At 45.8% G+C, this 115,343-nt stretch carries 102 protein-coding genes, 4 tRNA genes, 3 rRNA genes and 1 riboswitch (2 of these 110 only partly in view); of the genes, 91 read left to right on the top strand and 18 right to left on the bottom strand.

What is annotated here, in order from left to right; translation table 11 throughout:
• From NQ489_RS14500 to NQ489_RS14470, 7 genes are all read left to right on the top strand, one after another.
• Positions 1-385: the 3' portion of a hypothetical protein gene (locus NQ489_RS14500; protein WP_015525969.1), read on the top strand. It extends 29 nt beyond the left edge of the window; 385 of the gene's 414 nt are visible here — the last part of the coding sequence; its start codon lies beyond the left edge, outside the window; it ends in the stop codon at positions 383-385.
• 1 nt (position 386) lies between these two features.
• Entirely contained in the window at positions 387-1,235 is an 849-nt protein-coding gene (locus NQ489_RS14495) for a DUF5685 family protein (protein ID WP_015525968.1), read from the top strand.
• Positions 1,229-1,876 (top strand): J domain-containing protein, encoded by a 648-nt coding sequence (locus NQ489_RS14490; RefSeq protein ID WP_021651556.1) that lies wholly within the window; start codon positions 1,229-1,231, stop codon positions 1,874-1,876. Before NQ489_RS14495 ends, NQ489_RS14490 begins: the two co-directional genes overlap by 7 nt.
• A 193-nt stretch (positions 1,877-2,069) precedes the next feature.
• Complete coding sequence (locus NQ489_RS14485) at positions 2,070-3,056, top strand: diaminopimelate dehydrogenase (protein WP_044961542.1); 987 nt, start codon at positions 2,070-2,072, stop codon at positions 3,054-3,056.
• A gap of 273 nt (positions 3,057-3,329) precedes the next feature.
• Entirely contained in the window at positions 3,330-4,820 is a 1,491-nt protein-coding gene (locus NQ489_RS14480) for an N-acetylmuramoyl-L-alanine amidase family protein (protein ID WP_021651554.1), read from the top strand.
• A gap of 283 nt (positions 4,821-5,103) precedes the next feature.
• Positions 5,104-6,564 carry a C40 family peptidase gene (locus NQ489_RS14475; RefSeq protein ID WP_021651552.1) on the top strand — a complete coding sequence of 487 codons (1,461 nt, stop codon included), beginning with the start codon at positions 5,104-5,106 and terminating at the stop codon, positions 6,562-6,564.
• 231 nt (positions 6,565-6,795) lie between these two features.
• Positions 6,796-6,965, top strand: a riboswitch (cobalamin riboswitch).
• A gap of 268 nt (positions 6,966-7,233) precedes the next feature.
• On the top strand, positions 7,234-7,521 hold the full coding sequence (locus tag NQ489_RS14470; protein WP_021651551.1) for a cysteine-rich small domain-containing protein: 288 nt from the start codon (positions 7,234-7,236) through the stop codon (positions 7,519-7,521).
• Between the two features lie 107 nt (positions 7,522-7,628).
• On the opposite strand, the gene NQ489_RS14465 is transcribed toward NQ489_RS14470, so the two are convergent.
• Positions 7,629-8,345 carry a phosphatase gene (locus NQ489_RS14465; protein WP_021651550.1) on the bottom strand — a complete coding sequence of 239 codons (717 nt, stop codon included), beginning with the start codon at positions 8,343-8,345 and terminating at the stop codon, positions 7,629-7,631.
• Between the two features lie 355 nt (positions 8,346-8,700).
• Between NQ489_RS14465 and NQ489_RS14460 the strand changes: the two genes are divergently transcribed.
• The 16 genes from NQ489_RS14460 (at position 8,701) to NQ489_RS14385 (ending at position 24,024) form a co-directional block, all read left to right on the top strand.
• Complete coding sequence (locus NQ489_RS14460; RefSeq protein ID WP_021651549.1) at positions 8,701-11,226, top strand: glycyl radical protein; 2,526 nt, start codon at positions 8,701-8,703, stop codon at positions 11,224-11,226.
• Positions 11,227-11,237: 11 nt separating this feature from the next.
• On the top strand, positions 11,238-12,029 hold the full coding sequence (locus tag NQ489_RS14455) for a glycyl-radical enzyme activating protein (protein WP_021651548.1): 792 nt from the start codon (positions 11,238-11,240) through the stop codon (positions 12,027-12,029).
• A gap of 186 nt (positions 12,030-12,215) precedes the next feature.
• Positions 12,216-13,097: a class II aldolase/adducin family protein gene (locus NQ489_RS14450; RefSeq protein ID WP_015525956.1), complete on the top strand. Its 882-nt coding sequence runs from the start codon at positions 12,216-12,218 to the stop codon at positions 13,095-13,097.
• A 31-nt stretch (positions 13,098-13,128) separates the two neighbouring features.
• Complete coding sequence (locus tag NQ489_RS14445; protein ID WP_021651547.1) at positions 13,129-14,517, top strand: aldehyde dehydrogenase family protein; 1,389 nt, start codon at positions 13,129-13,131, stop codon at positions 14,515-14,517.
• An 18-nt stretch (positions 14,518-14,535) separates the two neighbouring features.
• A complete protein-coding gene (locus tag NQ489_RS14440) occupies positions 14,536-15,765 on the top strand; it encodes a zinc-binding dehydrogenase (protein WP_021651546.1) in 1,230 nt (409 codons plus the stop codon).
• Positions 15,766-15,789: 24 nt separating this feature from the next.
• Positions 15,790-16,104 carry a BMC domain-containing protein gene (locus NQ489_RS14435; protein ID WP_015525953.1) on the top strand — a complete coding sequence of 105 codons (315 nt, stop codon included), beginning with the start codon at positions 15,790-15,792 and terminating at the stop codon, positions 16,102-16,104.
• 84 nt (positions 16,105-16,188) lie between these two features.
• A complete protein-coding gene (gene pduA / locus NQ489_RS14430) occupies positions 16,189-16,464 on the top strand; it encodes a propanediol utilization microcompartment protein PduA (protein WP_015525952.1) in 276 nt (91 codons plus the stop codon).
• A gap of 43 nt (positions 16,465-16,507) precedes the next feature.
• Entirely contained in the window at positions 16,508-16,849 is a 342-nt protein-coding gene (locus NQ489_RS14425; RefSeq protein WP_021651544.1) for a BMC domain-containing protein, read from the top strand.
• Between the two features lie 72 nt (positions 16,850-16,921).
• A complete protein-coding gene (locus NQ489_RS14420; RefSeq protein WP_005427721.1) occupies positions 16,922-17,200 on the top strand; it encodes a BMC domain-containing protein in 279 nt (92 codons plus the stop codon).
• Positions 17,201-17,341: 141 nt separating this feature from the next.
• Positions 17,342-17,953, top strand: coding sequence for a phosphate propanoyltransferase (locus NQ489_RS14415; protein WP_373152625.1), 612 nt, complete (start codon positions 17,342-17,344; stop codon positions 17,951-17,953).
• Between the two features lie 68 nt (positions 17,954-18,021).
• Positions 18,022-18,288 (top strand): EutN/CcmL family microcompartment protein, encoded by a 267-nt coding sequence (locus NQ489_RS14410; RefSeq protein WP_015525950.1) that lies wholly within the window; start codon positions 18,022-18,024, stop codon positions 18,286-18,288.
• 4 nt (positions 18,289-18,292) lie between these two features.
• The gene (locus tag NQ489_RS14405; RefSeq protein ID WP_044961538.1) at positions 18,293-19,621 is read left to right on the top strand and encodes a 4Fe-4S dicluster domain-containing protein; all 1,329 of its coding nucleotides are present in this window, start codon (positions 18,293-18,295) and stop codon (positions 19,619-19,621) included.
• Positions 19,622-19,637: 16 nt separating this feature from the next.
• Positions 19,638-20,186, top strand: a complete 549-nt coding sequence (locus NQ489_RS14400; protein WP_015525948.1) for a BMC domain-containing protein — start codon at positions 19,638-19,640, stop codon at positions 20,184-20,186.
• Between the two features lie 72 nt (positions 20,187-20,258).
• Positions 20,259-21,023 carry a DeoR/GlpR family DNA-binding transcription regulator gene (locus NQ489_RS14395; RefSeq protein WP_021651539.1) on the top strand — a complete coding sequence of 255 codons (765 nt, stop codon included), beginning with the start codon at positions 20,259-20,261 and terminating at the stop codon, positions 21,021-21,023.
• Between the two features lie 136 nt (positions 21,024-21,159).
• Positions 21,160-22,311: a 1-propanol dehydrogenase PduQ gene (locus NQ489_RS14390; RefSeq protein WP_021651538.1), complete on the top strand. Its 1,152-nt coding sequence runs from the start codon at positions 21,160-21,162 to the stop codon at positions 22,309-22,311.
• 489 nt (positions 22,312-22,800) lie between these two features.
• Positions 22,801-24,024: a cob(I)yrinic acid a,c-diamide adenosyltransferase gene (locus NQ489_RS14385; RefSeq protein WP_021651537.1), complete on the top strand. Its 1,224-nt coding sequence runs from the start codon at positions 22,801-22,803 to the stop codon at positions 24,022-24,024.
• A gap of 110 nt (positions 24,025-24,134) precedes the next feature.
• On the opposite strand, the gene NQ489_RS14380 is transcribed toward NQ489_RS14385, so the two are convergent.
• Complete coding sequence (locus NQ489_RS14380) at positions 24,135-25,445, bottom strand: hypothetical protein (RefSeq protein WP_021651536.1); 1,311 nt, start codon at positions 25,443-25,445, stop codon at positions 24,135-24,137.
• Positions 25,446-25,732: 287 nt separating this feature from the next.
• On the opposite strand from NQ489_RS14380, the gene recQ reads away from it, so the two are divergent.
• Complete coding sequence (gene recQ, locus NQ489_RS14375) at positions 25,733-27,562, top strand: DNA helicase RecQ (protein WP_021651534.1); 1,830 nt, start codon at positions 25,733-25,735, stop codon at positions 27,560-27,562.
• Between the two features lie 614 nt (positions 27,563-28,176).
• Here recQ and NQ489_RS14370 read toward each other — a convergent pair.
• Complete coding sequence (locus tag NQ489_RS14370; protein WP_021651531.1) at positions 28,177-29,025, bottom strand: AraC family transcriptional regulator; 849 nt, start codon at positions 29,023-29,025, stop codon at positions 28,177-28,179.
• 205 nt (positions 29,026-29,230) lie between these two features.
• Between NQ489_RS14370 and NQ489_RS14365 the strand changes: the two genes are divergently transcribed.
• From NQ489_RS14365 to NQ489_RS14340, 6 genes are all read left to right on the top strand, one after another.
• Positions 29,231-31,027: an L-fucose isomerase gene (locus tag NQ489_RS14365; RefSeq protein ID WP_015525941.1), complete on the top strand. Its 1,797-nt coding sequence runs from the start codon at positions 29,231-29,233 to the stop codon at positions 31,025-31,027.
• A 161-nt stretch (positions 31,028-31,188) separates the two neighbouring features.
• Positions 31,189-32,223, top strand: coding sequence for an aldo/keto reductase (locus NQ489_RS14360; protein WP_021651529.1), 1,035 nt, complete (start codon positions 31,189-31,191; stop codon positions 32,221-32,223).
• An 81-nt stretch (positions 32,224-32,304) separates the two neighbouring features.
• Positions 32,305-32,961, top strand: a complete 657-nt coding sequence (locus tag NQ489_RS14355) for an IS607 family transposase (protein ID WP_173740174.1) — start codon at positions 32,305-32,307, stop codon at positions 32,959-32,961.
• Entirely contained in the window at positions 32,891-34,054 is a 1,164-nt protein-coding gene (locus NQ489_RS14350; RefSeq protein WP_044961535.1) for an RNA-guided endonuclease InsQ/TnpB family protein, read from the top strand. Before NQ489_RS14355 ends, NQ489_RS14350 begins: the two co-directional genes overlap by 71 nt.
• Before the next feature lie 191 nt (positions 34,055-34,245).
• Positions 34,246-35,391 (top strand): exonuclease SbcCD subunit D, encoded by a 1,146-nt coding sequence (locus NQ489_RS14345; protein WP_021651526.1) that lies wholly within the window; start codon positions 34,246-34,248, stop codon positions 35,389-35,391.
• Positions 35,391-38,675 (top strand): AAA family ATPase, encoded by a 3,285-nt coding sequence (locus tag NQ489_RS14340; RefSeq protein ID WP_021651525.1) that lies wholly within the window; start codon positions 35,391-35,393, stop codon positions 38,673-38,675. The genes NQ489_RS14345 and NQ489_RS14340 overlap by 1 nt, the downstream gene beginning before the upstream one ends.
• Here the strand turns inward: NQ489_RS14340 and NQ489_RS14335 are convergent.
• Positions 38,669-40,240 carry a response regulator transcription factor gene (locus NQ489_RS14335; protein WP_021651524.1) on the bottom strand — a complete coding sequence of 524 codons (1,572 nt, stop codon included), beginning with the start codon at positions 40,238-40,240 and terminating at the stop codon, positions 38,669-38,671. The genes NQ489_RS14340 and NQ489_RS14335 overlap by 7 nt on opposite strands.
• Positions 40,237-41,982: a sensor histidine kinase gene (locus tag NQ489_RS14330; RefSeq protein ID WP_044961534.1), complete on the bottom strand. Its 1,746-nt coding sequence runs from the start codon at positions 41,980-41,982 to the stop codon at positions 40,237-40,239. Before NQ489_RS14330 ends, NQ489_RS14335 begins: the two co-directional genes overlap by 4 nt.
• Positions 41,983-42,138: 156 nt before the next feature.
• On the opposite strand from NQ489_RS14330, the gene NQ489_RS14325 reads away from it, so the two are divergent.
• Genes NQ489_RS14325 through NQ489_RS14310 form a run of 4 tightly spaced genes read left to right on the top strand, consistent with a single transcriptional unit; the run spans position 42,139 to position 46,056 of the window.
• On the top strand, positions 42,139-43,428 hold the full coding sequence (locus NQ489_RS14325) for an ABC transporter substrate-binding protein (RefSeq protein ID WP_021651522.1): 1,290 nt from the start codon (positions 42,139-42,141) through the stop codon (positions 43,426-43,428).
• Positions 43,429-43,488: 60 nt separating this feature from the next.
• Positions 43,489-44,376, top strand: coding sequence for a carbohydrate ABC transporter permease (locus NQ489_RS14320; protein ID WP_021651521.1), 888 nt, complete (start codon positions 43,489-43,491; stop codon positions 44,374-44,376).
• On the top strand, positions 44,376-45,194 hold the full coding sequence (locus NQ489_RS14315) for a carbohydrate ABC transporter permease (protein WP_021651520.1): 819 nt from the start codon (positions 44,376-44,378) through the stop codon (positions 45,192-45,194). The genes NQ489_RS14320 and NQ489_RS14315 overlap by 1 nt, the downstream gene beginning before the upstream one ends.
• A 13-nt stretch (positions 45,195-45,207) precedes the next feature.
• Entirely contained in the window at positions 45,208-46,056 is an 849-nt protein-coding gene (locus NQ489_RS14310; RefSeq protein WP_021651519.1) for an MBL fold metallo-hydrolase, read from the top strand.
• A gap of 110 nt (positions 46,057-46,166) precedes the next feature.
• Here NQ489_RS14310 and NQ489_RS14305 read toward each other — a convergent pair whose 3' ends face one another.
• Complete coding sequence (locus tag NQ489_RS14305) at positions 46,167-47,651, bottom strand: DUF1846 domain-containing protein (RefSeq protein ID WP_021651518.1); 1,485 nt, start codon at positions 47,649-47,651, stop codon at positions 46,167-46,169.
• A gap of 175 nt (positions 47,652-47,826) precedes the next feature.
• Between NQ489_RS14305 and ftsH the strand changes: the two genes are divergently transcribed.
• From ftsH to NQ489_RS14285, 4 genes are all read left to right on the top strand, one after another.
• Entirely contained in the window at positions 47,827-49,965 is a 2,139-nt protein-coding gene (gene ftsH / locus NQ489_RS14300; RefSeq protein WP_021651517.1) for an ATP-dependent zinc metalloprotease FtsH, read from the top strand.
• 72 nt (positions 49,966-50,037) lie between these two features.
• Positions 50,038-51,885 (top strand): excinuclease ABC subunit UvrC, encoded by a 1,848-nt coding sequence (gene uvrC / locus NQ489_RS14295; protein WP_021651516.1) that lies wholly within the window; start codon positions 50,038-50,040, stop codon positions 51,883-51,885.
• Between the two features lie 110 nt (positions 51,886-51,995).
• A complete protein-coding gene (hprK, locus tag NQ489_RS14290; RefSeq protein WP_021651515.1) occupies positions 51,996-52,943 on the top strand; it encodes an HPr(Ser) kinase/phosphatase in 948 nt (315 codons plus the stop codon).
• Positions 52,944-52,956: 13 nt separating this feature from the next.
• Entirely contained in the window at positions 52,957-53,892 is a 936-nt protein-coding gene (locus NQ489_RS14285) for an ROK family glucokinase (RefSeq protein WP_021651514.1), read from the top strand.
• Between the two features lie 177 nt (positions 53,893-54,069).
• Here the strand turns inward: NQ489_RS14285 and NQ489_RS14280 are convergent, their stop codons facing one another.
• Complete coding sequence (locus NQ489_RS14280; RefSeq protein WP_044961533.1) at positions 54,070-56,706, bottom strand: transglycosylase domain-containing protein; 2,637 nt, start codon at positions 56,704-56,706, stop codon at positions 54,070-54,072.
• 178 nt (positions 56,707-56,884) lie between these two features.
• Between NQ489_RS14280 and NQ489_RS14275 the strand changes: the two genes are divergently transcribed.
• Positions 56,885-57,541, top strand: coding sequence for a YigZ family protein (locus NQ489_RS14275; RefSeq protein ID WP_021651511.1), 657 nt, complete (start codon positions 56,885-56,887; stop codon positions 57,539-57,541).
• A gap of 104 nt (positions 57,542-57,645) precedes the next feature.
• On the opposite strand, the gene NQ489_RS14270 is transcribed toward NQ489_RS14275, so the two are convergent.
• Positions 57,646-58,164 carry a peptidylprolyl isomerase gene (locus NQ489_RS14270; RefSeq protein ID WP_021651510.1) on the bottom strand — a complete coding sequence of 173 codons (519 nt, stop codon included), beginning with the start codon at positions 58,162-58,164 and terminating at the stop codon, positions 57,646-57,648.
• 93 nt (positions 58,165-58,257) lie between these two features.
• Here NQ489_RS14270 and tsaE point away from each other — a divergent pair, with 93 nt between their 5' ends.
• From tsaE to NQ489_RS14205, 13 genes are all read left to right on the top strand, one after another.
• Positions 58,258-58,698 carry a tRNA (adenosine(37)-N6)-threonylcarbamoyltransferase complex ATPase subunit type 1 TsaE gene (gene tsaE / locus NQ489_RS14265; protein WP_015525922.1) on the top strand — a complete coding sequence of 147 codons (441 nt, stop codon included), beginning with the start codon at positions 58,258-58,260 and terminating at the stop codon, positions 58,696-58,698.
• A complete protein-coding gene (tsaB, locus tag NQ489_RS14260) occupies positions 58,695-59,420 on the top strand; it encodes a tRNA (adenosine(37)-N6)-threonylcarbamoyltransferase complex dimerization subunit type 1 TsaB (RefSeq protein WP_021651509.1) in 726 nt (241 codons plus the stop codon). The genes tsaE and tsaB overlap by 4 nt, the downstream gene beginning before the upstream one ends.
• Entirely contained in the window at positions 59,417-59,860 is a 444-nt protein-coding gene (gene rimI / locus NQ489_RS14255) for a ribosomal protein S18-alanine N-acetyltransferase (RefSeq protein WP_015525920.1), read from the top strand. Before tsaB ends, rimI begins: the two co-directional genes overlap by 4 nt.
• Positions 59,861-59,937: 77 nt before the next feature.
• A complete protein-coding gene (locus NQ489_RS14250; protein ID WP_015525919.1) occupies positions 59,938-60,849 on the top strand; it encodes a ribonuclease Z in 912 nt (303 codons plus the stop codon).
• A 4-nt stretch (positions 60,850-60,853) separates the two neighbouring features.
• Positions 60,854-61,873 (top strand): tRNA (adenosine(37)-N6)-threonylcarbamoyltransferase complex transferase subunit TsaD, encoded by a 1,020-nt coding sequence (gene tsaD, locus NQ489_RS14245; RefSeq protein WP_021651507.1) that lies wholly within the window; start codon positions 60,854-60,856, stop codon positions 61,871-61,873.
• A gap of 21 nt (positions 61,874-61,894) precedes the next feature.
• Complete coding sequence (ispD, locus tag NQ489_RS14240) at positions 61,895-62,599, top strand: 2-C-methyl-D-erythritol 4-phosphate cytidylyltransferase (RefSeq protein ID WP_021651506.1); 705 nt, start codon at positions 61,895-61,897, stop codon at positions 62,597-62,599.
• Between the two features lie 178 nt (positions 62,600-62,777).
• Positions 62,778-62,863: transfer RNA gene (locus tag NQ489_RS14235), tRNA-Ser, on the top strand.
• A gap of 138 nt (positions 62,864-63,001) precedes the next feature.
• A tRNA-Ser gene (locus NQ489_RS14230) sits at positions 63,002-63,090 on the top strand.
• Positions 63,091-63,334: 244 nt separating this feature from the next.
• A 16S ribosomal RNA gene (locus NQ489_RS14225) occupies positions 63,335-64,864 on the top strand.
• 69 nt (positions 64,865-64,933) lie between these two features.
• Positions 64,934-65,051: ribosomal RNA gene (gene rrf / locus NQ489_RS14220) — 5S ribosomal RNA — on the top strand.
• A gap of 460 nt (positions 65,052-65,511) precedes the next feature.
• Positions 65,512-68,399: ribosomal RNA gene (locus tag NQ489_RS14215) — 23S ribosomal RNA — on the top strand.
• The 16S, 23S and 5S rRNA genes sit together here with 4 tRNA genes alongside, the layout of an rRNA operon.
• A 90-nt stretch (positions 68,400-68,489) precedes the next feature.
• A tRNA-Asn gene (locus tag NQ489_RS14210) sits at positions 68,490-68,562 on the top strand.
• A 3-nt stretch (positions 68,563-68,565) separates the two neighbouring features.
• A tRNA-Cys gene (locus tag NQ489_RS14205) sits at positions 68,566-68,636 on the top strand.
• 126 nt (positions 68,637-68,762) lie between these two features.
• Here the strand turns inward: NQ489_RS14205 and NQ489_RS14200 are convergent.
• Complete coding sequence (locus NQ489_RS14200; RefSeq protein ID WP_192925803.1) at positions 68,763-69,455, bottom strand: FadR/GntR family transcriptional regulator; 693 nt, start codon at positions 69,453-69,455, stop codon at positions 68,763-68,765.
• Between the two features lie 295 nt (positions 69,456-69,750).
• On the opposite strand from NQ489_RS14200, the gene NQ489_RS14195 reads away from it, so the two are divergent.
• Genes NQ489_RS14195 through NQ489_RS14175 form a run of 5 tightly spaced genes read left to right on the top strand, consistent with a single transcriptional unit; the run spans position 69,751 to position 74,832 of the window.
• The gene (locus NQ489_RS14195) at positions 69,751-71,106 is read left to right on the top strand and encodes a GntP family permease (RefSeq protein ID WP_021650730.1); all 1,356 of its coding nucleotides are present in this window, start codon (positions 69,751-69,753) and stop codon (positions 71,104-71,106) included.
• 13 nt (positions 71,107-71,119) lie between these two features.
• Complete coding sequence (locus NQ489_RS14190) at positions 71,120-71,356, top strand: HPr family phosphocarrier protein (protein WP_021650731.1); 237 nt, start codon at positions 71,120-71,122, stop codon at positions 71,354-71,356.
• Between the two features lie 18 nt (positions 71,357-71,374).
• Positions 71,375-73,120 (top strand): dihydroxy-acid dehydratase, encoded by a 1,746-nt coding sequence (gene ilvD / locus NQ489_RS14185; RefSeq protein WP_044961044.1) that lies wholly within the window; start codon positions 71,375-71,377, stop codon positions 73,118-73,120.
• Positions 73,121-73,122: 2 nt separating this feature from the next.
• A complete protein-coding gene (locus NQ489_RS14180) occupies positions 73,123-74,175 on the top strand; it encodes a sugar kinase (protein WP_021650733.1) in 1,053 nt (350 codons plus the stop codon).
• A gap of 18 nt (positions 74,176-74,193) precedes the next feature.
• Positions 74,194-74,832, top strand: coding sequence for a bifunctional 4-hydroxy-2-oxoglutarate aldolase/2-dehydro-3-deoxy-phosphogluconate aldolase (locus tag NQ489_RS14175; RefSeq protein WP_021650734.1), 639 nt, complete (start codon positions 74,194-74,196; stop codon positions 74,830-74,832).
• A 70-nt stretch (positions 74,833-74,902) separates the two neighbouring features.
• Here the strand turns inward: NQ489_RS14175 and NQ489_RS14170 are convergent, their stop codons facing one another.
• A complete protein-coding gene (locus NQ489_RS14170) occupies positions 74,903-75,241 on the bottom strand; it encodes a hypothetical protein (protein WP_021650735.1) in 339 nt (112 codons plus the stop codon).
• A 321-nt stretch (positions 75,242-75,562) separates the two neighbouring features.
• Between NQ489_RS14170 and NQ489_RS14165 the strand changes: the two genes are divergently transcribed.
• From NQ489_RS14165 to NQ489_RS14120, 10 genes are all read left to right on the top strand, one after another.
• Complete coding sequence (locus NQ489_RS14165; protein WP_021650736.1) at positions 75,563-76,276, top strand: ABC transporter ATP-binding protein; 714 nt, start codon at positions 75,563-75,565, stop codon at positions 76,274-76,276.
• Between the two features lie 8 nt (positions 76,277-76,284).
• Entirely contained in the window at positions 76,285-80,142 is a 3,858-nt protein-coding gene (locus NQ489_RS14160) for an FtsX-like permease family protein (protein WP_227945544.1), read from the top strand.
• A gap of 479 nt (positions 80,143-80,621) precedes the next feature.
• Positions 80,622-83,276, top strand: a complete 2,655-nt coding sequence (locus tag NQ489_RS14155) for a valine--tRNA ligase (protein WP_021650739.1) — start codon at positions 80,622-80,624, stop codon at positions 83,274-83,276.
• Positions 83,277-83,291: 15 nt separating this feature from the next.
• Positions 83,292-85,403: an LTA synthase family protein gene (locus tag NQ489_RS14150; protein WP_021650740.1), complete on the top strand. Its 2,112-nt coding sequence runs from the start codon at positions 83,292-83,294 to the stop codon at positions 85,401-85,403.
• A gap of 171 nt (positions 85,404-85,574) precedes the next feature.
• On the top strand, positions 85,575-86,873 hold the full coding sequence (locus NQ489_RS14145; protein ID WP_044961009.1) for a bifunctional folylpolyglutamate synthase/dihydrofolate synthase: 1,299 nt from the start codon (positions 85,575-85,577) through the stop codon (positions 86,871-86,873).
• A complete protein-coding gene (locus NQ489_RS14140) occupies positions 86,870-87,022 on the top strand; it encodes a hypothetical protein (protein ID WP_015526890.1) in 153 nt (50 codons plus the stop codon). The genes NQ489_RS14145 and NQ489_RS14140 overlap by 4 nt, the downstream gene beginning before the upstream one ends.
• A gap of 10 nt (positions 87,023-87,032) precedes the next feature.
• Positions 87,033-88,358, top strand: coding sequence for a tetratricopeptide repeat protein (locus NQ489_RS14135; RefSeq protein WP_021650743.1), 1,326 nt, complete (start codon positions 87,033-87,035; stop codon positions 88,356-88,358).
• Positions 88,359-88,483: 125 nt separating this feature from the next.
• Positions 88,484-88,843, top strand: coding sequence for an anti-sigma factor antagonist (locus NQ489_RS14130; protein ID WP_044961012.1), 360 nt, complete (start codon positions 88,484-88,486; stop codon positions 88,841-88,843).
• Positions 88,827-89,252 (top strand): anti-sigma F factor, encoded by a 426-nt coding sequence (spoIIAB, locus tag NQ489_RS14125; RefSeq protein WP_015526893.1) that lies wholly within the window; start codon positions 88,827-88,829, stop codon positions 89,250-89,252. Before NQ489_RS14130 ends, spoIIAB begins: the two co-directional genes overlap by 17 nt.
• A 2-nt stretch (positions 89,253-89,254) precedes the next feature.
• Positions 89,255-89,977 carry a SigF/SigG family RNA polymerase sporulation sigma factor gene (locus tag NQ489_RS14120; RefSeq protein WP_021650746.1) on the top strand — a complete coding sequence of 241 codons (723 nt, stop codon included), beginning with the start codon at positions 89,255-89,257 and terminating at the stop codon, positions 89,975-89,977.
• 62 nt (positions 89,978-90,039) lie between these two features.
• Here the strand turns inward: NQ489_RS14120 and NQ489_RS14115 are convergent, their stop codons facing one another.
• Both NQ489_RS14115 and NQ489_RS14110 read right to left on the bottom strand, forming a co-directional pair.
• Positions 90,040-90,537, bottom strand: a complete 498-nt coding sequence (locus NQ489_RS14115; RefSeq protein ID WP_015526895.1) for a QueT transporter family protein — start codon at positions 90,535-90,537, stop codon at positions 90,040-90,042.
• A gap of 169 nt (positions 90,538-90,706) precedes the next feature.
• Positions 90,707-93,235, bottom strand: coding sequence for a leucine-rich repeat domain-containing protein (locus NQ489_RS14110; RefSeq protein WP_044961014.1), 2,529 nt, complete (start codon positions 93,233-93,235; stop codon positions 90,707-90,709).
• Positions 93,236-93,567: 332 nt separating this feature from the next.
• Here NQ489_RS14110 and rfbD point away from each other — a divergent pair, with 332 nt between their 5' ends.
• Together rfbD and NQ489_RS14100 are read left to right on the top strand one after the other, a co-directional pair.
• A complete protein-coding gene (rfbD, locus tag NQ489_RS14105) occupies positions 93,568-94,419 on the top strand; it encodes a dTDP-4-dehydrorhamnose reductase (protein ID WP_015526899.1) in 852 nt (283 codons plus the stop codon).
• 1 nt (position 94,420) lies between these two features.
• Positions 94,421-95,719 carry a dicarboxylate/amino acid:cation symporter gene (locus tag NQ489_RS14100; protein ID WP_044961016.1) on the top strand — a complete coding sequence of 433 codons (1,299 nt, stop codon included), beginning with the start codon at positions 94,421-94,423 and terminating at the stop codon, positions 95,717-95,719.
• A 118-nt stretch (positions 95,720-95,837) separates the two neighbouring features.
• Here the strand turns inward: NQ489_RS14100 and NQ489_RS14095 are convergent, their stop codons facing one another.
• Positions 95,838-96,755 (bottom strand): LysR family transcriptional regulator, encoded by a 918-nt coding sequence (locus NQ489_RS14095; protein WP_044961017.1) that lies wholly within the window; start codon positions 96,753-96,755, stop codon positions 95,838-95,840.
• 191 nt (positions 96,756-96,946) lie between these two features.
• Between NQ489_RS14095 and NQ489_RS14090 the strand changes: the two genes are divergently transcribed.
• Positions 96,947-97,870, top strand: a complete 924-nt coding sequence (locus tag NQ489_RS14090; protein ID WP_044961019.1) for a 4Fe-4S binding protein — start codon at positions 96,947-96,949, stop codon at positions 97,868-97,870.
• Between the two features lie 196 nt (positions 97,871-98,066).
• Positions 98,067-100,049, top strand: a complete 1,983-nt coding sequence (locus NQ489_RS14085; protein WP_044961021.1) for a sodium-translocating pyrophosphatase — start codon at positions 98,067-98,069, stop codon at positions 100,047-100,049.
• Positions 100,050-100,172: 123 nt separating this feature from the next.
• On the opposite strand, the gene NQ489_RS14080 is transcribed toward NQ489_RS14085, so the two are convergent.
• Genes NQ489_RS14080 through NQ489_RS14060 form a run of 5 tightly spaced genes read right to left on the bottom strand, consistent with a single transcriptional unit; the run spans position 100,173 to position 103,152 of the window.
• Complete coding sequence (locus NQ489_RS14080) at positions 100,173-100,799, bottom strand: stage V sporulation protein AA (protein ID WP_021650754.1); 627 nt, start codon at positions 100,797-100,799, stop codon at positions 100,173-100,175.
• Positions 100,800-100,824: 25 nt separating this feature from the next.
• The gene (locus tag NQ489_RS14075) at positions 100,825-101,181 is read right to left on the bottom strand and encodes a SpoVA/SpoVAEb family sporulation membrane protein (RefSeq protein WP_044961024.1); all 357 of its coding nucleotides are present in this window, start codon (positions 101,179-101,181) and stop codon (positions 100,825-100,827) included.
• 2 nt (positions 101,182-101,183) lie between these two features.
• A complete protein-coding gene (locus NQ489_RS14070) occupies positions 101,184-102,239 on the bottom strand; it encodes a stage V sporulation protein AD (RefSeq protein ID WP_021650756.1) in 1,056 nt (351 codons plus the stop codon).
• Entirely contained in the window at positions 102,236-102,694 is a 459-nt protein-coding gene (locus NQ489_RS14065) for a SpoVA/SpoVAEb family sporulation membrane protein (RefSeq protein ID WP_021650757.1), read from the bottom strand. Before NQ489_RS14065 ends, NQ489_RS14070 begins: the two co-directional genes overlap by 4 nt.
• Before the next feature lie 41 nt (positions 102,695-102,735).
• A complete protein-coding gene (locus NQ489_RS14060; RefSeq protein WP_015526908.1) occupies positions 102,736-103,152 on the bottom strand; it encodes a stage V sporulation protein AB in 417 nt (138 codons plus the stop codon).
• 191 nt (positions 103,153-103,343) lie between these two features.
• On the opposite strand from NQ489_RS14060, the gene NQ489_RS14055 reads away from it, so the two are divergent.
• From NQ489_RS14055 to rplE, 20 genes are all read left to right on the top strand, one after another.
• Positions 103,344-104,075, top strand: coding sequence for a tRNA threonylcarbamoyladenosine dehydratase (locus tag NQ489_RS14055; RefSeq protein ID WP_044961026.1), 732 nt, complete (start codon positions 103,344-103,346; stop codon positions 104,073-104,075).
• 117 nt (positions 104,076-104,192) lie between these two features.
• Positions 104,193-105,110, top strand: a complete 918-nt coding sequence (gene murB / locus NQ489_RS14050) for a UDP-N-acetylmuramate dehydrogenase (protein WP_021650759.1) — start codon at positions 104,193-104,195, stop codon at positions 105,108-105,110.
• A 187-nt stretch (positions 105,111-105,297) separates the two neighbouring features.
• Positions 105,298-106,176: an RNase adapter RapZ gene (gene rapZ / locus NQ489_RS14045; protein WP_015526911.1), complete on the top strand. Its 879-nt coding sequence runs from the start codon at positions 105,298-105,300 to the stop codon at positions 106,174-106,176.
• A gap of 48 nt (positions 106,177-106,224) precedes the next feature.
• Positions 106,225-107,181, top strand: a complete 957-nt coding sequence (gene whiA / locus NQ489_RS14040) for a DNA-binding protein WhiA (protein WP_015526912.1) — start codon at positions 106,225-106,227, stop codon at positions 107,179-107,181.
• Positions 107,178-107,432 carry an HPr family phosphocarrier protein gene (locus NQ489_RS14035; RefSeq protein ID WP_015526913.1) on the top strand — a complete coding sequence of 85 codons (255 nt, stop codon included), beginning with the start codon at positions 107,178-107,180 and terminating at the stop codon, positions 107,430-107,432. Before whiA ends, NQ489_RS14035 begins: the two co-directional genes overlap by 4 nt.
• A 145-nt stretch (positions 107,433-107,577) precedes the next feature.
• A complete protein-coding gene (locus tag NQ489_RS14030; protein WP_021650760.1) occupies positions 107,578-108,657 on the top strand; it encodes a hypothetical protein in 1,080 nt (359 codons plus the stop codon).
• Positions 108,658-109,006: 349 nt separating this feature from the next.
• The gene (gene rpsJ / locus NQ489_RS14025) at positions 109,007-109,324 is read left to right on the top strand and encodes a 30S ribosomal protein S10 (RefSeq protein WP_015526916.1); all 318 of its coding nucleotides are present in this window, start codon (positions 109,007-109,009) and stop codon (positions 109,322-109,324) included.
• Positions 109,325-109,389: 65 nt separating this feature from the next.
• Positions 109,390-110,022, top strand: coding sequence for a 50S ribosomal protein L3 (rplC, locus tag NQ489_RS14020; RefSeq protein WP_015526917.1), 633 nt, complete (start codon positions 109,390-109,392; stop codon positions 110,020-110,022).
• Between the two features lie 21 nt (positions 110,023-110,043).
• Entirely contained in the window at positions 110,044-110,664 is a 621-nt protein-coding gene (rplD, locus tag NQ489_RS14015) for a 50S ribosomal protein L4 (protein ID WP_015526918.1), read from the top strand.
• Positions 110,664-110,963 (top strand): 50S ribosomal protein L23, encoded by a 300-nt coding sequence (rplW, locus tag NQ489_RS14010; RefSeq protein WP_015526919.1) that lies wholly within the window; start codon positions 110,664-110,666, stop codon positions 110,961-110,963. The genes rplD and rplW overlap by 1 nt, the downstream gene beginning before the upstream one ends.
• 62 nt (positions 110,964-111,025) lie before the next feature.
• The gene (gene rplB, locus NQ489_RS14005; protein WP_015526920.1) at positions 111,026-111,871 is read left to right on the top strand and encodes a 50S ribosomal protein L2; all 846 of its coding nucleotides are present in this window, start codon (positions 111,026-111,028) and stop codon (positions 111,869-111,871) included.
• Positions 111,872-111,886: 15 nt separating this feature from the next.
• Positions 111,887-112,168 carry a 30S ribosomal protein S19 gene (rpsS, locus tag NQ489_RS14000; RefSeq protein ID WP_015526921.1) on the top strand — a complete coding sequence of 94 codons (282 nt, stop codon included), beginning with the start codon at positions 111,887-111,889 and terminating at the stop codon, positions 112,166-112,168.
• An 86-nt stretch (positions 112,169-112,254) separates the two neighbouring features.
• Positions 112,255-112,644, top strand: a complete 390-nt coding sequence (gene rplV, locus NQ489_RS13995) for a 50S ribosomal protein L22 (RefSeq protein WP_015526922.1) — start codon at positions 112,255-112,257, stop codon at positions 112,642-112,644.
• Positions 112,645-112,655: 11 nt separating this feature from the next.
• Positions 112,656-113,312, top strand: coding sequence for a 30S ribosomal protein S3 (gene rpsC, locus NQ489_RS13990; protein WP_015526923.1), 657 nt, complete (start codon positions 112,656-112,658; stop codon positions 113,310-113,312).
• Positions 113,312-113,749, top strand: coding sequence for a 50S ribosomal protein L16 (rplP, locus tag NQ489_RS13985; protein ID WP_015526924.1), 438 nt, complete (start codon positions 113,312-113,314; stop codon positions 113,747-113,749). The genes rpsC and rplP overlap by 1 nt, the downstream gene beginning before the upstream one ends.
• Positions 113,739-113,948: a 50S ribosomal protein L29 gene (rpmC, locus tag NQ489_RS13980; protein WP_021650762.1), complete on the top strand. Its 210-nt coding sequence runs from the start codon at positions 113,739-113,741 to the stop codon at positions 113,946-113,948. The genes rplP and rpmC overlap by 11 nt, the downstream gene beginning before the upstream one ends.
• Before the next feature lie 17 nt (positions 113,949-113,965).
• The gene (gene rpsQ / locus NQ489_RS13975; protein WP_021650763.1) at positions 113,966-114,220 is read left to right on the top strand and encodes a 30S ribosomal protein S17; all 255 of its coding nucleotides are present in this window, start codon (positions 113,966-113,968) and stop codon (positions 114,218-114,220) included.
• Between the two features lie 13 nt (positions 114,221-114,233).
• Positions 114,234-114,602 carry a 50S ribosomal protein L14 gene (gene rplN / locus NQ489_RS13970; protein ID WP_019162495.1) on the top strand — a complete coding sequence of 123 codons (369 nt, stop codon included), beginning with the start codon at positions 114,234-114,236 and terminating at the stop codon, positions 114,600-114,602.
• An 11-nt stretch (positions 114,603-114,613) separates the two neighbouring features.
• Positions 114,614-114,925, top strand: coding sequence for a 50S ribosomal protein L24 (gene rplX, locus NQ489_RS13965; protein WP_021650764.1), 312 nt, complete (start codon positions 114,614-114,616; stop codon positions 114,923-114,925).
• A gap of 22 nt (positions 114,926-114,947) precedes the next feature.
• Positions 114,948-115,343 carry the 5' portion of a 50S ribosomal protein L5 gene (gene rplE, locus NQ489_RS13960; protein ID WP_021650765.1) on the top strand. Its footprint extends 144 nt past the window's final position, so the window shows 396 of its 540 coding nt (coding positions 1-396); it begins with the start codon at positions 114,948-114,950; its stop codon lies off the right edge, out of view.

Below are 115,343 nucleotides of genomic sequence, written 5' to 3'. Positions count from 1 at the left end.
GGGACGTTATGGAGTGGATGATCTTTCCAGGTTCACCATGGGAGTCGCACTGGTTCTGATCATTCTGGCAATGTTTGCTAATATATTCAGCAGAACTGTCGGCAGCACCCTTGACATTCTCGGGGTCGCAGCGATCGTATATGCATATATACGTATTTTTTCCAGAAATATCCAGCAGCGTTATGCCGAAAATCAGAAATTCCTTCAGATGACGTCAAAGTTCCGTTTTCGCTTTAATAAAGAAAAGGATCTGATGAAGCAGAGAAAGACCCATCATATCTACAGCTGTCCGGGCTGCGGACAGAAGATACGTATTCCAAAGGGAAAGGGCAAGATCGAGATCGAATGTCCGAAATGCCACACAAAATTCGTAAAAAGGAGCTGACATGTTCGGATATGTGACCGTTAATAAACCGGAAATAAAATTCAAGGATTTTGATGTGTACCGTTCTTTTTACTGCGGTCTTTGCAGAGAATTGCGGGAGAGATACGGGATACCGGGACAGATCTCACTGACTTATGATATGACATTTGTGGTCCTTCTTTTAAGCGCTCTTTATGAACCGCCAACGAAGAAGGGAACCTCCAGGTGTGTGGTCCATCCGCTGAAGCCCCAGCCGGTGCGCAAAAATACAGTAACTGAGTACTGTGCGGATATGAATGTGATCCTTACCTATTACAAATGTATGGATGACTGGCAGGATGAACACAAACCACTGCGCTATGCATATGCAGGAATTCTGAAGAATTGCGGAAATATGCATATGTCCGCTTATCCGGAGAAGATCCAAAGGATCCGAAACGCACTAGAGGAGCTTTCTTCCCTGGAAAAACAGGGGGAAACCGATGTGGACCGTGTAGCCGGATGTTCCGGACGTATCATGGAAGAGATTCTGGCCTTCCGTAAGGATGTCTGGGAATCGTCCCTGCGCCGTCTGGGATTTTATCTCGGAAAATTTATCTACATCCTGGATGCTTATGACGATGTGGAAAAAGATGCAGAAAACGGAAATTACAATCCTTTCCTTGAAAAATATAAGATAGAAGGGTTCGAGGAAGAGGTACGTCGGCTTCTTATGATGATGCTTGCAGAATGCTGCAGAGAATTTGAAAAGCTGCCGATCCTCCGATACGGAGATATCCTTCGAAATATTTTATATTCCGGCGTCTGGTGCCGCTTTGCGGCGATCGGACAGAAGCGCAGGGAAGAACGGGAGAAAGAGAAAAAATGTTAGATCCATACAGCGTGCTGGGAGTTCCCAGAAACGCATCTGATGATGAAATAAAAAAGGCATACCGGAAGCTGAGCCGAAAGTATCACCCGGATGCCAATATCAATAATCCGAATAAGGATCAGGCCGAAGAAAAATTCAAAGAAGTGCAGCAGGCTTACGAGCAGATCATGAAAGAGCGTGAGTACGGAAGTAGTTCCCAGAATGGCTATGGCGGCTACGGAAATTACGGTGGTTTTGGAAATTACGGAAATGCCGGTTCCAGTGCCTATCAGGATGAGGAAAGTATGCGCAGAAGGGCGGCCGCCAATTATGTGCAGAGCGGTCATTTTCAGGAAGCTATGAATGTACTGGATTCTCTTGGTCAGAAAAATGGGGAATGGTATTACCTGGCTGCTATGGCAAATATGGGAATGGGAAATAATGTAACAGCTCTGGATCAGATCCGTGAAGCAGTCCGTCAGGAACCGGATAATATGCAGTACCGTATGCTGCTCCAGAGAATGGAAGGCGGTGGCGGCTGGTATCAGCAGCGGCAGGATCCCTTTGGGGGAATGCCGACCGCAGGAGGAGATATGTGTGATGCCTGCTGCAGGACCATGGCCTGTTTCATGTGCTGGCCGGGCGGCTTTTTCTGCTGCTGATGCAGGAACAAAGCGGTCATCGATATCCCGGAATTGAGAATCGGAATATCCTGAGGCAGCATATCCATATGTTTGTAAGGCGGATCCTGCAGATCCGTTTTGCGATATAGATCGCAGAGGGATTTTTCTGACAGAAATTCACAATGCTGTCCGGAAAATGTCATACTGCAGAGAAAAAGAGGAGGAAATCGTTATGAGTATAAGAATTGGTATTTTAGGTTACGGAAACCTGGGACGCGGCGTGGAGTGCGCCATCAAGCATAATCCGGATACAGAGCTGGTTGCAGTATTTACCAGACGTGATCCAGAGACTGTAAAGATCCTTACAGAGACCGCAAAGGTTTATTCTGTAAAAGATGCGGAGAAGCTGAAGGATGAGATCGATGTCCTGATCATCTGTGGAGGAAGTGCGACAGATCTTCCTGTTCAGACACCGGAGTATGTAAAATATTTCAATGTTGTGGACAGCTTTGATACACATAAGAAAATCCCGGAGCATTTTGCAAATGTTGACAAGGCAGCAGCAGAGAGTGGACATGTAGGAATCATTTCCGTAGGCTGGGATCCAGGAATGTTTTCTCTGAACCGTATGTATGCAAATGCGATCCTTACAAATGGAAACGACTACACATTCTGGGGCAAGGGTGTCAGCCAGGGACATTCTGATGCAGTCCGCCGCATCAAAGGCGTAAAGGATGCAAAGCAGTACACCATTCCGGTAGAAGCTGCACTTGAGGCAGTAAGAAACGGAGAAAATCCGGAGCTTACTACACGCCAGAAACATACAAGAGAGTGCTTCGTAGTTGCTGAGGAAGGTGCTGATCTTGCACGCATCGAGGAAGAGATCAAGACCATGCCGAACTACTTTGACGAGTATGATACAACGGTACATTTCATTTCCCAGGAAGAGCTGAATCGTGACCACAGCGGTATCCCACACGGCGGTTTTGTGATCCGCAGCGGAAAAACAGGCTGGAACAATGAGAACAGCCATGTGATCGAGTACAGCCTGAAGCTGGATTCCAATCCTGAGTTCACATCTTCTGTGATCGTTGCCTATGCAAGAGCTGCATACCGCATGAACCAGGAAGGACAGAAGGGATGCAAGACAGTATTTGATGTTGCACCTGCATATTTAAGTGCCCTTGATGGGGCAGAGCTTCGCAAAAAATTTCTGTAAGGATCCGTAACAGACAGGAGCAAAACTGCATAAAGGATCATATCCCCGGAGCATCGGTGAATATTTCTGATGTTTCGGGGCTTTTTTCTGCATAAAATTAACATTGGTAATACCTGGATGATGATTTTTCTGAAAGAAAAGGAAAGAGTTGACGGACCGTAAAGAATGTTATATAATATGGACGTAAAATTGTAACAAAATTGTAACGTTTACGATCAGTCGGACTTAAGAAATAGTAAATATCAATGATCTATCTATCAAAGGAAGGTATGTATGCGAAAATTAAGCAGAAAATGGAAACTCTGGGGACTTTTTTTTGTTCTGATGTTCTTTGCAGCCGGAGCAACTGTACATACAACGGCAACAGATGTACAGGCTGCGACCAAAAACGGCTTTAAAACAGAAAAAGGAAAGTCCTATTATTATCAGAATGGACAGAAGGTAAAAGGCTGGCTTACACTGAACGGGAAGAAATATTTTTTTAATAAATCCACAGGCGTGCAGATGAAGCGTTGGGCTAAGGATTCCAAGGGCAAACGATATTTTTATAATGTCAACGGTGCCAAGGGCTATATGGCAACAGGCTGGCTTACAGACAGCAAGAAAAATACCCGTTATTTTAATCCCGCCAGCGGATATATGACAACGAAATGGGCCACGATCAGCAATAAGAAATATTATTTCTACAGCGGCAGTGGTGCTGCAGCCAGAAGTGTATTCCTTACAGACAAGAAGAATGTGACCAGATATTTTACCAGCAAATGCTTTATGGCAAAGGGCTGGGCAACGAATAAGAAACAGCAGAAGCGTTATTTTGATCCAAACACGGGAGCTATGTATAAGGGCTTCAAGAAGATCGGCAGCGATACCTATTATTTTTACAGCAAGAGCGGCGTGATGGCTACCGGTTGGGTCACAAATTCCAAAAAAGGATATAAATATTATTTCGATCCGTCAACCGGTGTCATGGCTACGGGAACGAAGACGATCGATGGCAAGAAGTATACATTTGGCAGCAATGGTGTCTTGGATACCAACCCAAGCACTACTACAGCGACAAGCTCCAGGACTATCAAGAATTTCCTTGCCAATGCATTACTTCCGGTAGGAAAGACTCTTTACGTATGGGGCGGCGGCCACAACTGGTCGGATGCGACCAGAAAGGGCATCAGTCCAAAATGGAAACAGTGGTATGACAGCAATTCCAGCTCCTATAATTACAGATATTATATGGATCTCAGTGAAGCTACAGAACAGAAGGGCCTTGACTGCTCCGGCTTTGTAGGATGGTCTGTATATCAGATCATGCAGAGCAGATCCGGTGGACCTATGTACACGGATGTTTCCGGAAATCTTGGATCTTTGTATTCCGGCAAGGGAATGGGTACCGTTGTTTCCCAGGCTCAGCTGGCAAGCTCAAACTGGAAGCTTTATCCTGGGGATATCGGATACAACAGCGGACATACCTGGATCGTTCTCGGACAGTGTTCCGATAAGAGTGTCGTGATCCTCCACTGTACACCGAATGCCGGCGTACAGATTTCCGGAACACCGACACCAAGCGGAACTTACGGAAGCCAGGCGATCAAGCTGGCAGAAACTTATATGTCTAGGTATCCTGGAGCCAGCAAATATGACTATCATGAATCCAGTGGTAACTATATCCGAAACGGTGCATACTTCAGATGGAACAGAAGCACTCTTTCCGATCCCAACGGATATCTGAACAAGACAGCCAATCAGATCCTTGCAGATCTGTTCTGATCAGGATGTGCTGAAAGAAATTTGTATGTAACAAATAGCAATAAGAAACGTGAGAGGAGAACCTGAGATAACCCGGGTTCTCCTTTTTTAATGTCAAAATCATTAATAAATGTTACAAAGTTTTAAACTAATTAATAGAAAATCCTTGCAATCCAAATAACACTGTGTTAATATATAAAAAGATTGAAACAAGATATTGCAAAAGTATTACAAAGAAAACCAACGAAGCGGATGGTCAGATCCGCTGTATTAAATTAGAATCAGATTGCGAGGGTGAACAGTCATGAAGAAAAGGATATTATGTCTGACACTGGCGCTCATCATCAGCGGAGCACAGGTAGTCAGCGTAAGCGCAACAAGAGAAGATGAGGCAGCGCTTCAGCAGGAGATGGATGCGACCAACGAACAGCTGAATGCGACTTATTCCAGATTGGATGAGCTTTCCTCACAGAAGTCACAGATTGAAGGCGAGATTTCAACTCTTGATGCCAATCTTGTAAACGTGATGGTTTCGATCCAGACACTGGAGGGAGATATCTCCAATAAGGAAGCCGACATTGCATCTACACAGACCAACCTTGAGAAGGCCAAAAATGCCAAGCAGAAACAGTATGAGGCAATGAAGAAACGTATCCAGTATCTCTATGAGAAGGGTGGAGACGATGCATGGTTCCAGATGATGCTGAATGCAGAGAACCTGTCTGACCTTCTTACAAGAGCAGAGTACACACAGAAAACTTATGAGCAGGACCGTAAGAGTCTTGAAAAATATTCCAATACGATCCAGCAGGTGGCAAACCTGGAGGCACAGTACACACAGGAGAAGTCAGAACTGGAGGGAATGAAGCAGGAATATGAGGCAGAGTCCCAGAACCTGCAGGCACAGCTGGATGAGAAGCGTGCCACATCCGCAGATTATGATAATGAGATTGCCTACGCACAGCAGCAGGCTACAGATTATGCCAACCTTCTTGCAGAGCAGACTGCAGAGCTTCAGAGATTAGAGGCTGAGCGTATTGCAGCAGAGGAAGAGGCAAGACGTCAGGCCGAGGCTGAAGCAGCAGCGAGAGCGCAGGCTGAGGCAGAAGAGGAAGCAAGACGCCAGGCAGAGCAGGAAGCACAGCAGGATGAGGCGGACGAGAGCGAAGACGGACAGTACGATGAGGACGGCGACGTGATCGAGAATGCAGATGAGGATACTGCTGAAGATGACACCGAGGCTGTGGATGAAGATGCAGACAATGGTGAGAATGATGATGCGTCCGAGGATACTGAGAATACAGAGGATAATGCAGACGCAGATTACGATAACAGCACAGATGCATCTGAAGAAAGTGCAGAGGACACATCTAATGAAGAGGACACATCCTCAGCCAGTGACAGTTCTTCTTACAGCAGTGGTTCCGGATCTTCTGTTGTGAATTATGCTACACAGTTTGTGGGGAATCCTTACGTATGGGGCGGAACAAGCCTTACCAATGGTGCAGACTGCTCCGGATTTGTACAGAGTGTCTATGCGAACTTCGGAGTCAGCCTTCCGAGAACCTCCTATGAGCAGCAGAATGCAGGTACAGAAGTATCCTACGCAGATGCACAGCCGGGAGATCTGATCTGCTATGGCGGGCACGTGGCTATTTACATGGGTAATGGCCAGATCGTTCATGCATCGAACTCTCAGGACGGGATCAAGATTAGCAATGATGCTACATACAGAACAATTGTATCTGTAAGACGTCTTGTATAATAAGAACGTACAACAGAAAATAAAAATACAGCAGCCCGACAGCAGTTTGTCGGGCTGTTTTTGACGGCAGGAAAAATATTGAAAACCCATGGAACGGAATGAACAGCAACAAAATATGCTCAAAAATGTATAAATTTTAAAAACAGTATTGACATATAATTAACAGGATGTTATTATGATGTCAGTATAATTCCATATTGAACATAGCAAGTGCTGAGGATAGCTGACAGTTATATATTGATTATCAGAAGTCCACAGAAAAGGGAATCAGGTGTGAAACCTGAGCGATCCGGTCACTGTAACGGAGGAGCGAATCTCATAGTCCATTGTACGTATGTATGAGAAGGAGAGAGGAGTCATGATCCCGGAGCCAGGAAACCTGCTTGTTATGGCGAGGTTAAACTTCCGTGTAAAGTGTAACAACCATTTCAGGGACTCCGCACCCCTGGGACGTTGTCTACTTTTTTACGAGAGTAGGCATTTTTTTATGGAATGCGCCTGTTCATATGAATTATACATGATTAAATGGCAGGCGATACTACTCCGGATACATTCGTTCCCTCCGCGCACTCATGAACGGATTATATTTCTACCCCGGGGTGGCATCGCTACCTCTTTTTTTATAGGAAAAAATTATGTGTGGTTATGTCAGGAGAGGAGAAAAGAGCCATGGAGAAACCATACTGGGAAGGCAAAGAATACTCTTACTTCAGCCACAAAAACTGTGAGTATTTTCCGTGCCATAAAGGAGCAAATCCGGAGAATTTTAATTGTCTGTTCTGCTATTGCCCTTTATATGCACTGGGAGATAAATGTGGTGGTAATTTCCGCTTTACGGAAAGCGGGATTAAAGACTGCACCGAATGCAAGCTTCCTCACAGAAGAGAAAATTTCGGATATGTTACAGGTAAATATAGCGAGCTTGCGGAAATTGTACGGAAGCAGCGGGAAAAATAAAAAACAGGCCAGTTCAGATACAGGAAAATGTATATTCCTGTGTTTGAACTGGCCTGTTTTGTTTGGGGTGGACAATATCTGTTATCTGTCGGAAAAGATACAGAAGATCATTCTCTGGTTTGGAGAAAAACCTTGAGTCTGGGAATCTGGTTGTTGAGGATCAGCTGTTCCGGAAACATGGCCTGATGAACAAACTCAGCAGCACAGGTAAAATCTCCGATATGCTCCGGGCCATGGCTGTCACTGGAAAGAAGCAGCGGCAGATCATATTTGCGGCAGCATCGAAGGATCTCGAAACAGTTTTCTCTTGTGTCGCCACGATAGCCATAAGGTGCAAGAGAAGCTTCGTTGATCTCAAAGATCGTGCCGGTTTCCCTGGCAGCCCTTGCAAGCGCATCATAATTAACCGGGTAATGAGTGTTATCACTATGTCCGAGGATCTTTACACAGGGGTTTTTCATTACATTGATAAAAGCTTCTGTGTTTTCAGCTCTGGTACCGCAGCGGTAATTCCAGGCATGCATGCTGGCAATGGCGTAATCAAGTTTACATAATAATTCCTGATCTAAATCTACCGTTCCGCTGCGGTCAAGGATATTCAGTTCAATTCCGTAGAGTAATTCTACACCGAAATGTTTTTTGGGAGAATAGGTAAGGCTGCGGAAATAGGAGGAAGTTCCGGCTGCCAGAGTGCCGGGACCGTGATCAGTGATCCCGAGAAGCCGGAGACCTTTCTCGGCAGCTGCGCGTGCCATGTTGGTGATGGTACATTCCGTGCCGTGACCACTGGCGATGGAGTGGGTATGCATATCAGAAAGATACATAAAAATACACCTCTTTTACTGTTTGAGAACATGTGACAGAGCGGAATACGAATGTCCGCTTTGCATAAATTTTTTCTGAAAAACAAAGGAATTCCTATATAAATCCAAGTATGGCAGAGCAGAAAAACAAAGTCAATAGAGAAAAACATAAAAATACAAAAAAACAAATAAAATCAACAGGGCGCAACCGATAAAAACCACAAAAACAGCTAGAAACACATGTTGGATTTCGTTGACATCGAAGTAGGGGTAAGGTATAATAAAACTACATGAGCACATAGCCGGACAGGAGCGGTTCTGGAAGCGTAGAGGCAGACAGATCACCAGAAACAACCGGTTGTGAGAAAGGAGAATCATGGAGAAATTTCATATAGCAGATGTTCCGAAAACAGACAGGATCACACATCTTGTAGATAATCTTTATGCAAAGATGCCGGTGATCGAATCTGCCAGAGCAAAACTGATCACAGAGTCTTACAAATCAACAGAAGACGAGCCGATCATCACCCGCAGAGCCAAGGCATTTGCCCACATCCTGCACAACATTCCGATCATCATCCGTGATGAGGAGCTGATCGTCGGAAGCAGCACTTTGGCGCCGAGAGGATGTCAGACGTTTCCGGAGTATTCTTTCCAGTGGCTGGAAGATGAGCTGGATACAGTGGCTACCAGAACAGCCGATCCATTTTATATTGCGGAGGAAACCAAGGCGGAGCTCCGTGAGGTACATAAATACTGGAAAGGCAAGACTACCAGTGAGCTTGCAACATCCTACATGGCACCGGAAGCGATTCTTGCCATTGACCACAATATTTTTACACCCGGAAACTATTTCTACAATGGTGTAGGACACGTAACCGTTAAATATGAAGAAGTTCTGGCGATCGGCTATGAAGGGATCATTGCCAAAGCTCAGAAGGAACTGGATGAGTGTAATGTAGGAGATGGTGATTACGCAAAGAAATCCCGTTTCCTGGAAGCAGTTATCATGAGCTGTCAGGCAGTTATCGACTATGCACATCGCTATGCCGAGCTCGCAGAGCAGATGGCATATCAGTGTCAGGATCCGACCAGAAAACAGGAACTCCTTCAGATCGCATCCAATTGTACACGCGTACCGGCGAAGGGCGCCCGTAACTTCTATGAGGCGTGCCAGTCCTTCTGGTTTGTACAGCAGCTGATCCAGATGGAAAGCAGCGGACATTCTATTTCTCCGGGACGTTTTGACCAGTATATGTATCCGTATTACAAGAGTGATATGGAAGCAGGCAATCTTACCAGAGAATTTGCCCAGGAACTGATGGACTGCATATGGGTAAAATTAAACGACCTGAATAAATGCCGTGATGCTGCATCTGCAGAAGGCTTTGCAGGCTACAGCCTTTTCCAGAACCTGATCGCAGGTGGTCAGAACAAGGATGGCGAGGATGTGACCAATGATCTCTCCTTTATGTGCATCCAGGCGTCTATGCATGTGCACCTTCCGGCACCGTCTCTTTCTGTAAGAGTATGGAACGGATCACCACATGAATTCCTGATCAAGGCTGCAGAGCTTACAAGAACAGGAATCGGACTTCCGGCTTATTACAATGATGAGGTTATCATTCCTGCACTGCAGAACCGCGGCCTTTCTCTTGCAGATGCCAGAGAATATAACATCATCGGCTGTGTAGAACCGCAGAAGGCAGGTAAGACAGAGGGGTGGCATGACGCTGCATTCTTTAACATGTGCCGTCCGCTGGAGATGGTTTTCTCTAATGGTATGGACAAAGGGGTACAGATCAGTGTCCAGACCGGCGATGTCACAGAGATGAAGAGCTTCGATGAGTTCTATGATGCATATAAGAAACAGATGGAATATTTCATTTCCCTGCTTGTAAATGCTGATAATGCCATTGATGTGGCACATGCGGAGAGATGTCCGCTTCCATTCCTTTCCTGTATGGTGGATGACTGCCTGAAACGAGGCAAATCCGTTCAGGAAGGCGGAGCTGTTTATAACTTTACAGGTCCTCAGGGATTTGGTATTGCAAACATGGCAGATTCTCTGTATGCGATCCGCAAGCTTGTATATGAAGAAAAGAAGATGACCATGGAAGAGCTGAAGGAGGCTCTGGCATGGAACTACGGCAAGGGTATCGATGCACAGTCTGCAGCAGATATCACCACCATTGTTATGCAGAAGCTTCAGGAGAATGGCATCCGCGTAAATGAGCAGACCGCAACAGCTGTTATGACAGCAGCTCTCGGAACAGAGCCATCTCCGGAGAAGAAAGCAAGATTCGAAGAGATCCACAAGATGATCGAGGAGGTTCCGAAGTTTGGAAACGATATCCCGGATGTGGATTATTTTGCAAGAGATGTGGCTTATACTTACACCAAGCCGCTTCAGAAATATATGAACCCGAGAGGCGGACATTATCAGGCAGGACTTTATCCTGTATCTGCAAACGTTCCTCTTGGCGGACAGACCGGTGCAACACCGGATGGCCGTTACGCACATACTCCGGTAGCAGATGGTGTTTCCCCGTCAGCCGGCAAGGATGTGAAGGGACCGACAGCTGCGGCAACTTCTGTATCCCGCCTGGATCATTTTATCGTATCCAACGGAACACTGTTCAATCAGAAATTCCATCCGTCAGCACTTGCAGGAAGAGAAGGACTGGAGAAATTCGTAGCACTGATCCGCGGATACTTTGATCAGAAGGGTATGCATATGCAGTTTAACGTTGTTGACAGAGAAACACTTCTGGATGCACAGAAGCATCCGGAGAAGTACAAACATCTGGTTGTACGTGTTGCAGGCTACAGCGCATTGTTCACTACACTTTCCAGATCTCTGCAGGACGATATCATCAGACGTACTGAGCAGGGCTTCTAAAGGAGTAACGAATGGACTATTTGGATACAAAGGGCAGGATCTTTGATATTCAGAAATATTCAGTACACGATGGACCGGGTATCCGTACCATCGTGTTCCTGAAGGGCTGCGTTCTTCGCTGCCGCTGGTGCTGTAATCCGGAATCACAGGAATACCGGATCCAGAACATGAAGGTTCTGGGAGAAGATAAAGTGATCGGCCGCGACGTGACAGTTCGTGAGATGATCGAAGAGGTGGAAAAAGACCGTGCCTATTATTATCGTTCCGGAGGCGGGATCACCCTTTCCGGAGGGGAATGTATGTGTCAGGCGGACTTTTCCAGAGATCTTCTTCGCGCGGCAAAGGAGAGAGGGATCAACACAGCGGTAGAAAGTATGGCCTGTGCCCCATGGGAAAAGATCGAACAGGTACTTCCCTATCTGGATGTATATCTGATGGATATCAAGCATATGGATCAGGAAAAACATAAAGAATTCACAGGACGGGCCAACGGACTGATGCTGGAGAATGCAAGAAGGGTTGCGCTCTACGGAAAAACCAGACTGGTGATCCGCGTTCCGGTGATCCCCACATTTAATGATTCTGTGGAAGAGATCCAGGCGATCGCAAGATTTGCAGCATCCCTTCCGGGCGTAAACAAGATCCATCTTCTTCCGTACCACAGACTGGGGCAGGATAAATATGAAGGACTTGGCAGACCCTATTTAATGGAAGGAATCCTTCCGCCTACAGCAGAACATATGCAGATGCTAAAGAATGCAGTGCATGCGGTATGCAGCCTGGACTGCCAGATCGGCGGCTGAGAGATACAGGATTACAGAAAAAAGATCCTTTACAAACAGAAAATATAAAAAACAATAAAAACAACACAAAATACAACAAGAAACCAACATAAAACAACGGATTGTCCTTGACTTATTTTGTGGTATGGGGTAAAATGTTCTCAGAAACAAAATAGTGCAATCCAATGCTCAAGGAGGAAATTAAGCATGGTAAACGAGTTTGAAATCAAAAAACAGCTTTGTGACATCGGTAAGAGAATCTACAACCGTAACATGGTTGCAGCTAACGACGGAAACTTTTCTGTTAAGATAGCTGAGAATGAATATCTTTGCACACCAACTGGTGTATCCAAAGGATTCATGACACCAGAGTTCATCTGTAAAGTAGATGGCAAGGGTAATGTGATCCAGGCTAACCCGGGATTCAAACCATCATCTGAGATCAAGATGCATATGAGAGTATATGAGAAGAGACCGGACGTAGGATCTGTTGTACATGCTCATCCAATCTATGCTACATCTTTCGCAATCGCAGGTATCCCGCTTACACAGCCGATCATGCCTGAGGCAGTTATCGCTCTTGGATGTGTTCCGATCGCTGAGTACGGCACACCTTCCACAATGGAGATTCCGGATAACCTTGAGAAATACCTTCCATACTTCGATGCAGTACTTCTTGAGAACCATGGAGCACTTACATGGAGCACAGACCTTAACGCTGCATATATGAAGATGGAGTCTGTAGAGTTCTATGCACAGCTTCTGTATCAGACCAAGCTCCTTGGCGGACCGAAGGAATTCGACAAAGAGAACATCGAGAAGCTCTATGCGATCCGTCGTAAATTCGGTATGCCTGGAAAACATCCGGCAAGCCTCTGCCTGAACAAAGACGGCAAGAACTGCCACAACTGCGGCGGTGCATGCCACAGCGAGGACTACAAACAGTTCCCAGGATATCAGTATGATTTCGTTGGAAAAGACTGTGATTGTGATAAAGATGCAGCTCCTGCAGCAGATACAGCAAAGAATGACGCAGAGCTTGTTGCTCAGATCACAAAACAGGTTATGGCTCAGCTTGGCCTGAAATAATTTTTTGACGGAATATTAAGGAGGACATCTCATGCCAATAAGTGAGAATATGGTACAGGAAATTGTACAGGAAGTTATGGCAAAAATGCAGATCGCAGATGCTCCGGCCGGAAAACATGGCGTTTTCAAGGATATGAATGATGCTATCGAAGCAGCCAAGAAGGCTCAGCTGGTAGTTAAGACAATGTCTATGGACCAGAGAGAAAAGATCATCACCTGCATCCGCAAGAAGATCAAAGAAAATGCGGAAGTACTGGCACGTATGGGTGTTGAGGAAACTGGTATGGGTAATGTAGGAGATAAGATCCTGAAACATCACCTGGTAGCAGACAAGACACCTGGAACAGAAGACATTACAACAACTGCATGGTCCGGAGACAGAGGACTGACTCTGATCGAGATGGGACCGTTTGGTGTTATCGGTGCGATTACACCATGTACTAACCCGAGTGAAACAGTTCTCTGCAACACAATGGGTATGCTGGCAGGCGGAAATACAGTAGTATTCAACCCACATCCGGCAGCAGTTAAAACTTCTATTTACGCAATCAATCTTTTAAATGAGGCTTCCCTGGAATCAGGCGGCCCGGATAATATCGCTGTCACAGTTGAGAAACCAACTCTTGAGACAAGCAATATTATGATGAAACATAAAGATATCCATCTGATCGCAGCAACAGGAGGTCCTGGTGTTGTAACAGCAGTTCTTTCCTCCGGTAAGAGAGGAATCGGTGCAGGAGCAGGAAACCCGCCGGCACTGGTTGATGCTACTGCTGATATCCGTAAGGCAGCTCAGGATATCGTAAACGGATGTACATTCGATAACAACCTTCCATGTATCGCAGAGAAGGAAGTTGTTGCAGTATCTTCCGTAGTTGATGAGTTAATGCACTACATGCTTACAGAAAATGACTGCTACCTTGCATCCAAGGAGGAGCAGGATAAGCTTGTTGAGACTGTACTTGCAGGCGGCAAGCTGAACCGTAAATGTGTAGGACGTGATGCGAAGACACTTCTTTCCATGATCGGAGTTCAGGCACCGGCAAATACCCGCTGCATTATCTTCGAGGGACCGAAGGAGCATCCGCTCATCACAACAGAGCTTATGATGCCAATCCTCGGAATCGTAAGAGCTAAGGATTTTGACGATGCTGTAGAGCAGGCTGTATGGCTTGAGCATGGCAACCGTCATTCCGCACATATTCATTCCAAGAATATTGATAACATTACAAAATATGCGAAAGCAATTGATACCGCAATCCTTGTAAAGAACGGCCCGTCCTATTCCGCACTTGGATTTGGCGGAGAAGGTTTCTGTACATTCACAATTGCAAGCCGTACCGGTGAGGGACTTACAAGCGCAAGCACATTCACAAAGAGAAGACGCTGCGTAATGACAGACAGCCTTTGCATTCGTTAATCAGGAGGAACAGAAACAATGGATATGAACAATGTAAATATTGAAGAAATCGTTAAACAGGTTCTCTCCGGCATGACAGGAAACGCTCCTGCAGCAGCTACTGCAAGCGCTCCGGCTGCTCCGGCAGGAAATACAATTCCTAAAAAAGCAAGAGTGGCAATGATGACAGAGAAGAAACATTTTGAGCTTCAGGAGTATGATCTTCCGGAAGTCGGTGACGACGACATCCTTGTTAAGGTTGAGGGATGCGGTGTCTGCGGAACAGATGCTCATGAGTACAAAAATGACCCGTTTGGTCTTATTCCGGTAGTTCTCGGACATGAGGGAACCGGCGAGATCGTAAAAATGGGTAAAAACGTTAAGGTTGATACAGCCGGTAAACCGGTTAAAGTCGGAGATAAGATCGTTACATGTATGATCTTCAAAGATGATCCGGAAATCACAATGTTCGACCTCAACAAGAAAAACGTAGGTGGCGCTGACGTATACGGACTTCTTCCGGACGATGATGTTAAATTCAACGGATGGTTCGCTGATTACATCTTCATCAGAGGCGGAAGCTTCGGTTCCACATTCTTCAATGTAAGTGATCTGGATCTTGATTCCCGTATCCTCATCGAGCCATGTGCAGTACTTGTACATGCAGTAGAGAGAGCAAAAACAACAGGAATCCTGAAATTCAACAGCAGAGTTGTTGTTCAGGGCTGCGGACCGATCGGTCTGATCTGTATCGCCGTTCTTCATACAATGGGTGTTCACAACATCTGTGCAGTAGACGGAAACGAGCAGCGTCTTGAATTTGCCAAGAGAATGGGCGCAACTACGACTGTAAACTTTATGAACTTCAAGGGTGTTGAGGCACTTACTGAGGCTGTGAAAGAGGCTCAGGGCGGACATCTTGCAGATTTCGCTTTCCAGTGTACCGGAAATCCTCATGCTCATTCCAATATCTACAAATTCATCCGAAACGGCGGCGGCCTCTGCGAGCTTGGATTCTTCATCAACGGTGGAGATGCAACCATCAACCCGCATTTCGATCTCTGCTCCAAAGAGATCAACCTTGTTGGTTCCTGGGTATACAACCTCAGAGATTATGCAACAACATTTGATTTCCTTAAGAGAGCAAAAGCAATCGGACTTCCAATGTCTGAGCTGATCACTGACAAGTATCCGCTGGAAGAGATCAACGAGGCACTTGAGAAGAACCTGTCAATGACAGGTCTTAAGATCGCGGTTGTTAACAAATAACCTTAACGGGAAAGGAGAAGCAACATGGCAGAAGCTGTAGGAATTCTGGAGGTCTTCGGACTTGCGACAGCCTTTGTGGCAGCTGACGCCGGGTGCAAGGCTGCAAATGTCCACCTGGAGGTATTCGATAAGAATAAACCGGCGAATGCGGACAGCCTGCCAGTACCGCTTCTTGTCTGCATCAAGTACCGCGGAAGCGTGTCAGATGTCACGGCAGCGGTAGAAGCCGGCATGAAGGTCGCAGAGAGCATGACAGGTGTGGTACAGCATTACATAATCCCCAACCCGGAACCAGGTACACAGAAAATGCTGAAGATCAGCGCCCTGGATAAAGATTGAGAGGATTCCGTAACTTAACTTTACAAAAGTGACGGAATCATATATGATAAAAAAGTAACGAATAGGATTCAGGAGGATAGAATCATGGCACAGGAAGCATTAGGAATGGTTGAGACAAGAGGCCTCACAGCTGCGATCGAGGCAGCAGATGCAATGACAAAAGCAGCAGAGGTTGCTCTGGTAGGAACAGAGAAGATCGGTTCCGGTCTTGTAACTGTTATGGTTCGTGGAGACGTAGGCGCTGTAAAAGCAGCAGTAGAGAGCGGAAGCGCAGCAGCATCCAGACTTGGAGAGCTTGTAGCTACACACGTGATCCCGAGACCTCATACAGATGTAGAGAAAATCCTTCCAAAGCTCTGATTCAGGCTTTGAGAGGAATAGAAATTAGTTAAGGAGTTCGCTCATGGGAAAATCATATGGATTTATAGAAATCACTGGTGTAGTTGCGGCGATCAATGCCCTGGACATCATGTGCAAAACGGCAGACGTTGAGCTGGCGTCATGGGAGCGTAAGCTGGGCGGACGACTGGTGACCCTGATCGTACAAGGCGATGTATCAGCAGTTACAGCAGCTGTCAACGCAGCAGTAGAGCAGGCTATCAAGAAGCCTGCCAGCTATGCGGTAATTGCCAATCCCCACGAGGAAATCGTCAAACTGGTTGAGCTGAGTGCAAGCCGATGGAAAAAGAAACAGCAGGAAAATCCGGAAGAAGCACTGGAAAGCAAAAACAGCAGCAAAAAATAAGCTGTTGCACCAAAATAGTCAGAAGTAAACAGAACAAATAAAGCATTTATAATCCACAAGGAGGATATGATCATGACACAGGAAGCATTAGGAATGGTTGAGACAAGAGGACTTACAGCAGCTATCGAGGCAGCTGACCAGATGTGTAAAGCAGCTAACGTTGCTCTGGTAGGAACAGAGAAGATCGGTTCCGGTCTTGTAACAGTTATGGTTCGTGGAGATGTAGGAGCAGTTAAATCTGCAGTAGAGAGCGGAAGCGCAGCAGCATCCAGACTTGGAGAGCTTGTAGCTACACACGTAATTCCGAGACCTCATACAGACGTAGAGAAAATCCTTCCGGTTCTTAAATAATCTAACTGATCAGTTCCAAGACGCACCGGCCTGAGGGCCATTAAGGCTTCCGGCCGGTGTGTTTTGAGTTAAGTTCAGTCATGAAACCGAAAGAAAGCAGGTGTACTCTTGGAAACGAATAATATTGAAATGATCACAAAAATGGTGATCGATGCGATCAACAAAAACGAAGACAAGGGCAATGGTTTCGTTGTTCCTATCGGAGTTTCCGCAAGACATATTCACCTGACACAGGAGCATGTGGAGGCGCTGTTCGGAGAAGGCTATCAGCTCACAAAGAAAAAGGATCTGATGGGCGGACAGTTTGCATCCAACGAAACAGTTACCATTGTGGGACTGAAGCTCCGTGCGATCGAGAATGTAAGGATCCTCGGACCTGTCCGCAGTAAATCACAGGTTGAGGTTTCCGCAACAGATGCGATCAAGCTGGGAATGAAGGTTCCGGTACGTATGTCCGGTGATCTTGCAGGAAGTGCACCGATCGCCATCGTCGGACCGAAAGGTGCCATTTATCTGAAAGAGGGCTGTATTGTGGCTATGCGTCACATTCACATGGCTCCGAAGGATGCCCAGGCTGCGGGTGTACATGATGGTGATGTTGTTTCCGTCAAAGCTGACAATGAGCGCGGAACGATCTTTAATCAGGTTAAGATCCGTGTTGATGACAGCTTTACACTGGAAATGCATATTGATACAGATGAAGCAAATGCAGCAAGAATTGCCACAGGCAATACAGTTACCATAATCAAATAATATTCCTCCTTCGGGGATGCCGTTTTCGGCATCCCCAGCAGAGGATATAGAGAAAAACGGAGGCTCATATGATCGTAGGCAAAGTAGTTGGAAGTATTGTTTCCACACGAAAAAGTGAAAAACTGATAGGAAATAAGTTCATGATCGTGGAGCCGGTGCATCATATGAAAGCCGAGCACAGCCAGATTGTTGCCATCGATATCATCGGTGCGGGAATCGGCGAATATGTATTGGTGGCACAAGGAAGCGCAGCAAGAATTGGCTGCGGCGTAGAAACAGCACCGGTAGATGCCGCAATCGTCGGAATCGTAGATGACGGTGCAGGATTGGAGTAACGCCATGGATATCAAAGAATTACAGAAAATTATGCAGGAGAATGGTGTTGTCGGAGCAGGTGGAGCAGGTTTCCCTACATACATGAAGCTGACAGACAAAGCAGAAATCATTCTCATGAACTGTGCAGAGTGCGAACCATTACTGAAACTTCACAGACAGTTGTTGGAGAAGCACGCATACGAGATCATGAAAACATTCGATATGGTTGCGGAGACGGTAGGAGCTTCCCAGGCTATTATCGGAATCAAAAAATCTTATGTACAGACGATCAATGCTTTAAATCAGCATATCGAAGAATTCCCAAGGGTTAAGATCCATCTTCTTGATGAGGTTTATCCTATGGGTGATGAGGTTGTTCTTATTTATGAGGCAACCGGACGTGTGGTACGGCCCGGAGGACTGCCGATCGAGCAGGGAGTAGCCGTATTTAATGTAGAGACTCTCTACAATGTATACCGCGCGGTAGAAGAACATAAACCGGTCACATGTAAATATGTTTCCGTTGTTGCTGAGGTTGAGAACCCTGTTACAGTGAAGGTTCCGTTGGGATGTACACTGGAAGAGGTTGTTGCCCAGGCAGGCGGTACAACTGTAAAGGATCCTGTATATTTCGTTGGCGGCCCGATGATGGGACGTATCGGAAATGGTTCAGACCCGGTTACAAAAACAACGAATGCAATCCTGGTTCTTCCAAAGGACCATGTTATTGTCATGAAGAAGCAGCGGACTTCTTCTATAGATCTGAAGAGAGCAGCATCGATCTGCTGCCACTGCCATACATGTACAGATCTTTGCCCGAGACATAATCTGGGACACCCGATCGATCCGGCAATGTTCATGATGGCAGCATCTAATCAGGATTTCAGAAATGTAAATCCTTATATCAATTCTGCATTCTGCAGCTCCTGTGGTGTCTGCGAGATGTATGCGTGTCCGCAGAGCCTGGCTCCGAGAACACTGCTTGCAGATATGAAGGGCGGACTTCGTAAGGCAGGGATCAGACCACCTCAGGGTGTTCAGCCGAAGCCGGTTCAGGAGTCCAGAGAATACCGCAAGGTTCCTGAGGAGCGTCTGATGGCACGTCTGGGACTTACCAGATATGACAAGGATGCACCGCTTCAGGAAGAACTTGTAAACGTATCGAAGGTAAAGGTTCTCTTAAGCCAGCATATCGGTGCACCGGCACAGGCAATCGTAAATGTAGGCGATATGGTAACAGAAGGCCAGATGATCGCACAGCCTGCACAGGGATTAAGTGTCGGAATCCATGCAACCATCAGCGGTAAGGTTACAGAAGTGACAGACCGCCATGTTGTAATTGCAAGAAATTAGAAAGGACGTGCACAAAATGAGTAGAGCAATCGGAATGATTGAGTTTAAAACCACACCAGCTGGTATCACTGCAGCAGATGCCATGGTTAAGACATCTGAAGTAGAGATCGTGGAGGCGCAGACAGTATGTCCGGGAAAATATATTGCAATTATCACCGGAGATTTAAGCGCAGTGAAAGCTGCTGTAGACACAGCTGTAACAACATACGAGGACAAATGCATTGACAGTTTTGTACTGGGCAATCCACATGAGTCCATTTTCCCGGCAATCTACGGAACCACACAGGTCGAGGAGATCAGTGCCCTGGGAATTCTTGAGACCTATGATGCAGCATCTATCATCGAGGCGGCAGATCAGGCAGCTAAGACAGCTATCGTTGATCTGATCGAGCTTCGTATCGCCAAGGGTATGTGCGGTAAATCATACATGCTTCTTACCGGCGAGGTTTCTGCAGTGGAGGCTTCTATCGAAAGAGCAAAAGAGCTGGTAGCTGAAAAAGGAATGTACATGGATTCCTCAGTGATCGCTCATCCGGACAAGAGAATGATCGATACGATCCTTTAATATTGTCTTTATATCTGAGGGATATCCTTTTGAAGGGTATCCCTGCAATGACATCTGAAAAGGAGGCATCTTATGCTAGCATTAGAGAGAAGAAATCTGATTCTCGAGAAATTACAGGAAGAGAAAAGGGTTGTTGTAAGTGAACTAAGCCAGCTTTACAGTGTCTCAGAAGAAACCATCCGCCGTGATCTGGACAAGCTGGAAAAAGAGGGACTTGCCACAAAGAGTTATGGCGGTGCGGTGATCAACGAAGATGTCGGTATTGATTTACCATTTAATATTCGTAAAAACCAGAATGTACAGGGAAAGCAGAAAATGGCGGAGATTGCTGCTTCCATGGTGAATGACGGAGATCACATTTTTCTGGATGCCAGCACAACGGCAGTTTTTGTGGCCAAGGCTCTGAAAGAAAAGGAACGTCTTACCGTTGTTACCAATTCTATGGAGATCCTTTTGGAACTCTCTGATGTATCCGGCTGGAATATTATTTCCACCGGTGGAGTGATGAAGGAAGGGTATCTTGCATTCCTGGGTGCCAGAACCGAGGAAGTGATCCGTTCTTATTATGTGGACAAGGTGATCTTTTCCTGTAAGGCATTAAACGAGGATATGGGGATCATGGAATCCAAAGAAGCCTTTGGAACAACCAAAAAAGCCATGATCAATTCCGGAAAAATGCGTATTCTGGTGGTAGACAGCACGAAATTTGATCAGACTGCTTTTTCTGTGGCAGGACAGCTGCGGGATATCGAGACGGTCATCACAGACAAAAAACCGTCTGAAAAGTGGTTGGATCATTTCAACAGGCATAAGATCGAATGCATCTACCCGAAATAGATTGAACATATATCGTGAAACGATCTTGTTCATGAGCATGTAGTGTATGCGGAATGCGGAGATCCGCTTTACTTTATCCGAACACAGGCAGACAAAAGAGAACTGTGTTTCGGTATGACGAGAGGGAGCAGTTTCTATGAATACATTTGAAATGAAAACAGCCATCCATTTTGGAGCTGATGCCCTGGGAAGACTGAGAGATATTCCATACAAAAGAGTCCTTGTTGTCACAGATCCGTTTGTTGTAAAAAGCGGAATGATCGATATGATCACAAAACCGCTTCAGGCAGGTGGAAAAGAATTTGACATTTTCTGTGATGTTGTTCCGGATGCTCCGGTTGGAAAAATTGCCGAAGGAGTCAAAAAATTCCTTCAGTATCAGCCGGAAGCGATCGTTGCAGTAGGTGGTGGCTCTGCCATCGACTCCTCCAAGGCAATCCGTGAGTTTGCCCTGAAGATCAACAATTACGGAAAGGTTGGACTGGTTGCCATTCCTACAACAAGTGGTACTGGCTCCGAGGTTACTTCTTTTGCAGTTGTAAATGATACAGAAGCACATGTGAAATATCCGTTGATCTCAGACAGCCTGACAGCCGATGAGGCGATCCTGGATGCTGAGCTTGTACGCAGTGTTCCACCTGCGATCACAGCAGATACAGGTATGGATGTTCTGACTCATGCAATTGAGTCTTATGTCAGCATCAATCACAATGAGTTTACTTCTGCACTTGCAGAGAAATCCATTGAGATCTGTGGTGTATATCTTTACCGTGCATATGTTGATGGTAATGATATGCATGCAAGACAGAAAATGCATGTAGCATCCTGTCTGGCGGGACTTTCCTTTAATGCCGCAGGACTTGGTATCACACACAGTATGGCGCATCAGCTGGGGGCTATTTTCCATATTCCTCACGGAAGAGCTAATGCGATGCTGTTGCCGCATATTGTTGAATATAATGCAAATATCAACAAACGCAGCAGAAGCCAGAAAGAATATCTTCCGGCAGTAAAGAGATATTCCAATATTGCACATCTTCTTGGACTGAGCAATTATAACGAAGTTATGAGCGTAAGATCTCTTGTAAACTGGATCCAGTTTATGCAGAAAGAGATGAATATCCCGCTTACCATCGAAGAGATGAAGACGATCACACCGGATGCTTATTTTGCGGCGGTTGATAAGATGGCGGATATGGCACTTGCGGATGCCTGCACAGCGGCAAATCCGCGTGTACCGAAGAAAGAGGATATTGTTAAGATTTATACTAAACTTTGGTCTTTTTGATAAAAGATGAAAACCGCAAAGGGGCCGCAAAGCCGCGGCCCCTCTGCACACCCCTCGGGCTTTTTTTAGAGTGCTTGACTGTGGCGGGCGGAAGGGTATTGACTTGTGCCTGTATGCTGCGATTGTTCCGGGTTGAACGTTGTGCCGATGGGGCGCCGTGGGCGCTTTGGATGTGTGACGTTGTTGGCAGGGGCTGGCGCGTTTGTGAACGCCGCGCTTGGTTTGCCGGGATGGTTGTGGTGTGTTACGTTTGCGTGGAATACGTGGGCGCGTTTGTGGACACTGCGCCTGGTTTGCTGGGATGGTTGTGGTGTGTGTGTACGTTTGCGTGGAATACGTGGACGCGTTTGTGAACGCCGCGCCTGGTTTGCCGGGATGATTGTGGTGTGTGTTTACGTATGTGTGGCATGCGTAGCATTTCGAGGATTGTAAAATTGGTCTGATATGGGTGGGATTATTTATCAGGAGTTGCTGGGAGGTTGAGCTGGGATGGAGGTTTATACCGGGTATGGTGATAAGGGGATGACGGATCTTTCCCATACGAAGAATGTTTCAAAGTCGGATGATCGGATTTGTCTGATGGGGTCGGTTGAGGAGCTGATGAGTCATATTGGGCTTGTGCGGGTTCTGGTTGATGATGTGGATGTTGTCCGGATGCTGGAGAAGATCTCGGAGACTTTGAAGAAGATCATAGATGGGGTTTCTGATCCTTATAATCGGGAGTTTAAGCTCAGTGAAGACCGGACGGAGCTTCTGGAGGAGGAGATTGGCCGGATGAAAGAGATTTTTTCCGGAGAGAGGCTTCCGATTCTTCCGGGGGATTCCCGAGTTGCGGCTGAGATTGATGTGACAAGAGCTGTGGCACGGAGGGCTGAGAGAGAGCTTGCGCTGGTCAGTGTGAAGTTTGGATCGGATACCGGAGCCAAGAAATATATGAACCGTTTGTCAGATTATTTTTATGTGCTGGCAAGGTATGTGGATGTTGCGAAGATCGAAGAGAAGAATGAAGCTTCTGAAGGTGTTCAGGGAGCTGTGAAAGCAGAAACTGCTAGGATTGTAGCTAATGTTGGAGTAGAGGCTGTAGGAACTGTTGGAAGTAGTGAGGATGTTGCTGCGGGTACATTGGCGGTGGATGTAAGAGCACAGGATTCGCAGATGGTGCAGAAAAGGGATGTACAGACTTTTAATGCGCAGAATGGGACTGTGACGACAGCAGTGGGAGGAAATACGGCGATGGCACAGAATGACAGTATGGCAGCAAACACGGCGATGATCCAGGAAGTGCTGAAGCGTATGGGTATCCAGGGGCGTATCACATTGGATTCTGCCAAGAGGCTTATTGAGAAGATCGAGCAGGAAGCTTTGAGAAGAAACAAGCCTTCCGTAATTGCGGTATGTAGTCCGGATGGAAATCCGGTTGCGGTTCATGTGATGGATGGATCTTTTCTTGTAAGCTTTGAGGTGGCTTTGAAGAAGGCCTATACATCGGTTGCAGTGAAGATGTCCACCATGGAGCTTTCCAGATTGACACAACCGGGCCAGACCTTTTATGGCCTTGGAAAAATGAGCGATAATATTGTGATATTCGGAGGCGGTGTACCCCTGAAGGTTGGAGACACCATCATCGGCGGTCTCGGTATCAGCGGCGGTACAGGCGAAGAGGATAACAGCCTTGCAGAGTATGGACTGCAGGTACTGAATGAGGTACTGTAGGATACAGGATAAAAACAAAACGTATAGACAGCTCAGAGAGAATAAATAAAAGGGACGTGTTGCAGTGATGATTTTTAAATCAATACTGCGGCACGTCCCTTTTGAATTATTTACTTCCAGCTAATCTTCAGACATTTAACGGAAATATCACTTTTTTCCGGTGCCTGGACCATGTTCTGGATGAAATAGGTTTTTGTCATGGTTTTTCCGGGTTTCAGGTTCAGTGTCAGGTTCTTGGTCCAGTACATCTGGTCATAGATACCGGAACCGGTGGTGATCTTTACTTTTGCGGTGGTGATGGTTTTTGCAGAAGTATTGGTGAATTTCAAGGTATAATAGGTCTTCATGTCATTGGGACCATACTTGATACCGGCAACACGAATCTTCAGATTTTTGACGGTAGGTTTGGCGGCCGGTGCGGATACGGTAATAGTGATCTTACGATTGACACCGTTTAAATTTGCGGTAACCGTGGCTGACCCTTTTTTCTTTGGAACAAGATAGTTTCCGGAAATGGCAAGTACGGAAGGCTTGCTGGAGTTTGCATTTTTGATGGTCAGACTGGTACCGCCCTTCAGATTGATAAGGGAACGCATGCTGACCTTGGAACCAACCTTGAGTGTAGTTTTGGAAGCGCGGAAGGTTGCTACGGTTTTTGAAGACGAGGTTACTTTTCCGGTCAGCTTACAGGCTGCGGCCTTTGGATAGGATAAAGTGATCTTTGCGGATCCGGCTTTCATGCCCTTCAGGGTAACTGTGAAACGGCTGCGTTTTTTGGAATCCTGAGTGATGCTTTGTACCTTGAGAACAGAGCTGTTGGAAGAAGTAACCTTGAATTTTGATTTGCTGATGGTTTTTACGTAGGGATCAGAAATCTCGATTCCGATGGAAGTGTTTTTTCCGGTTCGGATGCTCTGGTTCAGATAATTGTTGTTGGTGATAAAAATTTCCGGAACAGCCTGTTTGATGGTAACCTCATAGTCACAGTCTACCGGTACCGGACATTTTTTATTGCCGAAATCGAACTCCAAGTAGCCATCCTCTATGTTGTCATCGTAGGTGAAAAAGGTTTCCTTGTATGCCAGCGGTGTATAATTTGAAGTGCTCAGCTTAACCACATTGATCCCATCGATAGAAAATGTGGTGCTTTTTGGGATGACTCCCTTGGGTGAATAAAAGCTTACACGGACTGTCACGGCATAGATCCGTTTTTGGCAGTTTGCATTTTTGATGTTGATCGGGAAATTAATGTCTGAAGACTCATCTTCGATCACACCGTCGGTATCACGGATAGTGGAAGTGGTTCCTTTGGTCACGACCCGGACTCTGGCGTGGGCATCCTGGGGAAGCAGGAGCACAATAACGGAAAAAAGAAACAGGAAAAAAATTGCTTCGATGGTTTTTATTTTTCTTTTACACATAACAAACCTCCTTTTTTTATGAGCATACCGGCTGTTACTGAACAGAGGCCCGGGTACTCCATGAATTCATGGTCCTCTGCTGCGGAACAGTATAAACAGACTCTTTCTCTTATATCATTATAACAGGAAACCAGGGAGGAAGTGCTTTGTGATTTTTTTGTATCAATTGGCAATTTATCTGTAAATATGTTAAAATAAAATATTCGGAAAACAGCAGCGATTCGACAATGAAAAAGAGAAGCGTTACAGTTCCGGTGGGAACGTAACAGAAAGGATCATGTCGATTTATGACGAAACAGGAACTTTTAAAGACCCATTTCGGGTATGATACATTCAGAGAAGGGCAGGAAGCGGTGATCGATGCGCTTCTTGCAGGAAAAGATGTTCTGGCAGTGATGCCAACCGGCGCAGGAAAATCAATCTGCTATCAGGTACCGGCACTGATGATGAAGGGGATCACACTGGTAATATCACCGTTGATCTCCCTTATGAAGGATCAGGTGAGAAGCCTGAACCAGGTCGGTATCTCAGCAGCATACCTCAACAGCTCTCTGACGCAGGGGCAGTATTTCACAGCCTTGCGCTATGCAAAGGCAGGACGATATCCGATCATCTATGTAGCACCGGAGAGGCTTACCACAGAGGCGTTTCTGGATTTTGCGCTGAGCGCGGATATTTCCATGATCGCAGTGGATGAGTCACACTGTGTATCACAGTGGGGACAGGATTTTCGGCCAAGCTATCTGAAGATCGCAGAGTTTGTGGCACAGCTTCCAAAAAGACCGGTGATCGGTGCATTTACAGCTACAGCTACGAAGGAGGTCAGGGAGGATATTGCAAGACTTCTGGGGCTTCAGGATCCCTTTTGCACAACCACAGGATTTGACCGGGAAAACCTTTATTTTGCAGTGAAAACACCGAAAGATAAATATAAGGAAGTACACGATTACATACTGGAGCATCCGGACGACAGTGGAATCATCTACTGTCTCACCAGAAAGCTGGTGGAGGAGGTCTGCGGAAAGCTGATCCGTGACGGCATCACGGCCACCAGATATCATGCAGGACTTTCCGATGAGGAACGCCGGAACAATCAGGATGATTTTATTTATGACCGCTGTCGTGTGATGGTAGCCACCAATGCATTTGGAATGGGAATCGACAAGTCCGATGTGCGTTATGTCATTCATTATAATATGCCGAAGAACATGGAAGGCTATTATCAGGAAGCAGGCCGTGCGGGCCGTGACGGCGATCCTGCGGAATGTATCCTGCTTTACAGCGGGAAGGATGTGGTTACCAATCAGTATCTTATCGAGAGAGGACAGGATAACCAGGAAATGGAAGCGGCAGCCTGGCGCCTTGTCCGGGAGCGTGATCAGGAGAGGCTGAAGCAGATGACCTTTTACTGCTTTACCCATGATTGTCTGCGTGAGTACATCCTGAAATATTTTGGGGAATACGGAAAAAGCTACTGCGGAAACTGCCTGAACTGCCAGACCGAGTTTGAAGAGCAGGATGTGAGCCAGGAGGCCAGGGCAATGATCCGGTGCGTGGAAAGCAGTGGTCAGAGATACGGAGTGAACGTGATCCTGGATACTCTGCGCGGCGCATCTACGGCGAAGATCCGGCAGTATGAGATGGATGGAAACCCGGAATATGGAGTCTGTGCAAAGATTCCGGCACACCGGCTACGGCAGATCTTTAATTATCTGGTACTGAAGGAATATCTTCATCTGACGGATGACGGATATACGATTGTGAAGCTGACCGCCGCTTCCAGGTCATTTCTGGAGGAGGAGCATATCCTCACAATGAAAATGTCAAAAGAGCTGGAGACGAAGAAAAAAGAGAAACGGAGCAGACTTCCGAAATCTGCAGTCGGGGAGCTGGGAGAACAGGATGAGCCCCTTTTTCAGAAGCTTCGTGCTCTTCGCCTGGAAATCGCCAGAGAGGAAAAAATTCCCCCTTATATGGTCTTTTCCGACAAAACCCTTATCCATATGTGCATTCTAAAGCCTGGAAACGAGGAGGAAATGCTGAATGTGACAGGAGTCGGCAGGCACAAGTACGAAAAATACGGAAAAAGGTTTATAGATGCGGTGAAAAAGCTGTAGGAAAGAGACTTTTGCTGTCGGAAAATGAAGAGCGAAATGTTCTGAAATTTCTTGCATTTTAAAGAGGCATTTGTTAGAATAAGACAAGCAGGAAACATCCGGCGGCTATAATGCGGCCGGATCGTTTTTAACTGTATCATATTTCTGCTGCATGTTCCGGTGCAGCGTACAGGCATTTCGCAAGCAGAGTTCTATGCAGCAGTGGAATCCCTTCGAGTAGATGGACCAACTGTGTGAGATATCCGTTGGTCAGAAGCAAGCAGTGAGGTGGATGATCGTATCCGCTTTCAATTAAGACATAATCTGGTGCTGGTCACTGCGTAAACAGAGATCAGGCTCCTTCACGATCTGCGTCGGCTTTTTCATGCAGAAAATCTGCCCTGCCGGCTTTTTTTCTCATACAGAAGAGTAGCATGTATTCATAAAGACATGAACATAGCCCGTCTGCAAAACGGGAATCCGTTCCGGCATGACTGTTCTCCACCAGGCCGAAAAAGCTGTATTTACATAAAACAGCCCAATTCCTCAAAAAGCAGGATATCCGCAATATGTGCGAGATCCTGCTTTTTGTCATGTAATATTCTGGTATGTGCCATTAAGACGTGGAAAATATTTCAGCGTCTTTTATATTTGCCGGGGGTGATCCCCTTGTACTTTTTGAAGGTACGGATAAAGTAGCTCAGATCATTAAAGCCATTCCGATAGGCGATCTCCGTGATGGAATCATCAGTGGTAGCCAGCTGGCAGCAGGCCTGCTCGATCCTCTGGCGGTTGAGGTAATCCATTGGTGTCTGATGCGTCATCTCGGAAAAGAACCGGCAGAAATATTTGGGAGACATGGAAACCGAAGCGGAAAGCTCCTGCAGGGTAATGGGGCTGGCATAGTTCTTTTCAATAAATTCCACGACCTGCTTCAGCTGGACAATGCGCTTGTAATCTCGTCTGGTTTTCCGCAGGCTTTCTAGGTAGTAATGATTACCAAAAACCAATCCGAAAAAGTGGTAAAATTGTCCAAACACAACCAGCTCATATCCTGGCTTCCTCTGCCAGAAAGAATCAAAAAGAGAGTTCACCGCTCTCTGGATATCAGGCTGCTTTTCGGTGAAATGGTGATAGATCAGCAGCTCCTGGTGGCTGATCTTCTGCATATATTCTGTGCAGACGGAATTAAATTTCAGAAACATGTTCATATCAAAAACAATGCACTGATAGATACAATCCTGAGGAATTCCGGAATGCAGAACTCCACTATTGACAAAAATCACATCTCCGGCTTTTGCTGTAAAACTTTTTTCGTCTAAAGTGACGGTGAGAGTGCCCTGTAATACACGCATGATTTCACATTCTACATGCCAGTGGTAGGACATGACATAGCGTGGATGGCTGCTGTCAATGTGGTGGAATTCAAAAGGAAATTCATAGGTACCTCGAAGTCTGTCCTCATTTCTTCCAAGATCGTGCAAAATACAACCCTTCTTTCTTAAATTTTATAGTTTTTTTAGGAACTCATATGAAAAAGTGAATATTGTACTGTTTTTTGCTATTATAACACAAGTAATTTAAAAGATGCAATCGTATAATAAAAGCATAGTTCGGACAGGAGTTGTTGGAACGTAAAAAAACAGTAAGTTATAATAGTGAATATAAATTTAGGAGGTAATTGTTACTATGGCAAAGAGCAGATTAGTAGGCAGCTATCCGGTTATCGGTATCAGACCAACCATCGACGGACGTAGAGGAGCCCTCGATGTAAGAGGATCTCTGGAAGATCAGACTATGAACATGGCCAAATCCGCAGCAAAGCTTTTCGAGGAGAACCTGAAATATTCAAATGGTGAGCCTGTAAAAGTTGTTATTGCTGATACCACCATCGGACGTGTTGGTGAGAGCGCTGCATGTGCGGATAAATTCCGTAAAGAGGGTGTAGATATCACTCTTACAGTTACACCATGCTGGTGCTACGGAGCTGAGACCATGGATATGGATCCACAGACCATCAAGGCTGTATGGGGATTCAACGGAACAGAGAGACCTGGTGCTGTATATCTGGCATCCGTTCTTGCTACACATGCACAGAAGGGCCTTCCGGCATTCGGTATCTACGGACATGACGTTCAGGAAGCTGACGACACATCCATTCCAGAAGACGTTAAAGAGAAACTGTTAAGATTCGGCCGTGCAGCAGTTGCAGCTGCATCCATGAGAGGTAAATCCTACCTGCAGATCGGTTCTGTAACAATGGGTATCGGCGGATCTATCATCGATTCTGATTTCATCGAGTCCTATCTCGGAATGAGAGTTGAGTCTGTTGATGAGGTAGAGATCATCCGTCGTATGACAGAGGGTATCTACGATCACGAAGAGTTTGAGAAAGCTCTCAAATGGGCAAAAGAGACCTGCAAGATTGGCTGGGACAAGAACCCGGAAGAGCTTCAGTTCTCACCAGAGAAGAAAGAGGAGCAGTTCGAGTTTGTTGTTAAGATGGCAGTTATCATCAAAGAGCTGATGAACGGCTGTGATAATCTTGCTCCGGAATTCTCCGAGGAAGCAATCGGACACAATGCTCTTGCAGCTGGATTCCAGGGCCAGAGACAGTGGACAGACTTCTATCCGAACGGTGACTTCGCAGAGGCTATGCTGAACACATCCTTCGACTGGAATGGCGCTCGTGAGCCGTACATCCTTGCTACAGAGAACGACGTTCTCAACGGACTTGGAATGCTGTTCATGAAACTTCTTACAGGACGTGCTCAGATCTTCGCTGATGTTCGTACATACTGGAGCCCGGAGGCAGTTAAGAAAGCTACAGGATATGACCTTGAGGGTGTTGCCAAAGAAGCTGGCGGATTCCTTCATCTGATCAACTCCGGTGCTGCTTGCCTGGATGCTAACGGACAGGCTAAAGAGGCTGACGGAACACCAGTTATGAAACAGTGGTGGGATGTTACAGAGGCAGACCAGAAAGCGATCATGGACAACACAGAGTGGTGTATGGCCGACAACGGATACTTCCGTGGAGGCGGATACTCCAGCCGTTATGAGACACGTGCTCAGATGCCTGCAACTATGATCCGTCTGAACCTTGTAAAAGGACTTGGACCGGTTCTTCAGATCGCAGAGGGATGGACAGTAGCCCTTCCGGAAGAGGTATCTGACAAGCTTTGGAAACGTACAGATTACACATGGCCATGTACATGGTTCGCTCCAAGATGCGATGGCAAAGAGGGACCGTTCAAAACAGCTTACGATGTAATGAACAACTGGGGTGCTAACCACGGTGCGATCTCCTACGGACACATCGGTGCAGACCTGATCACAATGTGCTCTATGCTGAGAATCCCGGTATCCATGCACAACGTTCCTGAGAAGGATATCTATCGTCCGGCAGCTTGGAACGCATTCGGTATGGAAAAAGAGGGTGCAGACTTCCGCGCTTGCAAGAACTATGGACCACTTTACAAATAAATCATATTGTTAAGATAACGGAATATCAAATCCTCCGGCATGAATGTGCCGGAGGATTTTTTTGTGCCGTGGTATATGGATAGTTGGGAAATATACTGTTCGGATCTACGGAAAAAAGTTATAATAGAAAAAGATATATATGAATACGGGAGGTTACGTAGATGAAATATATACAGCTGAACAATACAGATCTGAACATCAGTCCTATCTGCCTCGGAACAGCAGGATTTGGAGATAAATCAGATCTGGAAAAAAGCTTTGAGATTCTGAACGCATTTGTACGCGCAGGTGGAAATTTTATTGATACGGCAAATGTCTATTGCAAATGGCTAAAAGGACATGGAAACTGCAGTGAGCAGATCATAGGAAAATGGCTGAAAGAGAGTGGCATGCAAGGAAAAGTTATTGTGGCAACGAAGGGCGCGCACTATTCCTTTGAGGATCCGGGCCGCAGCAGAGTGAACAAAGAAGATATCCGCATGGACCTGGATGAGAGTTGCCGCACACTGGGAAAAGATGAGATGGATTTTTACTGGCTTCACAGAGATGATCCGGAGAAACCGGCGGAGGAAATCGTGGATATTCTGGAAGAATTGAAAAAAGAAGGCCGGATCCGTTATTATGGATTTTCCAATTACCGCACAGAGAGGCTGAAAGAAATTGCTCAGTGTCTGAGAGAACGAAATCTTTCAGGGATCACAGCAGTATCCAATCAGTGGAGTCTTGCAGGAATCAATCCCGGAGGAAATACAAATCCGGATCCTACACTTGTGGAGTTTTCCAGAGAAGAATATCAGTGGCACTGTGAGACAGGCGCTGCTGCCGTTCCGTTTTCTTCCACTGCAATGGGATTTTTTTCAAAACTTCAGAAAATGGGGCTTTCCTGTACAGATGCAGAGGTGGATGCATCCTGGATGCGGGAGAAGGAAACACAGATCACAGGTCTTTCAGAAAGTATGAAAAGATCCTACTGGAACGAGACAAACCTTCGCACCTATCAGAAGCTGTTAAAGCTGCAGAAAGAAACCGGCCACAGCCTGCAGGCCCTGTCTTTGGCATACTTTTTCCATCAGCCATTCCAAACTGTGCCTGTAACTGGCGTCAGCAATCCTTCACAGCTAAAAGATGTACTGGATGCCTGTGAGATCGACCTTGCACCGGAACTGTTCGGCGGCTGGGTGAGCGCAGGAGGATGATATAAGTAACTAAATATATTGTAAAAAGATATTAAATGTGTTTAAATGTACTTATGGAGGTATATTATGAACACATCAAATATCACAAATTATAAACCAAAAGATTTTGCTGAATTATTAGGTGTTTCTGTAAAAACGCTTCAGAGATGGGACAGAGAGGGAATCTTAAAAGCAAACCGAACTCCAACAGACAGGCGTTATTACACATATGACCAGTATCTTCAATTTAAAGGTATAAATATAGAACATGATAAACGAAAAGTTGTTATTTATGCAAGAGTATCTACCAAAAACCAAAGGGATGATCTTCAAAATCAGACAGCATTTCTGCGTCAGTTCTGTAATGCCAGAGGAATGATCGTAGACCAGTGCATTGAAGACTATGGAAGCGGACTTGATTATAACCGCAGGAAATGGAATGGATTACTGGACGAAGTCATGGAGCAGAAGGTCAAAACCATAGTGATCACGCATAAAGACAGATTTATCCGTTTTGGATACGAATGGTTTGAAAGATTCTGCATGAGATTCCACACAACGATACTGGTGGTGAACAATGAAGAACTGTCACCACAGGAAGAACTTGTACAGGATATTATTTCCATCCTTCATGTGTTTTCCTGTAGATTATATGGACTTCGTAAGTATAAAAAACAGATAGAAAAGGATGAGGAGATTGCTGAAGAGCTTCAAGACAGAGATCGATCCTACAGAAGAGCAGAAGATCAAAATACATAAGACAATCGGCACATGCAGATATATTTATAATTTCTACCTGTTTCATAATAAAGAACGTTATGATGCCGGTGAAAGATTTATGAGCGGCAAGTCGTTCAGTGTATGGCTGAACAATGAATACCTTCCAGGGCATCCGGAATATTTCTGGATCAGAGAAGTCAGTTCCAAATCGGTAAAGAATACAATCGAAAATGCCTGTACCGCTTTTTCAAGATTTTTTCATCATCAGAGTAGTTTCCCGAGATATAAGAAAAAAGGAAGATCTGATGTAAAAATGTATTTTGTAAAGAATAATCCCAAAGACTGTCTCTGTGAACGTCACAGGATCAAGATCCCAACACTTGGCTGGGTAAGGCTGAAAGAAAAAGGTTACATTCCGGCCTCTAAGGATGGATATGTGATCCGAAGCGGGGCAGTTTCCATGAAAGCAGGCAGATATTATGTGTCTGCACTTGTCGATATACCTGCTCCGGAAGCAGATGGAAATTTCACTGATGGGATCGGAATCGATCTGGGGCTGAAAGACTTTGCGGTTGTGTCAAATGGAACTGTATACAGAAATATCAATAAAACAGCACGGATCAGAAAACTTGAGAAACAATTAAGACGGGCACAGCGAAAGCTTTCCCGTAAATATGAGAACTTAAAGAAAGGAGAGTCCACTCAAAGAGCAAATATATGCAAACAAAAGCTTAAAGTACAGAAACTTCATCATCGGATAGAAAATATCCGTACAGATCATATCAACAAGGTAATATCTGAGATAGTGAAAACCAAGCCGTCTCATATAACGATTGAGGATCTGAACATATCCGGGATGATGAAGAACCGGCATCTCTCAAAAGCAGTTGCGTCCCAGAAATTCTATGAATTCCGGACAAAATTGAAAATAAAATGTGCTGAATATGGAATCGAACTGAGGGTAGTTGACCGATGGTATCCATCTTCCAGGATCTGCCACTGCTGCAGCTGTATTAAAAAAGATCTGAAACTTTCAGACAGGATCTACAGATGCACATGTGGATATATTGAGGACAGAGATCTCAATGCAGCACTGAATCTGAGAGATGCAGAGACTTACGAAGTTGCATGATCCCGCAAACGTAAGTATGTACCGAAGGCTATTTCGGGAATTAACGACTGTGGAGTGTACTTAGGATCTGTGAGTAGAGATAACTCCGGTTACTCAAAAGCATACACAAAGAAACAGTAAGCGGTATTCGTGAGAATCCGCATTATCTCGATGTGAGTATGTTTAATCACATTTTGAGTGGCAGGTGATCGATGAAACTGATCCATTTATCAGATCTTCACCTGGGAAAACGTGTCAATGAGTTTTCCATGATCGAAGATCAGAAATATATTTTGAATGAAATCCTGAGGATCATTGATAAAGAAGCACCGGACGGGGTTCTTCTTGCGGGGGATCTTTATGACAGACCGGTTCCGTCTGCGGAAGCCGTGCAGCTTTTTGACCGGTTTCTTACGCAGTTGGCAGAAAGGAAGATTCCGGTGTATGCCATCAGCGGAAATCATGACAGTGCGGAAAGGATCGCTTTCGGTTCACAGATCATGAGTAGCAGTGGGATCTGCATGACCCCGGTATACGATGGAAAAACAGAAAAGTACTGTTTAACGGACAGCTATGGAGAAGTGTGGATCCATCTGCTTCCATTTGTGCGTCCGGCAACTGTGAGGCACGGGCTGGAAGGAGAAGAAGAGGTGGATGAGATCCGTACCTACCAGGAGGCCGTGCAGGCGGCAGTTGCACATATGGAGATTGATAAACGTCATCGCAATGTACTGATCGCCCATCAGTTTGTGGTCGGTGCAATGCGCTGCGATTCTGAAGAGATTTCCGTTGGAGGTATCGACCAGGTGGAGGCAGATGTGTTCCGGGATTTTGACTATGTGGCACTTGGTCATATCCACAGTCCTCAGAATGTGGGAAGCGAGCACATCCGCTACTGCGGAACTCCTTTGAAATATTCTTTTTCCGAGGCAGGACAGCAGAAATCCGCGACAGTTGTGGAGCTTCTGGAAAAAGGAAATCTCAAGATCAGGGAGATTCCGCTGAAGCCTCTACGGGATATGCGAAAACTAAAGGGCACATACATGGAAATCACATCACTGTCCGGTTATCAGGACACAAACACAGAGGATTATGTGCAGATCACGCTGACAGATGAAGAAGATATCGTAGATGGAATGCAGAAGCTCCGTACTATTTATCCGAATCTGATGAGGCTGGAATATGATAACCGACGTACAAGAGAAAACCAGGAGATCGCAGGCACAGAAACGGTGAAAAGGAAATCTGAGCTGGAATATTTTGAGGAATTTTTTGAACTGCAGAATAACCAGCCCATGAATGAAGAACAGCGGAAATATTCCGAAGACCTGATCCGTAAGATCCAGGAGGTGAAATAATGAGACCGGAAAAACTGACCATCAGTGCCTTCGGGCCCTATGCGGACAAAACAGAGATTGATTTTTCAAAGCTTGGAGAGGGAGGTCTCTACCTGATCACCGGTGACACCGGAGCGGGAAAAACCACGATCTTTGATGCGATCACCTTTGCGTTATATGGAAGAGCCAGTGGAGAGGTAAGAGATCCGGCCATGTTTCGGAGCAAATATGCAGAGCCTTCCACAGAGACCTTTGTGGAGCTTGTTTTTTCCTATCAGGGGAAAAATTATCACGTGCGCCGGAGTGCGGAATATATGGCTCCGAAAAAAAGAGGCACCGGACAGACTCTTAGAAAAGCTGAAGCACAGCTGATCTATCCGGATGAACGTCAGCCGGTGACAAAGGCAAAAGATGTTACTGCGGCAGTGGAACAGCTTCTGGGACTGAGTTATAATCAGTTCACACAGATCGCAATGATCGCCCAAGGGGATTTCCAGAAATTACTTCTGGCAGGAACTACACAGAGAGGAGAGATCTTCCGACAGCTCTTTCACACAGGACTTTATCAGCAGATTCAGATGAAACTTAAGGATGCGTCAATAGCCAGATATAAGGAATATGATGAAATGCGCCGCAGTATTGCCCAGTATTTGGATGGAGTGAAAACGGAGACTGCTTCATGGCAGGAGGCAGAGGAATTTGATGAACTGAAAAAGATAAAATTCGAGGGAAAACTGGAGCGGAGTCTGGAACTTCTGAAGCAGTTTCTGGAATATGGTGAAGCACAGGAAAAAGAGCTCCGGGAAAAAGAAGACTCGCTTAATCAGGATATACGAAAAGCAGAAGAGGCACAAAATCTTGTGGCTCAGAAACGAAATCTGGAGCTGAAAAAGAAAAAAGCGGAAAAAGATCTGGAAGAATTAACACCACTTCTACAGCTTGCAGTAGAAGAGGCGGAAAAATATAAAGATGCAGATCACAGATGTGAAGAGCTTGGAATCAGGATCCGTGAAAAAGAAGAAAAGCTGAAAAAATATCAGGAGCTGGAAAAGCTGAAAAAAGAGCTGGAAACAATCGAAGGAAAGCTTGAAACAGTCAGTGAAAAAAAAGAGAAGGATATTTCCGAAGAGCAGCTTTTGCAGAAAAAAGATGAGGAAGAAAAAAAACGCCTTTCAATACTGGCAGATGCAGGAGAAGAACTACAAAAATACAAGTTTGAGTACGATAAACTGGACAGTGAAAAACGAAGCTATGACAGCTGTCTGCTGACGGAAGAAGAGATCAAAAAAGAACAGAAACAGATAGATGGATGGCAGGAAGAAATCATCCGGAAAGAAACGCAGCAGAAGGAAGAGCTGGAGCAGCAAAAGAAAGACAAGGCGCTGTTGGACAGCGCGGAGCTGGAACTTCAGAAGGCAGAGACGAAAAAGACAGAAGGGCTTCGGAAAAAGAAAGAATTAGAAGGACTGATTGCTCTGGTTAAGGAGTTTCAAGGGGCTTATAATGCCACGAAAGAGCAGCAGGAAAAATATAAGATTTCCATTGAAAAAGTACAAAAGCAGAGAGAAGTTTACCAGAAACTGTTTCAGAGTTTTCTGGACGCGCAGGCAGGGCTCCTGGCGCAGGAACTGAAAGAGGGCTGCCCATGCCCGGTATGTGGTTCTTTCGAGCATCCGCGTCCGGGAATACTTCCCAAAGGACAGGTTGTGGATCAGGAAATCCTGGACAGAGAGAAACAAAAACTGGACAGACTGGAGAATGACGCAAATACGCAGAGTGTGGAAGCAGGAAAACGAAAAGAACGCCAGAAAACATTATGGCATCAGATCCAGAGGGAGGCACAAGAGCTTTTACATGAGACGGAATGGAAAAAGCTGATCCCTTTGCTGAAAGAAAAACAGGACCAATGTGAAAAGCAGCTGGCAGATAGCGAGGAAGAGATTCGCATAGCAATAGAACGTAAAAAAAAGAAGAACGAAACAGAAACGTGGATCGAAAAGCTGGAAACAGAGATCGTTCAGTTACAGGAAGAGAAAAATCAATGTGACAGAAAACAGGCCGGTCTTCAGACAAGAGACGTGGAAAACAAAAAGCAGCAGCAGATAACAGCAGAAGAGATCCGAAAACTGATTCAGAAAAGTCTGGTGGCAGGAAATGGAGAAGTGACGGACAACACAGCTGCAGGATTTGAAAGACAGATACAGGATATGCTCAGCTGCCTGTCAGAAAAAGTTCAGGGAAAGGAAAAAGAAGCAAAACAGAAACAGGATCTTGAGAAGCTGATCATAGAAAGAGAAAAGACTCTGAAAGAACTGGGAAGAGTTATCAATGAAGCTGCACAGGACATCGTACGTCTGGAAACAGAGAGGAAGAACAAAGCACAGAAAGTGGATGAGCTGAACGAAGAGATCGGAGAAGGTGGAAAAGAATCTCTGGAACAGGAAATAAAAACACAGAGGAAGCTGTATGAAGAGCTGAAAGAAAGCAGCAGAAGAGCTCAACAGAAATTACAGGAGATCCGGGCGGAAAAGGAAAGAATAACAGCGGTTGTAAAAAACTTTGAGGAGCAGAAAAAAGAAATCGGAGAAGTAGATGAGGATGCGCTCAGAGAGCAGTACAGCCGTTTTAGGGAAGAGAAAACACAGCTTTCGGAAAAACGAAAAGCACTTTTTTCTGTTCAGAAGGGAAATGAGGAAATATATCAGAAAGTGCAGGTACGTCAGACGGAAATGACTGCGGCGGAAAAAGAATATGTCTGGATGAAAAATCTTTCGGATACAGCCAATGGAAAACTGAACGGAAAGGCAAAGATCGAGCTGGAAACTTATATCCAGATGGCATATTTTGACCGGATCCTGCGAAGAGCCAATCTCCGTCTTATGACCATGAGTAGCGGTCAGTACGAACTGAAACGCCAGGAGCAGAGCAAAAATCAGAAAGAAAAAGCAGGTCTCGATCTGAATGTCATAGATCACTATAACGGAACAGAACGAAGTGTAAAGACATTGTCCGGTGGGGAATCCTTCCAGGCATCTCTGTCCCTTGCACTGGGCCTGTCTGATGAGATCCAGGCCTGCGCAGGGGGAATCCGGCTGGATTCCATGTTTGTAGATGAAGGTTTCGGATCCTTGGATGAGGAATCCCTGGAACAGGCCCTGAAAGCCCTGACAAGTCTGGCCGACGGAAAACGTCTGGTAGGAATTATCTCACATGTGTCAGAACTGAAGGAACGGATCGAAAATAAGATCATCGTCACCAAAAAATGTGGTGGGGATGGTGTGGGAAGCAGTATAAAAATTCAGTGAAAACGGCAGGAAATCTTCCGATAATCATTGGGAGTCATACCAGTTTGCTGCTTGAAAATACGGCTGAAGTAACGAAAATTGGGATATCCTACCATGTGGGATATCTCATTTACGTGATAGGAAGAAGTTTTCAGCAATTCTTTAGCTTTCTGGATACGCAGATCGGTAAGAAGATCCGTAAAATTTTTGCCGGTTGTCTGTTTGATCAGTCTGCTGATATAAGGAGTACTTCGGTTAAATTCATCGGCGATACTGTATAGGCTCAGAGGTTTTTCATAATTTGCGCGGATATATTCAATCAGCTGACTGGTCAGGTAGTTGTTTTTATTAATTTTATCAGTATTCAGAAGGCCTGCAATCTGAAACATCCAGTCCTGAAATATTTCAGTCTTTTTTTCCGGAAGTGAGGAGGTTGAAAAAAGCTCTTTCTGTGTTTTGGTGATCTGACGTACCGAATCTGACAGTTCCGTGGAAGCTGACTGAAAAAAAGAAAGAAAAAGAGTCATAAAACTATACATGAAACTGTTGAACTCATCAGGAGTTTGCCGGGTGAAAAACTGGGAGATCTCATCAAAATGCTTTTGAATCATTGTTTTGTCACCGGAAGACAGGGAATTGAGAAGAACCTGAAAATAGTTGGATTTTTCATACATGACAGCAACGGGGTTGGTTTCCAGATCACGGTAGAGCATGACAAAATGACTGGAATTTTTCAGGGTATTAAAAATTTCTACAGTCTGGCTTCGAAGCAGGGGAATTTCAGACAGATTCTCAGAGTGACTGCTGATGGCTGCGGACATGAGAACGTGATTCTTTTTTAGTTCCCCATGTATGAAATTAGTTATTTTTGTAAGTTGTTTTTCATCAATGTCCGGACATAAGGAATACAAAGCGTTTCCATAAGAAAAAATAAGAGCTCCCGGAATCTGTTCCTGAAGATAATGTTCGGCGATATGCGTAAAGTAATATTCTTTTTCCAGATCTTTTGAAACTGTTGTAGAACATTTGCAGTATAAAAGGTAATAGCTTTTAATATGATCCAGGCGGAGCATGGTGACTTCTTCATGAAAAGAAGAAGAAAGGGAAGTGGTGTTCCTGAAAAGTAACCGTTCAAAAAAATCTTTTTGAAGATTTCTGATATTTTCTTTTAGATAGGATTCATATTTTTTGCGCATGATCGCCTGATTTTTCCGTTCGGTGATAGTATGTATAGCTTTCAATACGGATTCTTTCAGGACGTTTTCGTCTACTGGTTTTAGGATATAATCGAAAACATGGTTTTTAATCGCTGTCTGTGCATACTTGAAATCAGAAAAACCGGTAATCAGTATTACGATCTTATCTGGAAAATTATTATGCACGAAAGAAGAAATATACAGGCCGTCTTTTCCTGGCATACGGATATCCGTAAGAATGATATCTGGTTGCTGAGAGGATATGATCTCCAGTGCTTTTGCTGCATTGTCAGAAGTAAAAATATTCTCTTTTTCTGTAAAAATCTGTGAAATATACATTTTAAGTTTTTCCAGGATGATCTTTTCATCATCAACGATCAGAATTTTCATTTTGTCAGGTCCTCCCTTTGATGTATTTGTGGAATACGGATCGTAACACATACAGAAGTACGGTCTTCCATATTTTCAAGAAGCAGTCCATAGGAATTTCCGAATTGGGACCGTAGCCGCATCTGAATATTTATAAGCCCAATGCTTTTCTGGTCGGAAAAAGAAGTTTGTGATACAGAGTGAATCTTTTCAATTACCTGGTGAGAAAACAGGGGGCCGGTGTTATAGACTTTGATCAGTACATCGTCTTTAAAAGTAAATAATTGAATAGAAAGAAAGCCATTTTCCACAGATTCACTGATACCATGTATGATAGCGTTTTCAACGACCGGCTGTATGATCAGTTTTGGGATATACAGATCTTCCATGGGATCGTTACATTCGATCAGAAAAAGAAGCCGATCCTGGAAACGCATTTTCTGAATATCCAAATATTCTCTTACGTAATTAAGATCTTCTGAAATAGGAAGAAGATCAGGGCCTTTGATGCTCATTCGCATGATATCAGCCAGTTTTGGAACGATATCTGTGATTTGCGCTGTTTTTCCAAGAGATGCCAGGCTTGAGATACAGTCCAGGGTATTGTAAAGAAAATGTGGGTTGATCTGTGCCTGAAGCGTTTTCAGCTCTGCGTTTTTCAGAAGAATCTGCTGTTCCGTGATTTTCTTTCCGGATTCCTGAAGGCGCAGGAGCATATGGTTGTATTCCTTTGTCAGCTCAGAAAATTCGTTGCTGGAAACTGTGTGGATCAGGGCGGTTTCATCGGCAACAGAAGTTTGTTTTAACTTAGTGATAAAAACCTGAAATTCCTGGGATATGGTTCTTGAAATCTGAATAACAGCGAAAACCAGTATCAAGAGAAAAAATATGGAAATAACCAGTAGCTGACGCCATACACGATTGATCGAATGAAATGCGCCGGTTGTGTTGAGAAGCCCTCCGATTTGTAAGAAATCGTTTACAGAATAGCGGATGGCATAAAAATTACTATTCCCCCTGTGGGAGTGATAATTCATATTCATGCTTGCTGTGACGGGTGGGGCATAGGGGGAAGTTGTATATACCAGGTCACTATTTTGAAAAAGGGAATAATAACTATATTCAGAATCCTGATGCTCCGTGATCATATTCTCCATAAACCGGATATTGATCTCAGTCAGTAAAATACCGATCTTCTTTTCCGGTTTCTGAATGTCAAAAATATTTTTGGCAGCAGTGATGGTATAAGGTTCCTTTGGAGAATAGTAATAACAGAGAGTTCCCTTTGGTTGTTTTAGATACTCACTGAGCTGCTCCAGTTTTTGCTCCTGTTGTTCCAGGGTGGAATTATAAATAGTCTGATTGGAAATGATCCCATTATCGGTCAGAACAATATAAACCCGTTGAATTTTAGACTGAGCACCTAAAAGATATGTGGAGAAAAGGGTGTTACACTGGGACTGAACTTTTTCCGGACTGAGCTTTTTATCTGCATAGGAATGGATCAGAGACTGAATTTCTGTTCCGTAAAGCAACAGATCAATGTTGGAGTTCAGTGAGGAAAAATAACTGGCTGTATTTTTGGCGATAGACAGAGTATTCTTTTCATGTTCCAGAAGAATATTGTTACGGGATTCTTTTACATAAATCATATAAAAAGAAGATAACAAAATGATATAACTGAGGATCACAACTGGAAGAACGATGACAAGAATTCGAAATTTTATAGAGTGTTCTTTAAATTTTGCAGTAATAGAAAACAATTCTTACCCCTCCTTTTGGCATTATTATATAATGATGAGTGAAAAAAACCAATACATATTATGAAAAGTGACACATAATGTCAAGAAGTGTGCACTGTTTTGATATTAAAAATTATAATATAATGAGTTCATCAAAAAAGAACGGAGGGTTTACAAATGAAGAGAAGAAAGGTGACAGCGTGCGCAATGGCAGCGCTCATGGCAATGGGGCTTGTTGGAACAGTGATGCCGGTTTACGCAAAAAGCAATCTGAAAAATGCAGACGATGTAGTTGAGATCAAGATGGCAGTGTGGACTTCCGGAGCTGCGGATATTTACAATAAAGCAGCGGAAGGGTTTAATCAGACTCATGATAATATAAAATTATCTGTGGAGATGCAGTCCGGAGATTATAACCAGTATCTTGGAGCAAAGACAGCGGCAAAAGATCTGCCGGATCTTTTTGAAGTAAGTTCTTATTCCCAGGTATATGATTTTGCACAGAACGGGCTGCTGGCAGACGTAAGCGATCATGAGTTTGTGGACAAACTTTATGACAATGCAAAAGAAGCAGTTACTTATGATGGCAAAGTGTGGGGATTTCCACAGATGTATGAATGGTGGGGTGTACTTTATAATAAAGATCTTTTTAAAAAAGCAGGAATTGAAAAAGTGCCGGAAACTTTTGATGAGATGAAAGCAGTTTGTGAAAAACTTCAGGCTGCGAATATTACACCATTTACCGCTATTTATAAAGATAACTGGACAGTAAGTCAGGAATTCTGCTCCTTATTCGGAGGAGTACTTGGTGGAAAAGATAAGATCGACAGCTGGCTGGATTCCATGAATAAGGGAGAAGGGAGCTTTAAGGTGGATGGCGTAGACAGAGTTTTTGATTTTATGGATCTTATGAAAGAAAATTCCGGACAGAATTATATGGATTCGGATGCGGCCACAGGATTTTATGCATTTGCAAACCAGGAAGCAGCAATGATCTTTCTTTCAGATGCGGCAACGATTTCTGTAGGAAGTGTAACACAGGATCTTCCCATCGGATTTTTTGCAGTTCCAGTAAGTGATAACGCAGATGATGCAGAAGTTGTGGCATGTGCAACAGATGCGATCGTGGCCAACGCAAACGGGGAACACTTGGATGAAGCCCTGGAAGTGCTTGATTATATCGGAGATGGCGGGGACTGGCTGAAAACAGTGACCAACAGCTACGGCGGCTTTATGGCTTGCATGGACATTGAAGCAGATGATGAAATTGCAAGTAAGGATTATTATAAAGATCTGAAAGCGTATATGGATGCAGGAAAGGTCAGAAGTACTTTGTGGAATCAGCTTCCAAGCGGAGCAAGCGATGTTCTGGGCGATGATGTTCAGGGATATTTTGCAGGAATAACCGATGAAGATCAGACACTGGATGCTCTTGATGAAGGATTTAAAAAGCTTGCAGAAGAATAAACACACAGGAAAACAGGCGGACTTTTAAAAGTCCGCCTGCTATATACGGGGGTAGGAAACATGTCGGACATTTTATACAGAAAACAGAAAAAATATTATTTCCTTCTTGTGCTGCCGGCACTGTGTATTTATACTTTTGCGCTGGCAGGACCGTTAATTTTTGGAACGATCCCGAATTCGTTTTTCAGTTGGAATCTGATCAAAGGAACGCATAACTGGATCGGAATAAAAAACTTTGTCGATTTGGTTCATGATAGAGATTTTATACAATCTATGTTTTTGACGTTTAAACTTGCAGTGGTTACGATTGTTCTGACCAATGTACTGGCTTTTTTTATAGCTCTGGCGTTGAATACACATATTTTCGGTAAGCCAGTGATCCGGGCGTTCTTTTTTATTCCGAATATTATCAGTGGAGTTATGATCGCCCTGGCGTGGACATTTATTTTTCAGAAAGTAACGCCAATAATTGGAGAACTTTTACATTCGGAAGCAGTAACAGGGTTTAGCTGGTTCGGGAGTTCAACGGCAGCATTTGCGGCGGTATCAGTGGTTACCGTGTGGCAGGGCCTGGGATTTTTGATGATCCTTTACATCACAGGTTTGCAGTCGATTCCTCTTGATGTGATGGAAGCGGCATGCATTGACGGATGTGTGGGACTGAATCGTATTATAAAAATCCAGCTTCCGCTTCTGATGCCAACGATTACGATCAATCTGTTTGTATCTATTGCAAATGCATTTAAAGCATTTGATATTAACTACGCTTTAACCGGCGGCGGACCTTCAAAAACAACACAGACGATCGCCATGAATATTTATGATGACGCATTTGGAACTTTTAATATGGGGTATGGCTGTGCGAAATCGGTGATCCTGTTTTTGATCATAGCAGCAATTTCCTTGATTCAGCTTAATATTACTAGAAAAAGAGAGGTGCAGTCATAATGACATGGAAAAAGAAAATTGCAGGTACCGCAGCAATGTTTATATTAGGCTTTATTTTTATTTTACCGGTATTGTGGATCGTTATGAATTCAATTAAAACAAGTCCGGAAATTGCGGCTGATTTTCTGGCATTACCAAAGTCTTTATATCTTGATAATTTTAAAAATGCCATGGAAAGCATGAATTTTTTAGTTGCATTAAAAAATTCTGTTGTGATTACATTGGGAGCTATGCTGGGAGGGCTGTTCGTATCGTTTGCCGGTGCTTTCGGAATCTCACATCTTCGTGGGAAAATCTCACAGAATCTGTATCTGTATTTTGTTTTCGGACAGATCGTGCCGTTTCATGCAGTTATGATTCCTATTTCTGTACTTGCTACAAATACCAATCTTACCAATTCCCTTGGAGGAATTATCATTCTTGATATTGGATTCTTCTGTGCGTTTGGAATTCTGACGTTTACGGGATTTTTGAAAAATGTACCTCGGGAGCTGGAAGAAGCAGCCGCAATAGATGGATGTGGAGTTTTTCGAATTATGACGCAGATCGTATTTCCACTTGTTAAACCAGCAACGGTTACCATTGGTGTATTGTTTTTTATGTGGTCCTGGAATGACTTTCTGCTTCCCAGTATTCTCATTGGAGACAGTGAACTGAGACCGCTGACGGTAAATCTTTTCATGTTCAGAAGTGCTACCAGCACACAGTGGAATCTGTTTATTGCAGGACTTACCTTGTGTATTATTCCCACAATTATCCTTTACATCTGTGCACAAAAATATATTACAAGCGGACTGACAATGGGAGCTGTAAAATAAAGGAGGAATAAAGATGCAGTTATTCAGGATCATTCCGTTGGAAAAAGATCTGTGGGCGATCAATGAAATAGATAAGACGGTTATGTATGTGATAAATGGAACAGAAAGAGCTCTTCTTCTGGATACGGGACTGGGACTTACCGATTTAAAAGAAGAAGTTTTGAAACTTTGTGGAGAAAAATCTCTGATTGTTGTAAATACTCATGCTCATGTGGATCATAATTCAGGAAATTATCAATTTGAAGAAGTATGTGTGGGAAGGTATGACGAACCTTTTTCCCATCAGATCGTAGACCAGGAGCTGAGAGAAATGTCTGAGCTCATGTTCTTTGAAATTCCTGAAAAAGAGGGATTTTCGTTTGAAATGTGGAATCCCGGACCGGCAAGAAAAATCTGTACAGTCAGGGATGGGGATATCTTTGATCTGGGAGATAAAAAACTTAAAGTTCTGGAAGTTCCCAGTCATACCCTGGGGTGTATTGCATTGTTTGAGGAGAAGAAAGGATGGCTTTTTACAGGAGATATCATGCTCACCTGGGAAGTGTGGGGACATTTGAATCCTGGAAAAAGTCCGCTTGCCCCATCTGCTTCTTTGCGTGTATACTATGAAAGCCTTTTAAAATTGAAGAAAATCAGAAAAAAAGTAAGCAGCGTTTTTCCTGCTCATGTCTGCGAAAAAGAAAAAGACTGTTATAAAAAGTATGCGTTATCTCCGGAAATTATAAATATATATTGTGACGGAATTGAGAAAATATTTTCAGGAGAACAGAAAGGTGAACCTTATTTTCATATGGTCGAAAACGGAAGTGTTGTGAAATTTACAACAGGTGGTATTGTCTATCAGAAAGATAGGATGAATTAAATAGGAAAATATCGGCAAGTTGATTGATTATAGATTCCCTCAAAAAAATCCCCTGTACGGTTCGGCGTTTGTACGTAGATCCGGCACAGGGGATTTTGGTGTTTATAAGATCAGACTTTCTGATATTCTTTCTTTTTCTCAGCCTTGGCTTCGCAGGTAAGCTCAACACCAAGCTTACGGAAGCTGATCACATCCACATCGGAAAGCATTACGGAAGTATGAGCCTGGCATCCACGGAGATTCGGGATCTGTTCCAGGGCAAGGCGTGCGGCATCGCTGGTTGCGGCACTCATGGAAAGGGCGATCAGGATCTCATCAATGTGAAGACGTGGATTCTTGCTTCCCAGATATTTGGTCTTCAGCTGCTGGATCGGATGGATGGCATCCGGAGAGATTACATGAAGCTCGTGATCGATTCCTGCCAGCTCTTTCAGGGCATTGAGAAGAAGCGCAGCGGATGCGCCGAGAAGATCGGAGGTTTTTCCGCATACGATCTTTCCGTCAGGAAGTTCCAGAGCGGCGGCAGGGCCATTGGTTGCTTTTTCTTTTTCGAGGGCAGCCGGAACAACCTTACGGTCAGTGATCTCTGCATGAGCCTGCTGGAGAAGAAGCTCGATCTTACGTACCTCATTCTCTGTGCCGGAGCCGGAAACCAGAGCGTTCATGCTCTTATAATAACGGCGGATGATCTCCTGGCGGGAAGCCTCCTGGCATACTTCATCGTCAACGATGCAGTTACCTGCCATGTTGACACCCATATCTGTCGGAGATTTATAAGGGCAGCTGCCCATGATCTTCTCAAACATGGCCTGTACAACAGGGAAAACTTCTACGTCACGGTTGTAGTTGACGGTAGTTTTGCCGTAAGCCTCCAGATGGAACGGGTCGATCATGTTGACATCGTTCAGATCCGCAGTGGCAGCTTCGTAGGCAAGGTTTACCGGATGTTTCAGAGGAAGGTTCCAGATCGGGAAGGTCTCAAATTTTGCATAGCCGGCTTTTACTCCTCGTTTGTATTCGTGGTAAAGCTGGGAAAGGCAGGTTGCCATCTTTCCACTTCCTGGTCCTGGTGCTGTGATCACGACCAGAGGTCTGGTAGTTTCAATATAATCATTCTTTCCATAACCCTCGTCACTTACAATAAAGGAAGTGTTGCTTGGATAGCCGGGGATCAGGTAAAGCTTGTAGACACGGATTCCCAGTTTCTCCAGACGTTTTTTGAAGAGATCGGCACTTTCCTGGCCGGAGTACTGTGTGATGCATACGCTTCCCACATACAGGCCACGGCTTGAAAACTCATCCATAAGACGGAGTACATCTTCGTCATAGGTGATCCCAAGATCGCCACGTATTTTATTCTTGTCAATGTCATTGGCACTGATAACAATAACGATCTCCGCCTGATCAGAAAGCTGCATCAGCATGCGGAGCTTGCTGTCCGGTTCAAAACCCGGAAGAACACGGGATGCATGGTAGTCGTCAAACAGTTTGCCGCCGAATTCAAGATAAAGCTTGTTGCCGAACTGACCGATTCTTTCACGGATGTGTTCTGACTGCATTTTCAGATATTTGTCATTATCAAAACCTATTTTCATTTGTCTGATTTCCTCTCCTCTTTAATTTTCCAATTCACTGGGAACAGTATACTACAACTTTACGTTCACTGGCAATATCCAATGCGGTGTTTTTTCGATGGTATTTTTGTAATCTCGCAGTTGATTTATATGGTTTTTCTCTTTATAATAAAGAAATGACAAGAGGAGGAAAAAAATGAATAATCAACTGAATAATGATCAGGACGGGAAGCGACCTGACAACAAAGATCCCAGGCAGGGATCAGGTAAAAATCATCAGTCGATTCTGGCTTTTCTGATATGCCTCCTGGTCACACTGGTGTGCTTCGCGTTGTTTACCAATATGCTGAAGGATAACAGCAGTGAGATCTCCTATGATAAATTTATCGATATGGTGGATAAGGACCAGGTTAAGGAAGTAACGATCCAGTCCAGTACATTGACGATCGTACCCAAGAAAAAAAATTCCAAGTACGAGGATATGAGCTATTACACCACGAAGACCGAAGACAGTACAGCACTTACCAAGAGACTGGAAGGAAAGGGAATCAAGTTTGAGACCGATCCGCCGGATGTTTTTGGTGAATTTGTTGCAATGATCCTGAGCGTGGTTCTGCCGACACTGCTTCTGTTCGGACTTCTGATGTTCTCCATGCGCCGCATGAACAAAGGCGGCGGGATCATGGGCATGGGCGTAGGCAAGAGCAAAGCCAAGGCATATGTGCAGCAGGAAACGGGCGTTTCCTTTAAGGATGTGGCAGGTCAGGATGAAGCCAAGGAATCTCTCCAGGAAGTTGTGGATTTTCTTCACAACCCCGGAAAATACACAGCCATCGGAGCCAAGCTGCCTAAGGGCGCACTTCTTGTAGGCCCTCCGGGAACCGGTAAGACATTACTTGCCAAGGCAGTTGCAGGTGAAGCGCAGGTACCGTTCTTCTCTCTTTCCGGCTCGGAATTTGTGGAGATGTTTGTGGGCGTGGGTGCCTCACGTGTCCGTGACCTTTTCGAGGAAGCCAAGAAGAATGCTCCATGTATCGTATTTATCGATGAGATCGATGCCATTGGTAAAAGCCGTGATTCCCGCTATGGCGGCGGAAATGATGAGCGTGAGCAGACATTGAACCAGCTGCTTGCGGAGATGGATGGCTTTGATACATCCAAGGGACTTCTGATCCTTGCTGCGACCAACAGACCGGAGGTTCTTGATCCGGCTCTTCTCCGTCCGGGACGTTTTGACAGACGTGTGATCGTTGACAGACCGGATCTTAAAGGAAGGGTGGATATCCTGAAGGTACATGCCAAGAACGTACTTCTGGATGACACCGTTGATTTTGAAGCTATTGCACTTGCAACTTCCGGTGCGGTAGGCTCTGATCTTGCCAATATGATCAATGAGGCTGCGATCCTTGCAGTCAAGAAGGGACGTAAAGCTGTATCACAGAAGGACCTGGAGGAATCCGTAGAGGTAGTTCTGGTGGGAAAAGAGAAGAAAGACCGTATCTTAAGCAAACAGGAACGCCGGATCGTATCCTACCATGAAGTCGGACACGCACTGGTAAATGCACTCCAGAAGGATGCGGAGCCTGTACAGAAGATCACCATCGTACCCCGTACCATGGGAGCACTGGGTTATGTTATGCAGGTACCTGAGGAAGAAAAATATCTCAACACCAAGAAAGAGCTGGAAGCTATGCTGGTAGGCTATCTTGGCGGACGTGCTGCAGAGGAGATCGTTTTTGACACGGTCACTACAGGTGCTGCCAATGATATTGAGCAGGCTACCAAGGTGGCCAGAGCCATGATCACACAGTATGGTATGTCTGAGAAGTTCGGACTGATGGGACTTGCCACACAGGAGAACCAGTATCTCAGCGGAAGAGCAGTTTTAAACTGTGGTGATGATACCGCAACAGAGATCGATCATGAGGTGATGAAGCTTCTCCACCATTCCTATGAGGAAGCCAAGAGGATCCTTGGAAGTCACAGAACAGAGATGGATAAGATCGCAGAATATCTGATCCGCAAGGAAACCATTACAGGTAAAGAGTTCATGAAGATCCTCCGTGCAGTTCAGCAGGGCCTGGATATCCCGGAGAATCTGGATGATCTGGTACTTTCCGAGGATGAAAAAGAAGTGTCCAATAAACAGGATATTGAAATGATCGCGGAAAATAACGAGGCTGCAAAAAGTACAGAATCGGTTCAGTTCAGACCGGAGATATCCGGACAGGAACTGACAGAGGATATGCAGGCACCGGAGAAAACAGAAGAATCTGCTCAGACAACAGATAGCGATCATGCAGAAACAGAAGAAAAGCCGGGATCACAGGCATAAAACAGATCATAAGAAAACCGGGAGAAATCCCGGTTTTCTTATTACTGTAATAGTAAAACAGGAGAATAAAGTATGTTCATAATCGAGGAAGAATTAAAGAAGCTTCCGGCAAAACCGGGAGTTTATATCATGCATGGCGAGAAAGACGAGATCATCTATGTGGGAAAAGCCATAAGCCTTAAGAATCGTGTGCGCCAGTATTTCCAGAGCAGTCGTAATAAAGGTGCCAAGATTGAACGGATGGTTACACATATTACCAGATTTGAGTACATTATTACGGATTCGGAGCTGGAAGCCCTTGTGCTGGAGTGTAATCTTATCAAGGAACATCGTCCGAAATATAATACCATGCTCAAAGATGACAAGAGCTATCCGTTTATTAAGGTGACAGTTCATGAGCCATACCCGAGAGTGCTTTTTGCCAGGAGAATGAAAAAGGACAAGGCAAGATATTTTGGCCCCTATACAAGCGGCGGAGCAGTAAAGGACGTGATCGAACTGGTGCGGAAGCTGTATCAGGTACGCTCCTGCAACCGCAGTCTTCCGAGAGATACCGGAAAGGACCGGCCCTGTCTGTACTATCATATGAAGCAGTGCAAGGCACCCTGCCAGGGATATGTCAGCCAGGAAGAATACCGGAAGAATATCAATAAGGTGATCAAATTTCTGAATGGAGATTTTCAGGACGCCATTAGTGAGCTGATGGAAAAAATGCAGAAAGCTTCGGAGGAAATGCGCTACGAAGATGCTATGGAATACCGGGACCTGATCAGCAGTATCCGGAAGATCGGGGAACGGCAGAAGATCACCGGCTACGGGCAGGAAGACAGAGACATCATTGCAGTAGCCATGGATGACAGTGAAGACCTCAGGGATCAGGATGCGGTTGTCCAGGTGTTTTTTATCCGGGATGGCAGGCTGATCGGCAGAGATCATTTTTATCTCCGTGTGGCAAAAGGTGATACAAAGGCGAAGGTCCTTTCCAGCTTTCTGAAACAGTTTTATGCGGGAACGCCATTTATCCCATCTGAGATCATGCTGCAAAGTGAGATCGAAGATGCAGATATCATCGAGGAGTGGCTGTCAGGAAGAAGAAAGCAGAAGGTACACATCCGGGTCCCGAAGAAGGGAACCAAGGAAAAGCTGGTAGAACTTGCCCTGGAAAATGCCCGTATGGTACTTGCCAAGGACAGAGAACGGATCAGGCGGGAGGAAGGACGAACTATCGGAGCTGTTCATGAGGTGGAAGAATGGCTGGGCTTGAAAAATGTGGTGCGTATGGAAGCCTATGATATTTCCAATATCAGTGGCTTTGAGTCTGTGGGATCCATGGTAGTTTATGAAAAAGGCCGTCCCAAACGCAGTGATTACCGTAAGTTCAAGATCAAATGGGTACAGGGACCCAACGATTATGCCAGCATGGAAGAGGTTCTGACCCGAAGGTTCACTCATGAGAGTAACGGAGAATTTGACAGCTTTGCAAGGCTTCCGGATCTGATCCTGATGGATGGTGGAAGAGGGCAGGTAAATATCGCTCTGAAGGTGTTGAATGAGCTTGGGATAAGCATCCCGGTCTGCGGTATGGTCAAGGATGATCATCATCGGACGAGAGGCCTGTATTTCAACAATGTGGAGATTCCTATTGACACATCCGGCGAAGGCTTCCGTCTGATCACCAGGATCCAGGATGAAGCCCATCGGTTTGCCATTGAATACCATCGTTCCCTCAGGAGCAGGGAACAGGTCCATTCTATCCTGGATGATATCCCGGGGATCGGTGATACCAGGAGGAAAGCCCTTCTGCGTAAATTTAAATCTGTGGAAAATATCCGGGATGCATCGGAGAAAGAACTGGCACAGACAGAGAGCATGAATGCCAGAAGCGCCCGTCAGGTCTATGAATTTTTTCATAAATCCTGATGCTGCATTGCAGTTTCAGCAGTGATTGTGTATAATTAAAAATAAGGTGTCTCACGCCTCGGTAAAACGGCAGTGAGAATGCAAACTTTCAGCGAAAAGGAGACAAAAGTATGAAGGGTGTACAGTTGACAAAGATGGTACAGGAACTGGAGCTTAATAATCTGACTCCGGAGATCGACCTGTCAGGCATCGTGATCAAGACTGCGGAGATCAACAGACCTGCGCTTCAGCTTACCGGATATCTGGAGCATTTTGCCAATGAACGAGTTCAGATCATCGGATATGTAGAGTATACGTATCTGATGCAGCTTAATGAGGAGGAGAGACGTTTTAAATATGAACGTTTCATTTCCAGCAAGATCCCATGTGTTATTTTCAGTACCATGACTCGTCCGTCTCAGGACATGATCGATCTGGCTGTTAAATATAATGTTCCGACATTCGTGACAGAAAGAACAACTTCCAGTTTTATGGCAGAGATCATCCGTTGGCTGGGCGTGCAGCTTGCACCATGTATTTCTATTCATGGTGTGCTGGTTGATGTTTACGGCGAGGGAATCCTGATCACAGGTGAGAGCGGTATCGGTAAGAGTGAGGCAGCCCTGGAGCTGATCAAGAGAGGTCATCGTCTTGTCAGTGATGATGTTGTTGAGATCCGTAAGGTCAGTGACGTAACACTGGTGGGATCTGCGCCGGATATCACACGTCACTTTATCGAACTTCGTGGTATCGGTATCATCGATGTAAAAACACTGTTCGGTGTTGAGAGCGTTAAGGATACCCAGTCTATCGATCTCGTGATCAAGCTTGAGGAGTGGGACAGAGACAAGGAATACGATCGTCTTGGACTGCATGAGGAGTATACAGAGTACCTTGGAAATAAGGTAGTATGCCATTCTCTTCCGATCCGTCCGGGCCGTAACCTGGCGATCATCGTTGAGGCAGCGGCTGTCAATCACAGACAGAAGAAGATGGGATACAATGCGGCAGAGGCTCTGTACAAGCGTGTACAGGCAAATCTTGCGAAAAAAAGAGAAAATCCGGATGACGAAGAATAAGAGAGGGTAAGAAATGGGAACATATTGTTTTGGAATCGATGTAGGTGGAACAACTGTAAAATGCGGACTTTTCCGTACGGATGGTACTCTTGTTGAGAAATGGGAGATTCCAACCCGTAAAGAAAACAATGGAGATCAGATCCTTCCTGATGTGGCAGCAGCAGTAAATGCCAAGATGGAAGAAAAGGGTATCTCCAAAGAGGAGGTGGAAGGCGTCGGGATCGGTGTTCCGGGACCGGTAAACTCCAAAGGCGAAGTATCACGTGCAGTAAATCTCTTCTGGGGATATAAGAACGTTGTGGGAGAGATGGAAGAACTTACAGGTCTTCATGCGGAAGCTGGAAATGACGCCAATGTAGCGGCATTGGGAGAGGCATGGAAGGGTGCTGCAGCAGGCTCCTCCGATGTGATCATGGTCACACTTGGAACAGGTGTAGGCGGTGGTATCATTGTTGATGGAAAGATCGTGACCGGACATCACGGAGCTGGCGGTGAGATCGGACATGCCAATGTGGATCATCATGAAACAGAATCCTGCAACTGCGGAAACAGGGGCTGTCTGGAACAGTATGCTTCTGCGACCGGAATTGTCCGCATGGCAAAAAAAGAGCTTGCAGCTTCCGGTGAGAACAGTGTTCTCAGAGATGCCGAAGAGATTTCAGCAAAAGCAGTTCTGGACGCATTTAAGGAGAATGATCCGGTAGCTGTAGCAACCATGGAAAAGGTCGGAGAGCAGCTGGGTGGTGCTCTTGCCATTATTTGCTGTGTGACAGATCCGGAGACCATTGTTATCGGCGGAGGAGTTTCCAAGGCCGGACAGCCGCTTATTGACTGTATCCGGAAATATTACAGAGAGTATGCTTTTGAATCCTGCAAGGATACTCCTATCGTGATAGCGACACTTGGCAATGATGCAGGAATCTACGGTGCAGCCAAGATGGTACTTTAACCGAACCAGGGAAGTCCCCTGCTTCAATTGCGAAAAGTAATAAGCGGTGGGTGGGACTTGCCTGAACTGATAAACTGCGAGACAGTAAGAAGTTATTAAAAGTAAAAAAAGTGGTTTCCATATTTCAGGAAACCACTTTTTTTATATGTTGTTTATGAAAGATACCTATAATGGAGATCATTCATAATATTCTACTGGATCTTCGCCGGTGTCATAGCCACCGGTATCATTGCTGTTATCATAGCTGCCGTCATCACCACCGGTGTTGTCGTCTGTTCCGGAATTGTCAGTATCATCACCGGTATTATCGGAACCGTCATCGGAATTGTCAGTATTGTCAGTGTCGGTGCTGTCAGTACTGTCCGGAGCTGCGCTTGGAATCGCTTCAGCTGCTGCATCGGTATCGGCGTCCGTATCTTCGTTATAATAATAGTCCTCTTCATCGTAATCGCTGCTGCCGTAGAAATGCTGATCACAGTATTCGGTGGGAAGACTGGAGATATCAAAATACTCTGTGATAGTCGGGCATCCGGATCTGGGAAGAAGACCGGTTTCTGCGCAGACACTGGCTTTTTCCACACTGGAAGGCATATCGAAATCTCTGTCCTCCAGGCCCTCATGGATACGGGTCATAACCTTTTTCCAGAGGTTTTTGTGGAAGTTACGGGCATCTTCCGGAATTTTTTCGTTGTTGTCATAGCCGGACCATACTGCACAGGTGTAGTACGGTGTGTAGCCTACAAACCACAGGTCATTGTAGTCCTCTGTAGTACCTGTTTTTCCGGCTACAGTCATATTGTCCAGCTGGCAGGCGGTACCGGTACCTTTTTTTACAACGTCTTCCATGGCGCTTGTAAGAAGATAAGCGGTACTGTCTTTGATCACAGATCTGGAAACGGAGGAGTTCTCGATCAGAACATTTCCGTCATGATCAAGGATCTGTGTATAATAGATCGGTTTGATATAGTTCCCGCCATTAGCAATGGCTGCATATGCAGCACAAAGTTCCACGTTCTTGACACCTTTGGTGATACCGCCAAGAGCAGTAGCCAGGTTGGCGTCACTCCAGATATTTCCGTTGGCATCTTTATCTGCCTCAGTTCCGTGAGCTAGTGTGGTGAAACCGAAATCATCCAGATATTTAAGGCCGAGAGCCGGGGTAACCTGCTCCAGGCATTTAACAGCTACAACGTTGATAGAATTCTGGATCGCTTTGCGGATGGTGGTCTCGCCGCCGTAGCTTCTTGAGGCGTTGTTGACAGGAGATCCGTCCGGGTATTCGTAAGGCTCATCCATAAAGGTTGTAGCAAGGGTATCGCCTTTTTCGTTCAGCGCCGGTGCATAGGTGGAAACGATCTTAAAGGTAGAACCAGGCTGTCTGGTCGTATCAGTGGCACGGTTCAGAGTCAGGCTGGCTGTTTTTTCACCACGGCCTCCGATCAGGGCTTTTACGTAACCGGTATGCTGGTCAATGACAGTCATGGAAGACTGTGGCTGTGGCGCAAAGTTTACACGCTCAGATACTACGGTGCTTCCGTCTGCCAGGATGTTAGCCTTGTATTGATCCACATACTGCTGACCTTCTTCAGGAGAATCAAAGAGAAGATCAAATTCCGGATCCTGATCACGGAAATACAGCTGCAGCATTTCTTTGCTGTAGTTTGTCTGTTTTCCATCCGGGCTTTGTACAGTCAGTGCATAATCCAGTTCATACTGAACATTGGCCGGATAGTTATCAGGGTTTGCATATTCCTCATCAAGGATCTGCTGCATGTTGGAATCCAGGGTTGTCATAATCTTCAGACCACCGCTGTAAAGAAGATTGGTAGCCTGTGTCTTGGTATATCCTTTAATGTTCATCAGGTCGCTGATGACCTGATTGGTAACCTCATCTTCGAAATACGTGTAAACGGTACTTTCTTCTTCGGTGTTCTCAAGCTGTGCGGCCTGGATACGGGAATAAACGTCATCATTCAGTGCTGCATTATATTCATCCTGTGAGATGTAATTCTGATCCAGCATGTGATCCAGGACTTCCTTACGTCTCTTGGAGTTTGCTTTTGGATTGGTGATCGGATTGAATTTGGTAGGGTTCTGTGTGATGCCGGCAAGGGTGGCACATTCAGAAAGATTCAGATCCCATACGTCTTTGTTAAAGTATTTTTTGGAAGCGGCCTGTACACCGTAGGAACCTGCACCCAGGTTAATGGTATTCAGGTAATTCTCAAGAATCACATTTTTGTCATATTTTTTTTCAATCTGTACAGCAAGGTACTGTTCCTGGAACTTACGTGTGAAACGTTCCAGCTGTGTGGATTCGTTGGTCCAGTCAGTGAAAACATTATTCTTCAGAAGCTGCTGTGTGATGGTACTGGCACCCTCGGAAAAGTTACCGGTGGTGATCGCCTTCATTCCGGCACGTGCGATACCGCGGACATCAATACCGTTATGTTCATAAAAACGCTCATCCTCAATGGCTACCACTGCATGCTGCAGACTGACCGGGATCTGGTCCAGGGAGACCGGAAGACGGTTGGATGTAGGGGCTGAAAGCTGTCGGATCTGTGTTCCCTGGTCATCATACAGGAAGGTTGCATATCCGAGAGGTGAAATATCCACATCGTTGACGTCAGGTGCTCCGGCGATCACGCCCCGGAAGGAGCCGATACCAAGGCAGACAACCATGACGCAGACTGCGATCAGAGCTGTAAATAAAACCCGGATAAACGAAACATGTGCTCTTTTTTCCAGCATGGAAGTACGGGAGATCAGAGCATTCCGCTTCTTAGAAGTGGATCTTTTTCCGTAGTTCATAATATTCCTCCTTTATAATCCGTTTCATTATAACAAATATGAGATGCCAAATAAAGCCTTAAAAAAAATTTCACAATTCATGATATCTTATACATTGTGCAATGAAGATAATTATTATACAATAAAGAAAACTCTGCCTGAAACAGAGGGTTGGATATAGATAACGGAGGCGTAAACCATGCTGGAACATTATAAAACCATATACGAAGGCGGCGAAGGCGAACTTGTGGAAAAAAAATCCCGTTTCATCGCAACCGTCCGTCCTGTGGAAACAGAAGAAGAGGCCCTTGCCTTTATCGAAGAAATGAAAAAAAAATACTGGGATGCACGTCATAACTGCTATGTATATTCCGTAGGGATGAACCGGGAAGCCACCCGCTGCAGTGATGACGGAGAACCATCCGGAACAGCCGGAAGGCCTATGCTGGATGTGCTTCTGGGAGCCGGGATCTATAATGCGGCCATTGTGGTGACCAGATATTTTGGAGGTGTCCTTCTTGGGACAGGAGGGCTTGTGCGGGCATATTCCGGTGCAGTCCAGGCAGGACTGGCGGCAAGTACCGTCATTGAGAAGCATCATGGGATCTCTCTTCAGGTGACGACGGATTATACAGGGATCGGAAAGATCCAGTATATCGCAGGAGAAAGAAGTTTGCCGATCCTGGATTCCGAATATACCGACAAGGTTGTCTTGAAGCTTCTTGTGCCGGATGAGCAGGTCGAAGAGGTGAAGAAGGCGATCACAGAAGGAACAAACGGAAGAGCCGGACTTGAGAAGGATGCAGAACTGTATTTTGCGAAAGTAAACGGAGAAGTGAGGACCTTCGAAAAGTAAAAGAAAAGAGAATGTCAGTATAAAAATACCCCGGGAAGAGGGCAGATGATCTGTGTTACAGTCTGCTCTTCGCGGGGCTTTTTTATTTCAGAAAATTATTCCTGTTAGCATTTCTCCGGTTCCGGATAATCCACACCAAAGGTATCAACAGTCATGGAGCTGATCTTCTGCTCGTCAAGAGGACGGTCACTGTAGTCCGTGTCTGTCTCTGCGATAGCATTTACAACATCCATGCCCTCAATGATCTGACCGAATGCAGCATAGCTTCCGTCAAGATGCGGAGCAGCCTTGTGCATGATAAAGAACTGGCTTCCGGCAGAGTTCGGATTCATGGCTCTTGCCATGGAGAGAACACCTGGTGTATGCTTCAGGTCGTTTTTGAAACGGTTCTGGGAGAACTCACCCTTGATGCTGTATCCCGGGCCACCCATACCGGTTCCGTCCGGGCATCCGCCCTGGATCATAAAGCCGTTGATGACACGGTGGAAGATCAGGCCGTCATAAAAGCCTTTTTTTACAAGGCTGATGAAGTTATTTACTGTGTTCGGGGCAACTTCCGGATATAATTCCGCTTTCATTACATCGCCATTATCCATTGTGATGGTAACGATAGGATTTGCCATAGTTTTCGCACTCCTTTTCAAAAAGTATTGTATTTCGCTGTTCGCTCTATTATAATATGCAAAGAATAATTGTGCAAGAAAAAGGTGGAAAATATGGTCATAGAAACGCATGATCCTGAGGAAACATTCGAGGTCGGAAGGACGATCGGAATGAATGCGAAGCCGGGACAGATCTACACACTGACAGGCGATCTGGGAGTTGGAAAAACCGTGTTCACACAGGGAGTGGCAGCAGGTCTTGGAATTACAGAACCTGTAAACAGCCCTACGTTTACCATTATCCAGGAATATGAAGACGGACGTCTGCCATTTTATCATTTTGATGTATATCGTATCGGGGATCTGGAAGAAATGGAAGAGATCGGATACGATGATTATTTTTTCGGGCAGGGAATCTGTCTGATCGAATGGGCGGAACTCATTGAGGAGATCCTGCCGGAAAAAAGGATCGAAGTTACCATTGAAAAAGATCTTGAGAAGGGCTTTGAATACAGAAAGATCACCATTGAGGAGAGAGGAGAAAAGACAGAATGAGAGTTTTGGCACTGGACAGTTCCGGAATCGTGGCATCCGTAGCCGTTGTGGAGGACGATACACTGGTAGCGGAATATACAGTTAATTATAAGAAAACACATTCCCAGACTCTTCTTCCCATGCTGGATGAGATCGTGAAGATGACAGAGCTGGATCTGAAGACGATTGACGCTATTGCGGTAGCCAAGGGACCGGGCTCTTTTACCGGACTCCGTATTGGCTCTGCCACAGCCAAGGGACTTGGACTTGCCCTTGACAAACCACTGGTCGGGATTCCGACTGTGGAGGCACTGGCCTATAATCTCTATGATGTAAAGGGACTGATCTGTCCGATCATGGATGCCAGAAGAAAGCAGGTTTATACGGGAATCTATCGTTACGAGGATCACAGGCTCATGACGGTAAAGGATCAGATGGCAGTGGGAATTGAGGAGCTTCTTTCCATGCTGAATGAGATGGGAGAAGCCGTAACATTCCTCGGAGACGGAGTCCCGGTATTTAAAGATATCATCGCAGATAAGCTTACTGTACCGTTTTCTTTTGCACCGGCCCATCTTTCCAGACAGAGAGCAGGTGCTGTAGGTGCACTTGGTGTCCTTTATTATAAAGAAGGCAGAACCGAGACAGCGGCTGAGCACAAACCGGATTATCTCCGTGTTTCACAGGCTGAGCGGGAGCGTGCCCAGAAACTGAAAAAAGGATCAGAAGGGGAAAACGCATGATCTTAAGAGAAATGCTTGTGGATGATCTGGATCAGGTTATGGAGATCGAAGAGGAACTTTTTTCAGTCCCCTGGACAAAAGAGGGATTTCTGACATTTCTTATGAAAGAGAACGGGATGTTTCTTGTTGTGGAAGAAAAGGGCCGGATCCTGGGATATTGTGGTCTTCTTACGGTGCTGGATGAGGGGGATGTGACCAATGTGGCTGTCCGCAGAGACCGTCAGAGAGAGGGAATCGGAAATTTCCTTATGGAAAGTATGATCCGTCTGGCAGAAGAGCGTGGGATCACCATGATCCATCTGGAGGTCCGGGCGGGAAATGAGACTGCGATCCGCCTTTATGAACGTCAGGGATTTGTGCGGGATGGCCTGCGAAAGGGATACTATACAGATCCTACAGAGGATGCTGTTCTTATGACACGCACCGCAGTTTCTGAATAGGCTTACCCGGGAGAGGTACTTGTCTGTACGGGATAAGTATGCTAAACTTTGCCACAGAACAGGAAAAGAGGAAAAATATGTTAGATGTTTGTTTACTTGGCTGCGGAGGAATGATGCCGCTGCCACGCAGATGGCTCACCGCACTGATGACCCGTTATAACGGCAGCAGTCTGATGATCGATTGCGGGGAAGGCACTCAGGTGGCCATTAAAGAAAAGGGCTGGAGCTTCAAGCCTATTGATGTGATCTGTTTTACCCATTATCATGGGGATCATATCAGCGGACTTCCGGGACTCCTTTTGACTATGGGAAATGCAGACCGCACAGAACCGCTGACTCTGGTAGGCCCAAGAGGACTGGAACGTGTGGTAAGTGCACTTCGTGTGATCGCACCGGAGCTGCCCTTTGAAATTAAATTTATCGAGATCACGAAACCGGAGGAGGTTCTGGAACTGAACGGTTACCGGATCACTGCATTTCGGGTGAACCATAATGTTACCTGCTATGGATATACCCTTGAGATCCTGCGCCAGGGAAAATTTTCTCCTGACAGTGCCAGGGAGCATGAGATCCCGCTGAAATTCTGGAATCCGCTGCAGAAGGGACAGACTGTGGAGGATGAAGGAAGGATCTACACACCGGATATGGTGCTTGGTCCGCCAAGAAAAGGGATCAAGCTTACCTATACCACAGATACCAGACCGACAGAGTCTATTTTACGTAATGCAAAAGGTTCCGATCTTTTTATCTGTGAGGGAATGTACGGTGAAGATGACAAGATCGAAAAGGCAAAAGGCTACAAACACATGACGTTTCGTGAAGCGGCCACTCTTGCCCGTGATGCGGAAGTGGGGGAAATGTGGCTGACCCATTACAGCCCTTCTCTGGTACGTCCGGATGATTACATGGATACAGTACGTGAGATCTTTCCGAAGGCATGGCCGGGAAAAGACGGGAAGAGTGTGGAACTGAATTTTGAAGAGGACTGAAAAAATGAAAGATACATTAATTCTTGGTATTGAGAGCTCCTGTGATGAAACGGCAACTTCCGTTGTAAAAAATGGAAGGACTGTCTTATCAAACGTGATTTCCTCACAGATCGAGATCCATAAACTGTACGGAGGTGTTGTACCGGAGATCGCCTCCAGAAATCATATAGAAAGGATCAACCAGGTCATCCAGGAAGCGCTGGACGAGGCAAATGTCACTCTGGATGATATTGATGCTATCGGTGTAACCTATGGACCGGGGCTTGTCGGTGCACTTCTTGTAGGTGTGGCAGAAGCCAAGGCCATTGCCTATGCAAGAAACCTGCCACTGGTAGGCGTGCATCATATAGAAGGACATGTTTCTGCCAATTATATTGAGCATCCGGATCTGGAACCTCCGTTTCTCTGTGCCATTGTATCCGGTGGACACACCCATCTTGTTATTGTGAAGGACTACGGCCAGTTTGAGATCCTGGGCCGAACCAGAGACGATGCGGCAGGTGAGGCATTTGATAAGGTTGCACGTGCCATTGGGCTGGGATATCCGGGAGGACCGAAGATCGATAAGCTGGCAAAGGAAGGAAATCCGGACGCTATCGAGTTTCCACGTGCAAAAATCGGCGAAAATCCATATGATTTCAGCTTCAGCGGCGTGAAGTCCGCAGTTCTTAATTATTTAAACGGGGCAAAAATGAAAGGTGAGGAAGTAAACCGTGCAGATATCGCGGCATCCTTCCAGAAGGCGGTTGTTGACGTACTGGTAGAGCATACCATGCAGGCAGCAGCTGATTTTGGCATGAAAAAGGTTGCCATTGCAGGAGGTGTTGCTTCCAACGGAGCACTTCGCACTGCTATGGAAAAAGCATGTACAGAACGTGGATACAAATTTTACCGTCCGTCACCGATCTTCTGTACGGATAACGCAGCGATGATCGGTGTGGCAGCTTACTATGAATATATCAGGGGAACACGCCACAGCTGGGATCTGAATGCGGTTCCGAACCTGAAGCTTGGCGAAAGATAAAAGAATCCGGGGTAATTGATCATGGGAGAGTGCAGAAATACAGCTATTGTCCTGGCAGCAGGCCAGGGAAAGAGAATGCACAGCAAAATACAGAAGCAGTTTATGGAGCTTGACGGGATGCCGGTGCTCTGTTATTCTCTGCGCTGTTTTCAGGAAAGTCCGCTGATCAGGGATGTGATCCTGGTAACAGGGGAGGAATATGTTTTCTGGTGCAAAGAAGAAATCGTGGAAAAATATGGTTTTACAAAGGTTTCTACTGTAGTATCCGGCGGAAAAGAACGGTACGATTCTGTTTATGAAGGACTTCGTGCGTGTAAAGATACAGAGTATGTGCTGATCCATGACGGTGCCAGACCATTTATTGATCATGGGATCATTGAAAGAGGACTTATGGCAGCAGCACAGACAGGTGCCAGTGTTACAGGCATGCCTTCCAAGGATACAGTTAAGATCGCAGATGAGGATGGGAATGTCAGTGAAACTCCGGATCGCAGCAGTGTATGGATCGTCCAGACTCCGCAGATCTTTCAGTACCCGCTGATCTATGGCGCATATACCAGCATTCGGCAGAAGGAAATGACCGGAATTACAGATGATGCCATGGTTGCAGAACATGAGACCGGGGTGAAGATCCGCTTTTCAGAAGGTTCTTATCGCAATATCAAGATCACAACACCGGAAGATCTGGTGGTTGCGGAGGCATTTTTGAAGGAAAACAGAGAGTAGAATAGAGAGTAGAACAGGGTGAAAATCCCGGTAAATATGGACATATAGCAGAAATTGAAGCTATATGTCCAATTTTTTGAAAAAAATATCAAATTTGTTATTGACAGGGGAGATATTTGATGATAAAATACAACATGCGCTGACAAAACAGCACAAAAAATGTTGAAAAACATTATATGGAGAGATATCGAAGTGGTCATAACGAGGCGGTCTTGAAAACCGTTTGTCCGCAAGGGCGCGTGGGTTCGAATCCCACTCTCTCCGTTTGTCAAATACAGAATAAAAACTTTTTAAAAAAGTTAAAAAAGTACTTGACAACATAAAAGATACGAGATATAATATCACCTGTCGCTAAGAACGGCAGAGATAAATATCGGAACTACTTAGTAAGTAGGGCAATTTGGAGAAGTACCCAAGCTGGCCGAAGGGGCTCCCCTGGAAAGGGAGTAGGTCGTTAACGCGGCGCGAGGGTTCAAATCCCTCCTTCTCCGCTTTGGTTTTTTTGAAGACTAAATGCTTCAAAAAAATTAAAAAAAGTTCTTGACAAGCAGTTGAGAATGAGATAAAATGAACGAGCTGTCTGAGAGACAGATGCAAAAAACCTTGATAACTAAACAGTGAAACACATACGATTCTCGAAAATTTCTTTACATTTAAAGAACGGTTTAAACAAACCAAAAGCAGTAAAAACGAGAGATAGCCAAACGGTTGTCTTGAGTAAACGAATCAAACATTTTATCAGAGAGTTTGATCCTGGCTCAGGATGAACGCTGGCGGCGTGCTTAACACATGCAAGTCGAACGGGAATTACTTTATTGAAACTTCGGTCGATATGATTTAATTCTAGTGGCGGACGGGTGAGTAACGCGTGGGTAACCTGCCTTATACAGGGGGATAACAGTCAGAAATGACTGCTAATACCGCATAAGCGCACAGAGCTGCATGGCTCGGTGTGAAAAACTCCGGTGGTATAAGATGGACCCGCGTTGGATTAGCTAGTTGGTGAGGTAACGGCCCACCAAGGCGACGATCCATAGCCGGCCTGAGAGGGTGAACGGCCACATTGGGACTGAGACACGGCCCAGACTCCTACGGGAGGCAGCAGTGGGGAATATTGCACAATGGGGGAAACCCTGATGCAGCGACGCCGCGTGAAGGAAGAAGTATCTCGGTATGTAAACTTCTATCAGCAGGGAAGAAAATGACGGTACCTGACTAAGAAGCCCCGGCTAACTACGTGCCAGCAGCCGCGGTAATACGTAGGGGGCAAGCGTTATCCGGATTTACTGGGTGTAAAGGGAGCGTAGACGGATGGACAAGTCTGATGTGAAAGGCTGGGGCTCAACCCCGGGACTGCATTGGAAACTGCCCGTCTTGAGTGCCGGAGAGGTAAGCGGAATTCCTAGTGTAGCGGTGAAATGCGTAGATATTAGGAGGAACACCAGTGGCGAAGGCGGCTTACTGGACGGTAACTGACGTTGAGGCTCGAAAGCGTGGGGAGCAAACAGGATTAGATACCCTGGTAGTCCACGCGGTAAACGATGAATGCTAGGTGTCGGGTGACGAAGTCATTCGGTGCCGCCGCAAACGCATTAAGCATTCCACCTGGGGAGTACGTTCGCAAGAATGAAACTCAAAGGAATTGACGGGGACCCGCACAAGCGGTGGAGCATGTGGTTTAATTCGAAGCAACGCGAAGAACCTTACCAAGTCTTGACATCCCTCTGACCGACTCTTAACCGAGTCTTTCCTTCGGGACAGAGGAGACAGGTGGTGCATGGTTGTCGTCAGCTCGTGTCGTGAGATGTTGGGTTAAGTCCCGCAACGAGCGCAACCCCTATCCTCAGTAGCCAGCATATAAGATGGGCACTCTGTGGAGACTGCCAGGGATAACCTGGAGGAAGGCGGGGATGACGTCAAATCATCATGCCCCTTATGATTTGGGCTACACACGTGCTACAATGGCGTAAACAAAGGGAAGCGAACCTGTGAGGGTGGGCAAATCCCAAAAATAACGTCCCAGTTCGGACTGTAGTCTGCAACCCGACTACACGAAGCTGGAATCGCTAGTAATCGCGGATCAGAATGCCGCGGTGAATACGTTCCCGGGTCTTGTACACACCGCCCGTCACACCATGGGAGTCAGTAACGCCCGAAGTCAGTGACCTAACCGCAAGGAAGGAGCTGCCGAAGGCGGGACCGATGACTGGGGTGAAGTCGTAACAAGGTAGCCGTATCGGAAGGTGCGGCTGGATCACCTCCTTTCTAAGGAAAAAGTAGAGAAACAAGATGTGTTTTACTGTTGAGTTATCAAGGCAACTGAATAATGATATTTCTGGTGCCGATGCGGTTGGGGGACACACCCGTTCCCATCCCGAACACGACGGTTAAGACCCAATCGGCCGATGGTACTGCACTGGAGACGGTGTGGGAGAGCAGGTGGGCGCCAGATCAAAAAGAAAGAAACAGGCGAAGCTGCCTGATAAAAATAGAACGGGCACTGGAAAGTGAGCTCTGTTGGAAACAGAGTGGAGCCAGAAGATTTTCGATAAGTCCGGTGCTAACCCTAAATCAGTCGGGAAGGACTGTTATAATAGCTGGTTTTTACCAGTGATCAGAGTTTACAAAAACAGTTTGTGAGTTCTGATGGCTGATAAAACATCAGTCAGCATTGTACCTTGAAAACTGCATACATGAGATTTGATTAAGTTAATCAAATATCCTTAAACGCAAAGTGTTAAGAAATTAATGCAAACGCAAAGATAGGAAGACATCGATTTATCTGTTATGAACAGAGTAATCAAACACATACGTTACGAACGTGAGTGTAAACTTCGTGAGAAGAAAGCACTTACTGTAGTAACACGAGAATCAAGAGACCGCATCACCTACGCTAGGGTGATGAAGCGAAAGGTCAAGCAATAAGGGCACAGGGCGGATGCCTTGGCACTAAGAGCCGATGAAAGACGTGATAAGCTGCGAAAAGCTTCGGGGAGGAGCAAATATCCCGTGATCCGGAGATGTCTGAATGGGGAAACCCGCATGAGCAGACCTCATGCATCCATACGCCAATCCATAACGTATGGAAGGGAACCCGGGGAACTGAAACATCTAAGTACCCGGAGGAAAAGAAAGAAACATCGATTCCGTAAGTAGCGGCGAGCGAACGCGGAGGAGCCTAAACCGGTGTGCGTGCATGCCGGGGTCATGGACTGCATTTAAGATTCAGCGAAGTTAACAGAACGGTTTTGGGAAAGCCGGCCGGAGAGGGTGAAAGCCCCGTACGTGAAAGCAGAGCTGACTGAGCAGGATCCGGAGTACCACGAGACACGAGGAACCTTGTGGGAAGTAAGGGGGACCACCCCCTAAGGCTAAATACTACTTAGTGACCGATAGCGCATAGTACTGTGAAGGAAAGGTGAAAAGGACCCCGGGAGGGGAGTGAAAGAGAACCTGAAACCCTGTGTCTACAAGCTGTGGAAGTACTTTATATGTACGACCGCGTACTTTTTGTAGAACGGTCCGGCGAGTTACGCTTACTGGCAAGGTTAAGCACTTCAGGTGTGGAGCCGTAGGGAAACCAAGTCTTAATAGGGCCAGAGTCAGTAGGAGTAGACCCGAAACCGGGTGATCTATCCATGTCCAGGTTGAAGCTGCCGTAAGAGGTAGTGGAGGACCGAACCCACATCCGTTGAAAAGGGTGGGGATGAGGTGTGGATAGGGGAGAAATTCCAATCGAACCCGGAGATAGCTGGTTCTCCTCGAAATAGCTTTAGGGCTAGCCTCGGTGTGAGTCTTGCGGAGGTAGAGCACTGAATTTCCTAGGGGGCGTCAAAGCCTACCGAAGAATATCAAACTCCGAATGCCGTGTAGATATCACCGGGAGTCAGACTGCACGAGATAAGTTGGGCGGTCAAAAGGGAAAGAGCCCAGACCTACAGTTAAGGTCCCAAAGTGCGCGTTAAGTGGAAAAGGATGTGGGATTTCGAAGACAACCAGGATGTTGGCTCAGAAGCAGCCATACATTCAAAGAGTGCGTAATAGCTCACTGGTCGAGAGGTCCTGCGCCGAAAATGTCCGGGGCTGAAACGCGCCACCGAAACTAAGGAATCTGAAAAGATTGGTAGAGGAGCATTGCATGCGGGAAGAAGCAGTACCGGAAGGAGCTGTGGACTGCATGGAAGAGAGAATGCCGGAATGAGTAGCGAGATAGAGGTGGGAATCCTCTAGGCCGAATATCCAAGGTTTCCAGGGTAAAGCTGATCTGCCCTGGGTGAGTCGGGACCTAAGGTGAGGGCGAGAGCCGTAGCCGATGGACAACAGGTTGATATTCCTGTACTGCAGTATGACAGAACTGTGGGGACACGTAAGGAGAGCGGGAGCCGGGAATGGAAAGCCCGGTACAAGCGAGGTACCAGTCACATAGGAAAATCCGTGTGGCAATGGGAAGACGTGATGTGGAGCGAAGATTAGTAGCGAAGCCCGTGAGCCATGCGTCAAGAAAAGCCGCTATCGTTCATATTGTACCCGTACCGTAAACCGACACAGGTGGATGAGGAGAGAATCCTAAGGCCGGCGGAAGAAGTATTGCCAAGGAACTCGGCAAAATGGCCCCGTAACTTAGGGAGAAGGGGTGCCTGCGAGAGCAGGCCGCAGAGAATAGGCTCAAGCAACTGTTTAGCAAAAACACAGGTCTATGCGAAACCGAAAGGTGAGGTATATGGGCTGACGCCTGCCCGGTGCTGGAAGGTTAAGAGGAGAGGTTAGACGTAAGTCGAAGCTTTGAATTTAAGCCCCAGTAAACGGCGGCCGTAACTATAACGGTCCTAAGGTAGCGAAATTCCTTGTCGGGTAAGTTCCGACCCGCACGAAAGGCGTAATGATTTGAGCGCTGTCTCGGCAATACATCCGGTGAAATTGAAGTGCCAGTGAAGATGCTGGCTACCCGCGCCAGGACGGAAAGACCCCATGGAGCTTTACTCCAGTTTGGCACTGGGGTCCGGTGTTGCATGTACAGGATAGGTGGGAGGCTGAGAAACGGTAACGTCAGTTGCCGCGGAGCCGCTGTTGGGATACCACCCTTGTGATATTGGGCTTCTAACCAGCCGCCGTAATCCGGCGGTGGGACAATGCCAGGCGGGGAGTTTGACTGGGGCGGTCGCCTCCGAAAGGGTATCGGAGGCGCCCAAAGGTTCCCTCAGAATGGACGGAAACCATTCGAAGAGTGCAAAGGCAGAAGGGAGCTTGACTGCGACACCGACGGGTGGAGCAGGTACGAAAGTAGGGCTTAGTGATCCGGTGGTATTAAGTGGGAATGCCATCGCTCAACGGATAAAAGCTACCCTGGGGATAACAGGCTTATCACTCCCAAGAGTTCACATCGACGGAGTGGTTTGGCACCTCGATGTCGGCTCATCGCATCCTGGGGCTGTAGTAGGTCCCAAGGGTTGGGCTGTTCGCCCATTAAAGCGGTACGCGAGCTGGGTTCAGAACGTCGTGAGACAGTTCGGTCCCTATCCGGCGTGGGCGCAGGATATCTGAGAGGAGCTGTCCTTAGTACGAGAGGACCGGGATGGACGGACCGCTGGTGGACCGGTTGGCTTGCCAAAGCCATGGCCGGGTAGCCAAGTCCGGAAGGGATAAACGCTGAAGGCATCTAAGCGTGAAGCCCCCCTCAAGATGAGATATCCCATTCTTAGTGAAGTAAACCCCCTTGAAGACGACGAGGTAGATAGGGCAGAGGTGGAAGTGTGGTAACACATGGAGCTGACTGTTACTAATCGGGTGAGGGCTTGACCAAGAAACGCAGGTTAAGAATTGATTCAAGAGTTTGATTAACGATCAACAAGCATGTATGTAGTTTTTAAGGTACAAACCTTAAATTAAATATTCCTCCTTAGCTCAGTCGGTAGAGCATGCGGCTGTTAACCGCAGTGTCGTTGGTTCGAGTCCAACAGGGGGAGCATGGTGCCATAGCCAAGTGGTAAGGCAAAGGTCTGCAACACCTCTATCCCCGGTTCAAATCCGGGTGGCACCTCTTAGAAAGCCCTGGAAAGATGAATTTCCAGGGCTTATTTTTACTATAAAAATGTACTTGCTGAAGACCGTGAAGCCAGACTTCTGAAAAATCGGACAGCATCCGGAAAGGATGCTGTCCGACAGATCAGGAATTTTTTTCTGTAAGCAGGATTCTTTTACGGTTATAAACCAGATGAAGGTACATGGCATCTTGGGCACGCAAAGCATCATGTTCTGCAATGGCATCTGCGATTTCACGATGTGTTTCAATTGTTTCTTCATGCAGAGCGCCACTGGTTGATTCGACAAATAATGGAATAGAGCTGTTAATTACGGGAATCAGCCGCGGAACAACAACATTTTTGCTGCTCAGCGCGATCGCTGTATGAAATTCAATGTCTTTTTGGGTATGATCCACATGTTTTTTTAATAATGCTTCAACATCATCACAAAGTGTGGTGATTTTTTTTATATCTTTTTTATTGGCGCGGGTGGCAGCCATTGCTGCAATAGAGGGTTCAAGCAGAAAACGGACTTCAAGAAGGTCATGGATCAGCTTCTGCTTGTTGCCGATAAAGGTTAATCCCAGCGGATCCTCCACCATTCCCGGAGATGATGCGATATAGGTTCCGGATCCCTGACGGATCGTCACGATATTTCTGGAAGCAAGAAGCTTCATTGCCTCGCGGACAGAGCTTCTTCCGGCATTCAGACGTTCGGACAGAACCGTTTCATTAGGCAGCTTGTCTCCAGGCTGCAGATTTTCCTTTAAAATAAATGCGATGATGTCTTCCGATAATTTTTGCGGAAGACTTTTTTCTTCTGATGACGAAATCATCATATGAGTTTCTCCATTTCTATTCGTTATTTCTTTTTATATTTTCCTTATATCTATAATAATTCCTTTAAACTATAATGTCAAAACGACAAAATGCACAAAAAATAAGACGATAATTTAGATAAAATTACAGTATTGCGTTTTTGCAAGAATGAATATATTATAAATACATCAGATGAATTGAAACGAAAATAAAGAAAATCAGTACAATTCAAAAGAAAAAACAACAGAAAGGTCAGATGTATTTAACGAAAAGTAAAACATCGGATGAATTAAGGAGGCAAAAGCAGAAAAAATGGAAGAAACAACATTTACAGCAGATCCAATGAGATTGATGCTTGCTGCGGCAGTGGGAATTGTGATCCTGCTGGTGCTGATCATCAAATTTAAACTGCATCCGGTTCTGTCAATGATGATTTCAGCGATCATCATCGGTGCAGGTGCCGGAATGCCACTGGAAATGATCTCAGACACAGTAGAAAAAGGTGTTGGAAAGACATTACAGGGAATCGCACTTCTGGTAGGACTGGGTTCCATGTTCGGCGGAATACTGGAAGTGAGCGGAGGCGCTCAGAGAATAGCGGAAACACTGATCGACAAATTCGGTCAGAAAAAAGCCGGTTGGGCACTGGGACTTACCGGACTGGTGATCGGTACAACCGTATTTTTTGAAGCAGGTGTTGTAGTACTGATCCCACTGGTATTCAGTGTTGCAAAGCAGACAAAAAAATCCACACTGTATTATGCAATCCCACTTCTTTCAGGTCTTGCCAGCGGATATGCTTTTGTACCGCCTTCTGCGGGATCTGTACTGGTTGCCAATGCACTTGGCGTAAACCTGGGAACTATGATCATGGTTGGAGTTCCAACTGCACTGATCTGTATGCTGGTTTCAGGAATTATCTGGGGAAATCTGGTTGGAAACAAAATTTTCACTGAACTTCCGGCCAATGTGGAAGAGATCAAAGATGATGGAAAAGAGTTGCCGCCATTTGGTCTGGTGCTTGGCGTGATACTGATCCCGCTTGTTTTAATCCTTCTCAGTACTGTATCTAAATACATGCCAATTCCGGCAGGAATACAGAGTTTTCTCGGATTTATCGGAAAACCGTTTCTGGCACTGACTATCGCAACGCTTGCAGCAATGTATTTTCTTGGAATCCGTCGTGGCTTTACCGGTACACAGTTAAAGAAAATACTGGATCATTCACTGAGACCGGTTGGAATGATCCTTCTGGTCATCGCCAGCGGCGGAGTGATCCGATGGATGCTTCAGGATTCCGGCCTTGGAAATATTATCGGACCGGCCCTGGAAAAAAGCGGTCTTCCGCTGATCCTGATCGCGTTTCTGATCGCAATCCTGGTAAGGGCATCTGTGGGAAGCTCCATTGTGGCAATGACCATGGCATCAGGAATCATGGCGACTATGCCGGCAGTAATGGATACAAGCATGCTTTACAGAGCTGCTATGTGCTGTGCAATCTGCGGTGGTGCAACTGCACTGAGTCATGTAAATGATGCCGGATTCTGGCTGGTAAGTACTTTCCTTGAGATTGACGAAAAAACGACATTAAAATCCTGGACAATCATGGAAACACTGATCGGTGTTACAGCACTTGTTGTAGGCTTTGTTATTTCAATTTTTGCATAGGAGGAAGAGCGTAATGATAAAGATACCGGTTTATTTAAGAGACATGTATGATGCAAAGCATCTTGTACAGGCTGCATCCGGCTGCCGGAAGGATGTGGAACTGATCTGCGGAAGATATGTCGTAGATGCAAAGTCCATACTGGGAGTATTCAGCCTTCCTACATTTAATAATGTGGAAATCGGAGCAGAAGAAGAGGATGTAAAGGAACTTAGAGAAAAGCTGGAAAATCTGAATCTGATCAGAGAATAGGAAATGGAGGAAAAAATCATGAAGTTAGTAAGTCAGGAAATGAGAAAGCTTGCACCGGAGCTTGATCCGCTGCGCCTTGGAACAGGATGGAAAAAAGAAGATCTGGGAAAGGTTCAGGTCATGGTGGAAAGCACTTATGGTGACAGCCATCCGGGAAGCGGACACCTGAACATCCTTGTGGAAGAAGTTCGTAAAGGAATCGCAGAAGAAGGTGGTTTTGGTGCACGTTATAACTGTACCGATATCTGCGATGGTGAAAGCCAGGGAACAGACGGAATCAACTACAGCCTGGCAAGCCGTGAAATGATCGCAAACATGATCGAGATCCATGCAAATGCAACACCATTTGATGCCGGTGTATATCTTTCAAGCTGTGACAAGGGTGTACCGGGAAATCTGATCGGACTTGCAAGAGTAAATATCCCTTCCGTATTTGTTCCGGGCGGAACCATGAATGCGGGACCTGAGATGCTGACCCTTGAGCAGCTGGGAATGTACAGTGCAAAGTTTGAGCGTGGAGAGATCGACGAAGAGAAGCTTGACTGGGCAAAATGCAATGCCTGCCCAAGCTGTGGAGCCTGCTCCTTTATCGGAACAGCTTCAACAATGCAGATCATGGCAGAGGCACTTGGACTTACACTTCCTGGTACAGCTCTGATGCCGTCAACAAGCCCGGATCTTCTTGCTTTCGCAAGAGAGGCAGGAAGACAGGCAGTAAGGATCGCACAGATGGAAAATATGCGTCCTTCTGATATCGTAACTATGGACAGCTTTGAGAATGCGATCCTTGTACACGCTGCAATCTCCGGAAGTACAAACTGTCTGCTTCACATTCCGGCGATCGCACATGAGTTTGGCATTGAGATCACAGGTGATACCTTTGACAGACTGCACAGAAATGCAAGATACCTTCTGGATGTACGTCCTGCAGGACGCTGGCCTGCTGAGTGCTTCTATTATGCAGGTGGTGTACCGGCGATCATGGAGGAAATCAAAGAACATCTCCATCTGGATGTGATGACAGTTACAGGAAAGACTCTCGGAGAAAACCTTGAGGAGCTGAAGAACAACGGATTTTATGAGAAATGCGACAAATGGCTTCAGGAATTTAACAAACGTTACAATGTAAACCTTACAAAGGAAGATATCATCCGTCCATATGACAAGGCGATCGGAACCGACGGAAGCATCGCTGTTCTCCGTGGAAACCTTGCACCTGAGGGAGCTGTGATCAAACACACCGCATGCCCGAAGGAAATGTTCAGATCCGTTCTCCGCGCAAGACCGTTCGACAGTGAAGAGGAGTGTCTGGATGCAGTTCTGAAGCATAAGGTTCAGAAAGGTGATGCAGTATTCATCCGTTACGAGGGACCAAAGGGAAGTGGAATGCCGGAGATGTTCTACACATCTGAGGCGATCAGCAGTGATAAAGAGCTTGGAAAGAGTATCGCACTGATCACAGACGGACGTTTTTCCGGAGCATCTACAGGCCCTGTTATCGGACACTGCAGCCCTGAGGCTGTTGACGGTGGCCCAATCGCACTTGTTGAGGAAGGCGACCTTATTGAGATCGACGTTATGGAAAGAAAGCTGAACATCATCGGGATCGCAGGCGAAAGAAAGTCTATGGAAGAGATCGACCAGATCCTTGCCGAGAGACGTAAAAACTGGAAGCCAAGAGAACCAAAATACAAAAAAGGCGTGCTGAGACTTTTCAGTGAGCATGCTGCAAGCCCAATGAAGGGAGCCTATCTGGAGTATTGATCATGAAACATAAATTTATTACTCTCGGCGAGATCATGCTGCGTCTGACACCGCCGGATTATGAAAAAATCAGAACAGCAACAACCTTTGAGGCAAGATACGGGGGAAGCGAGGCGAATGTAGCCCTTTCCCTGGCAAATCTTGGAATAGATGCTTCGTTTTTTACGGTAGTTCCGGACAACAGTCTTGGAAAAAGTTCTGTACGTATGATGAGAAGCAATGATGTGAACTGTGACAGTGTGGTTTATTCCACAGCGGAAGAAACTCCGACACACCGTCTTGGAACCTATTATCTGGAGACCGGCTACGGGATCCGCCCCAGCAAGGTAGTTTACGACAGAAAACACAGCGCTTTTTCCGAGTATGATTTCAGCAAAACAGATGTGAAAAAAATGCTGGAAGGATATACATGGCTGCATCTGAGCGGAATCACACCTGCTCTTGGAACAAAATGCAGGGATCTGATCTTAAACTGCCTGAAGGCAGCAAAAGAAATGAACATGACCGTAAGCTTTGACGGAAATTTCAGAAGTACGCTGTGGACCTGGGAAGAGGCCAGAGATTTCTGTACACTTTGTCTTCCATATGTAAATGTCCTTTTCGGGATCGAGCCGTACCATATCTGGAAAAATGAAGAAGACCACAGTGCAGGGGATGTAAAGGATGGAATCCCGTTTCAGCCGGATTTTGAACAGCAGGAAAAAGTGTTCCGGGCATTTGCGGACAGATATCCGAATATAAAATGCATTGCAAGACATGTCCGTTTTGCACATAGCTGCAGTGAAAACTGTCTTATGGCATATCTCTGGTTAAACGGAAAGACTTACAAAAGCAAGCGCCTGACCTTCCACATTCTTGATCGTGTCGGTGGCGGAGATGCATTTGTAAGTGGGATCATCTATGGCCTTATGAATGAGTATACACCGGAAGATACCGTGAATTTCGGTGTTGCTGCCAGTGCTGTGAAGCATACGATCCATGGTGATGGAAACATTACCGATGATGTATCTATGATCAGACATGTGATGGAAATGAACTTTGATATAAAAAGATAAAAAGGAAGGGAAATTCAGATGAAAGAGATAGCAGAAAAATTTCAGAAATTTGGTGTGGTTCCGGTTGTAGTGCTGGAAGATACAAAAGATGCAGTACCGCTGGCAAAGGCTCTGGTTGAGGGCGGCCTTCCATGTGCAGAGGTGACATTCCGCACAGAAGCAGCAGAAGAGTCTATCCGTCTCATGGCAGAGCAGTTCCCGGAAATGCTTGTGGGAGCAGGTACCGTACTTACAACAGAACAGGTAGACGCGGCTGTTGGCGCCGGAGCAAAATTTATCGTAAGCCCGGGCTTTGATCCTAAGATCGTAGACTATTGTCTGGAAAAAGACATTCCTGTTTTCCCGGGATGTATTACACCATCTGAGGTTGCACAGGCAGTGAAAAGAGGTCTTAAGGTAGTAAAATTCTTCCCGGCAGAACCGGCAGGCGGAATTTCAATGATCAAGGCTATGGCAGCTCCTTATACAGGAATCCGTTTTATGCCTACCGGCGGGATCAATGCGAAAAACCTTGAGGACTATCTTTCCTGTGACAAAATCCTCTGCTGCGGCGGAAGCTGGATGGTAAAAGGAGATCTTGTGAAGGCAGGAGAATTTGACAAAATAAGAGAACTGACAGCAGAAGCAAAAAAGCTTGCGGATTCCATAAGAAAGTAATCAAACTTAATACACATATTCAATAAAAAAAGCAGAACCCTGTACAACCAGGCAGAGTTCTGCTTTTTTGTCAATTATTGTGAAAATAGATCAATGAAGCAGGATCGGCAGAAGCTTTTTCCGCTTCAGCTGCCAGATCAGCTGCAGGACCCGCAGAAGGTTTTCGAAGATCCATTCGGTAAAGATAAAAGATCCCACCGAAGAAACCGGGAATCAGTCCGGCGTATCCACCGGCACATAAGATCACAGTCAGCTTCACCATCAGTTCTGTCTGAAGTTCCAGACAAACAAGTAATCCTGCAAGAATTCCGGCTACACTCCATCCAACTGTCAAAAGTGCAAGAAAAACAGCTGGCGCAGGGGCCTTTTTTAAATTTTGATCTAAGTGATTCCACAGTACTTTATACATAATCCATTCCTCCTGTTTTGCTGGAATTATACTTCTGCTGTTGTCAGCAACAGTCAGCCATAATATTGATTTCCTTTATCTGTCTGTATTATAGAAAAGAAATGTAAAATACAAATGCGCAGGAATGAAAAATCTTTGTAAAATATAAGTAGAAATTGCATTTTGAATTAAGAACCGATATACTTATAAATATAGTTATTGATAATATTCGATCACAGCCGAAAACATTTTTCTACAGCTGTGATACGTGAGTGAGAGAATTAAAAGGGGGCAGATAAAAGCCCCCTGAAATCATATAGAGAGTAAAGAGGAGGGGTGGAAATGGAGCATACGGAAGACTATGTGAAGCTGGAGAATGTATCCAAAATCTATGGCTCAAAAGAAGTGAAGATCATAGCTGTGGATGAGATCAGCTTCCGGATAAAAAAAGGAGAATTTGTGGTTGTGGTAGGACCAAGCGGTGCCGGAAAGACAACGGTGCTGAATATCTTGGGCGGAATGGATAAGGCCACATCCGGCAATGTTTGGATCGATGGAAAAAATATTGCAAAATATACAGACCGGCAGCTGACCGGATACCGGCGGGAGGATATTGGATTTGTATTCCAGTTTTATAATCTGGTGCCAAATCTGACTGCATTGGAGAATGTGGAGCTTGCGCTTCAGATCTGTAAGGATCCTCTGGATGCCAGGACAGTTCTGGAGGAAGTAGGGCTGAAGGAGAGACTGACCAATTTTCCGGCACAGTTATCCGGCGGTGAGCAGCAGAGAGTTTCCATAGCCAGAGCGCTGGCGAAGAATCCAAAGCTTCTGCTCTGTGATGAACCTACAGGAGCGTTGGATTATCAGACCGGCAAGGCAATCCTGAAGCTCCTTCAGGATACCTGCAGGGAACGGGGCATGACGGTTATTGTCATTACTCACAACTCTGCATTGACACCTATGGCCGACCGTGTGATCAAGATCAAAAACGGCAAGGTTTCCAGGATGACTGAAAATGCACATCCCACACCAGTGGAAGAGATTGAATGGTAGGTGACGGAATGAAGGCATTACACAAAGATTTCTGGATGGAGATCCGGAAAAGTAAAGCACGTTTTATCTCGATCTTTCTGATCGTGGCACTGGGTGTTGCATTTTTTTCCGGGATCCAGGCGTCTTCTCCGGATATGAGATATTCAGGAGATGCTTATTATGAAGCAGCAAAGCTGATGGATCTGAAGATCCAGGGAACACTGGGACTGACGCAGCGTGATGTAAAAGCGGTATCGGATATTGACGGTGTGGAACTGGCTGAGGGCGGTTACTCTACGGATGTTATGAGTGGAGAGGACGATGCCAGGAAGGTTCTTCATCTGGAAGCCATCAGCAGCAATTTTAATCTGCTCACAGCAGATGAAGGAAGGATACCGAAAAAAAGCGGTGAGATTTTTCTCGACAAGCCATTTGCAAAGAATCGGGGGTATAAAATCGGGGATACCATATCTGTCAGTGAGGATGGAGACAGTGAGCTTCTGAAAAAAACAACCTATACAGTTGTGGGAATTGGAAGCAGCCCTCTTTATATTTCATTTAACAGAGGAAATACGACTCTTGGATCGGGTGAGGTCAGCGGCTTCGGATACATTCTTCCAGAGGATTTTGAACAGGAAGCTTTTACCCAGATCTATATTATGGTTCATGAATCCGGGGATGTGATCAGCTATACCGATGCCTACGACAATCTTATCAAAAAGATCCGGAAACGCGTGGAAGGTATCGAAAAAGAACAGTGCAGCCTGCGCTACGAGGAGATCGTCGCAGAAGCCAATGAAAAACTGGATGATGCCAGAAAAGAGCTTGAGGACGGAAAGAAGGAATCCGAGGAAAAGCTTGGCGACGCGAAGAAAAAGCTGGATGATGGGAAGAAGAAGTATGAGGATGGAAAAAAAGAGTACGAAGATGGAAAACAGCAGCTCAGTGATGCAAAAAAGGAGCTGACCGATGGAAAACAGCAGCTTGCTGACGGAAGAAAGCAGATTGAAGATGGATGGTCTCAGCTTAACAGCGCAAAACAGCAGGTGGAAGACGGTCTGTCCCAGTTAAATGCTGCCAGATCCCAGCTTGCCGACTCCGAAGCACAGATAAATGAGAAGCAGGCAGAGCTGACTGCCGGATATGAACAGCTGACTGCCGCAAAACAGCAGGTAAGTGACGGCGAGGCCCAGCTCCGGGAAGCGGAAAAAACACTGGAAAGCAAACAGGCTGAGCTTGACAGTGGAAGAGAACAGTTGGAAAAGGGAAAGAATACGATCAAAGAAACAAAGGCTGCTCTCACCAGTCAGAAAGAACAGTGTGAGGCAGGACTTGTACAGGTTTCCGAGGGCGAATCCCAGATCAGTTCCAGTGAAGAAGCCCTTTCCGGGCAGCAGGCACAGCTGGATGAACTGACCAGTCAGAAAGAGGCATTAAGCAGTCAGGCGGCGGAGCTGCAGGCGCAGTATGATGCTGGTGCGGAAGCAGGAAAAACCGAGGAAGAGCTGGCGGAGCTTTCCACGCAGATCCAGACTTTAAATGGTCAGATCAGTGCAATGGAAGAACAGATAAATGCCGGTCAGGCACAGATCGACGGGGCGCAGGCAGAGCTTACTGCAAAAAAATCAGAGCTGGCCCAGACAAGAGCTACCTTGGAGAGCAGCCTTGGTCAGATCAATGAGGGCTTCAGCCAGATCAAGGAACAGGAAGAGACACTTTCCCAGACAGAAGCACAGCTGAACGCAGGCCAGGAAGAACTGGATAAAGGGAAAAAAGAGCTGGAAACAAAGAAAGCTGAGCTTTCAGCGGCAAAAGAAGAAATTGCGGCAAACCAGGCAACTCTGGATGATGGCCAGAGCCAGCTGGATTCGGCCAGAGCCCAGCTCAGCTCAGGGCGGCAGCAGCTGGAGGAAAAACAGGCCCAGTTAAATGCCGGTCAGGCAGAGATCCAGGCCAATACAGAAAAGCTTACCAGCAGTCAGGCAGAACTGGATGCAAATGAACAGAAGCTCCTGGATGGTGAAAAAGAGATCCGGGAAAATGAACAGAAATTAAAAGACGCCAAAAAAGACCTGGAGGACGCCAAAAAGAAGCTTTCCGATGGAAAGAAAGAATATCAGGACGGCAAAAAAGAAGCCGATGACAAAATTGCGGAAGCCCAGCAGAAGATCGAGGATGCCCAGAAAGAGGTGGATGATATTGAAACACCGGAGTGGATCGTCACGGACCGCAATGACCTTCCAGAATATTCGGATTTTGGTGATAACGCAGAGCGACTGAAAAACATCGGAAAGGTTTTTCCGATGATATTCTTCCTTGTAGCGGCTCTGATCAGTCTTACCACGATGACACGAATGGTGGAGGAACAGCGAACCCAGATCGGAACCATGAAAGCGCTGGGATACGGAAAAGCATCCATTGCATCCAAGTATCTCAGCTACGCATTTCTGGCTACAGTAGGTGGAAGTATCGCAGGAGTACTTTTCGGAGAAAAGGTTCTTCCGTTTATCATTATCCAGGCGTATGGAATCATGTACTGGAATATTGGCGATCACATGCAGCTGGATTATGAGTTACAATATGCACTGATCGCTTCCGGGGCAGCGGTGATCTGTACTATGGGCGCTACACTGTTTTCCTGCGCAAAAACCCTGGCAGAAACACCGGCATCTCTGATGCGTCCGCCTGCACCGAAAGAAGGAAAACGGATCCTTATTGAACGGATCAGCTTTATCTGGAAGCATCTGAGCTTTTCCTGGAAATCGTCCATGCGAAATCTCTTCCGTTATAAAAAGCGTCTTTTTATGACCATTTTCGGAATTGCAGGAAGCATGGGACTGATGCTTGTAGGATTCGGACTTTATGACTCCATTATGGATATTGCGATTCTCCAATATGACCAGATCCAGCACTATGATGCCATGGTGATCAATGATGAGGATGCCACAGACAGCCAGGAAAAGGATCTTCTGAAATTTCTGGACGGAAACAGCGAGATCGATCACTATACCCGTGTGCAGCTCACCAAGATGACGGCACCAAAAGAAAAGGGAAGTGTCAGTATCTATGTGTATGTTCCGGAAAATACGGAAAATTTTAAAGAGGATGTAACATTACGTGACAGAAAGTCCCACGAGCAGTATGAGCTTACCGATGATGGAGCGGTGATCTGTGAAAAAACGGCTTCTCTTATCGGTGTGAAAGCAGGAGACAAGATCACCCTGGAGAAAGACAACAGAAAGTATAAAGTAAAGATCACTGCTGTCACAGAGAACTATATGGGACATTACGTTTACATGACCCCATCCTGCTATGAAAAAACATTCGGGGAGAAACCGAAGTATTCAAGTACAGTATATACTATGAAAGAGGATGCAGAGAGTGATCTGGAAACTCTTGGAAATGCGATCCTGAAATATCCGGCAGCTTTAAGTATCAGCTATACAAGCAGCACAGCAGGTCAGGTAGAGCGAATGCTGGGATCCCTCGGAGCGGTGATCTGGGTCCTGATCATTTCTGCCGGAATGCTGGCATTTGTGGTACTGTATAATCTGAACAACATCAATATCACAGAGCGGCAGAGAGAGCTTGCAACATTGAAGGTCCTGGGATTTTATGATGGCGAGGTTTCCCAGTATGTATTCCGGGAAAATATCCTGCTGTCCTTCATAGGGATTCTGGCAGGCGCAGTGTTTGGAATCCTCCTTCACCGATATGTGATCACAACCGTTGAGGTAGATGCGGTGATGTTCGGAAGAAATATCAAGCCAATAAGCTTTGTTTACAGTGGAATCATTACCTTTGGGTTCTCCATGTTTGTAAATATGGTGATGCATTTTAAGCTGAAAAAGATCAATATGGTAGAGTCACTGAAGAGCGTGGAATAAAATAATGAAATGCCAGAAAGATCTTCGTATCCGGAAATATGTGAAATCCCAGGAAAAGCAGGCCTCTGTCTTGACAAAAAAAGAAAATTTCATTATAGTAGGAACATGGCAAAGGCGTTGAATAAGAGGAGTATGCAGATCTACGCTGACAGAGAGAAATGCACAGACGCAAGAGAAGCGCAGGCTGAAAGGCATTTTCAGATGGAGGACTGCAGAAGGTAGCTTAGGAGCCGGGAAACTGAAAGCAGAAATGCAGAACAGATGCAGATGCTGCTGTGTAGGTTTTCACGTACCCCGCGTTAAGGGACAAGAGATAGACGGGAATAACAGATGTTTTTTCCGGATAATGAAGGTGGTACCGCGAGAATGATCGCCCTTCGCACATTAGTTATTGGCTTTTGTGTGGAGGGCGTGTTTTTTCTTGCAGAGAACAGGAGCATTTTAAGGTTCCTATAATCAGAAAGATTCAGGAGGAAAACATGAGTAAAGAACTTGCAAAGACTTATGATCCCAAGGGTATTGAGGATCGTCTGTACAAAAAATGGATGGATAACGGATACTTCCATGCAAAAGTTAATCCGGACAAAAAACCTTTTACAATTGTAATGCCGCCGCCCAATGTAACCGGACAGCTGCATATGGGACATGCACTGGATGAGACCATGCAGGATATCCTAATCCGTTTCAAAAGAATGCAGGGCTATGAGGCTCTCTGGCAGCCGGGAACTGACCATGCAGCCATCGCTACAGAGGTTAAGGTAACAGAGAAGCTTCGTAAGGAAGGGATTGACAAGAACGAGATCGGCCGTGACGAATTTATGAAACATGCCTGGGCATGGAAAGAGGAGTACGGCGGAAAGATCATCAATCAGCTGAAAAAGCTGGGAGCATCTGCAGACTGGGAGCGTGAGCGCTTTACCATGGATGAGGGCTGCTCCAAGGCTGTTCAGGAAGTATTTATCCGCCTTTATGAGAAAGGCTATATCTACAAAGGCTCCAGGATCATCAACTGGTGTCCGGTATGCCAGACCTCTATTTCTGATGCAGAGGTTGTGCATGAAGACCAGGACGGATTTTTCTGGCACATCAATTATCCCATCGTAGGTGAGGAAGGACGTTTTGTTGAGATCGCGACCACTCGTCCGGAGACACTTCTCGGAGATACAGCAGTTGCTGTAAACCCGGAGGATGAAAGATATAAAGACCTTGTAGGAAAGATGCTGAAGCTTCCTCTTACAGACAGAGAGATCCCGGTTATTGCCGATGAGTATGTTGACAAGGAATTCGGAACAGGCTGCGTTAAGATCACACCGGCACACGACCCCAACGACTTTGAGGTTGGACGCCGTCATAACCTTGAGGAGATCAACATCTTAAATGATGATGCTACCATCAACAGCCTTGGCGGAAAATATGCAGGTATGGACCGCTACGAGGCACGTAAGGCCATGGTAGAGGACCTGAAGGAGCAGGGACTTCTTGTAAAGGTTGTTCCGCACAGCCACAGTGTTGGTACGCATGACCGCTGCGGTACAACAGTAGAGCCGATGATCAAACCACAGTGGTTTGTAAAAATGGATGAAATGGCAAAAGCAGCCATCAAGACTCTGGACGACGGAAACCTTCAGTTTGTTCCGGCACGTTTTGACAAGACTTACCTGCACTGGCTGGAGAACATCCGCGACTGGTGTATTTCCCGTCAGCTCTGGTGGGGACACAGGATCCCGGCTTATTACTGCGACGAGTGCGGTGAGATGGTGGTTGGAAGAGAGATGCCGGAGAAATGCCCGAAATGCGGATGCACACATATGCATCAGGATGAGGACACTCTGGATACCTGGTTCAGTTCCGCACTGTGGCCGTTCTCCACACTTGGATGGCCGGATAAGACACCGGAGCTTGAGTATTTCTATCCTACAGATGTTCTGGTAACCGGATATGATATCATCTTCTTCTGGGTTATCCGTATGGTATTCTCCGCACTGGAGCAGACCGGTGAGACACCGTTCCACCATGTACTGATCCACGGTCTGGTACGTGACTCACAGGGACGTAAGATGAGTAAGTCTCTTGGAAACGGTATCGATCCGCTGGAGGTTATCGACAAATACGGCGCAGATGCCCTTCGTCTGACACTGATGACAGGTAATGCACCTGGAAATGATATGCGTTTCTACTGGGAGCGTGTAGAATCCAGCCGTAACTTTGCAAATAAGATCTGGAATGCTTCCCGTTTCATTATGATGAACCTGGAGGGCAAGACAGTAACAGCGCCGGAAGACCTGAACGCACTGTGCAACGAGGATAAATGGATCCTTTCCAGACTGAACACAGTGATCCGTGATGTTACTGAGAATATGGATAAATATGAGCTTGGAATTGCCGTACAGAAGGTCTATGATTTCCTGTGGGATGAGCTCTGTGACTGGTATATCGAGATGGCAAAGGTAAGACTGTGGAAGGCAGAGGAAAACCCGGCAGCAGCAAACGATGCACTGTGGACACTCCGCACTGCGCTGACACAGGGACTGAAGCTTCTTCATCCGTTCATGCCGTTTATCACAGAAGAGATCTACTGTACACTGCTTCCGGATGAAGAGTCCATCATGATCTCTGACTGGCCGGTATACAGAGACGAGATGGATTTTGCAGATGCTGAGAAAGCAGTTTCAAGCTTCCAGGAGGTTGTACGTGGAATCCGTAACACCAGAAACGAGATGAACGTACCGCAGAATAGAAAGACCAATATCTACATCGTAGGCAAGGATGCAGAGTGCTGTGCACGTTTTGAGTCCTGCAAGAAATCCTTTACAAACCTTGCGTTTGCAAAAGAGATCCACGTACAGCAGGATAAGAACGGAATCGGTGAGGATGCGGTATCCATCGTTGTGGCAGACGGTGTGGTTTATCTGCCGCTGGAGGATCTGATCGACCGTGAAAAAGAAATCGAACGTCTCACAAAAGAGCAGGAGCGACTTACAAAAGAAATCGCACGCTGCGAGGGAATGCTGAACAATCCGAATTTTGTGAACAAGGCACCTGCAGCCAAGGTAGAGGCAGAGAAGGAGAAACTTGAGAAATACAAAGAGATGAAAGAGAAAGTGAACCTGCAGTTAACACAGATGGTGAAATAACGAAGGAGTGTTTTAATGAAGTGGTGTAACTTTTTCAATAAGATTTCGCTGATACTTCAGGCTCTGGGCTGTGCAGTCCTGTACTTTGTGATCGAGGCCATATGCAGGCACTCGTTCACAGAGGCGTGGACCTACATGACCACAAGGCCGCTTGTATTTGCTTATAATGCAGCGTTTATCTTTACGACGATGCTGATTGTTTATCTCTTCCGAAAGAGAATTTTCTGGCGTATCTTTGTGGGCAGCTTATGGCTGTTTCTGGGAATCGTAAACGGTGTGCTTCTTCTCAATCGTGTCACACCGTTTACAGGACCGGATGTGAAGAATCTGACAGATGGTCTCAGTATTGCAAAAAAATATCTGACCCATACCCAGATGACCATAGGTGCAGTTCTTCTGGGAATTGCGGTTCTGATCCTTCTGATCATCCTGATAAGGTCGCCGAAGTACAGAGGCAAGCTGAAATACAAGGTGAATATTCCGTTGGTCCTGGTCGGGGTCCTTGCCTTTGGAGGAATTACACAGCTTGCTCTGGAAAAAAGAGTTCTTTCCAATTATTTTGGAAACATTGCCATAGCTTATGAGGATTACGGATATCCTTACTGTCTGGCAACGACGATCTTTAATACCGGAATCAGTGCCCCGAGAGACTATTCCAAAAGCGAGATCAAAAGGATCGAGAAGTCGGAAGAAAATCTTCCGGAAACGAAAGAAGGCAGTCATCCGAATATTCTGTTTTTACAGCTGGAGTCCTTTTTTGATCCTACGCTGGTAAATTATCTGGAGCTGTCAGAAGATCCTATCCCGAATTTCAGAAAGCTGATGAAGGAGTATTCCTCCGGATATTATAAGGTACCTTCCGTAGGAGCCGGAACCGCAAATACTGAGTTTGAATCCATTACCGGAATGAGCCTTCATTATTTTGGACCGGGAGAGTATCCTTACAAGAGTATCCTTAAGGAAACTACCTGTGAGAGCGCACCGTATGTTCTGAAGAATCTGGGCTATACTGCTCATGCAGTACATAATAATGAGGCGAATTTCTACGGAAGAAGAAGTATTTTTCCGAATCTGGGATTTGATACCTTCACTTCGGCAGAGTATATGAAGGATGAAAACCAGAAGAACCCGTTGGGCTGGACCAAGGACAGTGTCCTCACCGATGAGATCGTCAAGTGTCTGGATTCTACAGAAGGGCCTGATTATGTATATACTATTTCCGTACAGGGACATGGAGATTATCCTTCAGAACCGGTACTGGAAAATCCGGAGATCACAGTTTCCGGGGCACCTACTGACGAGCTGAATAATAAGTGGGAGTATTATGTAAATCAGATCCATGAGATGGATAATTTTGTCAAAGAGCTGACTGACAGGCTGGCAGATTATCCGGAGGATGTGGTACTGGTCATGTATGGTGATCATCTGCCGACCATGGGACTGACCGTGGAGGATGTGGAGAATAAATATCTGTTCCAGACAGAGTATGTGATGTGGGATAATTTCGGACTTAAGAAAAAGAAAGAAAATCTTGCGGCATACCAGATGGCAGCAGAGGTTATGGACCGTGTAGGTATCCATGAGGGAAATGTTTTCAAGTATCATCAGGCAAGAAGAAACACCAAAAATTATCAGGTGGATCTGGAGACCCTGCAGTACGATCTTCTCTACGGAAAGCAGTATACATATGACGGAGCGAATCTTTTTGAGCGGACAAAGATGCGTATGGGAATCTATGATACCACGCTGGATTCCATTCAGGTTGTGTCTGAGACGGATCACACCTATTATATCCAGGGAACAAACTTTACGCCGTCCAGCCAGGTGAAGATCAACGGAGAATGGTACGATACGGTTTACGTGAATCCTACCAAGCTGATCATTACCGGAAAGGAACTGGATGATTTTGACCGGCTCTCGGTAGTGCAGCGAAGCAACAGTTCCACAAGAAAGGCCATGACAAAGAGCCATGACCGGGCGGTCTATGCGCTGCTCGCTGACAGCAAGTGGAAGCTTGACAGTGAAAAGAGCAGTTCTGATACAGGGTCAATGGAGGAAACGGATACAGCGTCAGAAACGGAATCCACAGAAGATTCCGGTGAAGAAAACAGTACAGACAACCAGTAAATGGCATAGAAAAGATACTCCGATACAAAAAATGTCGGATAAAATATTACGATTAGGACTGGACATCTTCCACCACTATTATATAATGGTATCGTAACGAACAGGAGGGGAGAAGCTTTTCTCCCCAAAAGTTCTTTACGAATACATTATAGATAAGTGATGGTTTTTTTTATGAATTACGAAGAAGCAGTTGCGTATATTGAAGATATACCGAGATTTACTACTAAGAACAGCCTGGACCATACCAGAGAATGCTTAAGAAGACTTGGAGATCCGCAGAGGAAATTCCGTGTGATCCATGTGGCAGGAACCAACGGAAAGGGAAGTACCTGTGCTTTTATCACATCGGTCCTTCGGGAAGCAGGATATTCCTGCGGACTTTTTACATCTCCTCATCTGGTGGAGATCAACGAGCGTTTTCAGATCAACGAGGAAGTGATCGATGACGATACTTTCCTTCGTGCTTTTGAAAAAGTTAAAAAGCTTTCCGATGAGCTGGTTGCGGAGGGAAGCTATCATCCCACCTATTTTGAGACACTCCTTCTGATGGGAATGGTGATCTTTGCAGAAGCCGGCGTGGATTATGTAACACTGGAGACCGGTCTTGGCGGACGTCTGGATGCAACCACTGCTGTGGAGGATCCGGCAGCCTGTGTGATCACATCCATCAGCCTCGATCATATGCAGTATCTTGGAAATACAGTTTCCGAGATCGCAGGAGAGAAGGCAGGGATCATGGTGCCGGGTGTTCCGGTGATCTACGATGGAAATGATCCGGATGCGGCCGGAGTGATGCGTGAGCATGCAGAGAAGCTGGGATGTCCATATTATGAGCTGAAACGGGAAGACACAGAGATCCATAAGATCACAAAGGACGGAATCCGATTTTCTCTTAAGGACGAGACATATGGCGATACCGTATTTGATATACCGTTTATCGCCCGTTATCAGGTTATGAATGCAGCTCTTGCGGTGAAAACCATTCAGGTACTGGAAGATCAGATTCCGGTATCTCTGGAGGCTCTGAAGGCTGGTATGGCAAAAACACGCTGGCAGGGAAGGATGGAAACGGTTCTTCCGGGTGTGATCGTGGATGGCGCACATAACGAAGACGGTGTTGAGAAGTTTGTAGAGACAGCAGAACATTTCCAGAAGGAATTTCCTCTGACTCTGCTGTTTTCCGCAGTGGATGACAAGGACTATACGGATATGATCCGCACGATCTGTAGCAGGATCCGTTTTCGACATGTGATCGTCACACAGGTAGGCGGATACCGTAAAGTTCCGGTAGAAGAGCTTGCGGAGATCTTCCGTGAAGACGGAGTACCGGAAGTGGAAGCAATAGAGGATGTTCCAGCAGCTTTTGAACGGGCAGTAAAGGAAAAAGGTGAGGATGGAATGCTGTTCTGTGTAGGATCCCTTTATCTGGTCGGTGAGATCAAGGCTGTGATCAGGAGGAAAAAATTATGATCGATTACGAAGAGGAACTGAAGAAATTTGAACCATGTCTGGATGTGGCAGATGTAGAAGGTGTCATTTATGACCGGGAGATCACAGATATCATGGATGTACTCCAGGAGATGCTGCGTGAGGTCAAGAGCAACAGACGTGTAAGATAAGGAGAAGTGGATGAACTGCATAAACTGTGGAGCGTTCCTGACGGATACAGATCTGGATTATTGTCCGCACTGTGGAGCCAATGTACTGATCCAGAAGAAGGTGGATTATCTTTCCAAGCTTTATTATAATCAGGGGCTGGAAAAAGCCAGCATCCGGGATCTGTCCGGGGCGATCAGCTGTCTGAAGCAAAGTCTTGCTTATGACAAACGGAATATCCGTGCAAGAAATCTTCTTGGTCTTGTATATTTTGAGACCGGTGAGGTGGTTGCCGCACTGAGTGAGTGGGTCATCAGCAAGAATATCCAGAAGAACCGAAATCTGGCTTCAGAATATATTGCCAGGCTTCAGGCAAACCAGAACAAACTGGAAACAATCAACGAAAGCATCAAGAAATATAACAATGCCCTCGCCATGTGCAGGGAAGGCCATGAGGATATGGCGGCCATCCGCCTGAAAAAGATCCTGTCCCAGAATCCCAAGCTGATCAAGGGGTATCATCTTCTTGCTCTGATCCAGATGAAGAATCAGGAGTGGAATAAGGCGAGAAGAACCCTGAAAAAAGCAGCCAGGATCGACAAGACCAATACCACCACACTTCGTTTCCTGCGTGAAGTTGACGAGCAGACGGGTGTTACCACAAAGATGGAAAAACGGCGTAAGGGCTTGTTTGGAAATGAAAAAAATGAGAATGATAATATTTCAGGAGAAATCGTTGTAAGGCCGTCGTCTTATAAAGAAAGATCAAAGATATCACTTTTCTTTACCACGGTACTTGGATTTGCGGCAGGGGCGGCAGCATTCTGGCTCCTTGTACTGCCGGCTGTGAAACAGGATATTTACAGGCAGGCCAATCAGCAGATCATACAGTACAGTGATTCTCTTTCCAGCCAGAGCGTGGAGCTTACCAAAGCTCAGGGAGAAGCTGCCCAGTCCAGTGATACGGCAGATGCAGTTGCCAAGCAGGCAGAGGAAGAGCAGAAACGCAGTCAGAGCTATGAGGCTTTGTTTAATGCATATACTGCCATGCAGCAGGAGGATCTGGATACAGCGGCGCTGGAACTACAGAAGGTATATGTGGATACACTGTCAGATTCTGCAAAGGGGATTTACAGTACTATCAGCGGAAAGACCGGTGTAAGCGGGATCGGGAGCGGAGCTTCTGACGGAACGTCCAGTGCTGACAGCAGTACAGATGGAACAGCTGAAGCTGGAGCGGATGCCGCAGCTTCGGATGGAGAAGATACACAGAGCTCTGACGGAGATTCCGGAGAAGACAGCAGCTACAGTGACGGAGGATATGAGGATTCCTCTTACGATGGAGGTTATACAGAATAAAAAATATCATAATTCATACAGAGGAGAAACCTCGGATAAGGGGAATGTGCGTTGGCGCATTCCTCTTTTTTTACCCTTTGGTCATGAGAAATGGAATAAAAAATCAAAAATGGGGGAATGATAGAATGACATCAGGTTTTGAAAAATCCGGAACCGTGCTGACTGTACATCTTCCGGCGGAACTGGATCATCCGGCTTCTGATGAGATCCGGAGAGATTCAGACCGGATTATTGGACATAACTATATAAAAAATATGATTTTTGATTTCTCAGAGACCGTTTTTATGGACAGTTCCGGGATCGGTCTGCTGATGGGTAGGTACCGGGCACTTGGCATGAGGGGGAAATGTGTGCAGGTTGTCAATGTGAACAGTCATATTGCAAAGCTTCTGCGGCTATCCGGAGTGGGAAAATATATTGAAATCTGTGGAATTAAAAAATCGGCAGGTGAACAGGAGGGTGTTTATGATGGAAAACACAAATGAAATGACGATCATTTTTGACAGCAGACCGGTAAATGAAGCACTGGCAAGAGTTGCTGTGGCTTCATTCTGCACACAGCTGAATCCTACGCTGGAGGAAATTTCGGATCTGAAGACCGCAGTATCGGAGGCAGTGACCAACTGCATCATACACGGGTATGAAGGAGAGATACATAAGATCCGGGTAGAATGTCGTCTCCGGGGGCAGGAGCTTCAGGTAGATGTGACAGATCACGGAGCCGGGATCCCGGATATCAAAAAAGCCATGGAGCCTCTGTTTACCACAAAGGCTGATAAAGACCGCTCCGGTATGGGGTTTACATTCATGGAGGCGTTTATGGATGAGCTTCAGGTGGAATCGGAGGTTGGCCGTGGAACTACAGTGCACATGAAAAAGATCATCAGGAGGTAACTATGGATCGTACTCTTGTCCTCATCGGGCGTGCACACCAGGGGGATAAAGCGGCAAGAGATCTTTTGTTTGAGGAAAATACAGGACTGATATACAGTGTGGCAAAGCGTTTTCTGGGACGAGGGGTGGAGATGGAGGATCTGTTCCAGATCGGCAGCATCGGACTTCTGAAAGCTGTGGATAAGTTTGACATGTCCTATGATGTGAAATTTTCCACCTATGCCGTTCCCATGATCATCGGAGAGATCAAACGTTATCTCAGGGACGACGGGATACTGAAGGTAAGCCGTTCTCTGAAGGAAAACCATTACAGGATCTATCAGGTGAGAGAAGCACTGACACGCCGGCTGGAGCGGGAACCTACGACGGGAGAAATGGCAGAGGAAATGGGAATTTCCATAGAAGAACTGGTAATGACCATGGAATCCGGTGCAGAGGTGGAATCTCTTCACAAAACGATCTATCAGGGTGAGGGAACGGAGATTTCTCTGATGGACAAGCTTCCGGAAAAAGAAAACCGGCAGGAAAAAGTACTGGACAGGATTTTTCTGGAAGAGATACTGGGAACTCTGGAGGCAAAGGAGCGGAGGCTGATCTATATGCGGTATTTTCAGAACATGACCCAGATGGAGATCGCTCATGAACTTGGCGTATCCCAGGTACAGGTATCCAGAATGGAAAAGAGGATCCTGCGCAGTCTGCAGGAATCCGCAGAGAAAAAATAAAAGAGAGCCATGAGAAATGCTGCTGTTTTCTCATGGCTCCTTTTTGTGGGCAGCAGATTTAGTCAGACTGCTGCTTTTTTATGAAAAAGTACATTTTTGTATTTGGAAAGTGCTCCAAGAAGGATCATACCGATCACACCGGCTGAGATAAATTCGCCGGCTCCTACTGTGAGCATCATAAACGGGATAGGAAGGTTAATGCCATATCCGTAACGAAGCACAAGAGGAACGATCACAATGTTGGAAACGATCGGCGGGATTGGGGCTGTCCATTTGCCTGTATTGCGAAGCTTGTAGGTAAAGAATGCACCGATAAGTGTGGCAATGCTTCCGAAAATGATGTCAACCGGAATCGCACCGCCAAGAAGATTGGCGATGATACATCCCACGAACAGTCCCGGGATGGCAGCCGGTGTGAAGAACGGAAGCACGGTCAGCGCCTCGGAAAACCGGATCTGAACTTCACCGAAGCTAAGTGGCGCGAATACCAGTGTCAGGACAACATATACAGCTGCAATGGCAGCTCCCTGTACCAGAAAATGAGTACCTTTGTTTTTCATGTTTTTTATTCTCCTTTAGTTTTGTTTTACGAGTGGAAGGTCACGAACACTCGGCACATTTATAGGCGGTGACCGCCTTGTAAGCCCTGTACGACCTTGGTTTTTGCGGGCTTTTGCAGCGAAACTGAGTATAGCATAAGGGGCGTGGAAATGCAAGGTACGATCCTGACTATTTGATAACCCTGGCCTGTGTGGACAGACCCTGGCTCTGAAACAGCTTTTTGTAAGAGGAAAGTCTGCTTGCCGGAACCTTTACAGTCAGTTTTTTGTAATTATTCTGACCTGCTCTTGTGAAGATATATTTACCTGAGCTTTTGGAAGTAAGACGTCCTGTCTGTATGGTGACAGAGGTAAGGGCCTTACAGTCACAGAAAGCTTTTGTGCCGATCGCAGAAACTCGGGAACCGATTTTTACAGTACGAAGACTTGTGCATCCCTGGAAGGCTCCGGCACCTATGCTTGTGATATTTCCTGAAATCGTTACCTGTTTCAGGTTTTTACAGTTTTTGAAGGCATTGGCTGCAATGGCTGTGACTTTGTAGGTTTTTCCGTTAGCTTTGACAGTGGCCGGAATCTTTGCAGTGACAGTATTGCGTGAACGTGGTCCCTTCAGTGCTACGGAAGTCCCGGTGGTATTGACTGTGTAGACATTATAAGCATCCCGGAATGTTTTTGCAGTCTGTGGCTTTGGTGTGGCTGCAGGAGTGATCTGGAAATTTAAGGTGATGGTTCCGTAGAAATGGTTATCACCGATGATCTTCAGGGTAGCAGTTCCTGCTTTTTTATTGTTCTGGTATGTCACATGATAATCATTGATGCCAGAAAGCTTTGCTTTTCCAAGAGTTACGGTTGGAACGGGCTTTATGTCAGAGCCTGTATAGGTATATGTTTTTTTGATCCCTGTTATAGCTGCATCGGAAATATTGCATGCATAGCTGATATTGTTTTTCTTGGCATATGTAACTGCGTAAGAGCCGTACGGAGCATGGATCTTGCAAAAATATGCATGAGAGTTGACATACCCGTAGCCGCCCCACACAGCATCCGTTCCAATGCTTTTAACAGTATCAGGTATGTTGATCCTGGATAGCTTGTCACAGTAGGCGAAAGCTTCTTTTCCGATCTTTGTGACCCCTTTCTGGATATCCACTTCTTTCAGCTCAGGAAGAGAAACAAAGGCCCTTTCGGAAATACTTGTGATCCCGGGCTTTATTATTACCTTTCTGATCTGGTTTTTGATAGCTTTCCAGGAGGAATCGTTGGAGAAGGAAAACCAGCCTTTTGTTGAAGAGACCGGGTATCGGTGGTTTTCCTCTGTGGAAATAGAAAGTGGTCCGTAGCCGGAGATCGTAAGGATACCGTTTTTGAAATTCCAGGTTGCGTTGTCACCTGCGATATGGTAAGTTTTTTTGTCAGCTTTTCCGTTGTCGGAATTAATGGAATAAAAGTTCAAGGTGTTGGAGTTTGAAGCATAATAAACGATCCTGGAATCCTTTACCACAGGCTGACAGTCAGAAATCGGAGCAGCTGTTGTAAACTCTTTGCTGAGACTCTTTCCCTTTCCGTCCACAAAAAGATAATGAAGGGTGCTGGAAGAGAGCGGATCGTTAGCGGAAGAGTTTTTCTTGTTATCGTCGGAGACGTATTCTTCCCAGGAAATCATAAAACGGTTGTCATTTATTTTGGTGATTTTTACGCCCGCAAAGCTTTTTCCTCCGCCTGTAAAGTTGGTAAGCTTCCTGGTAGTGGTTGCTTTTTCGGAAAAGTCAGACATTGGTGTGACGGACAGATAAAGGTTATGAGGCGTGTTTTCAGATACCTTATCATATTTGGACTGATCGATGGAAGTGCCAACGCATAATACACTGTCAGAGGAAACAGCCATGCCGTCAACGCTTGCGTAGCAGGCCAGTGCCCACACAGAAGTATGTGAGCCTCCGTATGGCAAAAGCTCTATGGTGGTGCAGGCAAGTGTAGTGCTGTCGTATCTGGAAAGCTTTGTACATCGTGAACCCTCACTCTGCTCCAGTACGTAGAGATAAGAACCTTGTGATTTGATATACTGTGCAAAGGAATGCCACAGATCGCAGGAAACGATCTTTCCTTTCATGGTTGCCTGGTCGATCTCGGCCATAAGGAAGCCCTGATGTCCCTGACCGACAGAGGGATCCACATATCCTTCGTGACCGGTAACAACATAGAGTTTGCCGTTGCTTTCTGTCATTTCCACACAGCCATAGTCAAAGGGCGTGCGGACCTCACCGCCAAAAAGCTCCGGGTTACTGGTAATTGCTGCTGCACCGTTCCGGTTCCAGTTTGTATCGTAGCGGATAACGCGGATGACCTCAGCGGAATCGTTTTCTTTGTTGTTTGTCTGGCCTTCTACCAGATAATATCCGTCAGATCCGGCATAAAAGCCACCCCACAGTGGAAGCTCCATGTTGATCTTGCGCTTGCTTCTGATCTTCAGATCATTATCGTAATATTCAACGCCGACAGAATTTTTCTGGTGGAAGACCCTCATGTATCCGCCGGAAACAGGAATAAGATCAGAGGTACGGCGTAACCTGACATTGAGATTGTCCTGTGCGGTTGGCGTAAGAGAGCCTGCCCGGGCTGTCTGTGGAAACAGGATCAGACAGAAGCAAAGACAGCAGAACAGAAATAGCAGAGATGTTAATTTTTTTAGCTTTTTCATAAGTTTCTCCTTTGTATGTGTTTTTAGATGATCTCCTGTTTAGATTATAATTCATGGGACAGAATTTACAATACAAAATCGGGAGTTATGGAACTCCCGATCCTCAGGATTTCTGTAAATTCTGTTCACAAAAACATCTTGAGGAAATACTGCTGGTGGGCAGTAACATCAGCAGCAGGAACCTTATGGAAACAGGGGCTTTTTTCTTGACAGTTTTTTGTGATATTGATAAAATATATTTCAGTATATAGGTTAAAGGGGCATTGGTTTTGATCTAAATCAATGTCTCTTTATTTTATATATCACACATATTACACCAGGGAGGTAGAAAGATGTTAAAAGTATGGATCGCAGGTGCCAACGGACAGATCGGACGGGCACTGAATGATGTTCTGGATCCAATGCAGATCGAGACTCTGAACACAGATCTTGATGAGCTGGATATCACAGACACAGATGAAGTGATCAACTTCGGTTCCATTAACCGTCCGGATGTGATCATCAACTGCACCGGTATCACAGATACCGATGAGTGTGAGAAGAATCCGGAACATGCATACCGTGTCAACGCACTGGGAGCAAGAAACTTAAGCATCGTGGCAAGAAAATGCGGGGCAAAGATCGTCCAGCTTTCCACAGATGATGTTTTCGACGGAAAGAGCAAAAAACCGTATACAGAGTTTGACGATACCAATCCGCTGACTGTTTACGGCCGTTCCAAGAGAGCCGGAGAGAACTATGTAAAAGAGTTTACACACAAACATTTCATTATCCGAAGCAACTGGGTATACGGAAAAGGCGGAAACAATTTTGTAAACCGTGTGCTGGAGACAGCAGAAAAAGGCCAGGCGCTTTCCGTTGCTTCGGATCAGTTCGGATCACCGACCAGCGCCAAGGATCTGGCAAGAATGATCCTGTATCTTATCGATACCAACGAATATGGAACTTATCACGTAACCTGCAGCGGTGTATGCAACCGTTATGAGTTTGCAACCGAGATCCTTCGCCTTGCAGGAAAGGAGATCGAACTGAGATCCGTGCCGACAGAGCAGTCAGATCTTTCTTCTGTCAGACCGCCATATGCCGTCCTTGATAATTTTATCCTCCGTATTATTGAAGTGTATGACATGCCGGACTGGAAAGCATCGCTGAAAGAATATATGGATGAAAGAGCGGAGGACTAGAATGAAAGAAAAAAATATAAAAGAGAAAACACAGCAGAAAAAGAAAATGGGCCTTACCACGAAGATCTTTGTGGCGCTGATCGCAGGTGCGATACTGGGAATCATTCTCTGTTACCTGGTTCCTGACAGCAGCTTCAAGAAAGATGTGATCGTGGAGGGAATCCTTTATGTGATCGGACAGGGATTTATCCGTCTGATGAAAATGCTGGTTGTACCGTTGGTATTCTGTTCCCTTGTCTGCGGAAGTATGTCCATCGGTGATACCAAGAAGCTTGGAACCGTAGGTGTGAGAACACTGGTATTTTATCTGGCGACTACAGCTCTGGCTGTTTCGGTTGCTCTGACGGTAGGTAATCTGATCAATCCGGGTGTGGGACTTGATATGAGCTCTATTCAGTCCTCCGCTTCCTCTGTGGAGACTATGGAGGCGACCTCTCTTACGGATACCATCCTGAATATCATTCCGGACAATCCGATCAATTCCCTGGCAAGCGGAACCATGCTTCAGGTTATCGTATTTGCCCTGATCGTGGGTGTGATCCTTGCGAAAATGGGAGAGCGCGCAGAGACAGTAGCGAACTTTTTCAGCCAGTTCAATGACATCATGATGGAGATGACCATGATGATCATGGCACTTGCACCGATCGGTGTATTCTGCCTTATCAGCAGAACCTTTGCAAACATCGGTTTCAGCGCATTTATCCCGCTGGCAAAATATATGATCGGTGTTCTCCTTGCACTGGCAATCCAGTGCTTCGGCGTATACCAGATCCTGCTGAAGATCTTCACAGGACTGAATCCGATAAAATTCATCAAGAAATTTTTCCCGGTTATGGCATTTGCATTCTCAACAGCTACATCCAATGCCACGATCCCGATGTCCATTGATACCCTGTCCAAAAAAGTGGGTGTTTCCAAGAAGATTTCTTCATTCACCATTCCTCTTGGAGCTACCATCAACATGGACGGTACCTCTATCATGCAGGGTGTTGCCGTAGTATTTGCGGCACAGGCTTTTGGTATCCACTTAAGTCCGATGGATTATCTGACAGTTATCGGAACTGCAACCCTTGCTTCCGTAGGAACTGCCGGTGTACCAAGTGTTGGTCTTGTTACCCTGACCATGGTATTTAATTCTGTAGGACTTCCGGTTGAGGCCATTGGTCTGATCATGGGTATTGACCGTATCCTGGATATGACCAGAACAGCGGTTAACATTACCGGTGATGCAGTCTGCACAACCATCGTTGCACACCAGAACCGTGCACTGGATAAAAACGTGTTCAACGAATCAAACTAAATATCCGGTTCAAAAAAAGATCCGACTCTGTCGGGTGAGAAAAAACGAAAAACGGCTGTACATATCGTAAGAGCGATATGTGCGGCCGTTTTTTTTCTGGATCAGGTAAGTCCCCTGCTTATTCCTGTTCCAGAACACCCATGACAGAGGGCAGTTCCAGCTGCTGATAGGTGTGAAGGATCTTTTCCAGCTCAAAGATGGCAGGGGTAAGAAACTTATTCTTGTGATAGACCAGCTTGAATTTCCGGTTCCATTCCCCTGCTTCGTTGCAGAAGACCCGGACTGAACGGTGACGGATCTCATGATGCATAAGACGGATGGACATAACAGAGAGCATCTGGTTATACAGCACTGCGTTCAGCAGTGCCTGCGGACTGTTGGCTTCCCAGGCAGTCCTGATCTTCAGATCATGGCGAAGGGTGTAATCTTCAAAAAGCTGTCTGGTACCGCTTCCATATTCCCGGACTGCAAATTTCTGGTTGTTCAGCTCCTGGTCATGGATGCGTCCTCTGCGGTAAAACGGATGCTTTTTTCCGGCGGCAAGGACCAGACAGTCGTCGATGATGGGAAGAACGACAAGGTCCGGGGAATGAATCTCACCTTCTACCACAGCAGCGTCCAGCTCAGAACGCAGAAGCTTCTGTTCGATATTTTGCGTGTTGGTGACAAAGGAGTAAACGTCAAGGTCCGGGATTTTTTTCTGCAGATCTAGGATAATGGATGGGGTCAGGCAGGTTCCCACAGTGAGGGTGGAGCCAAGCTTCAGGGTGGAAGACTGTCCCTGGTTCTGCATCAGCTCTTCCAGTTGCTGAAACTGGCGGATCATTTCACGGGCATGGGGAAGAAGAAGCTTTCCCCGTTCTGTGAGATAAAGCTTTTTTCCAAGACGTTCAAAGAGAAGGCCGTTATAATGAGCTTCCAGCTCACGGATGGCCTGACTGACTGTTGGCTGGGAAAGATAAAGATGTTTGGCAGCAGCACTCATGGAGCCCTGTTCCGCAACGGCCGCAAAAACAGTGAGATGGCGGATGGTCATATGGAATCTCCTTTTATTGTAAATTGGTATATAGGTAAAACCTATCATTTTTATAAAATAATATCATTTCTCAAATACATCTTCAAGTGGTATAGTAGGAAGTACGTGAAAACGATTTCAACATTGCAAAATACAGGGCAACGATACCGTGGGAAAGTATCGGAATGCCGGTGAGACCAGGAGGAGGAAATATGTCAGCATTAACTGTAAGCAAAGAGGAAGAGAAAAGACTGAAGGGGCAGGGGTTTTTAAATAACCGGGGAACCGATGAATTTTCTGCACGGGTGATCACTGTAAACGGAAAGGTGACAGCGGCACAGCACAGATGTATGGCGGAAGCAGCAGAGAAATTCGGCAACGGAAATCTTACCTACACGACCAGGCTCTCTGTGGAGATCCAGGGAATCCCCTACGAAAAGATCGAAGAGTTTCAGGAATTTATTGCGAAGGAAGGTCTGGAGACAGGAGGAACAGGAGCAAAGGTCCGACCGGTAGTATCCTGCAAGGGAACCACCTGTCAGTATGGACTTCTGGATTCCTATGCAATTTCAGAAGAGATTTTCCGGAGATTCTATAAAGGCTACCGTCAGGTTGCACTGCCGCATAAATTTAAGATCGCAGTAGGCGGATGCCCGAATAACTGTGTGAAACCAAATCTGAACGATGTGGGGATCATCGGACAGAGGATCCCGCACTTTGACAGCGAGGCCTGCAAGGGCTGTAAAAAATGTGCCATTGAAGCTGCATGTCCAAACAAAGTGGCGAAAGTCGTTGACGGGAAACTGCACATTGATGAGGAACTTTGCAGACACTGCGGAAGGTGTGTGGGAAAATGTCCGTTCCATTCCATCCCGGATGGTATCTACGGATTCAAGATCTATATCGGTGGACGCTGGGGAAAGAAAATTTCTCATGGAAAGGCCCTGAACCGGATCTTTACGTCAGAGGAAGAGGCACTGGATGTTATTGAGAAGGCAATCCTGCTTTTTAAGGACCAGGGATTAAAGGGAGAACGTTTTGCCGAGACTATAGAACGAATTGGATTCGAAAATGCAGAAAAACAATTATTGGAAAAAAATCTTCTGGAAAGAAAAATGGAAATTTTGTCCAAATAGAGATATAAAAAAACTTCCTATTATATAAGCTGTCTGAAACTGAAAAAATGCGAACAATAATATAAAAAAATTTTATTTCATTTATATAAAATTTTATTATATCACAATATTAACAAAAAACTAAGTGAAAATTCTGTTTGAAATATGCAAAATAATGTGATAAAGTATTAACAATACATGAACGGAGGTAAAAAGAGTGGAAAACTACATGTATTTGGTGCCGGTGGCAGCAGTACTGGCACTTCTGTTCGCAGCATACCTTGCAGCGAAGGTCAGCAAGCAGGATGCAGGAACAGACAGAATGAAGGAGATCGCAGGTGCGATCGCAGAAGGTGCCCGCGCCTTCTTAACAGCAGAGTACAAGATACTGGTTATTTTTGTAGCCGTACTTTTTGTACTGATCGGAATCGGAGTTGGAAGCTGGGTAACAGCAATCTGCTTCGTAGTAGGTGCTCTGTTTTCAACAATCGCAGGATACTGCGGTATGACCGTTGCAACAAAGGCTAATGTAAGAACAGCAAATGCAGCAAAAGAGGGAGGAATGAACAAGGCTCTTTCCATTGCATTCTCCGGCGGTGCTGTTATGGGTATGTGTGTTGCAGGTCTTGGTGCATTGGGTGTCAGCGTTGTGTATATCATCACAAAGAACGTTGACGTACTTTCTGGATTCAGCCTTGGTGCTTCTTCCATCGCACTGTTTGCACGTGTTGGTGGTGGAATCTATACAAAGGCAGCTGACGTAGGAGCTGACCTTGTAGGTAAGGTTGAGGCAGGAATCCCGGAGGATGACCCTCGTAACCCGGCTGTTATCGCGGATAACGTAGGTGATAACGTAGGTGATGTTGCCGGTATGGGTGCAGACCTTTTTGAGTCCTATGTAGGATCTCTGGTATCTGCTCTTACACTTGGTGCGGTAGCCGGAGCAGTTTCCGGTGTTCTCTATCCGCTGGCTATTGCAGGCTGTGGACTGATCGCATCCATCATTGCAACATTCTTTGTAAAAGGTGATGATAATTCCAATCCGCAGAAAGCCCTCACAAGAGGAAGCTATGTATCTGCAGCACTTGTTATCATCGTGTCCCTGATCCTCAGCAAGACTCTCTTCGGAGACATGAAGGCAGCCATCGCTGTGATCGCAGGTCTTGTTGTCGGTGTCATCATCGGAAACATTACAGAGTATTACACATCTGCAGATTATAAACCGGTTCAGGGAATCGGCGAGCAGTCTGAGACAGGTGCAGCTACAACTATCATCAGTGGTATCGCAGTAGGTATGAAATCTACAGCATTCCCGATCCTGCTGATCTGTGTTGGTATTTTTGTAGCATACGGTGTGGATGGATTATACGGAATCGCTCTTGCAGCAGTTGGTATGCTTTCCACAACAGGAATCACAGTTGCCGTTGACGCGTATGGACCCATCGCTGACAATGCCGGTGGTATTGCAGAGATGTCAGGTCTGGATGAGTCAGTTCGTGAGATCACAGATAAGCTTGATTCTGTAGGTAACACAACAGCAGCTATGGGTAAAGGCTTTGCGATCGGTTCCGCAGCTCTTACAGCGCTTGCTCTGTTTGTATCTTATGCGAATGCAGTAAATCTGGATGCGATCAATATCCTTGCTCCTCGTGTTACGATCGGTATCTTTATCGGTGGTATGCTTACATTCCTCTTCTCGGCCTTCACAATGGAATCCGTTTCCAAGGCTGCTTACAAGATGATCGAGGAAGTAAGACGCCAGTTCCGTGAGAAACCGGGTATCATGAAGGGTACCGAGAAACCGGATTACAAATCATGCGTTGCGATCTCCACAACAGCAGCTCTTCACGAGATGATGCTTCCTGGAATCATGGCGGTCGTTGTTCCGGTTATCGTAGGTGTTGTTCTTGGCGTTGAGGCTCTTGGAGGACTTCTTTCCGGTGCGCTTGTAACAGGTGTACTGATGGCAATCTTCATGTCCAACGCAGGTGGTGCATGGGATAATGCAAAAAAATACATCGAGACAGGTCATCATGGCGGAAAAGGCAGCGAGGCGCACAAAGCAGCCGTTGTCGGCGATACAGTCGGCGATCCGTTCAAAGATACATCAGGGCCTTCCATTAACATCCTGATCAAGCTTATGACTATTGTATCACTGGTATTTGCTCCTCTGTTCTTATCCATCGGAGGACTTCTGTAAATATCATTTCAGAAAAAAAGTAAACCCATATTATATAAAAAAAGCTCTTTGCAGAGAAATCTGCAGGGAGCTTTTTTTGTGCGACAGGCGGCGGAATTGTACGGATATGAGAGTGGACTCTGGTTATGAGTCAGTTTCTGGATTTTCTGTTCGTGCAGCCTGTTCAATCAGTGTCCGGTTTACATCATCCTCATAGGTCCGCATCTGCACCTGCATAGGTGTGGGATCATCGCTTAGCTTCAGATGCCCGAAATGATTAAAGAAGATCAGTACGCCGAGGCCGATCCCGATGGAGTAGGAAATCTCCAGGATGGTAAAGCCGGAGGAACTTTTTCCCGTAACAAGAGTGTAAAACTGGCTAAAAAGGCTGCCCATATCTACGTCATTATTAAAGGTCATAATGGAAAAAGCGGCGCCGAAAAAGGAAACCAGGCATACAAAAAGGATTTTTACATACCGGAAAATTTTCCCTGTGGCAGAGCTGATGCGGTAGGTGATGATAAAATCCGCTTCCCCGATGGGAGAAATATCAATGGAGGGTTCCAGCTTCTGGATCTTTTTCAGAAGATCCGAGACAGACATCACATAGCGTCCGGGCTTTTTCGCATCCAGAACGATCACAGGCATGACCCGCAGACGATTGAGGATTTTGAGGTCACTCATGGAAAGTGCAGCGATATCCTGAAGATATACATGTGGGTTGGTGACTTCAATGTTCTGATCCAGCTGCAGATAAAGAGTATCACTCATGAGAAAAAACTCCTTTCCCGGAATATTATTTTTTCATTTTTGGACGGAAGAAGAGACTGGCAAGATAAGAGAAGATCAGGGCGGAGGAAACTCCGGCAGCACAGGCAGTGAAGCCTCCTGTAAAAAGCCCAAGGATGCCGTCTTCTTCAATGGCTTTTTTCATACCCTCCCATAATACATGTCCGAAACCGATCAGCGGGACGGAGGCCCCGGCACCTGCAAAATCCACCAGCGGCCGGTAGATGCCAACGGCACTTAACAGGGCGCCGCTACATACCAGAAGTACCATCACACGGCCAGGCATCAGCTTTGTCTTGTCCAGAAGAATCTGGATCAGGGCACAGACAAGGCCGCCGAACCAGAATGCGTTAAAGTAATCCATGCTCATACCTCCATATGCTCGATGACAACTCCGTGGGCAATACCCGGAATACTGTCACCTTCATTAAAGCTTACTTTGGAAAGAAGCGCTCCTGTTGGTACAAAAAGGATCCGCTTCCATTCTCCGGATACAATCTTCGGAAGGATGTAGGAGGCAAGGACTACAGCAGAACAGCCGCAGCCGCTTCCTCCTGCGTGGGTGTCCTGAGAAGGATCGTCATAGATCAGGATACCGCAGTCTTTATGAATGGGAGAAAGCCGGATATTTTGTTCCTCCAGAAGATCTAGGAGGATTTTCTGCCCGATGATCCCCAGATCCCCGGTAAAGACGGCATCATAATCCGAAGGCGTCCGCCCGAAATCCGAAAAGCTTCGTGCAATGGTATCGCAGGCTGCAGGAGCCATACAGCCTCCCATGTTCATGGAATCCCTGAGACCGTAATCCATCACACGGCCGGCAGTAAGGCCGGTGATAGCAGCACAGCCTATGCCGGAGCGCAGAGGAGCTTTGTCTCCGGGAGGAGATGTACTTAGGATACAGGCACCGCTTCCGGTTACTGTCCAGGTGGCAGAAAACGGCCGCTGGTTTCCGTATCCCAGAGGAAAACGAAATTCTTTTTCCGCACTTGCGAAATGGCTAGAGGTGGCACATAAGACCCGTGTGCCGAATCCGGCGGTCAGAGCAAGGGAACCGAGAGAAAGTGCTTCCCCTATGGTGGAGCAGGCGCCGTAAAGACCGTAAAAGGGAATTCCAAGTCCAGCGGAGCCGAAACAGGTGGCTGATGTCTGAGCGAGAAGATCTCCGGCGAACATCAGATGGATATCTTCGTAGCTCAGTCCGGCTTTGCTTATGGCCTGAGTGGCAGTTTCTTTCTGCAGTGTGCTTTCCGCAGATTCCCAGGTGTCACAGCCAAACATGGGATCTTCACAGACCAGGTCAAAAAGATCTCCAAGAGGACCGTCCGCCTCTTTCTGACTGACGATGGAGGCGGCGCTTTCGATATACAAAGGCTGTGAAAATGCAATGCTGGCTGCGCCAAGTCTGAGATTTTTGCTCATGATATCACCTCCAGGATCTTCAGGATATAATAGATCACACCCAGTCCCCAGGCGCTTAAGATGCCGTAGAGGATCACAGGACCTGCAATAGTAAAGATCTTGCACCCTATGCCGAAAACCTGTCCTTCTGCCCGGAACTCAATGGCGGATGCAGCCACTGAGTTGGCGAATCCGGTAATGGGAACAAGACTTCCTGCACCGCCGAATTTGCCGATTTTGGGATAAATACCAAAGCCTGTGAGAAGGACGCTTAAGAGAATGAGAATGACAGAACACCAGGTTCTGGAATCGGAAGCATCTGCACCGAGAGCCTGTGCTGTGTTTAAGATAACCTGTCCAAGAAGACAGATCAGTCCGCCTGTGAGAAAAGCTTTTGCCATATTCAGCGGCAGACTGTGGGTGGGAGTAAGCTGCTTGACATATTGTTCATATTTTTTTTGGTTGATATTTTGCATATGGAAAATCCTTTCGTGAGATGGTAGAGTGACAGTAAGAATTACATCCAGCTCATGGCATAATAAAACAGGGAGCCCAGGGCTTTTCCGGCAGCAATGGAAATTATTACCGGAGAAAGCCCCTGAGAGAGCTTCAGCCGTCTGGCAAAGACGGGAAAGACTTTTGCGATCTCTGCCAGTGCAAGGATCCAGCCGCCCAGGAAAATTCCGAAAAATACTCCGCAGACAGCCAGGAAAAAAGGTCCCAGCGGAATTCTGATCGGAAACAGGGTGACGACGGTTCCGGCAACTGTTCCCAGAAGTGTCAGATCTTCATAAAGAAAAATCTGGTCAGCTGTATGCGTGATACCTGCATAGCGGGGAACAATGGAAAGGCCGATCAGCAGTCCGGAGACACCTCCTGCAACGATGATCCCGGCACAGAAACCGATAAAGCACAGAATCAGTTGTTGAAGCATGTACAGAACCTCCTTGTGGGATTGTATGGGAATAGTATGAGAAAATATAAATTTTTTATGCGAAAATCTTAAAAAACAAGAATATCTGTACATTTACGGACAGAGATAGTATAATAAAAAGGAATATGGACAGCGGCGGACAGGCGCTGTCTTTCTCAATCAAAAGAAAAAACAGTGTCAGGAGGACGGATATGCAGGATGCTTTTTCACGTATGGAATTGCTCGTTGGAAATACAGGTGTAAAAAAACTCAGCAGGGCGAAAATTGCAGTATTCGGTCTTGGCGGAGCCGGATCACAGGTGGCAGAGTCACTTGCGCGCTGCGGTGTGGGGAGTCTGACACTGATCGATCATGAAAAGATCACATTGACGAATATCGGAAGCCAGGTGCTGGCACTTCATTCTACTCTGGGAATGAGCAAGGTAGAGGCGGCCAAGAAGAGAATCCGGGATATTGATGAGAATATTTTGGTGCATACCTACGAAACCTTTTATAATGAGGAGACTGCGGGAATGTTTGAATTGCGTTCCTTTGATTATATTGTGGATACAATGGGAACACTGTCGTCAAAACTGCTTCTGATCAGCAGAGCAAGGGAGGGACGTGTGCCTGTGATCTCCTGCCTGGACATTGGGGACAAGATAGACCCGTCTAGACTTGAGGTTGCGGATATCAGTAGGACCACAGTATGCCCGGCGGCCAGGATCATAAAAAAAGAACTGCGTAAACAGGGAATACGTAAACTCAAAGTACTGTATTCCAGAGAACAACCGGCAAAAGAAAAGCTTTTCAGACGGAGAAGAACTATGGTGAAGAAGCCTGCCGAAGGAAATATTTCCTTTGTGACAGGGACTGCGGGATATCTGCTGGCGGGAGAAGTTGTGCGGGATATACTGTCAGCCGGAAACGTTTCACACAGCTGACAGCAAATGAGAAATTGAGCGCAGATCACGGACAGATCCAGTTCATGAGCATGAGTCAAGGCGGAACAGTAATGTCTGCTTTACAGAAATAAAACAGAAAGACTGAGGAAATAAAAAGTGAATTCAGAAATCATAAAAAAGTTCTGCGATCTTCTTGGAGAAGAACGTGTTTTTACAGGCGAAGCAATGAGCCGTCATACAACTTTTAAGATCGGAGGTCCGGCGGATTATTTTCTGATGCCGGATAAAGACACAGATGTGGGGCGTATCGTAAAAATCTGTAAAGAAAGTGCAATCCCTTATTTTATCCTTGGAAACGGAAGTAATCTTCTGGTAGGAGACGGCGGTTACCGTGGCGCGGTTATCCAGATCTACAAAAATATGTCTGCCGTTACCGTAGAAGGAACAGAGATCACCGTACAGGCAGGTGCGCTGCTTTCATCGGTGGCAGCAGCAGCAAAAAATGCAGCGCTTACAGGCTTTGAGTTTGCAGGCGGGATCCCGGGAACTATGGGCGGTGCGGTTGTGATGAATGCAGGTGCCTATGGCGGCGAGATGAAGGATGTTCTCACAGAGGTAACTGTGATGGATGAAGAGGGAGAGATCGTTACCCTTCCGGCAGATAAACTGGAACTGGGATATCGTACCAGCATCATCAAAACCGCAGGTTATATCGTGCTGGAAGCAAAGCTGCAGCTGAAGGAGGGAAATCCGGAAGTGATCCGTGAGACCATGAAAGATCTGACGATCCGTCGTACCACCAAACAGCCGTTGGAGTATCCCAGTGCTGGAAGTACCTTTAAGAGACCGGAGGGATATTTTGCAGGTAAGCTGATCATGGACAGCGGTCTTGCTGGATATCAGGTAGGTGGTGCACAGGTTTCTGAGAAACACTGTGGCTTTGTGATCAATGCAGGCGGTGCAACTGCCAGGGATGTCCGCACGCTGATGGATAATGTCAGGGATATCGTTTATAAGAAATATGGAGTTACGCTGGAACCGGAGGTGAAGTTCCTGGGTGATTTTGAAGCCTGATGACCATTTCTGGTACATCGTTTTCAAAATAATTATACCACTTACTTGTCTGTGGATCCGATTGCACAGACCTAAAAGGCTCAGCGTAGTCCGGCTTTCAGGTACCCAGGATACGAAACAGAGGGAACAGGAATGCGTATGTACGCTTTGCATATAACGGAAGAAGAAATGGAAAGGAAGAGAGACTATGCGTTTTGTGATCGTTACAGGAGTGTCAGGAGCAGGAAAAACAGCTGCACTTAAAATGTTGGAGGATATGGGATATTTCTGCGTGGATAATCTTCCAATCCAGCTTCTGGAAAAATTTGCTTCCCTTCTTCCTGAGATGCAGAGCGAAAATGTTAGAAATGTGGCTCTGGGGATCGATGCCAGAAGCGGAAGTGCCCTTGATGAACTGGAAGTAGTTCTGGACCGTATGAAGCAGACCGGGTATGATTACGAGATCCTGTTTATGGATGCAGAGGATTCTGTCCTTGTAAAACGCTATAAAGAATCCAGAAGAAGCCACCCGCTGGCAAGAGCAGGAAGAGTGGATGAGGGAATCCGCCTAGAACGTGAGAAAACAAAATTTCTCCGGAAACGTGCGGATTATATCATTGATACCAGCCATCTGCTTACCAGGGAGCTTCGCCAGGAAATCGAAAAGATCTTTGTGGATGACAGAGAGTTCAGCAATATCATGATCTCTGTGCTTTCCTTCGGCTTTAAGTATGGAATCCCGGCAGATGCAGATCTTGTGTTTGATGTGCGATTTCTTCCCAATCCCTATTATGTGGATGAACTGCGTCCTCTGACAGGCCTTGACGATGAAGTGTTCAATTATGTGATGGCCAGTGATACGGCGAAAGCCTTCGCGGACAAATTGGAGGATATGATCCGTTTTCTGATCCCTAACTACATTAAAGAAGGGAAAACAAGCCTTGTGATCGGTATCGGATGTACAGGGGGAAAACATCGTTCTGTTACGATTGCCAGAGAACTTTTTTCCAGGCTTTCCAAATCGGATGAATACGGTATCCGCCTGGAGCACAGGGATGCGGAGAAGGACAGACTTCTGAAAAAATAACTGTCGCGATGAAAAGGGTGGCAGGGAAACAGTAAAAGAGGGTTCGGGATGTCATTTTCAGGAAAAGTCAAAGAAGAACTTGCAGGACAGCTTAGTCTGGCCAGGCACTGTCAGGTGGCAGAACTGGCGGCACTGCTCTGCGGCTGCGGCCGTGTGGAAAAAATGTCGGATGGAAACAGAAAACTATGGATCCAGACAGAAAATGAAGCAGTTGCAAGAAAAAGCTTTACATTATTGCGAAAAACCTTTAATATAGAGACAGCGATTGTTATCCGGGAAGGATCTCATCTCAAACGGGGTAAGGTATATCTTGTTGAGGTTACGGATCCTGCCAGAACAGAGGAAGTACTGCAGGGGACAAAGCTTTCTGTGGATAACGAAACCGGTTTACTTGAAATGGATAATTCGCTTGTGGTTCAGATGAACTGTTGCAAGCGGGCATTTATTCGCGGTACTTTTTTGTCGTCCGGTTCGATCAGTGATCCAGAGAAAGGGTATCATTTTGAGATCGTGTGTCCGGACAGCAGGAAAGCAGAACAATTACAGGGGATTATCCGCAGTTTTCACGTAGAAGCTAAAATTGTGGTGCGCAAGAAATCATATGTGGTCTATGTGAAGGAGGGCGCACAGATCGTTGACATGCTGGCAGTCATGGAAGCGAACGTAGCCCTTATGGATCTGGAGAACATCCGGATACTTAAGGAAATGCGTAACACGGTAAACCGCAAGGTGAACTGTGAGGCTGCGAATATCAATAAAACGGTAAATGCGGCAGTGAGACAGGTGGAAGATATACAGCTGATCAGCAGAACTATCGGCTTTGAGAGTTTGAGCGATGGACTGGCACAGATAGCCAGGCTGAGACTGCAGTATCCGGATGCCACACTGAAAGAATTAGGTATGATGTTGAATCCGCAGGTGGGCAAATCAGGTGTGAATCACCGGCTTCGCAAGCTGAGTGAGATCGCAGATGAGCTGCGGGAGAACAAGGAGGAGCTATTATGATTAAAAAACCAATCACTATCAACTTATCCACTGGACTGGAGGCAAGACCTGTAGCACAGCTTGTTCAGGTGGCAAGCCAGTTTAACAGTGAAATTTATGTTGAGATTGGCAAAAAAAGAGTCAATGCAAAGAGCATTATGGGAATGATGACTCTGGGACTTGACGCTGGAGAAGAGATTACACTGTCTGCCAACGGTGATGATGAGAATGCAGCGATGGAGAGCATTGAACAGTATTTAAGCAACCAGTAATCAGTTGGAACAGAGCAGTCCGCGGAAAATGGTAGATTCCTGCGGATGTGGAATATAAAGGGATACAGACGGAAAGGAAGACCGATTCCCGCTGTATCCCTTTCCGCTTCAAAGTACCTACAAATATGAAAGAGGAAGATTACCTATGTCAAAAGTATTGAAATTTATCGTACATTTTGTTGTGATATGCACACTGATCTGTGTACTGGGACTTGTTCTTCCGCCGTTCTTCGGGGTGAGAACAGTGATCGTGGATAAATCCGATAAGGCAACGAACCTCCCAGTCGGATCTGTTACATATGCGATCCCGGAGAAGAGTTCTGCGATCAGCGCAGGTACTCCGATCCTTGTACAGAAAGATTCCGAGACATATAAATATACGATCACCAATCTCGATGCCTCCAAGGGAACCGGAACAGTAACAGATCAGTCCGTTTCCGGAGGAAAGACTTTTACCATTAAGGTTGGAGATTATGTTCCGAAAGTTGTAGTTACCATTGGCTATGTGGGATATCTTATGGTGGCTACAGAAAGTATTGAAGGCCTGATCATTCTTGGTCTGGTCGTATTGTTCCTGATCATCCTGTATGTGATCGCAGAGCTCTGGAAGAAAGAGCCGGATGATATTGAGGAAGATGTGAACGATCCGGAACCGGGTTATGTGAAGTCTAGGAAAGAACTGAAGCAGGAAGAAAAAGCACGTGCCAGAAGAATGAAGGAAGAAGAAAAAGAGATCATTCAGGAAGAAAAGGCACGAAAACACAAAAATAAAAAAGCAGATAAGCGTAAGGTCCGTACGGGCGGTTTCGTAGATGAAATTGACGAAGAGGATGTTACAGGCTATTCGGAGAATAAAAAGAAGGTTGCCATACAGCAGACTGCACAGACTGCCGCAAGTGAAGCTCATGCGGAACTTAAGAAAGAGATTGCAGCAGCCACTTCAGAAGAAGCAGATATGCTTTCCAGACTGGAAATGGCAGAACGTACGGTTGAAGAAAACAGAAAGCCGCATCCGGCCGGAAAGGTCGAAGAGGTTCCGGAAGAGGAAGAGGAGCCGGTTACCATTGGAAGCCTTGCGATGCCGTCTTATTCCGCAGCGCAGCTTGCAAGCCGCGTAAAGAAGGCCGGTGATGCACCGGATATCGTTAAGGATGACATCACGAAGGTTACACTGTTTGATTACTCGGATATCATCAGTGGTGATGTGGACGATATGGAAGAATAAAATAAGTACCTATTATATAAGAAGAAAATGGTTCAGAAATGAGCCATTTTCTTCTTTTTTAAAAAAAATCAAAAAAATTTAAAAAAAGGCTTGCATTCTGAAGAATCATCGTATATACTAATCCTTGCTGTGACATTGATAGCTATGAAGCGCGAGGTTGCTGCCACACTGGCAGGTTTTCCGTGGAGCGAATGTCAAGTTAGGAAACTGACGACAAGTCACTGTACAAAGTTCAATAACCATCTTGGGATGGGACGTGTGTGCAAATATACCATGACACACACGGAGATGTGTACAGTCGCCGCTTGTCGTACTGCTATATAAGTACGAATAGGAGGAGACTTTTTTTATGGCAAATCAGGTAATGAGAATCACATTAAAGGCATATGATCATCAGCTCGTTGATGCATCTGCAGCAAAGATCATCGAGACAGTAAAGAAGAACGGAGCAATGGTAAGTGGACCGGTTCCGCTTCCTACTAAGAAAGAGGTTGTTACAATCTTAAGAGCTGTTCATAAATACAAAGATTCCAGAGAGCAGTTTGAGCAGAGAACACATAAGAGACTTATCGATATCCTGACACCAACTCAGAAAACAGTAGATGCACTTTCCAGACTGGAAATGCCGGCTGGTGTTCACATCGATATCAAGATGAAAAACCGCTAATAATGTCATTTGACATTAACTATATGATTACCGAATGGTAATCCGCTATAAGGAGGAAGAAAGAAATGAAGAAAGCTATTTTAGCTACTAAAGTCGGAATGACTCAGATCTTCAATGAAGATGGAATGTTAATTCCGGTAACTGTTTTACAGGCAGGTCCTTGCGTTGTAACTCAGGTTAAAACTGAGGAGAACGATGGATACACATCAGTTCAGGTTGGCTTCGGCGAGATCAGAGAGAAACTGGTCAACAAACCGGAGAAAGGCCACTTTGACAAAGCTGGTGTAGCTGTAAAGAGATTTGTAAAAGAGTTCAGATTTGACAATGCCGGCGAGTATGAGGTTGGACAGGAAATCAAGGCTGATATCTTTGCAGCAGGAGATCATATCGATGCTACTGCAGTTTCCAAAGGTAAAGGCTTCCAGGGCGCCATCAAGAGACATGGCCAGTCCAGAGGACCTATGGCTCACGGTTCTAAATATCATCGTCATGCAGGTTCCAACGGCGCTTGCTCCGATCCGAGCAAGGTTTTCAAAGGAAAACATATGCCAGGTCACATGGGACATGTTCAGGTAACTGTTCAGAATCTTGAGATCGTACGTGTAGATACAGAAAATAACTTACTGTTAGTTAAGGGTGCTGTTCCAGGACCTAAGAAATCTTTGGTTACAATCAAAGAGACAGTAAAGTCCTTATAATAGGAAAGGAGGAGCATCAGAATGGCTAATGTAACTGTTTATAATATGGAAGGCAATGAAGTTGGCACAATGGAGCTGAATGACGCAGTATTCGGCGTTGAGATCAACGAGCATCTCGTTCATCTTGCAGTTGTTCGTCAGCTTGCAAATAACCGTCAGGGAACTCAGAAAGCGAAAACTCGTTCTGAGGTAAGAGGCGGCGGAAGAAAACCGTGGAGACAGAAAGGAACAGGTCATGCAAGACAGGGTTCCATCCGTGCACCACAGTGGACAGGCGGCGGTGTTGTATTCGCTCCGGTTCCGAGAGATTATGAAGTAAAAATGAACAAGAAGGAAAGAAGAGCAGCTCTTAAATCCGCTCTGACATCCAAGGTTCAGGATAATAAACTTGTTGTTGTTGACAGCCTTGCACTTGCTGAGGTTAAGACAAAAGAGATGCAGAAGGTTCTTACAAACCTGAAAGCAGAGAAAGCTCTTGTAATCACAGCTGACAACGATCAGAACGTAGTTCTTTCCGCAAGAAACATCGCTGACGTGGAAACTGCAACACCGGCTACAATCAACACATACGATGTTATGAAACACAACACCGTAGTTGTTACAAAGGATGCCGTTGCATCTATCGAGGAGGTATACGCATAATGGCAAGTATTCAGTACTATGACGTAATCATCCGTCCGGTTATCACAGAGAAATCCATGGCAGACATGGGTGAGAAGAAATATACATTCCTTGTACATCCGGAAGCTAACAAGACTCAGATCAAAGAGGCTGTTGAGAAGATGTTCGAGGGAACAAAAGTTAAGAGCGTAAACACCATCAACAGTGATGGAAAGAAAAAACGCCGTGGAATGGTAGTTGGAAAAACTGCTAAGACTAAAAAAGCTATCGTAGCTCTTACAGAAGAGAGCAAAGATATCGAGATTTTTGAGGGACTTTAATTAACAGATAAGTCCGAATATGTGCACGAAAGCACGAGAACAAATTCGAAAGGAGAAACATCATGGGAATCAAAAGCTATAACCCATATACACCGTCAAGAAGACATATGACTGGTTCCGACTTCTCTGAGATTACAGCTGCAAAACCAGAGAAATCCCTCGTTACTTCCCTTAAGAAGAACGCTGGACGTAACAATCAGGGTAAGATCACTGTAAGACATCAGGGTGGCGGAAGCAGAAGAAAATACAGAATCATCGACTTCAAGAGAAGAAAAGATGGAATCCCTGCAACAGTTAAAACAATCGAGTACGATCCGAACAGAACAGCTAACATCGCTCTGATCTGCTACGCAGATGGCGAGAAAGCTTACATCCTCGCTCCAGAGGGACTTAAAGTAGGCCAGAAGGTTTACAATGGTCCGGAAGCTGAGGTTCGTGTTGGAAACTGCCTCCCACTGGAGCTTATCCCGGTTGGTACTATGGTTCACAACATTGAGCTTCATCCTGGAAAAGGCGGACAGATGGTTCGTTCTGCAGGAAACGGCGCACAGCTCATGGCTAAAGAAGGAAAGTACGCAACACTTCGTCTTCCTTCCGGTGAGATGAGAATGGTTCCGATCGTATGCCGCGCAACTGTTGGTGTAATCGGAAACGGAGATCACAACCTTATTAACATCGGTAAAGCCGGACGTAAACGTAACATGGGTATCAGACCTACAGTTCGTGGTTCCGTAATGAACCCGAATGACCATCCACATGGTGGTGGTGAAGGTAAGACCGGTATCGGACGCCCAGGTCCTTGCACACCGTGGGGCAAACCTGCTCTCGGCCTGAAGACCAGAAAGAAAAACAAACAGTCCAACAAGTACATCGTAAGAAGACGCGATGGAAAAGCATTATCGAAATAATAAGGAGGAGAAAGCATGTCTCGTTCACTGAAAAAAGGACCTTTTGCAGACCAGAGCTTACTTAAAAAAGTAGACGCTCTTAACGCTGCAAATGATAAATCCGTAATCAAAACTTGGTCTCGCCGTTCCACAATCTTCCCGTCTTTCGTAGGACACACAATCGCTGTTCATGACGGAAGAAAACATGTGCCGGTATATATCACAGAGGATATGGTAGGACACAAACTTGGTGAGTTCGTTGCAACAAGAACTTACAGAGGACACGGAAAAGACGAGAAGAAGTCCGGAGTACGCTAGTCATCAGATTTATAACTGCCCGCTGTCAATTTAAGACAGCTGGCAGATAACTTAGATATCGAATTTAAGAAAGGAGGCACTTTAAGATGGCAAAAGGACATAGAAGCCAGATAAAGAGAGCCAGAAATGAGAATAATAGAGAGACAAGGCCGTCTGCAAAGTTATCTTATGCAAGAATTTCTGTTCAGAAAGCCTGCTACGTATTAGATGCGATCCGTGGCAAAGATGTACAGACAGCACTTGGTATCCTGACATACAATCCGAGATACGCTTCCAGCGTGATCAAAAAACTGCTTGAGTCAGCAGTAGCAAACGCTGAAAACAACAACGGAATGAACGCAGACAACCTTTATGTTGCAGCATGCTATGCAGATAAGGGACCTACAATGAAGAGAATTCAGCCGAGAGCACAGGGTAGAGCTTACAGAATCGAGAAGAGAACTAGCCATATCACAGTTGTGCTTGATGAAAGGTAAGGAGGAAAAGCATGGGACAGAAAGTTAATCCGCATGGCCTTAGAGTCGGAGTTATCAAGGATTGGGATTCCAGATGGTATGCAGAAGACAAGTTTGCTGACTACCTGGTAGAAGACTACAACATCAGAACATTCCTTAAAAAGAAATTATACAGCGCAGGTGTTTCCAAAATCGAGATCGAGAGAGCATCTGACAGAGTTAAGATCATCATCTACACAGCAAAACCTGGTATCGTAATCGGTAAGGGCGGCGCAGAGATCGAGAAAGTTAAAGCTGAGCTTCAGAAATACACAGACAAGAAGCTTATCGTTGACATCAAAGAAGTTAAGAGACCGGACAAAGATGCACAGCTGGTTGCTGAGAACATTGCTCTTCAGCTTGAGAATCGTATTTCCTTCAGACGTGCTATGAAGTCCACAATGCAGAGAACAATGAAGGCTGGCGCTAAGGGAATCAAGACTTCCGTATCCGGACGTCTCGGCGGAGCTGATATGGCTCGTACAGAGTTCTACAGCGAGGGAACAATCCCGCTTCAGACACTTCGTGCAGATATCGACTATGGCTTTGCGGAAGCAGACACCACATATGGTAAAGTTGGTGTTAAGGCATGGATCTACAATGGTGAGATTCTTCCGACAAAAGGAACTAAGGAAGGGAGCGATAAATAATGTTAATGCCAAAAAGAGTAAAACGTCGTAAACAATTCCGTGGCTCCATGAGAGGAAAAGCCCTTAGAGGCAATGTTATCAACTATGGTGATTTCGGTCTTGTTGCTACTGAGCCATGTTGGATCAGATCTAATCAGATCGAGGCAGCCCGTGTTGCTATGACCCGTTACATCAAACGTGGCGGTAAAGTTTGGATTAAGATTTTCCCGGATAAACCGGTAACAGCTAAACCAGCTGAGACTCGAATGGGTTCCGGAAAAGGCGCTCTGGAGTACTGGGTAGCAGTAGTAAAACCAGGTCGTGTTATGTTTGAGATTGCAGGCGTGTCCGAAGAGGTTGCCCGTGAAGCATTACGTCTTGCAATGCACAAGTTACCATGTAAATGTAAAATCGTTTCTCGTGCAGACTTAGAAGGCGGTGATAACAGTGAAAATTAATAAGTTCGTGGAAGATTTAAAAGCAAAGTCAGTTGCAGAACTGAATGAAGAATTAGTAGCTGCTAAAAAAGAGCTTTTCAATCTGAGATTTCAGAATGCAACAAACCAGTTAGACAATACAGGACGAATCAAAGAGGTTCGTAAAAATATTGCCAGAATCCAGACAGTAATCACTGAGCAGGCAAACGCTTCCAAATAGGACAGGAGGACATAATCGTGGAAAGAAATCTGAGAAAAACCCGCGTGGGTAAGGTTATCAGCGACAAAATGGATAAGACCATCGTAGTTGCAATTGAAGACCATGTAAAACATCCTCTTTACAAAAAAATCGTGAAGAGAACATATAAATTAAAAGCTCATGACGAGAACAATGAGTGCAACATCGGAGATACCGTTAAGGTAATGGAGACCAGACCGCTGTCCAAGGACAAGAGATGGAGACTGGTTGAGATCGTAGAGAAAGCTAAATAAGGAGGAAACCAGTATGATTCAGCAGGAAACTAGACTGAAAGTTGCCGACAACACTGGTGCAAAAGAAATCCTTTGTATTCGTGTTATGGGCGGCTCTACAAGAAGATATGCAAACATCGGTGACACAATCGTTGCTACGGTTAAAGATGCAACACCAGGCGGCGTTGTTAAAAAAGGTGACGTTGTTAAAGCTGTAGTTGTTAGAACTAAAAAAGGCGCTCGTCGTAAAGACGGATCTTACATCCGTTTCGATGAAAATGCTGCCGTAATTATCAAGGATGACTTAACTCCGAGAGGAACACGTATCTTTGGACCAGTTGCCAGAGAGCTTCGTGAGAAGAAATTCATGAAGATCGTTTCCTTAGCTCCGGAAGTATTATAGGAGGGTGCCGAATGTCAGCTATGAAAATTAAAAAAGGTGATACTGTAAAGGTAATCGCTGGAAAAGATAAAGGTAAGGACGGAAAGGTCCTTGCAGTTAACGTAAAAGACAACACAGTAGTTGTTGAGAACGTAAACATGGTTACAAAGCACGCTAAACCGTCCGCAGCTAATCAGAACGGTGGAATCGTGACAAAAGAAGCTCCGCTTCATATCTCCAACGTAATGCTCGTTGTAGACGGAAAAGCTACAAGAGTTGGATTCAAGATGGATGGAGACAAAAAAGTTCGTGTTGCCAAAGCAACAGGAAAGACAATCGATTAATTAAGAGAGGAGGCATATAAAGGTGAGTAGATTAAAAGATCTTTACAAGAACGAGATCATGGATGCCATGACCAAGAAATTCGGATACAAAAACGTAATGGAAGTGCCAAAACTCGAGAAAATCGTTGTTAACATGGGTGTTGGCGAGGCAAAAGAGAACGCTAAACTTCTTGACGCTGCAATCGCAGATATGGAACTTGTTACAGGACAGAAAGCAATCGCTACAAAAGCTAAAAAATCTGTCGCTAACTTCAAAATCAGAGAGGGTATGCCGATCGGATGTAAAGTTACTCTGAGAGGCGAGAAGATGTATGAGTTCGCTGATCGTCTTATCAACCTTGCTCTTCCACGTGTACGTGACTTCCGTGGTGTTAACCCGAACGCATTCGACGGCAGAGGAAACTATGCTCTTGGTATC

Origin of the sequence: Blautia sp. KLE_1732_HM_1032, from assembly GCF_025147905.1 — a bacterium.
In the GTDB taxonomy this organism is placed as follows: domain Bacteria; phylum Bacillota; class Clostridia; order Lachnospirales; family Lachnospiraceae; genus Blautia_A; species Blautia_A fusiformis.
Note: the sequence above shows the minus strand (reverse complement) of the source record. Positions and strands in the feature narration are given on the sequence as shown.

Coding starts and splice junctions, on each gene's coding strand:
- NQ489_RS14305 (WP_021651518.1), bottom strand. CDS start 47,651: ATGAAAATAGGTTTTGATAATGACAAATATCTGAAAATGCAGTCAGAA.
- NQ489_RS14140 (WP_015526890.1), top strand. CDS start 86,870: ATGATCGATTACGAAGAGGAACTGAAGAAATTTGAACCATGTCTGGAT.
- rplC (WP_015526917.1), top strand. CDS start 109,390: ATGAAGAAAGCTATTTTAGCTACTAAAGTCGGAATGACTCAGATCTTC.
- tsaB (WP_021651509.1), top strand. CDS start 58,695: ATGAGAGTTTTGGCACTGGACAGTTCCGGAATCGTGGCATCCGTAGCC.
- NQ489_RS14350 (WP_044961535.1), top strand. CDS start 32,891: ATGAGGAGATTGCTGAAGAGCTTCAAGACAGAGATCGATCCTACAGAA.
- NQ489_RS14445 (WP_021651547.1), top strand. CDS start 13,129: ATGCCAATAAGTGAGAATATGGTACAGGAAATTGTACAGGAAGTTATG.
- NQ489_RS14460 (WP_021651549.1), top strand. CDS start 8,701: ATGGAGAAATTTCATATAGCAGATGTTCCGAAAACAGACAGGATCACA.
- NQ489_RS14030 (WP_021650760.1), top strand. CDS start 107,578: ATGTCAAAAGTATTGAAATTTATCGTACATTTTGTTGTGATATGCACA.
- NQ489_RS14170 (WP_021650735.1), bottom strand. CDS start 75,241: ATGTATAAAGTACTGTGGAATCACTTAGATCAAAATTTAAAAAAGGCC.
- NQ489_RS14070 (WP_021650756.1), bottom strand. CDS start 102,239: ATGAGCAAAAATCTCAGACTTGGCGCAGCCAGCATTGCATTTTCACAG.
- rimI (WP_015525920.1), top strand. CDS start 59,417: ATGATCTTAAGAGAAATGCTTGTGGATGATCTGGATCAGGTTATGGAG.
- NQ489_RS14435 (WP_015525953.1), top strand. CDS start 15,790: ATGGCAGAAGCTGTAGGAATTCTGGAGGTCTTCGGACTTGCGACAGCC.
- hprK (WP_021651515.1), top strand. CDS start 51,996: ATGAAGGGTGTACAGTTGACAAAGATGGTACAGGAACTGGAGCTTAAT.
- NQ489_RS14380 (WP_021651536.1), bottom strand. CDS start 25,445: ATGTGTAAAAGAAAAATAAAAACCATCGAAGCAATTTTTTTCCTGTTT.
- ilvD (WP_044961044.1), top strand. CDS start 71,375: ATGAAGTTAGTAAGTCAGGAAATGAGAAAGCTTGCACCGGAGCTTGAT.
- NQ489_RS14415 (WP_373152625.1), top strand. CDS start 17,342: ATGGTGATCGATGCGATCAACAAAAACGAAGACAAGGGCAATGGTTTC.
- NQ489_RS14195 (WP_021650730.1), top strand. CDS start 69,751: ATGGAAGAAACAACATTTACAGCAGATCCAATGAGATTGATGCTTGCT.
- NQ489_RS14320 (WP_021651521.1), top strand. CDS start 43,489: ATGTCGGACATTTTATACAGAAAACAGAAAAAATATTATTTCCTTCTT.
- NQ489_RS14495 (WP_015525968.1), top strand. CDS start 387: ATGTTCGGATATGTGACCGTTAATAAACCGGAAATAAAATTCAAGGAT.
- NQ489_RS14145 (WP_044961009.1), top strand. CDS start 85,575: ATGAATTACGAAGAAGCAGTTGCGTATATTGAAGATATACCGAGATTT.
- NQ489_RS14080 (WP_021650754.1), bottom strand. CDS start 100,799: ATGAGTGATACTCTTTATCTGCAGCTGGATCAGAACATTGAAGTCACC.
- NQ489_RS14150 (WP_021650740.1), top strand. CDS start 83,292: ATGAAGTGGTGTAACTTTTTCAATAAGATTTCGCTGATACTTCAGGCT.
- NQ489_RS14090 (WP_044961019.1), top strand. CDS start 96,947: ATGTCAGCATTAACTGTAAGCAAAGAGGAAGAGAAAAGACTGAAGGGG.
- NQ489_RS14425 (WP_021651544.1), top strand. CDS start 16,508: ATGGGAAAATCATATGGATTTATAGAAATCACTGGTGTAGTTGCGGCG.
- NQ489_RS14315 (WP_021651520.1), top strand. CDS start 44,376: ATGACATGGAAAAAGAAAATTGCAGGTACCGCAGCAATGTTTATATTA.
- rplX (WP_021650764.1), top strand. CDS start 114,614: ATGTCAGCTATGAAAATTAAAAAAGGTGATACTGTAAAGGTAATCGCT.
- NQ489_RS14110 (WP_044961014.1), bottom strand. CDS start 93,235: ATGAAAAAGCTAAAAAAATTAACATCTCTGCTATTTCTGTTCTGCTGT.
- NQ489_RS14095 (WP_044961017.1), bottom strand. CDS start 96,755: ATGACCATCCGCCATCTCACTGTTTTTGCGGCCGTTGCGGAACAGGGC.
- NQ489_RS14410 (WP_015525950.1), top strand. CDS start 18,022: ATGATCGTAGGCAAAGTAGTTGGAAGTATTGTTTCCACACGAAAAAGT.
- rpsS (WP_015526921.1), top strand. CDS start 111,887: ATGTCTCGTTCACTGAAAAAAGGACCTTTTGCAGACCAGAGCTTACTT.
- NQ489_RS14345 (WP_021651526.1), top strand. CDS start 34,246: ATGAAACTGATCCATTTATCAGATCTTCACCTGGGAAAACGTGTCAAT.
- NQ489_RS14480 (WP_021651554.1), top strand. CDS start 3,330: ATGCGAAAATTAAGCAGAAAATGGAAACTCTGGGGACTTTTTTTTGTT.
- pduA (WP_015525952.1), top strand. CDS start 16,189: ATGGCACAGGAAGCATTAGGAATGGTTGAGACAAGAGGCCTCACAGCT.
- rplW (WP_015526919.1), top strand. CDS start 110,664: ATGGCAAGTATTCAGTACTATGACGTAATCATCCGTCCGGTTATCACA.
- NQ489_RS14135 (WP_021650743.1), top strand. CDS start 87,033: ATGAACTGCATAAACTGTGGAGCGTTCCTGACGGATACAGATCTGGAT.
- rplD (WP_015526918.1), top strand. CDS start 110,044: ATGGCTAATGTAACTGTTTATAATATGGAAGGCAATGAAGTTGGCACA.
- NQ489_RS14310 (WP_021651519.1), top strand. CDS start 45,208: ATGCAGTTATTCAGGATCATTCCGTTGGAAAAAGATCTGTGGGCGATC.
- NQ489_RS14035 (WP_015526913.1), top strand. CDS start 107,178: ATGATTAAAAAACCAATCACTATCAACTTATCCACTGGACTGGAGGCA.
- NQ489_RS14400 (WP_015525948.1), top strand. CDS start 19,638: ATGAGTAGAGCAATCGGAATGATTGAGTTTAAAACCACACCAGCTGGT.
- NQ489_RS14470 (WP_021651551.1), top strand. CDS start 7,234: ATGGAGAAACCATACTGGGAAGGCAAAGAATACTCTTACTTCAGCCAC.
- NQ489_RS14250 (WP_015525919.1), top strand. CDS start 59,938: ATGTTAGATGTTTGTTTACTTGGCTGCGGAGGAATGATGCCGCTGCCA.
- NQ489_RS14365 (WP_015525941.1), top strand. CDS start 29,231: ATGGCAAAGAGCAGATTAGTAGGCAGCTATCCGGTTATCGGTATCAGA.
- NQ489_RS14275 (WP_021651511.1), top strand. CDS start 56,885: ATGCTGGAACATTATAAAACCATATACGAAGGCGGCGAAGGCGAACTT.
- NQ489_RS14075 (WP_044961024.1), bottom strand. CDS start 101,181: ATGGATTACTTTAACGCATTCTGGTTCGGCGGCCTTGTCTGTGCCCTG.
- rpsJ (WP_015526916.1), top strand. CDS start 109,007: ATGGCAAATCAGGTAATGAGAATCACATTAAAGGCATATGATCATCAG.
- NQ489_RS14390 (WP_021651538.1), top strand. CDS start 21,160: ATGAATACATTTGAAATGAAAACAGCCATCCATTTTGGAGCTGATGCC.
- NQ489_RS14190 (WP_021650731.1), top strand. CDS start 71,120: ATGATAAAGATACCGGTTTATTTAAGAGACATGTATGATGCAAAGCAT.
- rplN (WP_019162495.1), top strand. CDS start 114,234: ATGATTCAGCAGGAAACTAGACTGAAAGTTGCCGACAACACTGGTGCA.
- ispD (WP_021651506.1), top strand. CDS start 61,895: ATGGGAGAGTGCAGAAATACAGCTATTGTCCTGGCAGCAGGCCAGGGA.
- recQ (WP_021651534.1), top strand. CDS start 25,733: ATGACGAAACAGGAACTTTTAAAGACCCATTTCGGGTATGATACATTC.
- NQ489_RS14450 (WP_015525956.1), top strand. CDS start 12,216: ATGGTAAACGAGTTTGAAATCAAAAAACAGCTTTGTGACATCGGTAAG.
- ftsH (WP_021651517.1), top strand. CDS start 47,827: ATGAATAATCAACTGAATAATGATCAGGACGGGAAGCGACCTGACAAC.
- NQ489_RS14130 (WP_044961012.1), top strand. CDS start 88,484: ATGACATCAGGTTTTGAAAAATCCGGAACCGTGCTGACTGTACATCTT.
- NQ489_RS14465 (WP_021651550.1), bottom strand. CDS start 8,345: ATGTATCTTTCTGATATGCATACCCACTCCATCGCCAGTGGTCACGGC.
- NQ489_RS14160 (WP_227945544.1), top strand. CDS start 76,285: ATGAAGGCATTACACAAAGATTTCTGGATGGAGATCCGGAAAAGTAAA.
- NQ489_RS14420 (WP_005427721.1), top strand. CDS start 16,922: ATGACACAGGAAGCATTAGGAATGGTTGAGACAAGAGGACTTACAGCA.
- NQ489_RS14340 (WP_021651525.1), top strand. CDS start 35,391: ATGAGACCGGAAAAACTGACCATCAGTGCCTTCGGGCCCTATGCGGAC.
- NQ489_RS14060 (WP_015526908.1), bottom strand. CDS start 103,152: ATGCTTCAACAACTGATTCTGTGCTTTATCGGTTTCTGTGCCGGGATC.
- rfbD (WP_015526899.1), top strand. CDS start 93,568: ATGTTAAAAGTATGGATCGCAGGTGCCAACGGACAGATCGGACGGGCA.
- rpsC (WP_015526923.1), top strand. CDS start 112,656: ATGGGACAGAAAGTTAATCCGCATGGCCTTAGAGTCGGAGTTATCAAG.
- NQ489_RS14285 (WP_021651514.1), top strand. CDS start 52,957: ATGGGAACATATTGTTTTGGAATCGATGTAGGTGGAACAACTGTAAAA.
- NQ489_RS14455 (WP_021651548.1), top strand. CDS start 11,238: ATGGACTATTTGGATACAAAGGGCAGGATCTTTGATATTCAGAAATAT.
- whiA (WP_015526912.1), top strand. CDS start 106,225: ATGTCATTTTCAGGAAAAGTCAAAGAAGAACTTGCAGGACAGCTTAGT.
- NQ489_RS14335 (WP_021651524.1), bottom strand. CDS start 40,240: ATGAAAATTCTGATCGTTGATGATGAAAAGATCATCCTGGAAAAACTT.
- rapZ (WP_015526911.1), top strand. CDS start 105,298: ATGCGTTTTGTGATCGTTACAGGAGTGTCAGGAGCAGGAAAAACAGCT.
- spoIIAB (WP_015526893.1), top strand. CDS start 88,827: ATGGAAAACACAAATGAAATGACGATCATTTTTGACAGCAGACCGGTA.
- NQ489_RS14065 (WP_021650757.1), bottom strand. CDS start 102,694: ATGCAAAATATCAACCAAAAAAAATATGAACAATATGTCAAGCAGCTT.
- NQ489_RS14325 (WP_021651522.1), top strand. CDS start 42,139: ATGAAGAGAAGAAAGGTGACAGCGTGCGCAATGGCAGCGCTCATGGCA.
- NQ489_RS14385 (WP_021651537.1), top strand. CDS start 22,801: ATGGAGGTTTATACCGGGTATGGTGATAAGGGGATGACGGATCTTTCC.
- NQ489_RS14395 (WP_021651539.1), top strand. CDS start 20,259: ATGCTAGCATTAGAGAGAAGAAATCTGATTCTCGAGAAATTACAGGAA.
- NQ489_RS14440 (WP_021651546.1), top strand. CDS start 14,536: ATGGATATGAACAATGTAAATATTGAAGAAATCGTTAAACAGGTTCTC.
- NQ489_RS14270 (WP_021651510.1), bottom strand. CDS start 58,164: ATGGCAAATCCTATCGTTACCATCACAATGGATAATGGCGATGTAATG.
- NQ489_RS14100 (WP_044961016.1), top strand. CDS start 94,421: ATGAAAGAAAAAAATATAAAAGAGAAAACACAGCAGAAAAAGAAAATG.
- NQ489_RS14280 (WP_044961533.1), bottom strand. CDS start 56,706: ATGAACTACGGAAAAAGATCCACTTCTAAGAAGCGGAATGCTCTGATC.
- NQ489_RS14405 (WP_044961538.1), top strand. CDS start 18,293: ATGGATATCAAAGAATTACAGAAAATTATGCAGGAGAATGGTGTTGTC.
- NQ489_RS14165 (WP_021650736.1), top strand. CDS start 75,563: ATGGAGCATACGGAAGACTATGTGAAGCTGGAGAATGTATCCAAAATC.
- NQ489_RS14115 (WP_015526895.1), bottom strand. CDS start 90,537: ATGAAAAACAAAGGTACTCATTTTCTGGTACAGGGAGCTGCCATTGCA.
- rplP (WP_015526924.1), top strand. CDS start 113,312: ATGTTAATGCCAAAAAGAGTAAAACGTCGTAAACAATTCCGTGGCTCC.
- tsaE (WP_015525922.1), top strand. CDS start 58,258: ATGGTCATAGAAACGCATGATCCTGAGGAAACATTCGAGGTCGGAAGG.
- rplV (WP_015526922.1), top strand. CDS start 112,255: ATGGCAAAAGGACATAGAAGCCAGATAAAGAGAGCCAGAAATGAGAAT.
- tsaD (WP_021651507.1), top strand. CDS start 60,854: ATGAAAGATACATTAATTCTTGGTATTGAGAGCTCCTGTGATGAAACG.
- NQ489_RS14490 (WP_021651556.1), top strand. CDS start 1,229: ATGTTAGATCCATACAGCGTGCTGGGAGTTCCCAGAAACGCATCTGAT.
- NQ489_RS14055 (WP_044961026.1), top strand. CDS start 103,344: ATGCAGGATGCTTTTTCACGTATGGAATTGCTCGTTGGAAATACAGGT.
- NQ489_RS14175 (WP_021650734.1), top strand. CDS start 74,194: ATGAAAGAGATAGCAGAAAAATTTCAGAAATTTGGTGTGGTTCCGGTT.
- NQ489_RS14155 (WP_021650739.1), top strand. CDS start 80,622: ATGAGTAAAGAACTTGCAAAGACTTATGATCCCAAGGGTATTGAGGAT.
- NQ489_RS14180 (WP_021650733.1), top strand. CDS start 73,123: ATGAAACATAAATTTATTACTCTCGGCGAGATCATGCTGCGTCTGACA.
- NQ489_RS14200 (WP_192925803.1), bottom strand. CDS start 69,455: ATGATTTCGTCATCAGAAGAAAAAAGTCTTCCGCAAAAATTATCGGAA.
- uvrC (WP_021651516.1), top strand. CDS start 50,038: ATGTTCATAATCGAGGAAGAATTAAAGAAGCTTCCGGCAAAACCGGGA.
- NQ489_RS14360 (WP_021651529.1), top strand. CDS start 31,189: ATGAAATATATACAGCTGAACAATACAGATCTGAACATCAGTCCTATC.
- rplB (WP_015526920.1), top strand. CDS start 111,026: ATGGGAATCAAAAGCTATAACCCATATACACCGTCAAGAAGACATATG.
- NQ489_RS14120 (WP_021650746.1), top strand. CDS start 89,255: ATGGATCGTACTCTTGTCCTCATCGGGCGTGCACACCAGGGGGATAAA.
- NQ489_RS14485 (WP_044961542.1), top strand. CDS start 2,070: ATGAGTATAAGAATTGGTATTTTAGGTTACGGAAACCTGGGACGCGGC.
- NQ489_RS14475 (WP_021651552.1), top strand. CDS start 5,104: ATGAAGAAAAGGATATTATGTCTGACACTGGCGCTCATCATCAGCGGA.